Raw genomic sequence first — 113,816 nt, 5'->3', positions numbered from 1 at the left:
GGCGGTAGGCAGCACCTGCCCGGCACGGAACAATTCGCGGGCTTCGCTTGGGGCCATCGCCGCACGTTCGGAATGCCCGAGACTCTTCAGGACCTTCATGATTGCTTGGCTCCTAGCCGTTCCAGAGGGCTGCCAGACCCGAAATCGAGTTCCAGCCGAGGTAGACGCTGAGCAGCCAGGTCAAGGCGCCGATGACCAGCAGGGCCTTGGGGTAGTTGTATCCGTTCATCAGGTCGCGGCGGCGCCATGCGACCCAGAGCAGTACTGCGAAGCCCACAGGAAGGATCAGACCGTTGAAGGCTCCGGCGAAGATCAGCAGGGTTGCCGGCGCCTTGCCCAGGAACAGGTAGATGATCCCGCAGACCACGATGAAAGCCACGGTGATCAGGTTGCGGGTGCGCTCCGGTGTGGTGCGCTTGGTGATGAAGGAAACCGAAGTGTAGGCGGCACCGATCACACTGGTCAGCGCGGCAGCCCAGAGGATGATGCCGAAAGCGCGGATGCCGATGGGGCCGGCGGCGTGGCCGAAAGCTTCGGCAGCCTTGTTGTCGCTGGTCAGCGCTACGCCGCCGGCCACAACGCCGAGGATCGCCAGGAAGAGCAGCACGCGCATGACACCGGTGACGATGATTGCCAGGGTCGAGATGTTGGAGATCGACTTGACATGCTCCACGCCCGATGTGCCCGAATCGATCATGCGGTGGGCGCCGGCGTAGGTGATGTAGCCGCCAACGGTGCCGCCGATCAGGGTGGTGATGATCAAGAAATCGATCTTCTCGGGGAGCACCACGTTGCGGATCGCATCGCCCACCGGTGGGGCGGCGACAATTGCCACGTACAGCATCAGCAGGATCATGACGGCTCCCAGCATCACCACAATGCGGTCCAATGCCATGCCGGCTTTCTTTGACAGGAAGACCAGAATGGCGATGGCCGCGGAGATGGCGCCGCCAATTTTGGCATCAACACCCAGCATGGCGTTCAGGCCCAGGCCAGTGCCGGCGATATTGCCGATGTTGAAGACCATGCCGCCGATGAATACCAGTGCGGCCAGTACCCAACCGATGCCAGGGACGACTTTGTTGCCCAGTTCCTGGGCACGCATTCCGGATACCCCGATCACGCGCCAGACGTTCAGCTGGACCGCGATGTCCACAAGGATGGAGACGACAATGGCGAAGGCGAAGGCCGCGCCAATTTGGACCGTGAATTCTGTGGTCTGGGTGATGAAGCCCGGTCCGATGGCGCTGGTGGCCATCAGGAACATGGCGCCTAGGAGCGCCGTGCGCCGCGCCTTGCTGCTTTGGGATGTTGACTCAGGAAGTGCCATGATGACGTTCCAATGCGATAGTGGTGACAACCGTCACAAGGTCAATGTGATGGACAAGACTTTACAGGTTGTTGAACAACTCTGGCAACAGGTTGTTGAACAATTTACTTTGCAGGCCTCCTCCGATCCCATTGCAAATCACCATTTATTCGTTTTGGTGCTGAGCGCTGACTAGCAAATTCCCAAAATATACTCGAGGCCCAGCAGCCCACTGGACTCCTCGAAAATTCTTTCCATCAAGTAGCTCGCGTCAGCGCAACCGGAAGGTTCCATCTTGATTCGGCACTTAAAAGACCACGGCCGCGGTCACAGCGATAATTCGCCGGGACCGCGGCCGCGGGGCACTAATCGGGTTTAGTGGAAGAAGTGGCGTGCACCGGTGAAGTACATCGTGATACCAGCTTCGTTCGCTGCCGCGATGACTTCCTCATCGCGCACCGAACCACCGGGCTGCACGACAGCCTTCACGCCGGCATCGATCAGGATCTGCAGGCCGTCGGCGAAGGGGAAGAAAGCATCCGAAGCGGCCACGGAGCCAACGGCACGCTGTTCCGAAGCAGCCGCGTCAGCGTTCTCAGCGCCACCGGCTGCATCCGCACCGGACTCGACCTTCACGCCCAGGGTGTTGGCACGTTCCACGGCCAGCTTGCAGGAGTCGATGCGGTTGACCTGGCCCATGCCGATGCCCGTTGCTGCACCATTCTTAGCCAGCAGAATCGCGTTGGACTTGGCAGCGCGCACGGCGCTCCAAGCGAATTCCAGATCTGCCAAGGTAGCAGCGTCAGCTGCTTCACCGGCAGCAAGGGTCCAGTTCCCCGGATTGTCGCCCTCGGCGTCGATCTTGTCGCCGGCCTGGACCAGCATGCCACCGCTTACCTGGCGGAACTCGTTCTTGTTCCGGCCGTAGCCTTCTGGCAGGGCCAGCAGGCGGATGTTCTTCTTGGCCGAGAGGATCTGCACCGCTTCGGCCTCGAAGTCCGGGGCAATAACTACCTCGGTGAAGATGCCCTTGACGGTTTCTGCCATTTCCTTGGTGACCGTGCGGTTGGCGGCGATGACTCCGCCGAATGCGGACACCGGGTCGGTAGCGTGCGCCTTGCGGTGCGCGTCGGCGATCGGATCTGCCGCGTCATCCGAAGCGACGGCCACACCGCAAGGGTTGGCGTGCTTGACCACAGCCACAGCCGGCTTCTCGAAGTCGTATGCGGCACGCAGTGCAGCATCTGCATCCACGTAGTTGTTGTAGCTCATTGGCTTGCCGTGCAGCTGATCAGCCTGGGCGATGCCGGCTGGAGCGGCTTCGTCAACGTAGAGCGCTGCCTGCTGGTGCGGGTTTTCGCCGTAGCGCAGCACATCGGCTCGCTGCAGGGCCACGCCTGCGTAGGCTGGCCAGTCGATGACGCCGTCGCCGTCCTCATCCAGGAACTGGCTTGCGGTCCACGAGGCTACCGCGGTGTCGTAGGCTGCGGTGTGAGCGTAGGCCTTGGCGGCCAGGCGCTGGCGGGTCTTCAGATCGAAGCCGCCCTCGGCTGCCGCGGAGATGACCTGCGGGTAGAAAACTGGATCAACCACGATGGAAACGGCGGCGTGGTTCTTCGCTGCCGAGCGGACCATGGCTGGGCCCCCGATGTCGATCTGCTCGACAACTTCATCCTGCGAGGCACCCGAGGCGACGGTCTGCACGAAGGGGTACAGGTTCACCACCACCAGGTCGATCTGCTCGATATCCATCGAGGAGAGGGTGTCCATGTGCTCGGTGACGCGGCGGTCCGCAAGGATGCCGCCGTGGATGCGCGGGTGCAGGGTCTTGACGCGGCCATCGAGCATTTCAGGGGAACCGGTCACCTGCTCGACCTCGGTCACGGGAATTCCAGCGGCAGCGATCTTCTTGGCCGTGGAGCCGGTGGATACCAGCTGCACGCCTGCGGCGTGCAATCCAGCGGCCAGCTCCTCCAAGCCGGTCTTGTCATAGACGGAAATCAGTGCGCGACGGATAGCGACTTTGTCCAGCACGGTCTTACTCACGAAATTTTTCTCCCGGCGGTGAGAATGAATGGGGCGGGCAGCGCAGAGGCCACCGCCTTCATTCTAACCAAGGAAGGCACCGGAATTTCAGTTCGTGTCAAGCCCCTTCCGGCAATGAGGAAAGGTGCGGGAAATATGAAGAAAGCTGCTTGTCAGTCAGGCAAAGCTGCAGAAGTTTTTCTGCATGTTCTTCATCTGCGACATAGGCCACGAGATCTGCCTTGGTCCGTTCGCCCAACTCTTCGCGCAACGACCGGGCTACCGCAACCAGCGTGTGATAGTAGCGCTTAATAGTAGGTTCCCAGCCATCACGCGCTGCCAGTCCGGTCATCGCCTCGGACCATAGCGTGGCCGCGGGATCTTCGCATAAATCAATGGATGACCAGTGCCAATCGCTGGGTTCCCACTTATCCGAGTAGAAGCTCTCCTCGTCGCTATCTTCCAGATCCGCTTCCAAGGAGGCCAAGACGTCGTCGAGATCTTCCCCGTCGGAATCCTCGTCATCCGGCTGGTCTTCGTCTTCATCATCGGAATCAGTGATCAGCAGCGAATCGTCTTCCAATGTGACGGTTTCAGGTTCAAGGCTTCCATCGCCTTCGGCATCGGGACGGTCCTCGTAATCGGCAGGCTCATCGGCGTCTTCACCGCGTTCCACCAATTGCTCGCGAGACTCCGTGAGGCGATCTCGTTCCAGGGCCTGCACCGAGTTCAAGGCCAGCAACGGCATGGCGATACTTTCGCTTTCCTCGGTGCTGACTCCATGCAAGGCAATGGCATAGAAGTCCTGGTCGGGGTGTCCAGCTATCACTTCCGCTGCGTGTCGAAGGGCAGTCACCCGTATAGCCTCTTCGAGAGCGGTCCAATCTACTCCCATGTCCAGAGATTACCCCCTTGCCGGCGCAGACAACAGGCCTTGACGTGGCGGGAGAAGAAGCGTAGAGAGCTACACCTGGAACCTGGTTTTCGGCTATGCTTCACGCGGTACAAACCATTTCTGCTCGCACACCGAAAGGTGCACCACTGTGTCTTCCGCACCCCTGCCTTCTGGCACATCGATCGTGCAAGAGCTGCCATTCAAATGGAAGGTGCAGGGCACCATTTTCATTATCGGCGGACTCGGATTCATGTTCGATGCCTGGGACGTGACCCTCAACGGCGCGTTGATTCCATTGGTCGCCGAAGAGTGGGGGCTTGACCGTCCCACCGCGGCCTTGCTGGGCACTTCCAATCTGGTGGGCATGGCCCTGGGCGCCTTCCTCTGGGGCGGGATCGCCGACCGCTATGGACGCAAGAACGCCTTCAGCCTGACGCTTCTGATGTTCTCGCTATTCACCATCCTCGGCGCGCTGTCTCCGAATTTCGGCTTCTTCGTCGCCTTCCGCTTCCTGGCCGGCGTCGGCCTGGGAGGCTGCATCCCGGTGGACTATGCGCTCGTCGGCGAGTTCACCCCTGCCAAGCTGCGCGGACGCGTGCTCACCGCCATGGATGGCTGGTGGCCGGTGGGCGCGGCACTGTCCTTCTTCGTTTCGGGGTGGGTGATGGCCACCGCCGATAATTGGCGGCTGATCCTGGCAGTCATGATCCTGCCCGCGTTCATGGTGTACCTGGTACGGCGCTCCATGCCCGAATCCCCGCTGTTCTTGGCAGCCAAGGGCCGCGATGCCGAGGCCCGTGCGGTCATCGACCAGCTCGTGGAACGCACCGGGGCCACTGCGCGCGAGTACGTAATTGCACCTGTGGAATTGGAAAAGGCTCCGCGCTGGTGGGAGCAGGTCGCCTCGCTGTGGCGGTACTCCTGGAAGATCACCGCCACCAGCTGGCTGCTGTTCATGACCATTTTGCTGGTCTACTACCTGGCATTGACCTGGTTGCCATCGATTCTGACCGAAGCCGGAATGGCCCAGTCAGCGTCGTTCTTCGCTACCGCGGTGATGGCCCTGATGGGGCTGGTGGGCGTTGTTCTGGCAGCCCTGCTGGTGGAGCGGGTAGGCCGTAAATGGCTGCTGGCGATCTCCGCGCCAATCTCAGGCATCGTGCTTGTGGTCGTAGCCCAGAACCTGCATATCCCAGCGACCGCGATTGCCTGGGTGCTGGTCTTCGGCGTGGTGGTCCAGGTCGCTATTCCCGTGCTGTATGCCTACGTTTCCGAGCTGTACCCCACCGAATTGCGCGCCAGCGGTTTTGGCTGGGCCTCGACCATGTCCCGCTTTGCCGCCGGCTTCGGTCCCCTGCTTTTCGCGGCCCTGTGGCCAGTGGTCGGGCTGGGCTGGCTGTTTGCCGGCGCGACTGCGCTGGTGCTGGTCGCCGTCGTCTTCATGGCGCGATTCGCTCCAGAAACCCGCGGCATGAGTTTGGGTTAAGGATCATCGGCCAGCGGCGAATGCCAGCACCTTGTGGTGCTGGCATTTGCTAGTCCTGCGTAGTTTGCGGGCGCAAGCCGTCGCGCATGATCTGCACGATGCGGTCCTCCAAACCAGGCTGGCTCTTGCTGAAGGCCCGCGGCAGTGGACGGGTCATGGCCCCGATGGTGGCAATCAGCTCTATCTCCGTTACGTCTTTGCGGACCAAATTCGCGTTCTTGGCCAAGACCAAGGCGGAGTGCAGGGACTGGCCGGCCTCTGCCTGGACCTCCAGAATGCGGGGGCTGATCTTCTTTGGCAATTGCAGCCCGAGCGCTTCGCTCAGTGCCCCGAGATTCTGCTGGACCAGTGTGCCAAGCAGAACTTCCCAAGCGTCCGTGTCACCGTCTTCAAGCCGCTGAACCGCTGATTGGGAAGCGATTCGGATATCCCCAAGCGTGCCGAGGGTGACTTCTTCAACCAACGCATTCCGGTCAGCGAAGTTTCGATACAGTGTGCCGATGCCCACTCCGCTGGCCTCTGCAATAGTTTCCATCGCAATCTGGGCGCCGTGTTCTGCAAATAATTCACGAGCTGCTCGAAGGATGTTCTCACGTCGCCGAAGAGCATCTGAACGCATGAGTGGAATCCGATCTGAAGGAAATTCTGGCGCACGACTTGCCACCTGACGATTTCACGATAGCGGACAGGCAGTGCTCTGACGAAGCGGAAATCAACTTTCCAGAACGAAAAGTTTGCTCCCCGCGCCCGCGCCCAGCCATTCCGCATTTCCAGAAACCGTGCTATCCCTAGGATCTAGAACCTCAAGGCCAAGGAATCCTCGGATATGCGTTTTCAGCTCATCAGGCACGGACAAACCCCATCGAATGTTGCCGGGCAGCTTGATACCGCTTACCCGGGTGCCAGCCTCACTCCACTGGGGCATCGCCAGGCTCGTGCCCTGCCGCAGGCATTCAGTGGCGGGCAGCTGCAGTCCATCTATGCCTCGACGCTGAACCGCACGCAGCTGACGGCCCAGCCATTGAGCGAATCCACCGGACAGAAGCTGCAGGTCATTGACGGCCTCGAGGAGATTTCAGCAGGTACCTTGGAGATGCAGGCCGACGAGGCCTCACGCTATGCCTACGGCATGTGCCTGCATTCGTGGATGCATGGCAACTGGGAGCAGAGGATGCCCGGCGGGCCGAACGGCTACGACTTCATTGAACGATATTCCAATGCCTTGGAAACCATCGCCCGGGCACAGGACTACTCCGGCACGGTCGCGGTATTCAGCCATGGCGCCGCCATTCGCGTCTTCAGCGCATGGGCTACGAAGATGGCGCCTGCCGATGCCGCAGAGCTGCATATCGAGAATACCGGTGGCTCCTTGATGGAATTGGGCATCGGCGGAACGTGGGCCTTGGAACGGTGGAATCCAGAACCGCTCGGTGGCGACTTCGTTCGCGATGTTCTCACCGAGGACGTTACGGGTGGCGAGGACGGTATCCCTTGAGTACCCCGCTCCACCGGGGATCGCGAGTTGCACCAACTCAGCATCTATTTTTTCGGTAGTCTGGCAGGGGAGCTCATTTTCCGCTGAGCGCACAAACGGAAGGCCCTCATGCACGACGACATTTCCCTGACCACCGGACGCGTCCGCCGCGTTCTGACCGAACGTATCCTTCCCGCGATATATTCGGAATCCATGCCATTGACGCTCTCCTGGCACGAATTGCCGGGAGAGCCGATAGCTCCTGCGCAGGGCCTTGCACTGGACTACCAGCCCACAGAGGTTGGTACCCCGTGGGGCGCGGCCTGGGGCACCACATGGTTCCATCTGCAGGGCCAGGTTCCGGCGCATTGGGCCGGACGCCGGGTGGAAGCCGTGATTGATCTGGGATTTGACGTCAACATGACCGGCTTCCAGTGCGAGGGCCTGGTTTACCGGCCCGATGGCATCACCATCAAGGCGATCAACCCGCGCAACCAGTGGGTGCCAATTGCCGGGCAGGCCGAAGGCAATGAGGTCATCGACTTGTACCTGGAAGCGGCATCCAACCCGGTGCTGCTGGACTACCACCCGTTCCTTCCCACCGAGCAGGGCGATATCCTCACCTCGTCTTCGCGCCGGCTGTACACCACCCGCCGCATGGACCTGGCGGTCTTTGAATCCGTAGTACACGAGTTGTCGCTGGATCTGGAGGTGCTGCTGGATCTGCAAGGACAGCTGCCGGCCGGCCCGCGCAAGATGCAGGTGCTGCAGGCCATGGACAACGCGTTGGACGTGCTCGACCTGCAGCGGATTACCGAGACCGCGCAGGCCGCCCGCAAGGAGCTGGCAGCGGTCCTGGCCGCCCCAGCCGAGCACAGTGCGCACCAGATTTCCGCGATTGGCCACTCGCATATCGACTCGGCCTGGCTGTGGCCGCTGCGCGAAACCATCCGCAAGGTCTCCCGCACCTGCTCCTCGATGGTGGAGCTGCTGGGCGACGAGGAAGAATTCCTCTACGGCATGTCCAGCGCCCAGCAGTACAAGTGGCTCAAGACCCATCGCCCCGAGGTCTGGGATCGGGTGAAGAAGGCCGTTGCCGATGGTCGCTTCCTGCCTCTGGGCGGCATGTGGGTCGAGTCCGATACCGTGATGCCCTCGGGCGAATCGCTGGTCCGCCAGTTCCTCTACGGCCAGAAATTCTTCCGCGACGAATTCGGCATCGATTCAAAAGGCGTATGGCTGCCCGATTCCTTCGGATACTCCCCTGCCCTGCCCCAGCTGATGCGCCGTGCCGGCTTCGAATGGTTCTTCACCCAGAAGATCTCCTGGAACCAGCAGAACAAATTCCCGCACCACACCTTCGATTGGGAAGGCATCGACGGCTCGCGCGTGTTCAGCCACTTCCCGTCGATGGACACCTACAACTCGCAGCTCTCCGGGGAGGAAGTCGCCAAGGCCTCGCGCCAGTTCCGCGAAGCGCGGCTGACCAACAACTCCATCGCACCGGTCGGCTGGGGCGATGGCGGCGGCGGCACCACCCGGGAAATGACCGGCAAAGCCAAGCGCCTGGCCAATCTGGAAGGCAGTGCGAAAGTCCGGTGGGAGCACCCGAACGACTTCTTCGACCGGGCCAAAGCCGAGCTGCCCAACCCTCCGGTATGGGTGGGAGAGCTCTACCTGGAGCTGCACCGCGCCACGCTGACCAGCCAGCACCAGACAAAGCAGGGCAACCGCCGCGCCGAGCAGCTGCTGGTCGAGGCCGAACTGTGGGCGGCTACCGCAGCCCTACGCACCGGGGCCGAATACCCGTACGAGCAGCTCGACGAACTGTGGGAAACCGTGCTGCTCCACCAGTTCCATGACATCCTGCCCGGCACCTCCATCGCCTGGGTGCACCGCGAAGTGGTGGCACGCTACGCCCAGGTCATCGAGCAGGCCGAGGCGCTGATCCGCGCCGCCCAGCAGCAGCTGGCTGGCGAGGGATCCACGCCTATTGCATTCAACGGTGCGGCGTTCACGCGCAATGACCTGGCATTCGGCCAGGCCAGGGAAGTGGAAGCCGTTCCTGTTTCCGCGGTCCGGGCCACCGCAGCCGATGGCGGCTACATCCTGGATAACTCGGTCATCCGGGTGGCGGTCAACGCCCAGGGCCTGATTGCCTCCGCTGTGGATCTGGCTACCGGCCGTGAAACCATCGCCGAGGGCCAGGAAGCGAACCTGCTGCAATTGTACCAGGACTTCCCGAACATGTGGGACGCCTGGGACGTGGACAAGTACTACCGCAACCAGGTCACCGATCTGCGCGAGCTCGATAGCCTGGAGCTGTCTTCGCGCGAGGACGGCAGCCAGGTCATCACGATTGCCCGCAGCTTCTCCAAATCCACGCTGGTCCAGGAACTGTCGCTGGCGCCAGGCTCGCGGACCGTGCAGATCTCGCAGAGTACCGATTGGCATGAGGCAGAGAAATTCCTCAAGGTCGCCTTCCCACTGGATATCCGTGCCGAACATGCAATTGCCGAAACCCAGTTCGGCTACCACAAGCGCGTTACCCACGTGAATACCAGCTGGGAAGCGGCGAAGTTCGAAACTTCCATGCACCGCTTCTTGCTGGCCGAGGAACCCGGCTTCGGCGCGGCACTGGTCAATGACTCCATCTACGGATTCGATGTCACCCGCGATGCCAAGGACGCGGCTGTCACGACAACCATGCGCCTGTCATTGCTGCGCGCCCCGCGCTTCCCGGATCCTGAAACCGACCAGGGCCTGCAGGCCCACCGCTACGGTTTGGTCATCGGCGCGGACGTGGCCATGGCAACAGAGGCCGGCGCCTTGCTCAACAGCGCACAGCGAGTCGTCCATGGCACCCACGGCGTGGACCCGCTGGTATCGGTTACCGGTGAAGGCCTGGTGATTTCCAGCGTGAAGCTGGCGGCGGACCACTCCGGCGATTTGGTGGTGCGGGTCTATGAATCCCTGGGCCGCCGTGCCAGCGGCAGCCTGTTGGTCAACGCGCAGGCCTTGTCTGCAGCCACCGCGAGCCTGCTGGAAGATGAGCTGCCAGGGCAAGCCCTCGAGCTCTCCGATGGTGCAGTGCCGCTGAAGCTGGGCGCTTTCGAAGTGCGCACTCTGCGCTTCGCCCTGGCCAGGTAACCGCGGGTTCCGGGGCTGGCCCTTCGCACGCCGTGGCGTGCGAAGGGCCAGCCCCGTTGCAATCCACGGTCCTGGCTTGCGGGAATCACTGGATCATTGTCCCGTCCGGAGCAACCGCATACCAGACCCCGCCTACGCCCTGGCCGTTGGTATCACCGGGCTTGGCGTCCTAGCCGGGGAGGATTTCCGCCGATCCCTACCAGGGCGATGGCTCATAGTCCTTGAGGAAGCAGCCATTCAGGTCAATGCCACGTTCCCCGTCAACGATCGGCTGGTACACCCGGGCCGCGCCATCAATCAGGTCCAAGGGGGCGTGCCACCCGTCGGCAACTTTCCGGACCTTCGCATCATGCGGGCGCTCATCGGTGATCCACCCGGTGTCCACCGCGCTCATGAGGATCCGGTCGGTCTTCAGCATCTCTTCCGCGCTGGTGCGGGTGAGCATGTTCAGCGAGGCCTTGGCCATATTGGTGTGCGGGTGCCCGGCACCCTTGTAGCGGCGGGAGAACTGGCCTTCCATCGCCGAGACGTTCACGATGTACTTGCGCCGGGCCCCGCTGGCGGCCAAAGCCGGGCGCAGCCGCGAAGCGAGCAGGAACGGGGCGGTGACATTGCACAGCTGCACTTCGAGCATTTCCAGGGCATCAACATCACCCAGGATCTGCGTCCAGGAATTCTCCGTCACCACGTCCGGGATCAAGCCCCCGGCATCGATTGCGGTTCCCGCTGCGATTCGTTCCAGCGATGCGGAGCCGGCCCGCATGGCCAGATCTGCCAGCTGCTGCGCATCGTAGCTTTCCGATGCCGCAGGGGCCAGCAGAGCTGATTCTTCCAGGCGGAAGGCACTGGCCAGGGCCTTGGGATGCTCCGAGGGCGGGTTCGCTTCGCCCCACAGCTCCGGTCCCCCGTTGCCAGGCAGCAGCTGCGCGGCCAGGGGCTGCTGCTCGGATTCGACCAGATGCTGGTAGGAATTGGCCGTGCGCCGCACGGTCTGCGCGGCGTTGTTGATCAGGATATCGAGCGGCCCTTCGGCAGCCACGCGGTCGGCCAGGGAGATGACCTGTGCCGGGTCGCGCAAGTCGATGCCGGCAATGCGCAGCCGGTGCATCCATTCGGCGCTGTCCTCCAGTGCCGCGAAGCGTCGTGCGGCGTCCTTGGGGAAACGCGTGGTGATGGTGGTGTGGGCTCCATCGCGCAGCAGCCGCAGCGCGATGTGCATGCCGATTTTGGCTCGCCCGCCGGTCAGCAAGGCGCGCTTGCCGCTCAGGTCCGCGCGGGCGTCCCGGCGTTCGCGTCCCTGCGCGGCGCAGTCCGGGCAGAGATAATGGTGGAAGGCATCCACGGTGGTGTAGCGCTGCTTGCAGATGTAGCAGCCGCGCGGCTTGCGGAATTCCCCGGCGCTTGCGCTTCCGGTTGAACTGCTCAGGTCCAGGCCGAGGGTTTCGTCATCCAGCCGTTGCGGCGAGCCGGTGGCGGTGCGCTCAATCACGGCCCGGTCCGCGGCGCTGATCTCGGCACGCTTTTGGGACTTGCGGTAGCGCTTGGCCGCCTTGAACATGTTGCTGGTGGCCCTGCGCACGGCAATGTGCCGTTCATCCTCGGGATCCAGCTGGTGCACCACCGACAGGACCTTCAAAGCGGCGGATAGTTCTGCTTCGGTAAACAGTTCGGTTTCTGGTGCCTGCAAGGGCAGCGGCGTAGGTTCAGTCATCTCCCCACCAATTTTACGCGGTGGGCAGCGCCCTATTTTCCCTTGGCGAGATCGGCGAGCGTGGCAATGAGCAGGCGGCGCTCGACGAGCTTGATGCGCTCATGCAGCGATTCCTCGGTGTCGTGCTCTTCAATCGGCACGGCTTCCTGGCGCAGGATCGGACCGGTATCAACACCGGCATCGGCAATGTGCACGGTGCAGCCGGTGACCTTCACGCCGTAGGCCAGCGCATCGCGCACGCCGTGGGCGCCGGGGAAGGACGGCAGCAGCGCAGGGTGGGTGTTGATGTAGGTGCCGTCGAAGGCGTTGATGAATTCCTCGCCGACGATGCGCATGAAACCGGAGGAGACAACATAGTCCGGGGCGTAGGACAAGCACTTTCCGGTGAGCGCATGGTTCCATTCGCCGCGATCCGCGTAGTCCTTGAAGTTCACGACGAACGTTTCGATTCCGGCTTCAGCCGAACGCTGCACGCCGTAGGTGCCGTGCTTATCCGCTCCCACGGCCGCAATCTCGACATTGTCCAGCTGGCCGTCGGCCACTGCGTCGATGACTGCCTGGAGATTAGAACCGGTACCTGAAACCAAAACCACAATGCGCATGAATTCAATTCTACGGTTCGCCGGGGCCGGCGCTTCATCCCGGACGCAATGTTGCATGGCGTTTCGATCCGCAGGCCTTTTCCCGGCACCGTTGCCGCGCCGGCCCTAGACTGGCCTTGAGAGTTCCATTCGAAGTGGAGATGCTGATGAGCCAGATAGTTCCCGACGGCAAGGACTGGACCGTTGTCCTGGACACGGTGTGCGCGCAGTGCGCCGTCGATGTGCGCGGCATCTCGCCCGGCGATGCCATGGCCCAGCTTCCGGTGTGCGTGGACCGCTACATCGAGGTACTCGCGCGCCCCGATGCGCAGACCCACACGAACCCTGCCCGCTGGAGCGACCAGGAGTACGTGGCCCACGTCGCCGAAATGCTGCAGGTGATGACCGGGCGCCTGGACCTGATGCTTGAGCACGATGACCCGGAGTTCCCCAACTGGGACCAGGACCGGGCCGCCGACGAGGGAAACTACAATTCGCTGCCTGCAGGGCAGGTCGCCGAGCTGTTGCGCGAAAGCGCCGCCCGCTACGCCGCGAAGCTGTCGAGCATCGGCCCGGCGCAGTATTCCCGCCGCGGCCTGCGCTCGAACGGTGCCGCGTTTACCATTGAAACGCTGAATCAGTATGCCTGGCATGACGTCATGCACCACCTGTGGGATCTGGCTCCGCAGACCAGCTAGCCACGCCCGACACAAACGAAGGGGCCAAATGGCAGGTGCACTGCCCTTTGGCTAGACTTCTTGGCGTACGCGCGAAAACAGTTCTACATAAGGAGCCAGACAGTCATGCCCAAGGCATATTTCGGGAAAATTTCTGCACTGGCTTTCACCGGGCTGCTGTCCTTGACTGCGTGTTCTGCCGGGATTCCGCAGACCGGTGAATCCGCTGTTCCAGTCCCATCGGCTGAAGAATACATGCCGCTTCTGGTGCAAACGCAGGATGATGAAGACAAGCTTCCCGAAGGCTTTGAGGATACCGAGTCCTACGACGTGGAAACCCGCCACCTGCTGGCCACCTCGGACTTCGGCAGGCACTACGTTGCCGTAGGCAGCGAAGGCCAGCTGTGCATGATCGCCGTTCCCAAGCCTGTGGAAGAAGATGGCGATTACGAGATCGCCGGGACCACCTGCCCGACGATGGATTATGTGGTCCAGAACGGTATTCCGCTCAAGGTCGATGGCGGTGAAAACAGCTTCAAGACCGTCACCTACCTGATGCCTGCTGGCATCAGCGACGTGACGGTGGAGAACTCCATCTCCGAGCTTCGCGCCGAGCATCCCGAACTTGAAGCCGAGGATATCCAGGTAGTTGCCGAGAATGATTCGGTGCTGCTGGTGATGGAGGAGTCGACTGCCAGTGCGCTGGGGACGATCACCATCAACCGCCCCGATGGCGATCCGCTGGTTCTGGCCAGCCTGACCTAGGCCAACAGCGGCAAGACTCTAGCCTTCGAGTACCGGGTCGGTCTCGAACAGCGGGGCAATCAGGTAGCCGATCGCGGTGCCCACGCCGATTTGCAGTGCCAGGGCACCTGCCGTCGCCCACATGTTAGGGCCGATCTCAACCAGTCGCCCAATGGCCAGGGAGCCGGATGACAGCCAGGAACCGATCAGGCTCAGCAGCCCGCAGACAATGCCGGTGAAGACCGCCAAGGACGCGGTCGATGCCGCCAGCGACAGGGCATTGAACGGAATGCGACGGGCAAACCAGTCTTCGAGGTGGTTCTCGCCAACGCGCAGGAAGTACCAGCCGGCCACGATGCCCGCGGCCACGGGAATCAGCAGGAACAGCCATTGATGGGCCATATCGCCTGAAGGAAGGGAAGCCAGCATCGGAATCGACGGCAGCGGACCCACCGTGGTTTCCAAGGTGGACAGGGTGCTGCCGGTACCGATGCTGAAACCGCCGCCGCTGATCCAGGACAAGACCCAGAACACTGCGTTCGGGATGAAGGACAGCTGCACCGTGGTCAGCGCGGCCGAGCCGATCGGGCCGGGGCGCAGCTCCTGCGACACGTTGGCGACGTCGGTCCAGTGCACGCCCAGGTTGATGGCCAGCAGCAATCCGGAGATTCCCACGGCAGCGACATAGCCGAGGAACCCGGCCACGATCACATGCCATACGTAGGAACCGGCCCAGCGGCGATGCGGTGAGATCCGCTGGATATAGGCGGCCGTATCGACACCGAAAAGGCGAGCCCAGGAGCCTGCTTCGCGGCGCGCACCAATGATCAGGCCCACCAGCGCGATGATCAGCGGAATGAAGGCCGCCGCGATGATATTGACCCGCGCATGCGCGTTATTGGCGAGGAACCCGATACCGGTACCGATGGCCCCGTAGGCCACGAAGGCGCCGAGCAGCCCTTGCCAGAGCTGGTCGGTGTAGGAGGCGCGAGCGATGCGCCGTCCCGCACGCAAGCAGAACAAGAACGGCAAGAGCGATAGTCCCAACGGGATCAGCGTGACCCATCCGGTCACCGAACTGGGGTCAGCTTCGGGGCCGAGATTCAGGATCTCCACTGGCACGCCGTGGATGAGCAGCCAAATGAGGCCGCCGAACTGCAAGATGGCCTCAAACGAGTCTTCGAGGAAGCCTCCGCTGAAATAGACGGCGACCAGCGGCAGCGTGATCAGGGCAAGGCAAAAGACCACCGATTGCAGTATCTCGAAGACCCCCTGCAACGCCAGGGGCATTGGCCAGCCGTTGCGCAGGCGCAACATCACTGCCTTCATGGGTTTCTTTTCGCGGCTCATCATCTTCAATGTTGCCATCATTGGCGCCGACCGGCCTCGATCGACGCGCAATGATGACCTGAAGGGTTGCCTAGAACACCGGGCTAATAGCTGTCCGGTGCAGCGCTTTGGGCCTCGGAATTGAAGCTTGCAGCCAGTGCTTCGGTGGCACGCGCCAGCAGTGCCACGTCGGCACCCACGCCTACGTAATCCGCGCCGGAGGCCATGTATTCGCGGGCGCTCTTCTGGTCGAAGGCGTTCACCCCGGCATACTTGCCTGCGGCCTTGGCCGCATGGATGGACTTGATCACCGCGGCGACCACGTCCGGGTGGCTCTGCTGGCCGATGACGCCCATGGAGGCGGCCAGGTCCGATGGACCGATGAAAATCCCGTCAACACCTTCGGTGGCAACGATTTCCTCGACGTTCCGCACCGCTTCATCCGCTTCGATTTGAACCATGATGGTGATGGTCTCATCAGCGCGGGTCAGGTACTCGGGGATGCGGTTCCAGCGAGCCGAGCGGGCCAGGGCGGAACCGACACCGCGTACGCCCTTGGGAGGGTACTGGCAGGAGGCGACGGCGGCGGCGGCTTGCTGGGCATCATTGACCATCGGGATGATCAGCGACTGCACCCCCAGGTCCAGGAACTGCTTGATCACCACCGGATCGTTGACCGCAGGGCGGACCACTGGAACTACCGGGTAGCTGCGCACGGCTTGCAGCTGGGCCAAGATGTTCTGCAGGTCGTTGGGCGAATGCTCGCCATCGATGAACAACCAATCGAACCCTGCGCCTGCGCAGATCTCAGCGATCAGCGGGGAGGCCGAACAGACCCAGATGCCTGCCAACGAGTGGTCGGCGTCCTTGAGCGCATCTTTCAGCGACGGATCCGCTTCTACTCGAAATGACATGTCACAGTTCCTAGCGGTCCGTAATCGGCAAAGACGGTATCCCCTGCATTGACCCACATCGGGCGGGTGAAGGATCCGGCCAGGATGATTTCCCCGGCCTTGAGCTTGTCGCCGTGCGGGGCAATCTTGTTGGCCAGCCAGTACACGCCAGCGGCAGGGTGGTTCAGCACACCGGCTGCGACGCCGGTTTCTTCGACGGTCTGGTTCTTGAACAAGATCCCGGAGACCCAACGCAAATCGATGTTCTCCGGCTTGACCGGGTTGCCGCCGATCACCATGGCACCCATGGCGGCGTTGTCGCTGATGGTATCCACAATGGTGCGGCCTTCCATCTCCACGCGGGCATCGAGGATTTCCAAAGCGGGGATGACGTATTCGGTAGCTTCGAGCACATCGAAAATGTTCGCCCTCGGGCCTTCGATGTCCTTCTTGAGCTTGAAGGCCAGCTCCATCTCCACGCGGGCACCGGTGAAGTCTTCCCACTTCAGCTTCGCGCCGGAATCGTAGACCATGTCATCGAAGATGATTCCGTAGTCAGGCTCGGTGATACCGGTAGCCATCTGCATGGCGCGGGAGGTCAGCCCGATCTTGCGGCCGACCAGCACGCGGCCAGCGGCTTCGGAGCGCTGGCGCCACAGGTTCTGGACCCGGTAGGAATCTTCTACCGTCATTTCTGGATAGCGTGCGGTCAGACGCGGCACGGGAGTCCGTGTCTCGCCGGCCTGGACCAGCTCATCGGCAATGGCCGTGATTGTTTCCTCGGATAGCATCGACGGCTACACCTTTCACTACTGTTCAAACCTCTTGGGGCTGCCATCATCTCGAAGAGATGACTTAGCTCACGGTTCTTGATCGTACCGAGGTTCGAGATTGAAGGCACATCGTACTAACATTCTGCTCGACTTTTCGTGGTCCTTCGGGCTCCTTTTCGCAAAAGATTTGGCCCACGGCCATGCGCCCCGGTGCGGGTGCATGGCCGTGGGCCCAACCTGGCGGAACGGCCGACTCAGGATCCGGATTTGAGGTTTGCCAGCAACGCTTCGAAGGGCAGTGAGGAGAGTTCATCATCGGGGTCGGCGAATTCGCTGACCGAGGGAGCGATGGAACGGGTATCCCCCAAATCCGCATCAGCGGAGAATTCCCCTTCGTTCAGGGACAGCGCCAGGACGACTTCTCGCGCAACCCGGCGAGCGCGATCTGCCAGCGTGCCGGTCAACCCCTGTCCCCCGAAGTCTTCCGAAGCCGCGAAAACCGATGTCGGCATGATGTGCGCCCTGAGGTAGGAGAAGATCGGACGCATGGCGTAGTCAACCGCGAGCTGGTGCCGCTGGGTTCCCGCGGTGGCAGCGAGCACGACCGGTTTTCCGTTGAGCGATTTAGGGTCCAGGATATCGAGGAAGGACTTGAAGAGGCCTGAGACTGAGGCCGTGAAGACCGGGGTGACGGCAACGAGCACGTCGGCATTCACCACTGCGTCGATAACTTTTTGCAGGCCCGGGGCGGCGAAACCGGTCAGCATATTATTAGTGATTTCACCAGCATGCTCACGCAGTTCGATATTGCTCACGTCGGCTTGCACGCCGGCGGCAGCTAGCTGCGCGGCAATATTCTCTCCGATTTGCTGGCCCAGCAGCGAGGAGCTCGATGGGGTTCCCAGCCCACCGCTGATGACGACTACTGACTTGCTCACTGTTCTTGCCTTTCACTATTTATATGCGTATGCATGTATCAACAGCGGTGTCGCCGGACGTATTCCCGGCATCGGCAGATCTTTTCGTCTCGTCGGCTCAAATCGGTTTTCACTATTGTGACGGTCGCAATCTTATTGATAATATCTGCATATGAGCACTCCGAAGCCACAGACCGAGAATCAGCGCGCAATTGAAGATGGCGTCCGCACTGACTTCAAAAACACGATGTCCTACGGCGGCTACCTTGATCTGGAACGCATCCTGTCAGCGCAGCATCCGGTCAGCGTTCCCGAGCACCACGATGAAATGCTCTTCATCATCCAGCACCAGACCAGCGAACTGTGGCTCAAGCTCATGCTCCATGAACTCCTCGAAGCACGCCGCCTACTGGGCCTCGATGACTTCGGCAAAGCCCTGAAATGCCTTGCCCGGGTAAAGCACATCCAGAAGACCCTGACCGAACAGTGGTCGGTCCTGGCGACCTTGACACCGCGCGAATATGCACAGTTCCGCGACTTCCTCGGCTCTTCCTCCGGCTTCCAGTCCTTCCAGTACCGCGCCGTGGAGTTCATTCTGGGCAACAAGCATGAAGGCATGCTCAAGGTCCACGAGGCGGATCCAAAGGCCCACGAGCTACTGTCCAAACTGCTTCACGAGCCAGGTCTCTACGATGTGTTCCTGGCCGCCTTATCCCGCCACGGTTACGACATTCCCGAAGAAGTGCTTTCACGGGACTTCACCAAGCCTTGGGCATTCCAGGAGGCACTGGTGCCAATATTCAAGGATATCTACGAGTCCGAGGACACCCGCTGGGGCTTCTACCAAGCCTGCGAGGACCTGGTAGACGTCGAGGACAACTTCCAGGCATGGCGCTTCCGCCATATGCGCGTTGTCCAGCGCACCATCGGATTCAAGCGCGGCACCGGTGGCTCCTCGGGCGTTGACTTCCTCAAGCGCGCCCTGGACCTGACCTTTTTCCCAGAGTTGTTCGCGGTGCGTACCGAAATTGGCAAGTAGCACCTCCCTCACGGCTCTGAGCCTCGATGACTTCGAGGCGAGATGCGGAAGCGCCACATCGATTATCCGCACGATTACCGGCCTTTATATACGGCATGAGAAAACTCCGGTGGCGCGCACCCGAATAGTGGAACTGGCACATGCTGCCGGAGTTTCGGTCCCTGCGGCGCAAACCGCCATCTCCCGACTGATTGACCGGGAAGTGCTGGAAGCAGCGCAATCTTCCACCTTGCGCGTTTCGAGCGCGGCGCAACAGATGTTCGAGCGTGGCACCAGAAGAATATTCACCCCGCGCCAAATGTCAGGCAGTGACCCCTGGTGCCTGGTGGCCTACTCGCTGCCGGAGACCTTGCGCTCCCTGCGCCACCAGGTACGCAAGCATTTCTTGCAGCTTGGCGGAGGCATGCTCGGCTCCGGATTATGGATTTTCCCCGAGTACCTGCGAGAGGAAGTCTCGGCGGTGCTCAGTGCCCTGGGAGCCAGGGAACACGCGACGCTTTTTACCGCCCAGCAGCCATACTTCCCCGGAACACCGCAGCAGGCTGCCGGGCAGTGGTGGGATCTTGAGCGCCTGGGCACGTTGCATCGAGCGTTCCTGGAGAGCACCGCTTCCCTGGATTCCAGCGATATTGCTCCGCCCAGCGCTTATCGGGGGTATGTCACGATGGTCGATTCATGGCGTGCTCTTCCCTACCTTGACCCCGGTTTGCCGGGGTTCATGCTGCCCGACCACTGGCCTGGCGATGAGAGCAGGGAACGCTTCTTGGCACTGTCCACCGCATTCCAGGAACCAGCCTTGCGCTTCGCACGCTCGCTTCTGGCTTCCTAGTTCCAGACTGGTTCATCTTCTCCATACGGCGCAGGCGGACCAGGGTAGTCCAGCGTCTGGCCTGCCATGCTGAAGGGCGGCGGGACATACTCAAGGGTGCCGTAAGTACTTTCCACCCGCTTCAGCCGCACGCCACCGTCGAATTGAGCGGGGCGTTGCGGGGCGTCGAAGGCGAACAGCGCATGCGCGGTCCGAGCCAAGGAGAATCGCACCGACCCGGTACGCCCTTGGACACTGCGCGCCCGAACCAAAGCGATGACGGCAGCAGCGAGCCCGTAGCCAGTGGCGTGGTCCAAAGCCTGCACCGGCAATGCGCCCGGTGATTGCCCGTTACCACGGTAAGCCTCCGAGATGCCGGTGGCAGCTTGCACGACGCTGTCGAACCCACGCCGTTGGGCCCAGGGCCCTTCGAAGCCCCACGCACCTAATTCAGCAACAACGAGCTGCGGGTACCGCTGGACTAATTCATTCCGGCCAAGCCCTGCCTTGGCCAAGGCCCCGGGGCGATAGCTCAAGAGGACGGCATCAGCATCCTGCAGCAGTTCGTGGATCCGCGCCTGCCCTGTTGCGCTTTTCAAATCCAGCAGCGTGCTGCGCTTGCCGAAACCGGTATCAACATATTGCCAAGGCAATTCGGGGAGCAGCGGCCCATCCACGCGCAAGACCTGGGCGCCAAGTGATGCCAGCGTCCTGGTTGCGGTGGGGCCAGCGATAACCCGTGTGAGGTCCAGAACCTTCAACCCTCGAAGGGGCATTGCTGCACGCGGGTCAAATTTCCAGACCGGAGCCGAACCTGTTGGGCGCATGTGGAATTGAGCCCAGTGCCCGCTGCCGGCCGCTTGGCCCTCTGCCGAGCTGAGCCACTGTTCACGGGATCGCACCTGCGCGGCTATTCCACCAGCGGCAATAATGCGTTCTTGGGCATCGTGGGCACAAAGGCTTGCCAGCGCGTCGGCGATGTCAATCCCCGAAGAGGTTCCCAATGCAGAGTGGAGCGAGCGTTCATGGTGAGGGTAATTCGCGTGGGTTCTGATCCAGCCGTCGGCCGTTCGGTAGAATCCCGAATATCGAGCAAAACCTTGTGGTTTCTGCCCCGCGATGCGCAAGTGGGCAGAGGACGCGAAGGCCGCTGCGATATCCGGCGTCGCTGTGGCGAGCCATGGTGAGGCAGCGGCAAGATCATTAAGGGCGGAACATACCAAGCCAACGGATCGAGCTGCGAGCTTCTCCGCGTTCAAAGGACCAGCCCACCAAACCGCGGGCCCCGTAACAGGGCAATCACCTGCCGTCTCGAGCAATCGGTGCGCGGTGAACCCCGAACCCAGGATATGGCCTTCGGCCACGCGCTCATCTTCGGAATGCAGCATGAACCTCAGCCTATACCCGGAAAATCACCACTTCGATGCAGGCAGTTGGAAAACGGAAAACCCGCGTCGTGTAAAAAATACGCGACGCGGGTTATCTGAAGCTCTGCGGAATTAGTTTGCTGGAACGTTCAGGGTCTGCCCGACCATGATCAGGTCTGGGTTGCTCAGCTGATCGTCATTCAAGACGAACAGGCCACGCCAGTCCTTGACGCCAAGCTGGTCGGCAACCTTAGCCAAGGTATCGCCGGACTTGACGGTGTAGTCCTTGCCCGAATCGGTCACGTCAATGTTGAACACTGGTGCCTTTGGAGCTGGAGCAGCGTGCTTTGGAGCTGCCTGCTGCTTGGGAGCCTGCTTCTGGACCGGAGCGGCCTGCTGCTTAGGTGCTGCCTGCTGCTTTGGGGCCGCCTGCTGCTTAGGAGCGGCCTGCTGCTTTGGTGCTGCCTGCTGCTGAGGAGCCTGCTTCTGAGGAGTCGCGGAACCCGAAGGGGAACCGCTAATGCCCAGCTTTGCGGTACATGCTGGCCATGCGCCCCAACCCTGGGATGCCTGGACCTTGGTTGCAACGCGAATCTGCTCGGCCTTCGAAGCCTGGTGAGGCATGCCCGAACCGCCAAACGCCTTCCAAGTGGACAGCGAGAACTGCAGGCCACCGTAGTAGCCGTTGCCGGTGTTGATGGACCAGTTGCCACCGGACTCGCACTGAGCCAGCTTGTCCCAGGTGCCTGCGGCATTAGCTGGTGCGGAAGCTGCAACGATTGCGGTGCCGGCAACTGCAACGGCGGCCAGCGAGGCTCCACCGCGGCGGATCAAGTTCTTGGTCTTCTGCTGGATCATGATTCTCCAGTTGCTCTTCCCGCGCTCAGGTCTTCCTAGACCATCCTCGTGCACCACTCAGCGTCGCATTTCGACTTTGATTAAATACTGCCCTGGTGAGCGGTTTGGAAGTCCCGGCAGTACCTGTTTCCCCATAACACTGCGAGTGTTATCGAAACGTTATGAATGACCATAACGCACCAACCCACCACCCTCGCAACTCAGGAAACGGTCAGAAACCCCGTAAATACAGGTCAATTGGCCAGAAAAAAATTTTGAATCGGGTCCGAAAATCACCATGATCCCCATATCAAGCAACGAAAATGTTACTTTCCAAAAGTGGAGATTATCCAGCTCGCTGTGATATAGCTTGCAATTCATTTCTGGGCCGTGCCCAGCTCCCTTCAAGGTTGCATTCCGCCTTCGCCAAAGCTGGAATAGCGGCGTCCGAAACCCAAGGCGTCAGGCAATCCGAAGGGGGCAATTTTTCCCCGGCAGACGGCCTTTTCCTCGCTGCCACCTGCAGGGCCTCCCGGGCGATGGACACACCGCGGCGTTCAAGCAACAGGACAGCTGAATTGCCCTGAGGTAATTTGTTTCAAGAAGCCAGCGCTGTAGGTTTGATTTCATCAGTCAGACAGGGGAACTCAATGCCAGTACGAGGCAGCACAAGCAAAGACCGATTCATGGAATCCTTGACCTGCTACCCCCGGGCCCTGCGGGAATTCTTTCGCAACGATGGACTAGACGTTGCCGCTTCCCTGTCCTATTTCATGGTTCTTGCCATGTTCCCCGGATTACTGGCATTGATCTCGCTCCTGTCTTTGGCCGGTGCCAGCGAAAGCGGCACCAAATGGATCATGGAGCTGCTAGAGCAGAGCCTCGCCCCGAACGGACAATCTGCAAGTAGCGACTCCCAGCAATTGCTCGACACGGCCGAACAGCTGCTCGCTGGCTTGGCATCCCAAGCTAGCGGAACGTTCTGGGCAATCCTGGCCGGTTCACTCGGCGCGCTGTGGAGTACATCTGGATATGTCACGGCATTCAGCCGCGCGTTGAACCGGCTGTATGGGGCACCGGAAGGCCGCCCCCAGTGGAAACGGCGTCCTCAGATGTTCCTGATTACCGTGCTGATCATGCTGGTTGCCGTCGTGACCCTGGTGCTGCTGCTCGCTTCTGGCTCCGTCGCCCGCGGAATCGGCAATATTATTGGCATGGGCGACAGCTTTGTGCTCGTGCTGAATATCGCCAAGCCGCCATTGATGCTCATTATGCTGCTCCTGGTTCTAGCCTTGCTTTACTACTTCACCCCCAACGTCAAGCCAACGAAATTCCGCTGGTTCTCGCCCGGCACACTGACAGCTCTGGTGATCCTGGGACTGTCGGTATTCGGTTTCAGTATTTATGTTTCGCAGTTCGCCAGCTACTCCGCCACCTACGGAACCATTGGCGGGGTGATCATCTTGATTCTTGCTTGCTGGATCAGCAACATCGCTTTGCTCCTCGGAGCCTTGGTGGATATCGAATTCATCCGCCTCCGCCAGCTTCGCACGGGCATGCCTGCCATAGATGACGTACTTCTTCCACTGCGTGATGACACTTTGGTAGCCAAGCAGGAATTGGCAACATACAAGGATCTCGTCCAGGCCCAGGAAATCCGTATCAAGCACGGTGGCGACCCGCTGCAAGATATGGAGAGGGATCCATCCACGAAGCCTAAGCGCAAGACGAAGCTGCTCCCCATGGGGCTGGTTGCCGTGGCGGTCTGGACCGCTAGCCGCATGAAAACCAAACGCGATCTGCGCAGGGGCTCAGAATAGTCCCGACAAGCTCTGCAGTGCCCACCACAGGCCGCCGGAACCCAGAACAAGAATCACCACCACCCACAATGAGGCGAAGGTCCGGGTAGCCTCGGCGATCAGGTACGCATCGGACTGGGCGATATCGTGGCGTCTCCAAACATGTACCGAAAGAAGCTTGACGAAGTCTTTTAGGCCAGCCAGCAGCAAGAACCCGGCGATAAGCAAAGCCAGGTACAGGTACGCTTCGACCGGCGCAAAGAAGACCACTGCCAATGCCACGAGTGCACTAATAGTGCACACAATAAAGGCCGGCCAATTTCGGACAAAGATCAGCGCCAGCAGGAACAGCAACGCGTAGATGCCGAGCGCCCGCCCGGAATAGCCCGTGGATATGCCCCACAGCATCAAAGCTGAAACCCATATCGGTGCGGGGTACCAGAAAATCCCGGAGATGATGACAGAAATCTTGCCCCGTCCAATGCTCCGCACTTCTCCGGAATGGTCCCAGCCCAGCCGCAAGCCAGCCACGTATCTGCCCGTGAATAAGGCCGCGATGATATGGCCGAGCTCATGAATCAGCGTGGAGTACAAGCCGGTGATCCGCCAGACCGGACGAGGGACCACCAATAGCAGGATCAAGAACGCAACGATCAGCCACTGCCACTGGTTCAGGGCCACGTTCACCGGCTGCGAGAGCCGCTCCCAGGCCTGGGCAATATCTAGATTCATTCCTGCTCCTCATCGGCGTTCGGTATTACTCATTCTTGCAAGCCCCACCGGCCACAAAGTGACCGGCGAGTGCATTTCCCGACTTTCTGGGAAACATCACAGGTGACGGGCATAGTCTGCAAAGCGGAACACTGTGCCGTATATCTGGAGGAGTCTCATGTCTCGCATCGTTTCAACCGCCTTGGCCACCACCGGTTTAGTGGGCGGTTACGCTACCGGTCGTGCCACCAAGAAGCGCCCGCTGGCTGCCGTTGTGCTCGGTGCTGCTGGTGCCGGCGCCTTCCTGCTTTGGAAGAAAGATGCTGGAACCGCTAAAGCCATTGCCTTGATCAGCGCCTATCTCGGAGGCTTCGGCGCTTCGCATCCGCTGGCCAAGAAAATCGGTGCGTGGCCAGCGGTGAACTCGGTGACCGCCGGCGTTGCCATTCCCTCGCTCGTTCTTGGCGGCCCCAAGAAGAACAAAGACGAGCTGTCCTAAGCGGCATCAGCGAATCTGTCGGGGTCTGGTGCTACGTTGACTAGGTAGGAAACAAGTCAACGAAAGGCCCAGGCCCCGTGTTCTTTCTAGATGATGCGTTCATCTTCTCAGCGAGTGACCTGTCAGTCTCCGTTGACTGCAATTACCAGTCCCTGTACCTGCTGGACGTGAAACTCGGCCTGCGTCCCAAGCCTGACAAGGCACGAGACGAGATGCTGGAACGAACAGCGGTGCTCGGCGACGCCCATGAGCAGAACGTCCTCAAAGACCTGATAGCTGCCTATGGCGAATACGACCCGGCGACGGGAACCGGCGTCAAGCAATTCACTGATCGCCCACAGATGTCTGCGGCCGGTCTTCGGGCAGCCCACGAGGCGACCATGCACGTGCTTCGCAACGGCGCCGATGTCATTTTCCAGGCCACCTTCTTCGATGGGGCTTTCATTGGCTTTGCCGACTTCCTGGTCCGCCAGGAGGACGGCACCTGGGCCGTATGGGATACCAAGCTCGCCCGCCATGCAAGGGTCAGTGCCCTGCTCCAGATCGCAGCCTACGCGGATCAGATGCTGGCAGAAGGGCTCCCCGTGTCCACCTCGGCAACGCTGGTCCTCGGCGACGGGACGCATTCGGTGCATCGGGTTGATGAAGTGCTGCCAGTCTTCCGGGCCCAGCGTGAACGATTCGTGAAGATGGTGCAGGAACACCGTGCGGCCAACCAGCCAGTTCGGTGGAACTCCGATGAACTGCGCTTATGCGGCCGTTGCGATTATTGCGAAGAGCAGGCCCAGGAAACCCGCGACCTGCTATTGGTCGCTGGCATGTCCATGGTGCAGCGAGAAAAACTTCGCGCCCGCGGCATTTCCACCATTGACCAGCTCGCCGGGCTAGAAGCTGAACCAGGCACCTCGCTGCACCGTGCCGCGGAGCAGGCCAGAATGCAGCTGGGGCTGGCCCAGAGCGATGGCATGGTCCACGGCGTCTCCTACCGGGTGAAGAACGAAGGCCCGATCTCTTCGCTGCCGCGGCCTGATCAAGGCGACATCTTCTTCGATTTCGAGGGCGACCCGCTCTACCAGGAACCTTCCGACGGCTCCTGGGGCCTGGAATACCTCTTCGGCGTCATCGAATATGACACCGGGGTGCCGGTGTTCAAACCCTTCTGGGCGCATAGCCGCGCCGAAGAACGCCAAGCCTTCCTGGACTTCATTGCCTATGTCGAAGAACGCCGCCAGCGGTTCCCGCGCATGAAGGTCTACCACTATGCGCCCTATGAGAAAACTGCCCTGCGCAAGCTCTCGCAGGTGCATATCGCCGGTGAGGACGAAGTCGACCAGTGGCTGCGTGAGAACCTGCTTGTCGATCTCTACGAGACCGTGCGTAACGCCCTGGTGGTTTCCACCCGCTCATACTCCATCAAGAAGCTTGAACCGTTGTACATGGGAGAGCACCTTCGCTCCGGGGATGTCACCGATGCCGGAGCATCGGTGGTCGCCTATGCCCAGTACATGCTGGCGCGGGATTCGAAGAACGACGGGGCCGCTGAAGCGATCCTCGAGTCGATTGCCGATTACAACGAGTACGACTGCCTTTCCACTTTGCGCTTGCGGGATTGGCTGCTTTCGCTCAGCGATGAGGCGCCTGGCACCCTGCCGGATATGCCTGAGCCAGGCCCGGCCGCAGACGAATACGAGCCCACCGCCGAAGAGCTTCGGCTGCAAAACTACCTTGCGCAGCTTCCCCACGCCCACGCGCTGAGCAACGATGACCGCGCGATCGCGATGGTCGCCGCTGCGACCGGTTACAACCGGCGTGAAAAGAAGCAGTTCTGGTGGGAACACTTCGACCGCTTGTCCGCGCCAATGGATGATTGGAGCGACGCCCGGGGAGTGTTCATTGTGGACACTGCGGAAGTACTCGAGGATTGGCATAAGGCCACCCCTCGGGCGCACACCTCTACGCGCGTGACGAGATTGCAGGGAACCTTGGCGGAAGGATCCCTGCTCTCCCCCGGCTCATCAGTGTTCGCCATGTTTGATGCTCCGTTGCCTGAAGGCATGGCCGTTGACGACTCCGTGCGCGGCGGCGCATTCAACGCCACCGTAGTCGAGCTCGGTCCGGGCTGGATTACCATTGCGGAGAAAACCAGCGGCAAGATCCCTGCCTACGGTGCCCATCCATGCGCATTGGCTCCGGATAAGCCGTTGGCGACGATGAGCATCGATGCAGCGCTCAAGGAGATCGCCCAGCGGGTGGGCTCCGCCGTACCGGTGCTTCCGGAACGGCCGGGCATCGACATCCTGCGGCGGATTCCGCCACGCCTGAAAACCCTTGCGACACCGGTGGATCCAGCCCTGGTTGATGGCCAGGCGCAGATCTATCCTGCCGTGGTCGAGACGTTGAAGGATCTTGATAATTCCTATCTTGCGGTACAAGGCCCTCCGGGGACCGGCAAGACCTTCGTCGCTTCGCATGTGATCCGTGAACTCGTTGATTACGGATGGAAGATTGGCGTGGTTGCCCAGTCCCATGCAGTAGTTGAAAACGTCCTGCGGAAAGCGGTGGAGGCCGGGGTCCATCCCGAGGCAGTAGCCAAGGAAGTCAAGCACGATGATCCGGTCCCCTGGGCCGGCACGTCCAAGGATTCCTTGACTGAAGTTCTCCACGCATCGGGCGGCGGGCTCATTGGAGGTACTGCCTGGACGCTGACCGGTTCGAAAGTCCCCGCGGATAGCCTGGATTTGCTGGTGATCGATGAGGCCGGGCAGTTCTCACTGGCCAATACCTTGGCGGTTTCACGAGCAGCCCGCAATTTGCTGCTGCTCGGTGATCCCCAGCAGTTGCCCCAGGTCACCCAGGGCACTCATCCGCAGCCGGTGGACGAATCGGCGCTCGGCTGGCTTTCCGGCGGCGAACCAGTGCTGCCAGCCGAATTAGGGTACTTCCTGGCAGCTTCATGGCGAATGCATCCAGCGCTTTGCGCCAAGGTTTCGGCATTGAGCTATGACCACCAGCTGTTCTCGGCAGACGCCGCCGGGTTGCGGCAACTCGAAGGCACACCGGCCGGGGTCGAGACGGTGTTCGTTGAACATCGAGGCAACACGGTCAGCAGCGCCGAAGAAGCCGGGGCCATTGTCCGATTGGTCCGCGAGCATCTGGGAATGATGTGGAGTCCGGGGGCAGGCATGCCTGCCCGTCCATTGGGTGCCGCTGACATCCTGGTAGTTGCTGCCTACAATGCCCAGGTAAATCTGGTGCGCGATGTCCTCGAAGCTGAAGGGCTATCGGCGGTCAAGGTGGGAACGGTTGACAAGTTCCAGGGACAGGAAGCACCAGTTGTGCTGATGACCATGGCATGTTCCAGCGCCACCGATGCATCGCGTGGCATCGAATTCCTGCTTAACCGCAATCGCATCAACGTTGCGATTTCCCGCGGCCAATGGAAGGCCATCATCGTGCGCAGCGAAAGGCTCACCGATTATCTGCCTTCCAACCCATCGGCGCTCTCGCAGCTCGGTGCCTTCATGGCTTTGTAGCTTGATGATGGATTGGCCCGGTCATTCGCGCGCCGGGTCAATCACATCCTCGACTTTGAAGAAACTTCCCAGGACTGGCCGGTCACCGCGCAGTTCCTTGGCGAACTGCAACCCATCCACATTGATGCGCATCTGCCGCTGGTACTCATCACGCTGCTGCATCCATGTGCGAGTCGTACCGTCAACGCCGTAGAAGTAACCGAACCCCTGGTCCTTGAAGAACTGGTACCGGTCCCCCGCGTAACGCTGGGTCCGGGCAATATCCGATCCAAAAGGATAGATGTAGTGCCCGGTTTTTCCCACGATCGGTTCGACTTCGGCTTTCCACAGTTTGGTGTCCCGCTTGAGCCGATCCATGCTGACCGTCCCGGTGGCAATGTGCCCCCACGAATGGGACGCGAAAACCCAACCGCTGTTCTTCATCGCTTCTGCGATCTCCGCCGCCTTCTTCTGGTCAGCTTCCAGAGTCTTGCCCTGGGGATACTGGCTGGCAGAGGTGCGGTAGCCGAATGCCCCGTTGTATCCGGTCATTGCGATCAGGCCGCGAGCGTCCCGATACGTGAAATCGGGATGTTCCGCTATGAAGTCATCGACCATCGTGGTCACGTCAAAAGCGCCAACCTGCGTTTTTCCCTCCGCATCGACGTATTCGTTGCGGACCTTGCCGTACTTATCCAGCACCAGTTTGCTGGCGAAGCCATCACCTTCCATGTATTCGTAATAGCTCAGGTCATCGATGGACAGCACCACTGGCTTCTTGCCCTGGGGCAGCATGATATCCCGATACTCCATCTGCCCCTGTTCGTCGAGCGAGGCGAAATCTTCCGGGTTGACCAGGACATAATCACGCGCATACAGCTCGTCGAGGATGGCTGCAAATTCCTTCTGGGTCACCATGTAGTCGGCGTACCCCTGCGAACTGCTGCCTTCGTCAAAGGCCCTGCCGGGATCGACAATCAGCGAGTGGAAGAACAGGTGAGGTATGTTGTTCGGCTCTTCCCAAACTGAAACCTGCCCTTTCTCTTCCTCTAGGCCGCTGGCCATCTGGTTCAGTTGTTCGGCGCTGTCTTTCTTGGCGAGTTTAATCGCCGCGTCATAGTCGTATCCGTCAGCTAGCCGGTTGATCTCGGCTCTCACGCCGTCCACTCGTGCTTCTTCCTGCTCAGCCTTTTCAACGGCAGCAGGATCCGGGGCCGGCGTTGGCGGCTCCTGTGAAGCACTGCACCCGGCAAGTCCCAGCGCCAACCCGAGGGAAATCACCAATCGTAGATTCTTCAATGGCTTCGACCTCCGTGACCTCCACCGTGCCCGCCAGGCCGGAAGAAAACGAGTTGTCATCTGGTTATTTCGACCCTACACAGGTAGCGCTGGAGGCAACACCCTTTCATGATGAATTACCGAACTTGAGCGATGTCTAACATTCAGCTTTTAGGGAGCTCACATTTTGGAAGGAGTCCAATGATTTAGAATTGATTGGTTAGGCGTCCCAAAGATCAAGGAAGTACATGCAGCCCTCGCACCGCGCGAATAGTTTGTGGCTTCAGTCCCAGCAGTTCAAAAGCTCGGCAGCGTATCGGCTTCTGACCGCCCAGCCGTGGGCTGTGGCCTTCATCCGCGCAGAGTTCACCGCAGACCGTTCACGGATCGCATTGGAACTTTTCCATGCCTCCTTGGATTCCTTCCTGAAGCAAGCGCGCAAAAGCGATGACCAGATTCCCGCCTCGTATTCGGCCCAGGATTTCGCCGAAACATGGGTCAAACAGGGAATTCTGGCTCGTCCGCTGATTGATGGGCGCTTCGTGTATGAACCCAGTGCGCAGACCCTGCGCACCCTGCGCTACCTGGCGGATTTTTCCACCGACGATTCGCATTTGAACTCGTCTCGCCTGAACACGTTGCTTTCTTCCCTGGAATCGCTGGCCCACGAAACCGATCCGGATCCCGAAGCACGTATCCGTGCCCTCGAATCCCAGATCGCGCTGCGCCAAGCCCAAATCGACCAGCTGCGCAGCGGGGATGACCCGGCGGTGCTTTCTCGCACGACCGCCTTGTCGGCAACACGTTCCGTACTCGATCTGGCATCGAGTTTGCCAGCAGATTTCCGACGCATGCGCGACGGCGTCCAGGATATGCTCCATTCATTGCGTGAAGGCATTCTGGATGCCTCCACAGCCAAGGGCGTAGCTGTGGGCCAGGTTCTTGAAGCTGACCGTCAGTTGCGTTCCACTGCCGAAGGCGAAACCTTCAGCGGATTCACTGAATTCCTGAACTCCCCGGAAGCGCAGCAGCGTTTCCGCGCCGCATTGGCCGAAGTCCTGGACCGCGACTTCGTAGATGACCTGGAAACGCCCGAACGCCAGATCCTCACTAACCTGTTGCGTGAATTGCGCCGCCAGGCAGCTGAAGTCCATGCCTCCTATGGCAAGCTCTCTGAATCCCTGCACGCATTCGTGCAGTCCGAGGACTACAAGCAGGCCGAGCTATTGCGCCAAGCGGTCCGCGAAGCTGAACTAGCGATCAGCAAATCCACGAGCCTGAAACCCCGCAGCGGCTTGGCCCCGATGGAGCTCTTCGCTCCGCAGTTCGTCACCCTTTCCGGTCTTGGAATCTACGACCCATCCGAGCATGTGGCTCCGCCTCCGCTGGCTCAAGCGCCAGAATTCAGCGAAGCCGACATTGTACGAAATCCCTCGACGCCCCAGGCGGACATGCCATTGCTGCGTGCATCGATCACCCGGCATCTGGGCCAGTCCAGTTCCGGTTCGATTCGGTTGGATGAAGTCTTCGAATCCTTGGATGCCGAGCAACGGCACTTGAATTCCATTCGTGCCCTCGTGGAAATCGGGCGCACCAATGGCGAATCGCTGAACGAGAGCGATCTGCTCAGCATCCATTTCCAGCAACTCGATGGTTCGATGCGAACCGCAATCCTGCCCGCGTTAAGCTTTACGAAGGAGCCGCTATGACCAAGAGCGATTCATACGCCGCACCGATCACCGAACCATTGTTCGAGGGCGACACCGGGAAGTTCCCGCTGCCGCTGCGCCAGCTGCTGGTCCGGTTGTTGCGTGGCCCGTACCTTGATGGGTCCATCGATGCCTCGGCTTGGCAGCTGCTGCTGGACCAGCAGCAGAGCATCAGCGATTACTTCTCCGAGATCTTCTTGGCACTGCAGCTGGACATGGACCGCAAGATCGCCATGCTTGCCCCCGTCCAGATTGAACAGGTCCACACCTCTCCTATCGCTCCGCGCCGTCCGCTGAAGCGTGATGAAACCCTGCTCGCCCTGCGGCTGCGGCTGTTGCTCGAACAGCATTCAGGCAGCGGCAGCGATGCCGTGATTTCGCGTGCGGGCATGCACGAGATCCTGGCCGAGCACCGCCAGACCTCAGACCGCGATGACAAGCGCTTTGCCGAATCCTGCGATGCTGCGGTAACCCGCCTGCATGCTTTGCGCTTGCTCACCGGCACCGAGCTGGAGAACGAGTTCCGCATTTCCCCGGCCCTGGCGATGGCGCTGCCGATCACCAATATCCAGGACATACCACGCTACATCGCGGCAATCGACGCTAATGATCCAGCTTTCAGCCTGGGAGCCGAAGAAGCTGATGACCTCGCAGAGCAGACCCCCGAGTTGGTGCAGGAGTAACCGATGAGCATTGAAATGACTCTCCCGCTGGGCGGGGCACTCAACCCAGGCCAGCATCGGCTGAGCCGGGTACAAATAGTTAACTGGGGAACCTTCCACGGCTTGCATGATCTGGCCGTGGACCGCGCCGGCACCTTGGTCACCGGCCATCCGGGCGTGGGCAAATCCACCTTGTTCGATGCGATGGGCCACGTCTTCTTTGCAACGCCCCGCCTGAACGAATCGGCCAATGACGCGGCCACCCGCGAGGACCGCCGCACCACGTTCTCCTACATGCGCGGGCGCAAGTTCAAAACCAGCGCCGGCACTGTCTACCAGCGCCCCGGCGCGACGTGGAGCGCCATTGTGCTCAGCTACGACGATGGCATGGGCAACACCGTTACAGCCGGCGCGGTCTTCGATCTGCCCGATGCCGGTCTGGAAGGACAGGTCTCCAAGCACTATCTGTTGTGCGAGGGCAAGGTCAATATTGCGGAGCTGGAAAACCACGGCCCACGCCGCTTTACCGTGTCCTCGCTGTCCAAGGCCCTGGCACCGAGCGAGGCATTCGATACCCACAAGGCTTTCATTGAGCGATTGCGCCGCCGTTTAGGCGTCGAAAGCGACAAGGCCTTTGCCCTGTTGCGCACGTTGCAAAATGGCAAGGGCCTGGCCAAGGGCGTCAACCAGTTCTTCCGCCACGAAGTGCTGGAAGAACCAGCCACGTTGAAGGCCGCGTCCGCAGCAGTGGAAGACTTTGCCCATTTGCGTGGCATCTACCGCCAGCTGGATACCGCCCGCGCCCAGCGTGACGTGCTCGCGCAGGTGCCGGAGCAGGATCAGGCCTACCGTTCCTTGGCTGGACAGATCGCCACCGCCCGGCAATTGCTGGAAAGCGACGTGCACACCCTGGAAACCCAGGTCCGCCAGCTGGTGCTGCGCAATGACTTGAACTCCCACGAAACGGAGCTGGCCAAGCTCAAAGCCGAAGAGGCTGGGCTACGGCAGCGCAAGGAAAAGCTCGATGACCAGCTGGCGTCGCTGGAGGCTGCCCACGACTCTGCGGGCTCTGCTTCCTTGATGCTGCTGGAGCGCGAAGCCGATGTGGCTCGCAAGGCGTTGAGCGAGAAAGAGAACGTCATCCGGACCCTGCAGCAGCAGGCCTCGGACGCTGGCTTGGCCTTCGAATTCTCAGCCACCGGCCTGGATGAGCTGCGGGCCAACGCCGCACGTACCTTGCAGCAGCTCAGCTCGATTACGCATGATGCGCAGACCGTTGAGTACGAGGCCATGGCCACCTTGGTCAACCTGCGCAAGCGCGCAGAAACGTTGGCTGACCAGATCCGCTCCTACCAGCGCCGGGCCAGCAATATCGATGACCGTTCGATAGCCGCCCGCCGTGCCATCGCTTCGGCCTGCTCGCTCAAGGAAGAACAGCTTCCCTTCGCTGGCGAGCTCATGGATGTTTCGGCCGATGCCGGTACCTGGCGTTTGGCCGCTGAAAAGGCCTTGCACTCCTTGGCCCGCACCCTGCTGGTTCCCGGGGAGCTGCTCACCCAAGTCACCCACGCCATTGATCAACTCGACGGCTTGGGCCGCGTGCGGTGGAGCGACATTTCCCAGCCGCCGCGCACCGCTGAAGCCGGCCCGGCAGACCTGGTGGCCAAGCTGGACTTCGCGCCCGGCGAAGCCGGAACCTGGCTGAAGGCGAAGATCACCGCCGACTACCCATTGGCCTGTGTTGAGAACGATGCAGCCATGCATGTGCACCCCAAGGCGATAACCCCGGCCGGCACCATCAAGTACGGAACCGGAAGCTTCGAGCGCGATACCCGCACGTTGCCTGCTTCCGAGTACCTGCTGGGCTTCACCAACGAGTCGAAGATTGCCGAGTTGCAGTCCAAGGCGGCACGGCTGGATGAGAAAATCGTCCAGGCCCACCAGGCTGCCGATGAGCGCAGTGCGGCGAAGAACAAGATCGTGGCCAAGACCCAGCTCTTGCAGGCCCTGATTGCCGATGAGCGGACTTTTGGCCAGTTCGACGCGTCCGAGGCACTGGAAGCCTTGCGCCGCAGCGAGCAGAAGCTCGGCGATGCCTTGGCATTGTCCGGGGACTCCTCCCGGGTTCGCCAGCAAATCGAAGCGGCGAAGGCCGAGGCAGAAACCCTGGTCGGGGACCTCGCACTGGTTCGTTCACGCATTGCAGATCTTGGCTTGCAGGTGCAGCGTGCGCAGCAGATCCTGTCCGCCAGCGATGATTTGGGGACCGGATGGGAGCAGAGCATCCCGTCCGCGCTGCGCCAGCATCAGCTGCTTGGCCCGGTTCTCCAGCAAGTGATTGCAGGGAACTGCCCTGCCAGTGAACAAATCAGCGAAGCCTTTGCCGAGGTCAAGCTCCAGCTGGGCAGCCAGGTCAACTCCTTGCAGTCGCAGCGCCAGGAAATCGGTGGCGCGCTGAGCGAAACCTTCCGTCGTTTTGCCCGAGAATTCGGCACCTCGCACGCGCAGACCCATGGCACCACCGCTGAAGCAGCTGAGCACTACGCGCAGCTGCACGACCAGATCGTGGCCGACGGCCTGCCGCACCATGAGGAGCAGTTCCGCGAATACTTCGCGAACCGTTCCTATGAACGCTTCAGCGACCTCTTGCAGTTGCTGGATGAAGAGCGCCGGATGATCTCCGAACGCATCAAGCCGCTGAACCAGATTCTGGCAGAGGTGACTTTCGAGCATGGGTCGGTCCTTCGCCTGGAAGCAGTAAATGCGATTCCAGTTGAGGCCGGTACCTTCCGCAAGGACCTGAAGGACGCATTGCAGGAGGCTTACACCACCAAGGACGAATCCACCCTGGCCAGCTCCTACCAGGCGCTGGAGGCACTGGTTACCGCACTCAGCGACCCGGCGATGGCTTCATGGCGTTCGACCGTGCTCGATGTCCGCCAGCATGTGATGATCAGCTGCAATGAGCACAAGCCCAATGGGGAGATTGAGACCGGCTTGGAACCCGGGACGCTCTCCGGCGGCGAAGGCCAGCGCTTCACATCCTTCATCATGGGTGCTGCCCTGGCCTACCAGCTGGGCTTCGCTTCAGCCGGGTTCACTTCCTACGGCACGGTGATGATCGACGAGGCGTTCATTCAAGCCAACTCCGAATATGCAGCGGCAGGCATACGCGCGTTGCAGGAGTTCGGTTTCCATCTGGTGCTCGCGGCCCCCGAGGACAAGATCGATTTGAGCCGCCATCTGGGATCCATCACGGATATCATCAAGCACCCTGGCTCCAATATCTCAGGCTTCGTGACCACCGGCCGTTCCCCGGCCATGGCCACAACGATTACCCTGCGCAGCTGAACATCCAGAACAAGGCACGAGGTCCAGAATTCGCCATAGCGAGTTCTGGACCTCGTGCCTTGGTGCTTCGCCTCTAGACCATGCTGCGCTGCACGCGTTCAGGGATCATGACCACCCGCGGGGACAGCTCTTGGGGTGCGAAGCCTGGATCGATGCACTGCTTCCAATACCTGAGGTGCACCTTGTCGATTTCATGTGCAGAGTCCTGCACCGCGGCACCGCCCTCGCCTTGGATGCTGTACCAGTAGAGGTAGTCGACGCCATCCAGGGTTTCGCTGAAGATCGTCTCCACGTACATCTTTTCGCCTTCCAGGGTTTCAAGCACCGCGGGCATATTGCTGTTCAGGAATTCCAGCCATTCATCAGCTAGCGCTGATTTGCCTGGCAGAACTCGGAATCGAGTGAGTTCAATTTTCATGTCTACAGCCTATGGGCTTGAGCCGCACCTGCGGAAAAGACAGTGGCCCTGAAAGCCTCGGCTTTCAGGACCACTGTCTTTGGCTGGCTACCGGCTATTCGACGGCCAATCCTTCAACCGGCGACAACTTTGCGGCGCGGCGGCCCGGAGTCACCGATGCCAAGAGCGCTGCCACGATGCTGATCAGCAGGACCAGTGCGAGCTGCCACCATGGGATCTCGTAGGTCATCGTTCCCATGGACGCGAGTGCCGAGCGGGCTCCAAGCAGGCCGTAGGCCACACCCAGCACCAAGCCGAGCAAGGCTGCGACGCCGCCAATCAGTACCGCTTCGGTCGCCAGCATGCCGCGCAGCTGCTTCTTCTTCAGGCCCAGGGCACGAAGCAGGGAATTCTCCCGGGTGCGTTCCAGGATCGAGAGGCTGAGCGTGTTGGCTACACCGATCAGGGCGATCAGCACGGCCACTGCCAGCAAGGCAGAGACAATCATCAGCAGCACGTCAATAATCTGGGAGAACATCGACTTCATCACCACACCGCCATTGATCATTGATGATTCAACGCCGGTGATGGCAGAAACCTTGGTGACCAGTTCGTTGACGCCCGCTGCGTTGACGTCGGAATCCACCTTGATCAGGATCCCCGAGTACTGATTGGCTTCATCGATTTCCAGCTTGCTGAAAGTCTGCTCGGTGACGATATTTCCTGAGAGCATGGCCTCGGAATTCTTCACTGCCAGCGTTTCCCCGCCAACTTCCACCGTCGCATTCTCGGGACTACCCAGCACATAGACGATCTCGCCATCTGCCGGCACGATATTCGGGTCCAGTGCAACGTCAGCGAAGCTCGTGGGATCAACGGACATGATCTCGGCGTTGAACATTTCATCGGTTCCCATGTCCACATCCGCATATCCGGAGGTGAAGCTGGAGCTGGCGGTAATCCCGTCCACGCCGTTGATTTGCTCAAGCATGCTCTTGGTCTCGGCGCCTGAAACTTGGCGGTCATAGAAGGAGACCATCATGTCGACCGGGAATTCTGCGGCCACAGCGTTGTTCAAGCTGGCCTTGGCGGTCTGGCCGCCGACCATGATCATGGACACCAAGGTCACGCCGATCAGCAGTGCCGTTGCCGTCGCGGTGGTTCGGCCCGGGTTGCGCACCGCGTTCAGGGACGCGAGCTTTCCCGCCGTCGATTTGCCAGCCATGGCCTTGCCGATCCCGGAAACGCTGCTCGGCACGAACAGCGAAGCCAGCATCAGGATCCCCGGGAAGGAAGCCAGGCCGCCCAGGAAGGCGACTACCAGATTCCCCTGGATCGCGCCGTAGGCCAGCAAGCCTGCGCCGGCCACCACGAACAGTGATCCGAAGATGATCCGGGCCTTGCCGGCACGGTTCTTCACGCTGGCAGCGTCGAAGGGGCGCAAGGCCGCAAGCGGTGCGAGCTTCATCGCCCGTCGAGCCGGCAGGCTCGCGGCGACCACAGTCATCAGCACGCCGACAAGAATTGGGATGGCCAATCCCTGCGGGGTCAGGGCCAACGCCGCATAGGACATCTCCGGCACCATCACGTGCAGCAGCTGGATCAGGCCCGCCATCAGTGCGACGGCTAGCAAGACACCGAGAATCGAGGCAAGAATGCCAATGAGCAGTGCTTCGATGAGCACCGAGCTTCGAATCTGCTTGCGCTTGGCGCCCAGGATGCGCAGCAGTGCCAGTTCGCGGGTGCGCTGGGCAATGACTACGGCAAAGGTATTGACCACAACCAGCCCGGTGACCACCAGCGCAATCAGTGCGAAGACCAGCAGGATCACGCTGAGCTGGTCGGTGCCGCCGGTGAACTGGGCGACTTCGTTCAAGACCTTCTCATCGGCGGTCACCACCGCCATGTCAGCCATCTTCTTGCCGGCAAACAGCTTTTCCAGCTCTGCCTTCAAGGCCTCGTCAGAGCCGTCGCCATTGACCACGATTTCGGTGATCAGGGCTTGCCCGCCGGAAAAGTGCTGCCACGCTTTCTCGCTCATGCCGGCCAAGGCGTAGGCCGAGGTCCGCGGGTTGGTGGTCGAGCGCTGGATGCCCACGATGTTGTAGTTCGCCGGCGAGATCGCGCCATTTTCCAGAGCCACGACGTCCCCGATGGACACGCCCATTTCCTTGGCGTGGGAAGCATCGATAATGATTTCGTTGGAACCTTGGGGCGCCCGGCCCTCAATCAATTCCATGCCACCCAGCCCCTGGTCGGGATCTACTGGCTGTGCGGACACGCCGTAGCTGTTGTCCGCCGTGCGCAGCAGGCCATCGGCGTAGGCCAGGCCATAGGCGGTGGAAACTTCAGGCAGGTTCCGGACATCTGCGATGTCCTTGAGGCTCAGCTCGGTCAACTCCTCGGCGCCGGGAACCAGGTCCCAATCGGGGTAGGCCACCAGATCGGCGTTCTTGTAGGCGTCTCCGAGCGAGTTCTTCAGTGTCGCCTGGGTGGATGAGTTCACCGAAAGCGTTGCGGCAAGAAAGGCGGTGCCGATGGCCACAGCCAGGATGACGGCGATATATCGACGTGCATAGGTCTTGATATTCGAAAGTGCTACGTGCAGCATTGCTTACTCCGCCAAGGAGGCCAGGGCCTCGGTTACGGTAGCCACGGTTGGCTCCTGGATGGATCCGACAATTGTGCCGTCCTTCATCAGCAAGACATTGTCTGCATAGGACGCGGCCACCGGGTCGTGGGTGACCATGATGATGGTCTGGCCCATTTCACGGGTGGACGTGCGCATCAAGGACAGCACTTCGGCGCCGGTACGCGAATCGAGGTTGCCGGTTGGCTCATCGCCGAAGACCACTTCCGGCCGGGTGAGCAGTGCTCGGGCTACCGCGACACGTTGCTGCTGGCCGCCGGAAAGTTCATGCGGTTTGTGGTTCAGGCGGTCGCCCAGGCCGAGCGCCTGGATGACGGTGTTGAACCAGTCGCGATCGTGCTTCTTGCCGGCCAGCGACAATGGCAGCAGGATGTTGTCCTTGGCGGTGATGGTTGGCACGAGGTTGAAAGACTGGAAGACAAAGCCGATCTGCTCGCGGCGCATCTCGGTCAGCTGGTCATCGCTCAGCTCCAGCAGGTTCTTGCCGCCGATGATGATTTCGCCGGAGTCGGCGGTATCAAGTCCTGCCAGGCAGTGCATCAGCGTGGATTTTCCGGAGCCCGATGGGCCCATGATGGCGGTGAAGCGGGATCGTTCGAAGGAAACGTTTACGTCGCGAAGGGCCTCAACCCGGGTGCTGTCATGCCCGTAGGTCTTGGTCAAGCCGCGGGCAGCGACCGCATTTTCGGTTTTTGGCAGAGTCTCAGAAGTCATATTAGAAATACTACAAAGCGCCTAGCCAAACCCGCATCCACCATCAGGACCTAGTTTCCCGGGGGTGCGTCATACCAAGGTATGAGCAAATTCGCGGACGCTCTGCCCCCGCAGGTTACCGATTAGCAGCCATGTTCGCGTTCGGTTTCCTGGTGCGATGCCGGCTCAATCTGGAAGGTCGAGTGCTCAACGCTCACGGTGAAATGATCTGCCACGCACTGCTGCAAATCCCGCAGCAGCCCACCGGCTACCCCAGCGGAGAACATCGAGTCCTCGACCACCACATGGGCGGTGAGCACCGGAAGGTTGGAGGCAATCTGGCTGGCGTGCAGATCGTGCACCGCGATCACCCCGGGCAATGCCTCCAAATGCGCTTTGACCCCGAGCAGGTCCAGGCCCCTAGGCGTGGATTCGAGCAGGATGTGGGTGGTTTCCCCCAGCAATTTCATGGCCCGGGGAACGATCAGGGCGCTGATCACCAGGGCTGCCACGGAATCGGCGCCCATCCAGCCGGTGTAGGTGATAACCAGCGCGGCGATGATGACGGCAACCGAGCCCAACGCGTCGTTGACTACTTCCAGGAAAGCCGCACGCATATTCAGGTTGCTATTGCGTCCCGCGGAAATGATCCACATGGAGATGACGTTGCCCAATAGGCCGATGATGCCGAAGGCCAGCAGTCCCTCCGGTTGGACTTCTGCAGGGGTGAAGAGCCGCCGCACGGCGTCGATGGCCGCATAGATGCCCACAGCCAGCAGCAATGCCGATTGGAAGGTGGCGGAGAGGACTTCTGCGCGGCGGAATCCCCAGGTGCGCTTGGTCGTCGGCTTGCGCATGATCAGGTTGGCAGCGGTCAGAGCCAGCAACAGCCCCAGGGTATCGGTCAGCATATGCGCTGCGTCGACCAGCAAGGCCAGCGAGTTGGTGACGATAGCGCCAACAACCTCGGCGACGAGGATTGTAGCGGTGATGGCGAAGGCCCAGGCCAGGCGGGTTCGGTTTGCTCCGGAATGATCATGGGAGTGCCCGTGAGAGTGATCGTGTCCCAAGTTCAGCCTTTCTTCGGATCCATGCTGTGCGCTTCTTCCCAATGGTGATGGGATGCCTCTTGCGGCAGAAGCGCCGAGGCGGCAGCGGTCAATGCGTCAAGTGCTTCGCTCTGGCCCAGCGAGTAGATGCTGGCCCGGCCCTGGCTTCGGACGTGCACCAGGCCGGTGTCCTTCAGGCAGGACAGATGCGCGCTGACCGTGCTTTGGGCAAGGCCCAAATGCTCGGTCAGTTCCCTGACCTTATGCTCCCCGGTGCGCAGATGGTCCAGAATCAGCAGCCGCGTCGGGTCAGCGAGCGCGTGGAAGAGCGCAGCGAACTGGAGCTTGCCGCTGCGGATTTCCGATGCATCGATATCTGACTCTATTATCGCCATATAACGATGATAGGTGACTTTGCCGCGAAACGGAACGTTGCATGGCCAACTGCGCATCGCGATGGATGGCAAGATGAAAATATGACTGAAGATCTCATCGTTGGCGAAGACGGATTGGCGCGCCCTCGCTGGGCCGCCTCGAATGACATGCTCCGCACGTACTACGACGCCGAATGGGGCATGCCGATCACCTCCGAAGAGGGACTTTTCGAGCGGCTGAGCCTTGAGTGCTTCCAGTCAGGCCTGTCCTGGGCCATCATCCTCTCCAAGCGCGAGTCGTTCCGCCGCGCTTTCGAGCACTTCAATCCCGAGAAGGTCGCGTTGTTTACCGAGGACGATTTCAATCGCCTGATGGAAGACGCCGGGATCGTGCGCAATAGGCTCAAGATCCGCGCAACGATCGCCAACGCAGAAGCGACCCTGATGCTGCGCGAAGAGGGCGGCCTCTCGGATTTCGTGTGGTCCTTCAAGCCGGAACAGACCCCGGCTCCGCGTAATTTCGCTGAAGTACCCACGCAAAGCCCCGAGTCCAAGGAACTGGCCAAGGCGCTGAAGAAGCGGGGTTTCAAGTTCGTGGGCCCGACCACCATGTACGCGTTGATGGAAGCCATCGGCATGGTCGATACCCATCTGGTCGGATCGCACCGCCGCGGCACTTCCGGCATTTGGGCCTGAGGTCATGGAACTGCGCCTACCGGCAACGGGAATTCTGGACGTCGGCCACGCACTGGCAGTCCTGGAATTGCATTCGCTGCCTGCCCAGGAGCGGCTGGATGCCGCTGCGGCCCAGCTGCACCGCGTCCTGCAGCTGGACGGGAACCTGGTTGAAGTTTCATTGAGCCTGGATCCTGCAGGCGTATCGCTCACCCACGACGCCCCGACTGAATCCATTGCGCGCCTCACGGAGATCATCAACCATTGGCTTGGACTGCAGCAAGACACCACAGCTGCTTATGAAGCGCTCCAGGCCCTTCCTTGCTACCAGCCGCTCGCGATGGCTTACCCCTCCTTGCGGCTCATCAGCTACCCGGATATTTTCGAGGCCCTGGCCACCACGATCATTGGACAGCAGGTATCCTTGGCGGCGGCACGGACCCTCGGCGGGCGCTACGTCGGCGCATTGGGCCAGCAGCATGGCTCGGGCCTTCGGGCTTTCCCCACAGCGGCCTCAACGGCCGCCTGCACGCCTGGGGAATTGCGTGCAATCATTCGCTGCCCGTTGCCGCGGGCAACGGCGCTGCACGCGGTAGCCGAATGGTTCGAGCACAGTGGAAAGTTCTTGCTCGGAGACGTGCCGGCATTCCTGGAGCAGCTCCAAGGGCTGCGCGGCGTGGGGCCATGGACGCGCAATTACCTTGCCCTGCGGGGTTTGCGGGATCCAGAGATCTTCCTGGAGTCGGATCTAGTAGTTCGCCGAGCCATGAGCAAGCTTCACGATCGCGGCGTCACTGTGGCGCGTCCACCGAAGGGTGCGGGCTACCTGGCCACGTTGCTGCTGTGGTCCTTTGACGCCGCCAAGCTGTAGCAACGAGAAAGGGAGCTTATCAAGGTGTGCAATCCTGATAAGCTCCCTTTTCGACGAATCGACCGACTGAGCAAGTCAGCCGATTCTCCATTCCCCTTATTCAAGCCGGCTACGCCGCTCGCTGCTTCGAGGTGAGCAGCCCCGGCAAGCAGCGAACTAGCCGATAAATATCGGACAAGCTTGACGCTTCTCCCGACCACACACGGGAGAAGCTCTGGAATAAGCATATCCTAAAAACCAGTAATAACGTCAAGCCCTGTTTGCGTAATTTTTCGATTTATTTCTTAGGTCGCTCTAACTTGCTTGATTTTGTCCGCGCCAAAAGACTAGTCGGCGAAGATCTTGCCAACTTCCGTACGCTTCTCGGCCTGGAATGCATCTTCTGCACGGCCAAAGGCCCAGTAGGCAGATAGCGACATGTCGCGGCGGTCCACGCCATGCTCGTCATAGAAGTATGCGCGCAGCTTCTTCATGACTTCGCGCTCACCGTGGGCAAAGACCTGCACCCGGCCCTCGGGCCATGGAATCCCCCGGACCACGGACTCCAGGATCGTGGTTTCAGGGGAGAATTCGGCACCGCGGTGAATCCAGCGAATTTCCACGCCAGCCGGCGCCTGCAATTGCATTTCGTCAGCCTCGTCGGCAACTTCGATGACCACCAGGCCCCGCATCTGCGGGGCCATGGACTCCAAGGAGGCCGCAATGGCGGGAATGGCAGTTTCATCTCCGGCAAAGAAGTGGAAATCGAATTCATCCTTGGGGACAAACATTCCGCCCGGGCCCGAGAAGCAGATCGATGAGCCGATCTGCGCGTCACGAGCCCAAGGACCTGCTAGGCCCTCATCGCCATGGACCACGAAATCGACCTCGATGGTTCCCGCCTGCATATCGCTGCGGCGCACGGTATAGGTACGGCGAACCGGCAGATCCTCGGGAGCCAGCCGCTCACGCAGCGCTTCCATGTCATAAGGCAATTCAAGGCCCAGTTCCGGCTTCGCGAACAGGAACTTCACATAGCGGTCGGTCACCGGCTTGTCTGCGAAATCGCAGATGCCTGGACCGCCAAGGGTGAGCCGCACCAAATGAGGTGCGATATTCTCGCGCTTGAGGACCTGCAGGAGGACCTGGGGGCGCGCAGGTCGGCCTCCAGTTTGCGGGCGATCACCAGCTGGCTGGGACACAAAATCACTTCCTGTCTTAATAAGGGTAGATAGATCAATCCTAATTGACGGGAGCGCAAGTGGTTACTTCGGGAAGGTCGGAGGGCCTTCATATGCACTGAGCCCAGCGCGTTCTCCGGGGCTCAAACGCTGCACCCGCGAGGACACCGGGTCGAAATAGGCCAACGTAGTGGAGGCCTTGACGCACAAATAGTCCTCCACCGGGTCACGGAACTCGTAGCAGATATCAAAGCTGGCAGGCTTGATATTGGCAACCCAGAGATCGACATTGACCGGCACGTTGCGGTATTCCAACGGGCGGGAATACCGCACCCGATGCTCGACAACGAGGATCTGGGTTCCGGCAGGCACTGCAGAGAAGATCTCGGCCTGCGGCTGCGAGCCTGGCGCGCCGGTGCCACCGGGCACGCCAAAGCCGGCGATTCGGGCTTCTTCCATCAATCGGATCAGATTGACGTTATTGACATGGCCATAAGCATCCATGTCGCCCCAGCGCATAGGGACCTGCACCCGCAGAATGCTTTCTTCCATGGCTAATCTTCCTTCAGCAGGTTCGCGCCGTCATTGCCCACGATCCCCAACTTGGCCAGCTCCCGAAGGATCCGGGCTCCGTCCGGCTCGTAGACCCAACGCACCCCGGGGGTGGTTCGGCGCAGCTCATGCGAACGTCCGCCGGCTAGCACCGCTTCCGAAGGGGTCAGCTGGCGGATCACAATAGCCCTGACCAATTCGGGGTAGCGGCGCGCGAACTCCGCATAAATGGCCGGATCATGCTGGCCGTCATCGCCGATGAGCACCCATGAAATGTGCGGGAATTCTTCGGCCAGGCGGCGCAGCTGGTCAACCTTGTGCTGCATTCCGCTGCGGAACCAGGAACGGTCTGTTGGCCCCCAGTCGGTGAGCAGCAACGGCCCCTTCGGGTACAGGTTGCGCGAGATGAAGCGCTGCAGGGTCTGCGCGACATTCCATGCGCCGGTGGAAAGGTAGATGGTCGGAGCTCCTGGATGCTCGAGCAGCACCTTCTGGAGCATTACCGCCATCCCGGGGGTCGCCACGCGGGCATGCTCGGAGAGCACAAAGGAGTTCCACGCCGCCAGCATGGGGCGCGGCAGTGCGGTGACCACGACGGTGTCATCCACGTCGCTGATCACCCCGAACTTCTGCGCCTGGTCGATAACGAGAATCTTCGCCTGCGCGGCATCGCCGTTGTGGGCATGAAGCCGGATCTCATTCCAGCCCGCGGGCAGGTCGACTACCAGCTTCACATCGATCACGCCGCCACGGTCAGCCTGGACCTCGAAGCGCTGGTCGCCAACGTCAATGCTGACCTTGCCGCCGGGAAGGATCGGGGAAATGAAATTGCGGAAACCGCGAATGCCATCGGCAATGACCTGGGCTTGGTGCTGCCCGTCTTCAAAGGCGCCGGGCTTGGCCAGGACAACGCGGGCGAAGACGCGAATCCAGCCGCCGCTCGGTCCGGTAGAGCCATATCCCACATAGGGAAGGATTACCGCTTGGTGGCCGTTGGCCAGGGCGCGCCGTGCACGCCAACGATGCACTCCGTCTTCCATTCGCGAAGCTACATGCCGGGCATCGCCATCAGCCGAAATATGACTCATAGCCCCAGTCTTTCATGTCGACCGCCAAGCACGGGAAAACGACAACTTGTGTCTCGAGCCCTTGCCTTTTTCTACAAAGAGTAGAAAGCTGGTGCTATGAAATTCGAACACGAGCTCAATAGTCCGGTCCTGGTATTGGATGAGGACCAATCGTGGCAGCTGCTCTCGCACAGCTCCCACGGACGCGTAGCAACTTCGGTTGCAGGGTTGATCGATATTGTTCCGGTGAATTACGCGGTGCACAACGGGAAGCTGTTCTTGCGCACCTCGCCCGGTAATAAGCTTGCGGCCATGGCGATCAATGAAAAGATCGCTTTCGAGGTCGACGGCATCCTTTCCGATGAAGCTTGGTCCGTTGTCGTGCACGGCAGCGCCGAAGTATTGGAGCATGAGGCCGATATCAAGGAGGCCCGCGAAAGCGGCGTCACTCCCTGGATCCCCACCCAGAAGGATTTCTGGATTCGGGTCGACATTGATTCGGTCTCCGGGCGCCACTTCGAGCTCGGCGAGCAACCAGAGGTCGCTGAATAGTTCTCTGCGATCTGCACGGCAAACGCCGCTGCCTGCCCAATGGCGATCGGGCTGGCAGCGGCGTTTCCAGCTTTAAGCCGATGCCTGGGAATAAGGGTAGAACCCTTCTCCGCTCTTGCGTCCGAGCTTGCCCGCAGCCACCTTTTCGGTGATCATCGGGTGCGGCTGGTCGGCCTCGTCACCGGTCTCGGCGTAGGTCGCCTGCGCGATGAAATCGATAACATCAAGGCCCACCATGTCCATCAGCTCGAACGGACCCATGGGGTGGCCCAAAGCGGTCTTCGCAGTGGTATCGATATCCTCGATGCTGGCGATTCCCTGGTGAGCCAGGTTCAGCGCCTCGGCGTTGATCGCACCCATCATGCGGTTGGCAATGAAACCCGGAATCTCCTTGTTCACCAGCACCGGGTTCTTCCCCAGCTGGTTGGCTACCTCGGTGACAGCCTGGATCGTGGCATCGCTGGTCTGCTCATGGCGGACTATTTCAACGCACTTCATGACCAATGCGGGGTTGAAGAAGTGCATATTGCACACGTGCGCTGGACGGCCGCTGGCCTGGGCCAGCTTCGAGGAGGGCAGCGTCGAGGAGTTCGTCGCCAGGATGGCGTGGGCCGGTGCATGCTCGCCCAGTCGGGCGAAGATCTGCTCCTTGATGTCCAGGCGCTCCACAGCCGCCTCGATCACCAAATCGGCTGCGGAAGCAGCTTGGTTCAAATCGGTGTTCTGGCTCAAGCGCCCCAGCGCCGCAGCTGCCGTGGGCTGGTCGAGTTTGCCTTTGGCCACGCGGCTGGCAGCCCAGGATTCCAGCTCGGTGCGTGCTGCGCCCAACGCGTCGGCAGAGATATCCTGCAGCACGGTGGCGTAGCCGCCCAGCGCGCAGCTCATCGCGATCTGGCGGCCCATGGTGCCGGCACCGATCACCAAAATACGTTCAATCCTCATTGACCATTCTTTCTTTGCAGTCCTGCCCTGCGCCTTTTAGCCGCGCAGGTAGGTCGTCGTGGTGTGCGTGTAGAACTCGCGAGCTGCTGCCCCCTGTTCCTTCGGTCCGTAGCCCGAAGCTTTCGCACCGCCAAAAGGCACGTGCGGGTCAGCGCCTGCTGACTCCGAATTTACATGCAGAATACCCACGTCGAGAGTTTGTTGCGCTTCCAGGGCCAGCTCAAGATTCGAAGTGAACAAGGCCAGGCTCAAACCGTATTCCGAGTCTTCTGCAGCCTCGAAAGCTTCCTTCCATCCGATGACTCGGCGGACGGACACGATGGGCGCGAAGAATTCTTCCTGCCATGCGCAGTTGGCTCGTCCGGCTTCCCCCTCCGGAAGTTCCAGAATGGTTGGTGCCAGGAAGCTGCCGGTTTCCGGGGCCAGCCCGCGATAGCGCAGTGTTGCGCCCTGTGCCAGCGACCGGTCGATCCCCTGTGCCGCCGAGTTCGCCGCTTTGGCATCCACCAGCGGGCCCATATGCACTGACGGGTCCAGCGGGTCCCCGGTCACCCACTGCTCCAGCCTTTCGGCGAGCTTGGCCAAGAATGCGTCGGCGATGGACTCGTCGAGGATCAGCCGGCTGGTGGCCGTGCACTTCTGGCCGGTGGAGCGGAAGGCCCCGAAAAGCACCTGCTCGCTGGCCAGGTCCAGGTTTGCGTCGGCCAGCACTACCGAAGCATTCTTGCCGCCCATTTCGGCCTGCACCGGAATCCCCCGGGCCGCACCTGCCGCGCAGAGTTTGCGCCCGACGCCGGTGGAACCGGTAAAGGTCAGCCCGTCCAAATGCTCATTGGCGATGAAAGCATCACCCAGCGCGCCCGGGCCGATGACCAGGTTCAGTACGCCAGCGGGCAGCCCTCCGTGCTCCAGGGCCTGCACAAAGCGCATGGCCAGCAACGGCACCAGGCTGGCCGGCTTGAACACCACGGTATTGCCGAAAACCAGCGCCGGGGCGATCTTCCAAGCCGGAATCCCGATCGGGAAGTTGAACGGGGTGATCACCCCGATCACCCCCAGCGGCTTGTGGGTAACCAGAATCTGTTCCCCGGCGCGCGGGGATTGGAAGACGGTGCCGGCAGCGCGCTCCGCTTCGCCGGAATAGTAGGCCAGGATCTGTGCGGCCCGCAGCACCTCGCCGATTCCCTCGGCTCTGGTCTTGCCCTCTTCGGCGGCCAGTTCCGCTCCGAAGTCCTCCGCATGCTCCTTCAGGTATCCGGCGGCCTTGGCCAGAATCGCCCCGCGGGCGGCCATCGGAGTGGACGCCCAGGATTTCTTGGCCCGGTGGGCGGCGCCGAAAGCGGCGTCCACCTGGTCCACGCTGGCCGCGGTGCCCTCCGCGAGCACGATGGAGTCGTCGGCGGCCGCCTTCGAATCGATGCGGCGGCCTTCGCCAGGCACCCATGCGCCATTGATGCAGTGCTCCAGGGTGGCAAGTGTTGTGGAAAGGTTCATTTGCTTGGTTCTCCCGTCTTCCTTGGCTTCGCGGCTTAGCGGAAGGCCGGCACGCCGGTGAGCTTGTTGCCCAGGATCAGCGTGTGCACCTCGTCGGTGCCCTCGTAGGTGCGCACCGATTCCAGGTTGTTGGCGTGGCGCAATGGCGAGTAATCCAGCGTGATGCCGTTGCCTCCCAGGATGGTGCGTGCTTCGCGGCAGATCGCGATGGCTTCACGGCAGTTATTCAGCTTCCCTACCGAGATCATGTGCAGGTCCAAATTCCCGGCATCCTTCAACCGGCCGATGTGCAGGGCCAGCAGGAAGCCCTTGTTGATTTCCAGGGCCATGTCCACCAGCTTCTGCTGGGTCATCTGGTATCCGGCCAGCGGCTTGTCGAACTGCAGGCGTTCCTGCGAGTAGGCCAATGCCACTTCGAATGAATCGCGGGCGGCCCCCATGGAACCCCACAAGATGCCGTAGCGGGCTTCGTTCAGGCAGGAGAACGGCCCCTTCAGGCCCTTGGCATTCGGCAATACCGCCGAACCGGGCAGGCGCACATCGACCAGATCGATTTCGCACTGGATGGAGGCGCGCATGGACAGCTTCTGCTCGATCGGGGTGGCGGTGAAGCCCGGGGTGCTGGTCGGCACGACGAAGCCGCGGATGCCCTCATCGGTCTGTGCCCAGATCACCGCCACTTGCGCCACATTGGCCAGCCCGATCCAGCGCTTGGAACCGTTGATCACCCAGTCATCGCCGTCGCGGCGGGCGAAGGTCTTCATGCTCGACGGGTCGGAACCTGCCGTTGGTTCGGTCAGGCCAAAGCAGCCAATGGCTTCGCCGGCGGCCATCTTGGGCAGCCATTGCTGCTTCTGCTCCTCGGAGCCGTGCTTGTAGATGGCGCTCATGGCCAACGATCCCTGGACCGAAACGAAGGTGCGCAGCCCCGAATCGCCGGCTTCCAGCTCGGCGCCGGCAATGCCGTATTCCACGGCCGAGCGGCCGGCGCAGCCGTAGCCTTCCAGGTGCATGCCCAGCAGGCCCAGCTTGGCCATCTCCGGAACGATCTCCAGCGGGAAGACTGCGTCGTTGTACCACTTGGCGATATTCGGCTTGATGTTCTCGTTGACGAAACCGCGCACGGTATCGCGCAGGGCCAGTTCCCCCGCCGAGAGCAGCGAATCGAAATTGATCAGGTCGGCCGGATCCAGAAGGCGTTCTGCGGTGCTCATATTAAGTCTCCTTGAAAGTTCTTTCGATTAGCTATTTGCCAGGGTGCCCAGAAGCGCTTGGTGCTCCCCGTGGGCCGGCGGGATGGTGCGATATTGGGCGCCGGTGCGCGAGAGCCCGATGGGGCTGGCGATCTGCTCGGTCGCTTCCCCGGTGTCCGGATCGGTGATCAGCGCGACGGGATCCAGGCCAAGTTCCTTGGCGAAGTCGATGGCCTCGGCAATGGAGTTGACCTTTCCGGCGGGCACTCCCGCGGACATCAGCGCATTCGCCCAGTGCGCGGCAGTGGCCGAGGCGGTGGCCGCTTCGATGATTGCCTTGAGTTCTTCGCGGTGGGCCACCCGTGCGCTATTGCTGCTGAAGCGCGGATCCTGGGCTAGGTCCGGCTGGCCAAGGTGCTTGGCCAAGGCAGCGAACTGGCGGTCATTGCCCACGGCGATGGCCACGACGCCGCCGTTGGCCGCGAAGGTTTCATAGGGGGCAATGCTCGGGTGCGCGTTGCCCATGCGTTCCGGGGAATTTCCGGTAGCCAGCGTGCTGCTGGACTGGTTGGTCAGTCCGGCCAGCAGCGAGCCGAGCAAGTTGACGGTCACCCGCTGGCCGATACCGCTGGCATCGCGTTCGCGCATGGCCAGCAGGATGCCGGCAACCGCATTCTGCGCCGCCAATACGTCCACCAGGGCAACGCCGGCCTTGCTCGGAGGCCCGTCTGGTTCTCCAGTGATGCTCATCAGTCCGCCCACTGCCTGCACCAGCAGGTCGAAGCCGGGCAAGGTTGCACCCTGCTTTTCGCCGAAGCCCGAGATGGAGCAATAGACCAGTGCCGGGTTCAGCTCGCGCAGGCTCTCGTAGTCCAGCCCGAATTTGGCCAGGACGCCGGGGCGGAAATTCTCCACCAGCACGTCAGCGTCGCGGATCAATCCGCGCAGGGCCTGCAACTGGGTCGCGTCCGCGAAGTCGGCGACTACTGCCTGCTTGTTGCGGTTCACCGACCAGTAGTAGGTGCTGATGCCTTGGGCATTGACCGGAGGCTTCCAGCTGCGGGTCTCATCGCCAGCAGCGTTCTCCACCTTGAGAACTTCGGCCCCGAAGTCGGCCAGGGTCATGGAGCACAGCGGCCCGGCCAAGATGCGCGAGAGGTCGATGACCTTGACCCCTTCAAGCGGTTGGCTCATTTGCTTCCACACCTTCAATCCGCACAGAATTGCTTAGTTACATGTTGCATGCAACTCTATGTTGCCCGGATCACCCTTGGCAAGGATTTTCAGGATGTTTCGCTGCTCGGGTCTGCAGGGGGCGCGGAATGCCCTAGGAAATCAAGGCGTCCAGCCGCTCCAGGAACGGTTTTGCGTCCAGTCCCGGGGTCCGCGAACACACCGAGCGGATCAGCATCTGCGCGGTGCGCATGACGTGGCCCCGAACGGCCAGCGCGGCGGCGTCGGGGTCTTTAGCCAGAATCGCCTCCATGATCTCCTCGCGGTCCCCGGCCAGGTCCTGGCTGGAGCGGGCGAAGGGCACGGTGGTCTGCCCGTGGGCCAGGACAAGGTTGCGCAGCTCCCCCACCACGCTGTCGAGTTTCGCATTTCCGGCCAGCCCCAGAAGGCACAGGTGGAATTCCTTGTCCGCTTCCAGCGTCGCCCGGCCATCACCGGTTTCGCCGATTGCGAGCATTCGCTGGTGCAACGACTTCAGCTGGTTGATATCAGCCTCGGTCGCGTTCCGCACGCCACGTGCGGCAGCTGGAGGCTCGATAGCCAAACGCAGCTGGAAGACTTCGACAATGTCCTCCAATGAAATCTGGTTGACGCGCACCCCGCGGTTTTTCGCCACGGTAACGATTCCCTCTTTTTCCAGCAGCTGCAAGGCCTCGCGCACCGGAGTTCGCGAGACGCCGAGCTTTTCCGAGATGCCAATGGCCGAGTAGTGCTCCCCCGGAGCCATCTCACCGGCAACGATGGCGGCACGGATCATCGTGGTCACCTGCTCGGTAAGAGATACCTTCGGCTTAATCGGTTGCATGCTACTCATGGTCTGAAGCTTATCCTGATTCGACCCGGCGGCAAGGCCAGGTACTAGATCGTCTTGCGCAATGGCACTTCCTTGATGAGCAATACGCAGAAGAAGGCAACCACGGCTACGGCCGCCGAGACGATGAAGACGATCCCTGTCGCCTCGCCATACGCCGATTCCACCACCTGCCGTAACGCATCTGGCATCCCGGAAAGATTCAAGGAATCCCCGGTGGCCGGGGCTGAGGACAGCTGCCCCTTGGCCGCTAATGATTCGGTAATAAGATCTGCCACATTGCGCGAAAGCAGCGCGCCGAGCACCGCCACACCTGCTGAGCCGCCTACAGAACGGAAAAACGCCACCGAAGAACTTGCCGCCCCGATATCGGTAACTTTCACCGTGTTCTGCACCGAGAGCACCAAGTTCTGCAGCATGAATCCCATGCCCACGCCGTTGAGGAACATGCCGCAGGCCAAGAGCCAGTATTCGGTATCCTGGCGCATCAGCCCGAGCAGGCCGAGTCCGGCGATGTTCAGGACCGAACCGATGAGCAGGTAGATCTTCCAACGGCCGAAGCGGGTAATCATCTGCCCGGAGAAGACGGACCCGAAGTAGTTGCCCGCGATCATTGGCAAGGTCATGAGGCCGGCCATGGTCGGTGTCGCTTCGCGGGCGATCTGGAAGTACTGGCCGATGAATGCGCCGGTGCCGAACATCCCCACGCCAATCGAGATCGAGGCGAGAATCGCCAGCGAGGTTGTTCGGGTGCAAATGATCTTCAGCGGAATGATCGGTTCACGAACCCGTGATTCAACAAGCAGCAACGCGGCAACCAGCAATAGGAACATCGAGACCATCGTGTAGGTCTGCCACGAATTCCAGCCGAAATAGTCGGCTTTGCCTACATAGGAGACCCAGATCAGCAGGATCGAGACGGCGGTGGTCAACAGGACCGCGCCGACCCAATCGATATGCACCGGACGCTTGAGGTGCTTCAGGTGCAGGGTCCGGTGGATCAAGAGCATGGAGAGCAGGCTGATCGGGATGCCGAAGAAGAAGCACCAGCGCCAGCCCAGGGGCGAGTCCACGATGAATCCGCCGAGCAGCGGTCCTGCTGCGGTAGATACAGCCATGACGGCACCGAAATATCCCGAATAGCGTCCACGTTCCCGTGGCGGGATGACCGTGCCGATGACTGCCATGCCCATGGCGGTCAGCCCGCCCATGCCGATGCCCTGGATGACCCGGGCGAACAGCAGAACGGGTATGGACCAGGCGAGCCCGGCCAGCAACGAGCCGAGCACGAACACCAGAATTCCGGCTTGCAGCAGCTTCTTCTTGTCGAAGAGATCCGCCATTTTCCCCCAGATGGGAGTGGTGGCGGCATTAGCCAGCAGCGTGGTGCTCAAAACCCAGTTGAAGTCGGTTTGCGAGCCGCCCAGGACATCCATGATGGTCGGCAGCGCAATAGACACAATGGTCGCCGCCAGCATGGCAGCGAAGAAGGATGCCAGGACGCCAGCGATGGATTTGAGCACCTCGCGTTGATTCATCTGCGGCTGGTCTGCCGCTGCCTCGGTGAGGTCAGTGGGACGTTCCTTTTCCGGCATGCTCTTATCCAAGGTCGGAATTCTCCGCATTGCCGAACTGCTCGGTCCGTTGGGTTTGGATGCCGCGGATCATCGTCGCGTTCAATTCGCTCAGCGCGTGCGCGACGCTGGCCAAGCGCTCGGCATCCCAGTCCGGAAGGACATCCCGCATTCGCTCCAGGCGCAAGCGGTCGCGGAATTCAAGCCGCTCGCAACCCGCCTCGGTCACCCAGAGCACGTGGCGGCGGGCGTCGATCTTGCTGGGCTGCTTGGCTACCAGGCCCATTTGCTCCAGTTCCGCCAAATGCCGGCTCATCGCCGCGGTGCCGATCCCCAAGGACTGCGCAAGGTCGGCAGCATGCGTGGGTTCACGGGTTTTCAACGTCTTGAGCACGTGATGGGAGGCGTTGGATACCTCGGGGTCAGTCTGATCCATATGCGAAAACACGCGAAGGATCCTGGAACTGCGGGCCAACTCGTCGAGCAGGATTTTGAGTTCAGAATCCGAAGGGTTATCTGGAGACTTGTCCACGATCTATCGGCTGCCTATCTATTGTGTTTCCACCAATGTAAGTTCGAATCGTTGCTCCAGTCAACGTTTTTGCCTGTTGCCACGGCGGTAAGCTGGTGTTGTGAATGATCAGCGAGTCCAAGCCAGCACGCAATACGCCGAAGAATTACGTCTTTCCGCGCTGAAGGCAGCTCGCCAGTCCGCCGAGCTGCTGCGCGCTTCCTTCCGCGGCAACGTGGTAGCCGAGCATAAAACCAACACCCATGATCTGGTCACCGACATCGACCTGCAGAGCCAGCGGCTCATCACTGCCTCACTGCTATCGGCCCACCCGGATTCCTGGGTTCTCGGCGAAGAGCAGGTCTCTGGCGATCAAGGACGGCAGGCCGCCGGGAAGGTGCAGTGGATTGTCGATCCGATTGACGGCACCAGCAACTTCGTCCACGGCGTGGCATTCTTCTGCATCTCGATTGCCGCAGCCATCGACGGAGAACTGGTGGCCGCCGCAATCCTCGATCCGGTTTCTGGTGATGAATTCAGCGCCAATTCGACTGCCGCGTTCCTCAACGGGCAGGTCCTTGAGCCCAGTGCCCGTCCCGAGCAGTCCCGCGCCAACCTGATGACGGATTACCCGGGAGCAGAATCCATGCTCAAGGACGGGGATCTGTCCTTGGAACTCTTTGGCCAGTGGATCCAGGACTTCGCCACGGTACGCCGCAAGGTCTGCGCGGCGCTGGCCTTAGCCCATGTTGCCGCAGGCTGGTGCGACGCCACCATCGGGTTCGATACCAAGGTGTGGGATGTGGCTGCCGGAGCGCATCTGGTGCGCATGGCCCAGGGCACGTTCCGCGGCTTGTCCTACGGACAGGCAGGACTCGCCGACCACTACTGCCACGGTTTCATCGCGCAAGGGCCCGGCGCCGATTATCCTTCCTTGGCAACCGCTGCCGAGCGGATCCATCAGCTGCGCACGGGCCGCTGAGCCAACAAATCTGACAATATCGAAGTAGTTGGCCCTGCCCCTCGGCTTTGGCGGCTTTCGGACGTACCATGGCGGCATGGAACCACGATTTCAACGGACCGCGCATTCCGCCGCGCGGCACCATGGAGGCGGAGGTGTGATCCTGGGAGGAATCGGAGCAATTCTGCTTTTCGCTTCCTTCGCAGTGATGTTGGCAGCTCAATCCCTGGATTGGGAGCCACTGCTCATCGGCATTAGCTTGGGCATCTCGACAGTGCTTTTCGGTGTGGTGTTCCATTTCACCCACTGACCCGCACTTTTTCCTCATCCACTAATCGCAACGGCCCCGGATCCATCGCTCGTGGGAGCAACAGGTCCGAGGCCGTGCGTGCGTTCGGGCGCTTTACAGGTGGGTAGGCGCAAACATCTTCAGCAGGGTCCGGACCACAATGACATTGGGGCCATCTGCTTCCAAGGCGTCGGCGAGCGCAGAGCCGATGCCTTCGGGATCGACCGCTTGGGCGGGGATGCCAAAGGAATGCGCAAGGGCCACGAAGTCCGGCCGGGCCAGTTCGGTGGCGGTGGCTTTTCCGAAGGCTCCCTCCATGTATTCGCGCAGGATGCCATATCCCCCGTCGTCAACGATCAACCAGGTGACCGGTGCATGGTGCTGCTTGGCGGTGGCCAGTTCGGCAATGGAGTACATCGATGAACCGTCGCCGCTGACTGCCAGCACGCGCTGCTTGGAGCCGATGGCGCCACCGATCGCGGCGGGGAAGCCGAAGCCTAGGCCGCCTGCACCCTGCGCGGAATGGAATTCGCCCTCCTTGGCGTCCCAGCAGCTCCAGCCCCAGTAGGCAGCGATGGTCATATCCCAGAAGGTCTGCATGCCTGCCGGGACTGCGGCGCGTATATCCGCCATGAACTTCCGTTCCTTGCCAAGGTCCTGGGCATCCAGGCGCGCCTGCACCTTTGCCAGGGTCTGGGCCACCACCTGTTGCGGGGTGCTTCCGTGCCATGATGCCTGGGCCTTGAAGCCTGTCTCGCGCATTTCTTCGTCCAGGAATTTCAAGGCTTCACGAGCATCGGCGCGGATACCCAGGGCCGGGGTGTTGGACTCGAGCACGCGCGGCTCGGCATCAATCTGGATCATCTTGCCGCGGGGTTCGAGCGTGAAGTAGTTGCTGGTGACCTCGCCCAGGGCCGAACCGATCACCACCAGCACGTCGGCATCTTCCATGACGTCCGAGACATAGCGGTCTTCCGCCCACGACTGCAAGGACAGCTCATGGTTCCAGCCAAAGGCTCCGTTGCCGCCGGGGCTGCACAGCACCGGGGCCTGCAGTTTTTCGGCTACGGCCAGCAATTCAGCCTGCGCCCCGGCCCGGCGCACACCGCCGCCGGCGATGATGGCCGGGCGCTTGGCTTCGGCCAGCCAGCGCATGGCTTCGCGAATCAGCTCTTCGCGCGGGGGATGCTCGTAGGCTTCGGCCAGGGCATCCTGTACCGGTGGCACCATCACCGGGGCGAGCAGGACATCCTGCGGCACCTCAACCCACACCGGCCCCATCGGCACGGTAATGGCCCGGGCCCACGCGTCCTGGATCGCCGAGGGGATGCCCGATGCATGATGCACGGTCTGCTGGAACTTGGTGACGTTGGCGGCCGAGGCCTTCTGGTCATCGAGCTGATGCAGCATGCCCTTGCGGCGGGCTCCCAGGCCGTCCAGCGGAATCTGGCTGGCCACCACGACCATGGGCACGCCGGTGGCGTAGGCCTCCTGCAGACCCGCTAGCGAGGTCAGCGCGCCCGGGCCGGTGGAGAGGAACAGCACGCCCACTTCCCCGGTAGCGCGGGAGTAGCCATCGGCGGCGAAGGCGGAGTTGTTCTCCACGCGTGAGGAGATGAACTCCAAGCTTGAGCGCGAGAGGGCGTCGAAGAGTCCCAGGGCGTGCTGCCCGGGGATCCCGAATACGGTCTTGGCACCGAGCGCGGTGAGGGTCTCGATGACCAGATCGCCGCCGTTGCGTTGCGGTTGCTCGTTCATTAGCTATTCATCCCCTTGCTGGCGCGGAAGTCGCTGATCAGGCTGATCAAATCATAGGTGACATGCGAGGCGGCCACGCCGGTCAGCTCTGCATGGTCGTAGGCGGGGGCGACTTCGACAATATCCGCGCCGATGATGTTCAACCCGCGCAAACCGCGCAGGATTTCAAGCAGTTCACGGCTGGTGATGCCGCCGGCCTCCGGGGTTCCGGTACCCGGGGCGTGGGCTGGGTCCAGCACGTCGATGTCCACCGAGATGTACAGCGGGCGGTTGCCGATGCGGTCGCGCAGCTTGTGCACGATTTCGCGGACGCCCTGGTAGTAGACATCCGAGCTGGTGACGATCCCGAAGCCGAAGCGCTGGTCGTCTTCCAGGTCCTTCTTGCCATAGAGCGGACCGCGGGTGCCGACGTGACAGATCGCCTCGGTATCCAGGATTCCCTCCTCGACCGCACGGCGGAACGGGGTGCCGTGGGTGTATTCGGCACCGAAGTAGGTGTCCCAGGTGTCCAGGTGCGCGTCGAAGTGCAGCATCGCTACCGGAGCACCGGCTCGTTGCGAGGCGGCACGCAGCAATGGCAGCGCGATGGTATGGTCTCCGCCCACGGTGACCAGGGTGGAACCGTCACTGGTCAGCTCCAGTGCGTTGTGCTCGATGGTCTCAATAGCCTCGTTGATGTTGAACGGGTTGACCGCCATGTCCCCCGCGTCAGCCACCTGGCTCTGCGCAAACGGCGAGGTGTCGGTGGCTGGGTTGTAGGGGCGGATCAGGCGCGAGGATTCGCGCACGTGGTTGGCGCCAAAGCGGGCGCCGGGCCGGTAGGAGACACCGGTGTCGAAAGGCACGCCAACAATCTTGATGTCGGCCTTCTCCACCTGATCCAGTCGCGGCAGCCGGGCGTAGGTGCCGCCACCTGCATAGCGTGGAATCACCGCGGCATTAATGGGTCCCAGATGCCCGTTTTCCTCGATGCGGATTTCCTTCATCGCAACTTCCTCCCCAGACATCCAAGAACGAAAGTCCAAGTTGTCTAATATGAAACTTCAGTTTTCCATTATGCTATTTTGTCTGCTGGGTCACGTCAAGATTCAGTTATCGCACAGCCCGGAAAACCAGGCAGAAATAGCCCATGCCGCAGCCCGGTAACGGGCTGCGGCATGGGCCGAAACTGCAGCAGGGCGCTCAGCTGGCGAAGCTGCGAATCTGCTGGGCAAGCACCTCTAATCCATCGCGCAGCAGCGCCGACGTCGTGGCAGCGGTACGCGAGTCCCAGCTTCACTACGAGGACGGCGCCGAACATAAGTCGATTCTTCGCGAACCCGAGGACCGTTGCGGCAATGACGAGGCATCGGCACCGCAGGCTGCAACCGCAACGAGCCCGATGGGGTGCGAGCGATTCGATTCCCCCGCCTGCTCTGCGCCAAGCGCTGGACACTGTCCCGTTCGGGACCATGACTGCGGCACCCCGGGCTTCGATGACAGCGCAGAAACTTGGGTCAAGGCTCTCGCAGCGTACGCGCGCCGATCTGCTCTCGGCGGTCACTTCCTACCTTCGCCATTGCGGCCATTGGGAAGATGCCTCTGGGGAATTGGGCATCCACCGAAATTCCTTGCGCCACTGTATCACCGTGGCACAGGAAGTGCTTGGCGCTGGATGTTTTGACTACATTTCAGGCTATTTTGCCCAAATCAGGAGGCTAGGCCTCGCCGGAGCGCTTCTTGCTGGCTTTCACCAGCGCGCGGTCGACCTCGTGAATGCCCAGGCAGAAGCCTGCGGACATGACCAGCGATTTGATAGTCAGTTCGGAAAGGTCATCAGCTACGTACACCAGCTGGATCGGTCCGGCCAGGACCAGCAGGACACCTGTCCACAGCACATACGCCCACGAGGTGCGCGCCTGCGCCATCAGCGGGAAGCGTGCACGTCGGCGAATCGTTCGCACGCCAATGGTGACAATGACGACGGCCAGAATCGCTGCGCCAATGAAGAAGAAATTGCGTTGGGTGCGGATCCAGGTCAAGGTGGTGCCAATAAGAACGCCGAAAAGTATCGAAGCCCACCAGCTGATACTGCGCAGTTGATCTTGCGCAGCGGTTGGTTCGCCTGTCCTCACGCCTCTCCCATCACTCATCGTTCCGAGCGCCCCGAAACAACGCATCGTTCCTAGAATACGCGGTTCATCTCCCCGCAGACGAACGCGCAGCCGCACCGCTCATGCCGTGCCCTGGCAGCAGGCGCATGGGCTTGGCGTCATGAGAGGATCAGCGTCCAGGTAACCACAGCTACCTCATCAGAATCGTTTTCCCAGCTATGCGGTTCACGCCCGGGGAAGGTTATCGTATCGCCTGCTTCGAGTTCTACGCGCTGATCTGGCAATACCAGGATGAATTTTCCCGCGATCACGTGCAGCACTTCCAGCTCGCAATCCACCGAATACAGTTCTGCTTCACCGGTGCCCTTGGGCGCAATCTCAGCGCGAATCATCTGCACCCGCTTCTCGCTGCGTGGCGTAACCAGCTGCTCCGTGATGCCGTCGCCGCCCAGGGAAACACGGGGAGCCTGCTCCAGGCGGACCAGTTTCGTTTCTGGAACCTCGAAGAGGGTACCTACTTCCATGCCCAGCACTTCGCACAACCGCAAAAGGGTCGAAACCGAAGGGCTGGTCAGGTCGCGCTCGACACGTGAGAGGAAACCTTTGGTCAGTCCGGATAGCTCGGCGACCTGGTCAATGGTCATGCGCTGGGTCTGGCGCACCCCGCGCAGCCTCGCACCGATGTTGATCGCAGCACCGGTTGGTTCAACTGGCAAGGTTTTCATCGTTTGGCTCCATCGACGTTTTTTGCAGCAACTACAACCGCAACCACTTTGGCTTCAAGGCCTGCGGGGCAAGTTTACCAATGGTAAACACACGGCGCCCCTACCGCGGACCCACCACGGTCACTAGACTCTGTCCATGGACAGCACCAAGGACAAGCTCTGCGGGTACCTGAACGACGCACGCGAGAATGCGATCTTCAAGGCAGAAGGCCTCGCCGAGCACCTGGCCCGCACCCCGCTCACCCCTACGGGCACCCATATTCTGGGTGTACTGCACCATTTGGCGATCAATGAATACGAATATTTCGGCACCTGCCTCAAGCGCAAGGCCAATGACCGCTACGTTCGCGAGTTCATAGCTCCGCATGATCCCGACGCGGATTTCCTTCCGCCAGCAGACATGCGCGCGCAACAGCTGATCGGCCTCTATCGGAAAGCCATCGCCTTCGCCGATGAGGCCATCAGCACCCTGCCCCTGGACAGCCCCGTAGAGGTACCGTGGTGGGGGCCAGCCGGGAATACCACCTTGGATCACCTGCTCATCCATGCGCTCGCCGAGACCTCCCGCCATGCAGGGCATTTGGACATTATTCGCGAGCAGCTCGATGGCCGTGCTGGCTGGACCGCGCAACTGGATTTGCTGCCCGATTACACCGCTGGGCAATGGGCGGAACAACGCGAGAAGCTGCAGCAACTGGCCGATGCCTTTGCCCCGGGCAGCTGACCCGCAGTCATATTACGCATTCTGACTTCACCGGGCCCTGCCGCCGGCGGTACCATCGGAAATGTTGCTTCACGAGACGCGGCGCCAAGCTCCGACTGGCCGCGCACCAACCCCAAGTTCATGGGTGGTTCGGATGAGGAAGCGGTCCGCGCATCAACAGGTGCACGGGCAAGAGCTCGCAAGAGAGTTGACGTCCCATGGCATATCCGATTCTGCCCGTCATCGACCGCCAGACCGGCCAAGTGCAGTTCAAGGCCGAAGGCCGCTGGCGCACCCGCTACGTTGCAGATCCGCTCAGGCTCGAACAGCTCATTGCCCGTTGCGCCCGCAGGCCGACCTTCGATCCGGCCACATCTGAATTGCTGCTGGTGGTGCCAGTCGCCGGAGATCCTGCGGGCAAGCGATTTGCTTTTAGTCTTGCCAAATTCCCAAGTGCAGGAGCCCTGACTAAACTGGGTAGTTGATCCGATCCACGGGTTTCATTGGGAAACTCCATGTTCCAGGAGAGTCATCTTCGCGATGCCACAGCACTCAGCAACCGAACCTACCAAAGCGCAGATCCAGCGATGGCGCAAGTATCTCGCTGATGAAGTCGCAGAAGGCTCCATCTACCGGGCCCTCGCGGAAAAGAAAACCGGGCAGGAACGGCAAATCCTGCTGGGCCTGGCAGAGGCGGAAGCACGCCACGAATCCCACTGGCGCGTCCTGCTCGGCGAACATGTCAAGGAAGTCCGCCCGTCGCTGCGCCGCACCATGCTGCGTTTCCTGGCATTGCATTTCGGTTCGGTCTTCGTCCTGGCCATGGCCCAGCGCTCCGAGAGCAGTTCGCCCTACCGCGATGACAAGGACGCCACCGCGCAGATGGCGGCCGACGAACAGGTCCACGAAGAAGTCGTTCGCGCGCTTGCTACAGCAGGCCGTGCGCGCCTTTCGGGCAACTTCCGTGCTGCGGTCTTCGGCGCCAACGACGGGCTGGTTTCCAATCTCGCTTTGATCATGGGCATCGGTGCGACCGGTGTTTCAGCGACCTTCGTGCTGTTCTCCGGCATTGCCGGCTTGCTGGCCGGTGCACTGTCCATGGCAGCTGGCGAATACGTTTCGGTGCGTTCCCAGCGCGAGCTGCTGACAGCTTCACGCCCAACCCAGGTCACGCTGACAGCGGCCCCGAACCTTGATCTGGACGCCAACGAGCTGCTGCTAATCTATAAGGCCCGCGGCATGAGCGATGAAGATGCCGAGCACCGGGCCGCCGAACGCATGGGCCTGTTCACCTGCGATTGCAACCCCGACTTCTCGCTGAACCCAGAGGGTCGCGGCGAAGAACTTGAGAAGGAGCACCAGGAGCTGGGTTCGGCCACCGGTGCGGCGGCCACCTCGTTCTTCCTCTTTGCTTCCGGTGCTGTGGTGCCGATCCTGCCGTATATCCTTGGCCTGTCCGGCATGACCGCGATCATCGTCTCGGTAGTCCTGGTGGGCGTGGCCCTGATGATCACCGGAGGGATCGTGGGACTGCTTTCCGGGGCCTCCCCGCTCAAGCGCGGCCTGCGCCAGCTAGCCATCGGCTGGGGCGCAGCGGCCATCACCTACTGCTTGGGCCTGATCTTCGACGTCAGCATCGGATAGCAGCCTGCTGCGAATCGAATGCCGGTACAGCTTTGGCTGTACCGGCATTTTCCATGCCGTGCTCTAGCTGTTCTCCGGCCGCCGGGTACGCCGGCGCAGGGTTTGCATGCTCTGGATGAACTCCATCGCTTCTTCGGCGGTTTCCACCAGAGCAATCTTCTGTTCCATGACACGGTCCTTGGCCAGGGCCTGAAGCAGCGGCCAAGCAGGCAGATCCCTCGTCCAATAGTCCTTGCCGATCAGCACCATCGGCACCACGCGAGCACCGGTAGCGTAGTAGTTTTCGCAGGCATCCTGGAAGATTTCCTGCACCGTGCCGGCGGCCCCGGGCAGAACTACCAGCCCGCCGTTGGACTGCTCCAGCAGAATCGCTTCACGAATGGAATTGGTGAAGAACTTGGCAATCTGGGTGGCAAACAGATTCGGCGGCTCATGGCCGTAGAACCAGGTTGGCACGCCCAGGGACTGCCGCTGGCTCGGGAAACGCTCCTTGACCATCAGCGCAGTTCTCGCCCAGCCGGTGCGCTGATGGATCGCATCTGGCGCTTCGGCCAGCATCTGCAATGCCGTAGCGACATCTTCTGGTCCGTAATCGGCCAGCCACGCACCGGCATTGGCGGCTTCCATTGCGCCGGGGCCTCCACCGGTGGCGACCGCGTAGCCGGCCCGGGTAATCATGCGCCCAAGCTCCAAAGCTTGCGCATACTGCGCAGTGCCCCGGCTCATCGCATGCCCGCCCATCACCCCGATAATCGGGGTTTCCTTGAACGTGCCCTCGTACACCGCCGAGACCAGCGCCTGGCCAATGTGGTGATCATGCAGGGTTCTTGCCAGCGCATTGCTATCGCTATCGGAATTCACCGCTGCATGCTGCTGGGAGTACGCGTAGATCTTCGCATCAGGCACATGCTCGTAGGTCTGCGTCCGGATCCCCGAGTACAACTCATGCGGCGAATACAAGCCGCGAGCCACCGTCTCGAAGGGAAGCTCCTCCCCCGAGCTCATGCACAGCCCGCCAGTGGCTTGCACGATCTGCGCTCCTTGCGCGGAATACTGGCAATCGATGAATAGCGCTTCGGAAAGATCCAAGGATTCCAGCACGGTATCCCGTTCGCGCAGATCAACACGGTGCACTCGCCAGCCTTTTCCGCGTGCGCGGTGGGAAGCCAGCGCTTCGGCTGCGAGACGGTCGAATTCAACGAGCGTCGTTATGTTCACTGCGCGTGCTGGAAGGTAGGGCCACACTTGGGACATGCGTCAACGCTACGTCATAGATAGTGATTATTCACAGAAAGGCCCTTCAACTTTCGCGAAGGCCCGGAACGTGAAACGATGAGAGGATGATTGAATCTGTTCCACCAACCATTGATGCCCGCCACTTATTGGCTTTTCTGGGCAACGTTCCTTTCTTCTATGGAAAGAACCTGGCTGCAGAAGCAAATTCCGTGGTTGACGTGGAATTCGACGAAAGCACCCACCAGATCGAAGGCACCGTCACCGATTCTGGCGAAGAATATTCTCCGATGATCCAGGTCCTCATGGACGGTGGAGAGTGGAAGATCGAATCGTGCGAGTGCACCTGCGACGCACCGGGCATCTGCTCGCACATCGCGGCACTGGCTATTGTCTCCAACAAGATCGCTTCCCAGCCACGCCCCGTGCCTGCCCGGGAAGAGAAGCCGAACACAGTTTGGTCGCAGCAAATCGATTCATGGTTTGAAGAGTCCGAGCCGGGCCCGGCCGATGGCCTGCTTGGTTCGCAGCACGATCCGGTAGTGCCGATGGCGCTTCAGTTCCTGCTCTTCGATTCGAAGGACGCCACCCAGCAGCAACAATGGATGCCGACCGGAACCATCCCGCACCCGACCCGCAATAAGCGCTTCCGCTTGGGAGTGCGCCCAATGGTTCGCAACACCGAAGGCCGTTGGGTTCGTGGCCAGCTTCGCTGGACCACCCTGGGCTTCAAGACCTACGGCTGGAACCTGCTGCGGGCGCAGCACCACTGGTTTACCCGCTTTGCCTCCATGGCGCGCAGCGACAGTCAGCTGCAGTTCAAGGTGGATGAAGACTGGCTGTTCCTGGACGAGTACGCTTCCGAGCTGCTCTGGCCACTGCTTGACCAAGCTGATGAGCTGGGAATTCCGCTGATCACGACCCGATCCGAGCAGCGCGTGCGCATCGTTGCTCCAGCCAGCTTCAGCATGCAGGCCTCCCTGGATGAGCAACGGCTGCAATTGGACGGTGTCCTGCACATTGCAAACCAGGATCTCATTCTCGATCCGGAGGCACCAAGCGGTGTCATCGCCGAGCATGGTTTCTATGCCCAGTTGGCTCAGCCTGATGAGATTTGGCTCGCGCCAAGTGTTGAGCCGATTCCTGACGCGCACCGCCGCTGGTATGTTGACCGCCGTCCGGTCACCGTGCCTAGGCCGGAGATCAACGATTTCTTTGAATCCTCCTACCCGCGTTTGGCCCGCCGTTTCGAGCTGCGTAGCGTTAGCGACGAGCTGGAATTGCCTGCTTTGAAACCGCCCTATGTGCAGGCGACCGTGGTCTACAAGCGCGAATTCAACGAGAATAACGAACCGAACGACACCGCCGCGCTGGACTTCCAGATCCTCTACCCGGGGATCCCTGGCGACCAGGAAGTGTATGACCTTGAGGCCGAGGAACTGCTTCAGGCCGCAGTGCATGAAGTTTTCCTGGTCCATGAAGAAAGCGGCAATCCCAACTTGTCGCCGAAGTTCTACGCCCGCGATGACACCATCGATTTCGTCACCGAGATCCTCCCCGCGCTGGAACGCATTCCTGAAGTCAAGCTGGTTGAGAAGGGTACCCGGCCGAAATTCCGTCAGCTGCGTGAACTTCCTCAGCTGAAGATCAATGCCGTGAATCATGAACGGACCGACTGGCTGGACCTTGGCTTGCTGATCACCGTGGGCAACCACGAGGTTCCTTTCTCGCAGATCGTCGAGGCCATGAGCAATGGCCAGATGAAGCTGCGCCTGCCGGATAACACTTGGTTCTCGTTGAACCACCCCATGTTCGCCAAGCTCAAGGCGCTCGTTGACGAGGCGCAGGCAATGAATGACAAGCCGAAGGAGGGAGACCTGAAGCTTACGGTCTTCCAAATCTCATTGTTCGAAGAACTTGATGAGATGGCTGAAGGCATTGACGGCGCGGACTTGTTTATCGCACGCATGCGTTCACTGCTCAAGGTCGCTGAAGCCCACCACGCGCAGGTGCCGAACACGCTGAACGCCCAATTGCGCCCTTACCAGGTTGAAGGGTTCCACTGGCTCTCTCGCCTGTACGAAGGCGGATTCGGCGGAATCCTCGCCGATGACATGGGCTTGGGCAAGACCTTGCAAACGATTGCCCTGATTCTCCATGCCCACAAGCTCTGGGCCGATCCGCAGGCATGTGCTCAGCTGCCCGCAACCCAGCGCACCCGTCTGCCGTTCTTGGTCGTCGCCCCGAGCTCGGTGGTTTCCAACTGGGAAATGGAAATCAACAAGTTCGCCCCATCCTTGCGGGTAGTCAGCGTCGAGGGCACCTTGCCTTCGCCACGGCAGCTGAGGGAACTGGCCGAGAATTACGATGTCATTCTCACGACCTATACCCTGTTGCGTCTGAACGACGAGATTTACGAGGCGCAGCGCTTTGCCGGCTTGATCCTCGATGAGGCGCAGTTCGTGAAGAACAAATCCACCAAGGCCCACCGCACCGCGGTGAACCTGCAGACCAATTTCAAATTGGCTGTCACTGGTACCCCGATGGAAAACAACCTTTCCGAGCTCGGTGCTTTGCTGTCGCTGGTTGCTCCGGCATTGTTCCTGAACACAACACGCTTTAATCGCCAATTCGCCCGCCCTATCGAAGTGCTGGGCGACAAGGACACCCTTGCATTGCTGCAGCGTCGCATCAAGCCATTCATGCTGCGCCGCACCAAGGAATCCGTGGTGCTGGATCTTCCGGCCAAGCAGGAGCAACAGCTTCTGGTGCGCCTTTCCGAAGAGCACCAGCATGTCTACGACACCCATCTGAACCGCGAACGCCAGAAAATCTTGCACCTGGTTGAAGATCTGGATCGCAACCGCTTCACCATTTTCCAGTCGCTGACCCATCTGCGCATGCTGGCCCTGGAGCCTTCATTAGTGGATCCAGCGCTGTCGGACGTACCCGGTTCAAAGCTGGAAGCACTCTTCGACCAGCTCGATGATGTGGTGGGCGAAGGCCACCGTGCGCTGATCTTCAGCCAGTTCACCTCGTATTTGAAGGTGCTGGCCGACAAGCTGACCGAGCGTGGCGTGAAGTTCGTTTACCTGGACGGCAATACCCGCAACCGCGCCAAGGTCATCGAGCAGTTCAAGGAAGGCGAAGCGCCGCTGTTCTTGATCTCCTTGAAGGCCGGCGGATTCGGCTTGAACCTGACCGAAGCGGACTACTGCTTCTTGCTGGATCCATGGTGGAACCCAGCCGTGGAAGCCCAGGCTATCGACCGTACGCACCGCATCGGCCAGACGCGACAGGTGATGGTGTACCGAATGATTTCGCAGGGCACCATCGAAGAGAAGGTTGTGGCGCTGCAGGAAAGCAAACGCAAGCTGATCTCGACGGTAATGGATGAAGCCGATGGATTCTCCAAGGCCTTGACCGCCCAAGATATCCGAGGACTGCTTGAGTAACAGGTTGATTAAATCCGCCGTATTAGCAGGCGGCGCTCAGTAAAACCCTGTATATTCGAAGTGACCGATGATGTGCGCTACGCCACACATAGTGCGTTCATCGGACAAGCGCCCAGACGGATCCTCGTCCGGGCGATACGAACGACAAAGGCGGTAATAACCGTGTCCCTGATTAAATCGGAGACTCTCAGTACCCCCGATGATGACTGGATGAGTGCATCGGTGAGTATCAACAACGATCGTGTGGTGATTGAAACCGAACAGGAACGCCTGTCCCTGGAAAACGACCGGCTCCTGGAAAAGATTCGCAGAGTTCTGGCGTCTCCGCTCGAAGAGATTTTCTATAACCCGAAGCACCGAATGCTCCTGATTCCGGGCGCGTTCGCTGCCATCGGCTCTTCATTCCTGAGAGTTGATACTGAAGCTGCTGCCGGCCTCCGCGGCTAGCCTGCTTCGACTACATGCCCCAAGCTGCCCACCAGCAATCTTGGGGCATTTTTATGCCCTGTGGACTGAGCGCCAACCGCTGCTGAACAGCGTGCGTTTTTTACCGTCGGAAGCCCCCATTTGCCACCGGATTCAGGACCTTCAAGGGCACCGTTTTCGCGTTGTTTCGCTGTTTTCCAACCCCTGACGCTCCGAGTCCTTCGACACAATTTCGGCTTTTCGCGCACCTCGATCCACAACTTGGCCAATGGCTCGTTTGCCCCATGCTTCCGTGGGTATTCGGCGGTAGGTCCACGCAGGATTCGACTGCTCCCATGGGCACGCATACGCCCCTGGAGAGCCCCTCGATCAGGGAATTAATCCAATTTTTGGTAAACTTAATGATTGTCCGCTTAAGCGTTTCATCGCTCAATGCCGGTTTTTCGCCGGATTTTTGAGTAGAAATCTATCGATTTCGACGAGTCACACGGCGACCGCAACCAGCTCAAGGAGCAGCTATTTCGCTCCTCATTCTTGTGGATGAATATGGTCGCCGGCACCGGGACAAGATCAAGAAAGATATGAGGAGTGAAACTATGGAAGCAAAAAACACACGGAAGCAGCGATTCCTGAGGAAACGCCGCCTGAAGGTAGAAGACGTCAACGTCGTCGATAATTCGATGCTCAAGAAAGCCATCGGCGGTACCGTCGTTGGCAATTTGATGGAATGGTACGACGTAGGTGTCTACGGCTATCTTGCAGTAATTATCGGCAAGCTCTTCATGCCCGACACCGTCGAGCCTGCAATCCAAACCCTGTTCAGCCTAGGCGTATTCGCTGTCACCTTCGTCGCGCGCCCGCTTGGTGGCGTGATCTTGGGCCAGCTGGGTGACCGAGTAGGACGCCAGAAGATTCTGGTCTTCACCCTGCTCATGATGGCAGCGGCCACGTTTGGCATCGGAATCCTCCCGGATTACTCGGTATGGGGTGTAGCAGCACCAATTCTCCTGGTCGTGTTGAAGCTTGCCCAGGGCTTCTCCACTGGCGGCGAGTACGCCGGTGCTACTACGTTCATTACCGAATACGCCCCGGACAAGCGGCGTGGATTCTTCGCCTCGCTGCTGGATCTAGGTTCCTACATGGGCTTCGCCCTGGGTGCCGCCTTCGTCTCCATCCTCCAGCTGACCCTGAGCGACGACGTCATGGAAGGCTTCGCATGGCGCATTCCATTCCTGGTGGCCCTTCCACTGGGTGTTATCGCACTGTGGTTCCGCGCCAAGATCGAAGACACTCCAGCCTTCAAGGAAGCCCAGGAAGCCGCTAACCGCGCTAGCGAGGACGCACGGAGCGCTGCTGATGCCCCGAAGGGCGTCATCGACCTGGTGAAGACCTACTGGCGCGAATTGCTCACCGGCTTCGTACTGGTATCGGCGGCCAACACCGCCGGTTACGCACTGACCAGCTACATGCCTACCTACCTCACCGAGACGCTGGAATACGATCCGGTGCACGGCAATCTGCTGACCCTGCCGATCCTGGTGGGCATGTCCTTGTGCATCCCCTTGGCGGGCAAGCTTTCCGATAGCGTGGGCCGTCGCAAGGTCCTGTTCATTGGTTCGGTTTCGGCCATCGTCCTGGCTATCCCTGCCTTCCTGTTCATGATGCATGGCCAGATCTGGTCCACCCTGCTTGGCCTTGCGCTACTGGCAGTCCCGGTAGTCTTCTACGTTGCCAATCTGGCTTCGTCGTTGCCAGCGCTGTTCCCAACCGCCTCGCGTTACGGTGGCATGGGCATCTCGTACAACTTCGCCGTAGCCATCTTTGGTGGCTTCGCGCCGTTCATCATGCAGGCGTTGGTGACCCTGACCAAATCCTCCCTGGCTCCGGCTTTCTGGGTTATGGGCACCTCGGTCGCGGGTTTCATTGCGGTCTGCTACCTGCGCGAATCCGCTCGCAAGCCATTGCCCGGCTCGCTGCCTTCGGTCGCGTCGGAAGCGGAAGCCATTGAGCTAGTTGAAACCCAGGACGAGAACCCTGACCTCGATGTCGAAGCGCTCTTCGAGCAGGTTCCTGAATTGGAAATGAACTACCAGCAGGAGATTGCAGACGCCGAGGCGGAGCAGTCCCAAGCTAGATAGCCTCGCAATAGGGTTAAGCGATGGCGGAGCCGGTTCCAAGCGGAACCAGCCCCGCCATTGTTGTATCCGGCTCAACGGCTAGGAGGATTGGCAGTAGGATTCATAGGCTGCTTGCGCAGCCCATTGAGCCATCGCATCCAGCCTCAGCTTGCAGTCAAGGATTCCGAATTCGGAGTCGGACCAGGTCTCGTAGACCAGCGTGTAGCGGCTCTGCTGCTCGTTGAGGCATTGAACGCTATACGTGTGGGTCACGGGACGCGCTGCCCAGTAGCCTAGAAGCCCCGCAGACTGGTCGGAGCTTCTGATCAACGATTCCAGCCCGTCACTGGCATCGTAGGACTCTTCGGCGACAGTGGTTTCGGAGACGGCGCTGGCTGCCATGAGCACTTCATTGACGTTGTCCCACTTGGGACGAGGGCTGAAGCTGATAGTCGAGCCGACGGGTGCGTCGATCAGAGTTTGGCGCATCTGCTGATCATGGAACCGGTCGACCCGGATCAGCTGCGGTGCACCACGCAACTGACCGCCACTGGCAATGTACGGTCGATCGCAGGAACTTGCCTTTTCGGGGCTCAAAGGCAACGGCCCCGCACTTTCGCCGGCCTCCGGGCTCGTGCATGATGCCAGGGATAAGCACGCTAGTGTTGCCCAGTAGCTTCTCCGCATCATCGGCAATCCTTTTTCAAGACCCTGGAACCATATATTCTAATCAGCTTATGAGTGCATCAGCGATTTGACTAGAAGATTTCAATTAAATGCGAAACGGTCGCCGCTTCTCCTGAAGATTCAGGAGAAGCGGCGACCGTTCGTTTCCGGCGTATGCTCCAGGGCGTCAGCCCTGGTTCAGCGTCAGCTTAGAGAGCTGCGTAAACTTCGCGCAGCAGCACAGCAGTCTCCGAAGGAGTCTTGCCGACCTTGACGCCTGCAGCTTCCAGTGCTTCCTTCTTCGCCTGGGCGGTGCCAGCCGAACCGGAAACGATGGCGCCTGCGTGGCCCATGGTCTTGCCCTCAGGAGCGGTGAAGCCAGCCACGTAGCCAACAACTGGCTTGGTGACGTTGGCCTTGATGTAATCAGCAGCGCGCTCTTCAGCGTCGCCACCGATTTCACCGATCATGACGATGGCTTTGGTTTCTGGATCAGCTTCGAAAGCAGCCAGGGCATCGATGTGGGTGGTGCCGATGACTGGGTCGCCGCCGATGCCGATTGCGGTCGAGAAGCCCAAGTCGCGCAGTTCGTACATCATCTGGTAGGTCAGGGTACCTGACTTGGAAACCAAGCCGATTGGGCCCTTGCCGGTGATGTTATTCGGGGTGATGCCAACCAGTGCTTCACCTGGGGTGATGATGCCTGGGCAGTTAGGGCCGATGATGCGGGTGATCTGGTTGCCGTCGGCGTCAACCTTCGACTGTGCCAGAGCCCAGAACTCAGCGGAGTCCTGTACTGGAACACCTTCGGTGATGACTACAACGAGGCCAACTTCGGCCTCGATAGCCTCAACGACTGCGTCCTTGGTGAACTTAGGTGGGACGAAGACGATCGATACGTCTGCGCCGGTCTCGGCCTTGGCCTCAGCCACGGTGCCGAAAACCTTGATGTCCTTGTCACCGTGGGTCACGGTGGTGCCGGCCTTGCGGGCGTTAACGCCGCCAACAATGTTGGTGCCAGCCTTGAGCATCAGGGCGGTGTGCTTGGTGCCTTCGCCGCCGGTGATGCCCTGGACGATGACCTTGGAGTCCTTGTTCAGGTAAATGCTCATTGTTCGCTTATCCCTCTTACTTCGCTGCGTTGGCGAGCTCGGCAGCCTTGTCGGCGCCCTCATCCATGGTTGCTGCCAGGGTGACCAACGGGTGGTTGGCCTCGGCCAAGATGGCGCGACCCTCTTCAACGTTGTTGCCGTCCAGGCGGACAACCAGTGGCTTGTTCGCTGCATCACCCAGGGTGTTCAGCGCGCCAACGATGCCGTTTGCGACAGCGTCACATGCGGTGATGCCACCGAAGACGTTGACGAAGACCGACTTGACCTGTGGGTCATTCAGGATGACGTCAAGGCCGTTAGCCATGACCTCAGCCGATGCGCCACCGCCAATGTCAAGGAAGTTAGCAGGCTTGACCGAACCGTGGTTCTCGCCAGCGTAGGCAACAACGTCCAGGGTCGACATGACCAGGCCAGCACCGTTGCCGATGATGCCTACTTCGCCGTCCAGCTTGACGTAGTTCAGGCCAGCGGCCTTTGCCTTGGCTTCCAGCGGATCGGCTGCGCCCTTGTCCTCGAGCTCTTCGTGAGCCGGGTGGCGAACCTCAGATGCGTTGTCGTCCAGGGAAACCTTGCCATCCAGTGCAACGATGTCACCGGCACCGGTCTTCACCAGTGGGTTTACCTCTACTAGGGTGGCGTCTTCTTCCTTGAATACAACCCAGAGCTTCTGGATGGTGTCTGCAACCTTTGCGCGCAGCTCTTCAGGGAAGTTAGCTGCCTCAACGATTTCAGCGGCCTTCGCGGCATCAATGCCGACGATTGGGTCAACGGCAACCTTCGCCAGAGCATCCGGGCGCTCAACTGCGAGCACCTCGATCTCCATGCCACCTTCTACCGAGCACATGGCCAGGTAGTTGCGGTTTGCACGGTCCAGCAGTACGGAGAAGTAGAATTCCTCAGCAATGTCGGCGCCCTGAGCGATCATGACCTTGTTTACGGTGTGGCCCTTGATGTCCATACCGAGGATGTTGGAAGCGTGCTCGAAAGCTTCGTCGGCGGTCTTAGCGACCTTGACGCCGCCAGCCTTGCCACGGCCACCAACCTTGACCTGTGCCTTTACTACAACAACGCCGCCGATCTTCTCAGCTGCGGCTTTTGCTTCTTCCGGGGTGTAAGCGACGATACCGGCAAGCACGGGAACGCCGTGTGCCTCGAATAGATCGCGCGCCTGGTACTCATACAGGTCCACGGGTTTGTGTCCTTCGTTCGAAGTTCATGCTGACTCGCGGCACGGCCACAGACCGAAATCCATGCCATGCCAAAGAGAGCGCACCGCAACTACCGGGACGTCGTTAGGCGCCGTAGCCCGTGCGCACCTCTCAGACTATCCCGACTTTCGCAAACTTCCCACTTTTACAACACGTAGAGAAACTCGCGGGTCCTGCATCAAAGCAGCCGAATGTGACGCAGGAAACACGGAGGGCCCGTCGGCTAGTCCACGATTTCTAGCGGTGCATAGCGCAGCAATAGCCTCTTCTCGGAGTCCGGGAACTGCACCTTGGCCACCGTCTTGTCGCCTGCGCCTTCTAAAGCAATAACAGTGCCCAAGCCAAACGAGGAATGCTTAACATTCTGCCCGACTTCAGGGATGGTAATGTCCTTATTCTGCACAACTCGCGTCTTGGAAATAGGGGCGGCGTTGTGCCCTCGCACCGGTTGCGCCGATGCCGAACCTGCACCCCAGTGGCTGCCACGTTCATATCTGCTCGTGGCGAAATTCACCGCTGCGTTACCGAAACCGAAGCCCATTCCACCGCCAGAGCCCTCGCTCTTCCAGTCGATCAGCTCGCCCGGAACCTCTTCCAGGAACTGGCTCGCAGGGTTGTACTGGGCCTGCCCCCAGAGGCTGCGCTGTTCGGCACGGGTCAGGTACAGGCGTTCACGGGCACGGGTCAGTCCGACATAGGCCAGGCGGCGTTCCTCGGCCAGTTCCTTTTCGTCGGTCATGGAACGCTGGTGCGGGAATACACCGTGCTCCATGCCCGTCAGGAAGACCACCGGGAATTCCAAGCCCTTGGCAGTATGCAGGGTCATCAAGGTGACCACGCCTTCCTGCACGGCCATTGCTGCTCCCTCATCATCGCTGGGAGCCTCTGGAATCTGGTCGGCATCGGCTACGAGCGCCACGCGCTCCAGGAACCCTTCGAGACCGCCTTCCGGTTCTTCGTTCACGTAGTCCCGGACCACGGCGACCAATTCGGCGAGGTTCTCCACCCGCGACTCATCCTGCGGATCCGAGGAGAGCCGAAGGGTCTCCAGGTATCCGGTCTGCTCCAGCACTGCTTCAAGGGCCTCTGCCGGCCCTGAGCCTTCCGCCACGGTCTTCAAGTCATCCATCATGGAGACAAACGCAGCAGTCATCTTGATTCCGCGGGTTCCCAAGCCTGGTGCTTCATCCGAACGGCGCAATGCGTCCATGAAGGAAACGCGATCCCGTTCAGCCAACGCTGCCACGGCGCCTTCGGCACGGTCGCCGATGCCGCGCTTGGGCTCGTTGAGGATTCGGCGGACGTTGATGTCATCATCCGGGTTCACCAAGGCGCGCAGGTAGGCCAGTGCGTCCTTGATTTCCTTGCGGTCGTAGAACCTGGTGCCGCCGACTACGCGGTACTTCAGGTCCACGCGCATCAGCTGTTCTTCCAGTGCACGCGATTGGGCGTTAGTGCGGTAGAAGATCGCCACGTCGCCCGGGCGGACATCCTCGTCATCGTTCAAGCGAAGTATTTCTTCGGCAATCCAGCGTGCTTCGTCGGATTCTGACTCCCCAACATAACCGGTGATCTTCTCGCCGTCGCCGCTGGCAGTCCACAGCTTCTTGTCATTGCGGTCGGGGTTTCGCTTGATGACCTCGTTGGCCGCGGACAGAATCGTCTGGGTGGAACGATAGTTCTGTTCCAGCTTGATGGTTGCCGCGTTCGGATAGTCCTTTTCGAAGTCGACGATGTTGCGGATATCGGCACCGCGGAAAGCGTAAATCGACTGGTCGGAGTCGCCGACAACGGTCAGTTCGCCTGGGACGGTATCACCTTCGGCACCGGTGAGTTCACGCACCAGCGAGTACTGGGCGTGGTTAGTATCCTGGTATTCGTCAATAAGCACATGGCGGAACCGGCGGCGGTAGTTATCGGCCACTCGCGGGAACGCACGGAACATGTAGACGACCTGTCCAATCAGGTCGTCGAAGTCCATGGCGTTGGCAGCGCGCAGGCGGCGGGTGTAACCGCGGTAGACCTCGGAAACGGCTCGTGAGAACGGATCATTGGTATTGATCGTCGCCGCGTAGTCTTCATCATCTATCAGCTCATTTTTCAACGAGGAGATCTTGTGGGCAATTGCCTTGGGCGTGAAACGCTTCGGGTCGATCTCCAAAGATTTGGCGACTAAGGTGATCAGGCGCAAGGAATCCGTGGAGTCGTAGATTGAGAAGTTGGATTTCATTCCAATGGTGGCCGCCTCGCGACGCAAAATACGCACGCATGAGGAGTGGAAAGTAGAGATCCACATCTTCTTCGCTTGCTCGTCGCCAATAAGCTCAGCGGCTCGTTCGCGCATTTCGGCAGCGGCCTTGTTGGTGAAGGTGATCGCCAGGATTTCGTGCGGCCGAGCACGTCCGGTCGCCAGGAGGTAGGCAATGCGGTGCGTGAGCACACGGGTCTTTCCTGAACCAGCGCCGGCCACGATCAGCAACGGACCCCCAGCATAACGAACTGCTTCTTCCTGCTGCGGGTTCATGCCGACCAAAAGCTCCTCAGCAGTGGGCATGACCTGCTGTGCGGTATCCGGGGCGAAATCGTCAAAAAGGAAATCCATGATGTAGCCAGTCTACGTGGAGCGCCGGACACTTTCAGTGTGAGCGGGAAAGCCCACGCTATTGGCCGGGCATAATAGAAGATATGGCAAAGAAGGTCAGGAAAACCAAGGAATACCGCAAGCCCCAGCAGTTCGCCCAGGCGCCGAACGCGCCGCGCGGCATGAACATGGGGCCAGGCAAGGTGCAAAGCACCTCCCACGAGAACAGTTCGAACCCGATGCTGCTGATCTCGGTGGGCTTGATCATATGCGCTGCGCTATTCGCGTACTACCATCTGCTCACGATGGTGCAGATGCAGGACCTCAGCGATTCCCTGGCGATGCCCGATCAGCGTATTTTCGGCTACACCGTAAGCGACATAGAAGCATTGCGTGGCGCCATGGATGAAGATGCTGTTGGCCAGCTCAACTACTTGCACAAGACCGCTGGTTTCCTCTTCCCGATGTTTACTGCGGTCTTCTCCATGCTGTTGTTCATCCGCTGGATTCCTCACCGCCAGACGCGTTGGCTGGCTTGGGTTGCCCCGCTGGGCTTCGCGGCAATCGATATTTGGGAGAACTTCGCAATTGATGCCCTGTTCACTGGAGACCTCAGTGAAGGAGCTGTCGTTTTGGCATCGATCCTCACGACCATCCGCTGGGCACTGCTGATCATCACTGCGGGTCTTGTTGTGGGTCTTGGCGCTATCCGTGCCAATCGTGCGCTCAAGGCAAAGATGCTCGCAATTCGTGAGGGTACTGCCTAAGCCAGTGCGTGGGAATTACACCCGGGACATCCTAGTAAGATAGTGTTGTTGGTGTTTTCACGCCCATGCCCCTGTAGCTCAGTAGGATAGAGCGACCCTCTCCTAAAGGGTAGGCCGCTGGTTCGAATCCAGTCAGGGGCACCATAGATAACTCCCCTACATTCCAGTGTTTACAAGGGTTGTAGGGGATTTTCTTTGCCTGAATATTTTGTGTGTTGACATGGATTTATTAGTGTGCTGATACCGCGTTTTACCGTACTCCGTAATGCTGATGGCGGTTTTTTGGAGACTCAGGATTGGTGATACGCCACCTGAATAACAGTGGCGCCGTAATGACTTGATCGCTTCACCCATACTGCTGAGTGGGGCTGCTCGTCATACACGCGTAATAGGTTGGCTAGTCATGTCACGCCCATATCTGCCATAGCCAATACGTGGGTGCGCGGATCAGCCTGGCGGTGTAACAGGTCATGACTGGCCATCAACTTCGGACGTACAGCCCTTGTGTTGATCGCGTCCTCATTACCCTGCAATGGTGGCTCCAGGAGCTTGCATACGGCGAGCGCAGGATAAGGAGCTGGACGCAATGGGGTTGGATGATTTGGCGAAGCACGTGGGGCGCGTAGTCGTAGCGAAGATGCAGGGCACTGATGCCGGCATGGATCACCTCAAGGCGGTAGCCGGTGAGCTTGTGAGCGTGACAACCAATTGGGCTAGCGAATACAACATGCTGTTTCGTGGTGGCGACCGTTTGGCGCTGCTGAAGGATGATCTTGTGGTTATTAATGATGAGTCATTCAAACTGCGGTAAGCACTCCAGTGCCCTTGTGAGCACCTATCCATCACTAGGTGCAACAATGCCCGGTACATTCCCCATTGGGGCGTGTACCGGGCATTGGTGGCTTGTAGTGGTATTGCTACCGCACTTCTAGTCCTAGTTCCTTGACGCGACGGTAGAAGGTTTGGCGACTCATGCCGCGCTTGCTTACCGCTTCAGATGCGCTCACACCCTTTTGAATGTCCGCTAGCGCACCGTGGATAAGGTCAGCACTGTATTTCTCCCTGCGCCCCCCAAGGTCTTTACCGTTAGCGCGACGCTTAGCCACCGAGTCACGATTACGCTCAGTCTTAATGTCCAGTTCCATTTGGGCAAGCGCGGTCATGACAGTAAACATCATCTTGCCCATGGGTGATGAAGTGTCGACATGCTCACCGCCAAGGTTCAACACCCTAAGGTTAATGCCCTTGTCTTCCAGTTCCTTGGACAAAGCGAGCATTGCTTCAGTACTACGTCCAAGTCGATCAAGTGTGGTGACTACCAGGGTGTCACCAGCTTGTAGGGATTGGCGTGCGAGGTTGAACTGTGGACGGCTAGCCTTGGCTCCACTAACGCCGTTGTCTATGTAGAGGTCGTCTTGACGTACGCCTGACTTTAGGAGGTCTGCTACCTGACGGTCGCTGTCTTGTGCGTTGGTGGAGACTCGTGCGTATCCGATGAGCTTGTGAGGCATGGTTCAAATCCTTTGAGCTGTCACGTAAGAGTGTTTACTTACACCAACCGTAACACACTTTAATGTGACAGTGTTGCGTGACAGATAATCCTTGAGTTTTCGTGAGGCTAGAGTGTCACGCCAATATTGTCACTCAAGTGATCAGTCACGTGACAATCACATCGCTCCCCGCCGACTCTCCACACTTCAACCGATTAGGGCTAAGATTGCTAGTCAAGCAAAGGAAAGGGAGAAATTGAAGAAACGGGTTGTGTCGAGCCTAAAATTTCTCATAGGAACGATTGCATTTGCTTCGTCAGTCATAGGGATATTGTTCGCCCTGACTGGTTCCGAGAACCAGTTCTGGCCTAGGTTAGCGATCGGAATCATCTGTGGCTGCGTGTTTCTTGCACTAATACATTTCTTCTTCCCCAGCTTCAAAGAAGTCGTGAAACGAGTCAATAAGTACCCCACGCTTCTAAAAGTTCACGAGTCGAAACTGTCGGAGCTAGATGAAGCCAGGCGGGCTATTGATGGCATCCCAGAGAAAATAAGACAAGCTATTCAGACAGAACGCGTTGAAACCATAGGGGATGTTCTAGCGAGTTCTACTGCGGTACGCCCAGAGTGCATCAGACTCACAGCCGTCGAGACGACTGAAGACGGCCTTTTCTTTTTGGCAAATGTTGAGGCAGGTAACAGCCCACCAGCCGGGGCGCGTTTTTTGATCAGAACCAAAAATTTCCAACGGGAAAAAGGAGCAGTGCGCGTTGTTGATCAACGCCATACGACTGGCATTTTGCTTCAGGTCACTAGTCAATTAGAGGGTACGGCTGAGTTCTGGAAAAAGTTGCATATGGACTCCCAGACCACGGAAACGCCCCCCGACAATATCGAATTAGCTATTGACAACACACGCCTAGCATATTTTGAAGGAGAGCAAATACTATGATGACTAAAAAAATTCGAGCCAAAGTTGCTTTGATCTCAGATTCCGAGCAGATCGCCGTAAACGCTGGATCGTTGGAAGGTGTTCAGGTCGACGACCGGATACACGTCCTCAAAGAAACGCCGATACCCGATCCAGACAATCCAGACGAACTGCTCGGCATCGCCTTCATTCGGAAAGGCATCATGATAATTGAATCCGTGGAAGAAAAATTTTCGACAGCACGCGTCCTTAGGACTCGTCAAGGGTTCATGAGCCCTTCAGAACCTACTTTCAAGATAAGTACGGGGAACGTCCACAGCTCAGGCCATGTGCATCTCAATGTGGGCGACCCTGTCGATATTTTGATCGATACTCCTGATGAGGTAGAAGATTAGAGGGTTCCGCAGCTCCCCTAGTCCAGCGTGAGTAGGGGGGGATCCCACTTCCCCATCCAGGCCATCACCGCAAGTGCTTAGCGTCCGGCATTCTGTACGGGTAAATGACCTCTTGAGAATGTTTCTTAATAACAGATAACGCTACATTGCCCGGTGAATAGCTAAGTGCTGCTCACGTGTAACCGGCTCAAGGTGGAAGACTTCGACACAAGCACGGTTCCCGCAACGATGATGCAGTTCTTCACCGAATGTTAGTTGTCCGCATTGCGCTTCGTAGGCGAGCCGGTGGACTCTAATCGTGAGCCTACCCATGCAAAGGATGCTGTAACCCTGCGAATCTATTTCAGCGGTGGTGGGGATGAAACAGCCGGGGCGCTCGCAGTCTTCTATGAGTGATGGTTTCACTTCTGCCCATAGTTGTTCCGGATCAATCCCTCCAGCTCTTAGCCACTGGGCGTAGTTCCGCTGTTTCTCCCATGCTCGCCGTGCATGTTGCTCACGGGTGATCGGTTCACCCTTGGGGATAGCAGACAGGTATGACCATAAGGACTGTTCCCGTTCATTCGTAAGCGAATGGAAGGTGTAGAGCTTTCGGGTACCGCGGGTTGGATCTTCAGTAACACTAACCAAGGGAATTGGCAGGTCTGCCAGAAATGAAACGTGTTTGAGGATTGTCGCACGTGTACGGATTATGTCCAGGCCTAAGAGTTCTTTCATGGTGAGCAGTTGCTCTTTGGGTGCTCGCAGGTGGAGCCTTCCCGCCATGCCGAAAGCGTTCGAACGGTACACGTCCGGCGTTGGGTTAGCTGGTATCCCCATACTTGCTGGTGTCGGTATCCGATTACTAGGGTTTTGAACACTTTTAGTTAGCAGACGATACACCCCTTTAGATAATCTATGCCCGTGGTTGATTCGTTGGATTGCTCCACGCTGCTTGAGCCTTTGAATAGCGTTGCTGACAGTGGCTGTGGAACGTCCGATATGTACGGCTATGGCGTTCATGGATGCTTGAGAGATTCCTTGCCCGTTAGCCTCCGCGACAAGGTATGCGAACACTTCAACTTCTGTAACGCTTGGTGCTCGCATACCGTGTTGTTTCCTCTCAGTTTGGTTGGTGGGTTCGTGCTCCGTGAAGGGTGGACGGCAATCCGTGCTGTACGGCGTAGAAGAGTTCTTTGACGCTGCGTGCCTTCCGATTCCCTCCGACAAGGATTGAATCTTCATTGGTCTTCAATAGGGCTTGCTGCTTAGTGGAGATTCCTACGTGTTCGGAACGCTTGACCGACTGAAGGTGCGATGGTCTGACGCACGAAACGTTCATACAGATATGGTCAAGCTCTGTCTCACGCTCAAGGTTCGAATCAACTAGGTGCATCCAAGCCCAACGGTGAGCCCTGAATTTCTTTCGTTGGTCGGAGAACTTCCCGTAACCGTCTTCATCTTTGATCCCTACCCATTCCCAACATTGGCCGTCATGACCTCCACCTTGCAGTCTGACTGCGAAACGTTCCGGTGCTTTCAAGGCCATGTGTTCGCGTCCTGGTGTTGGGTGGATGTTCCGTATTCTTCCGTGCTTGCTTTGTTGCCAAGCGTGCATGGAGCAAAGCGCACGGTTGCTTTCTCGCTGGCAGCGCTCTTCGTTGAGTTCGGCGGTGCATTGGGGCATGGTGGGTGTGTCTTCCTGGAAGGGTGTGGGTGGATATCTATAGGCCACTGAGGGAATGTTGAAGCACTCTCAGTGGCCTATAAGGGTGTTGTCGCTAGTGATGCTTACAGGTTTGAAGCGTTAACGGTGCGTTCGTTCATGAGTGCGGAGGATGCGACGGCTACCCGTTGTATGTCGGCAGCTTCTCGAATGGCCTTGAGCTTTGCTGCTTCAAGCTTGGCGATTCGTGGCGCTTCGTACCGACTTAGGCTGTTGGCGATGGTGTTGTCACTGATCGTGCTGAGGGATACGCGTCCACCGACTTCGTGATCCCAGCGCACCTCTTCGCCCCTAAGCTTCTTGGCACGCTTGGAGAGATTCGTAAGTACCGTGCAAGCATTGTTGTGTGCTTCGAGCTTCTTGAAGGCGGCGTGAGTGATCTTATCGAGCTTCGCCTGAAGCTCAGTGGACACCTTCGCCAGCTCTTCAGGAGTGAGATGCCCTTCCACTTCTCCATGCTCGATCCGCGCTTGTAGGAGTTCGGCTTCTGCTTCATCCCGGCGAGCGCTGGCAGCGGACTGGGCGCGTGTCAGGTCGGCCAGGTGGGTTTGAATTCCGTTGATTGTTGCACGTACACCAACAATGTCGAGCATTGCCTGCGTATCGCCTTTGAGCAGGATCAGCGAGTCGAGACGTTCAGCTTCAGCATGTTCGGTGGCAAGCTCTTTCTTCTTGGTGTCGATGGCTACGGTGATCGCGGTTAGTGATCCTTCGGCTTGGTCAAGGTCAGCTTGAAGCTGGTTAATGGATTCGTTCACGGTGTTTCTCCTTAGTTGGTGGTGCTGGAGGCTAGGTGCTTCCAGGTTGTTCCTGCGATGATGCGGGAGATGGTGGACTTGTTGACTCCGTAGCTTTCGGCTAGGTCTGTGTAGCTGACTTCGCCGGGCTTGTAGGTGTCTCTGATCAACTGGACTTTTTGGTCTGTGAGCTTGGCAGAGTAGTGCTGCTCACCGTGCTTGATAGGCATTCGAGTGTTCCCCTGTTGGTCAAATGGTTTGCGTGAGGTTGTGCAACGCATTGAGTAAAAAAGAAGGCCTCCCAATCGTTTAGACACCGCGCTATGACGGCGATTATTCGATTGGGAGGCCATGCCATGAGCATTCAGGAGGTGTGGGTTCCCGGTTTTGCAACCTGCTCGTGGTGGTGTTCAAGTACTTGATCCAGCGCTTGAACGGGTGGAAGTGGAAAAGATGTGGAGCTATTCTGTCTTCCACCGTTAAAGTGATGAGGGTGTGCAACAAGCGATCCCTGAGGCGCAACAGGCGATCCTTGAGGGGTTATGCTGCTCTACGTCCAAGACGATGCACGCTAAGCCTTTGGCGCTCGCCGGAGGGGGTTACCCGTTGCTGCCGCGCCCATGAGTCGAGGTCTGTCTTGGAGTATCTGACAGCACCGAACATCTTGTGATAGGCCGGACCGGTACGCCGATTGTTCGCCAAGGTCTGAACGCCGATACCAAGGTATTCGGCAGCCTCTGGGCGTGTAAGAAATTCCTTCTCGCTCACGGTTCCTCCTGTGCTGGAGAAACGATTAGATGCGGTCTTGAGGAATTGTTATTGTGATTGAAGCGTCCAAGCGTTTCAGTCTGTTGGGTTGCGCCTGAAGTGGTGCTTCGGGCTTGTTACCAAATTCTATAGTTAAGACCCGGGGTTCAAATGATCTCGGATGGCAACGGGTAATCCCCGGCTGCCGAAGCGCCTTGATGGTCTGCCCTGACGGTAAGATGCCAGTACCAATAACAAGACCCTTGAAGCCTACGTATAAGTCTTTAACGACTTTGAGGATCGCTTAGGAATCTTTGAGGATGGACTAAGAGATTCTTGAGGAATCCAATAGGTATCGCATAGGGGCGTTAACGTCTTCAAAGCCCTTTACGTCGTTAAGGCCGTTAAAGCTTCTAGGGGGAATCCTAAGGGATTCCCGTTAGGGCGTTAAAGTCTTTAAAGTCTTTTCGCCCTTCGCCCCTTACGGTTAATTATAAACTTTCAACCCGGTCTCGGAATCATCGCCAAAGTTCCAGACCTTTTGGTTGGTCGGGGATTTCTTTGGGTACAGGCTATGTTGATCGCATGCTATGCCCTGTAAGCCATTTAATGCCACTCTAAGCGCTCCGTAGTGTGGTTTTGGGTATTTGTTCATCTGATACCTTTAGAGGCTCTTAGAATGGACTCTACGGCTTTTGCCTGTCATTAACACTAAGCGCATACCCTTACATGGCGACTCTGTGGGTATGCTTTGAGCATGGCAATTATTGATAAATGGAAACCGACTGAGAAGAATCCTAAGCCTAAGCGAACCGGGTTACGCTACGTCGTGGACTATCGAACCGCAACGGGTGTTCGGCGGCAAAAGTCTTTTGATTTGAAGAGTGATGCGCAGGTGTTTGAGCAGTCGCAACGGCGTATGCGTCAGCGTGGCTCCAGTGTTGACTCTAAGGCCGCTGAAAAGGTCACTGTCTCCGAGTTGTGGGATAGCTTTTTCCAGCGGGTGGAGACGATGGGCGTACGTGGTGGAGGTGCGTCTAGCCCTAAGACTGTCACCAAGTATCGAAACTGCTTCAAGCTTTACATCGAACCTCGATGGGGTCACACACCCTTGGGCGGCGTAACCTATCCTGACGTGTCCGAGTGGATTACTGGTCTACGTGATCAGTCCGGACAACCGGCGAGCGCCTACTTGAAGCGTGAGACAACAGGAATTTTCAGGTCGCTAATGGATCATGCGTTACGCCTTCAGTATCTGGAGAAGAATCCTGCGCTTGATGCTGTTGGGCGTGCCGACTATCGGCCTAGAGCTGTGAAGCAGAAGGAGCATGTCTACTTGACTAGGGGGCAGGTAGTAGCTTTGGGCGAGCATTGCGATGGTTACAAGTCTCTGATTTGGACTGCTGGTCTTGGTGGCCTTCGCTTTGGCGAGCTAACGGCATTGAAGGTGGAGGACTTGGAACTAGGTGACAAGCCGTGTATCCGTGTCAACAAGGCTTATACGGATGATCGGGGAACACTCCACTTGAAGGGCACTAAGACGGGTGAGGATCGGCTTGTGCCACTGCCTAGGCTGGTAGCCGATTTACTGGCCAGTGAAGTCGCTGGGCGCTCACCGGATGAATTGGTGTGGCCAGCTCCGCGTGGTGAGGTGATCCGGCATGGATCGTTTACCAAGGCGGGTAGCAGGTTTGCCAAAGCCATTGAGGGCGCTACGGCTGAAACTGAAGCGCGGGGCGACAAGTTCCCCTCCCTGACGTTCCACGATTTGCGACATACAGCGGTGAGCCTGGCTATCAAGGCTGGAGCTAACGTGAAAGTTGTTCAGGCTATCGCAGGGCACAGCTCGGCCACGATTACCTTGGATACTTATGCAGGGTTGTTTACTGATGATCTACATGATTCGGCTGCTCGCTTGAACGTAGAGCTTGAGAAATACTTGAATGCTAGTGGAGGGTCTAAGAAATGATGGCGGTTTTCAGGAGACTTAATAGGCCTAGTAGCCAATATTTATATAGGTTTTCTTGCCCTCTCCTAAAGGGTAGGCCGTCGGTTCGATTCCGGCCAGGGGCACAACTAGAGCCTTGTTTCCAGTCCTCGGACGGGAAACAAGGCTCTTGTCGTTACTACGGCGTTAAGCACTGCGGGTACGTTCCATCTGGAACGTACCCGCAGTGCTTAGCATGAGTCTCGATTAACGCAGCAGCAATGCGGTCGCCTTTGGCGACAGCGAAGCGTCCATGACCACGCAAGCGCCACCGATGGCGCCGACGTTGGAGCCGAGCTCGGAGGTGCGGGTTTCGATTTCATGCACTCCGCGCAGGGCGAAGCGGCGGCCAATGGCGTCGCGGACTTGATCGTCGACCAGTTCGGATACCTTTTCCCACTGTGGACCGCCGAAGACGACTTCGCGAACGTCCAGCGAGTTGGCAAGCTGGCCGGCAACTTCGCCAACCTTGATCATGGCTTCGGTGACCAGTTCCTTGGCGACCTTGTTTCCTTCGTGAGCCAGCTCGTAGAGGCGGTTCATTCCGGCAGCCCGCTGTTCCGGGCCAACGATTTCGTAGCTTGGCAGTTCCAGCCCGCGTTCCTTGGCCTGCGCGGCGATGAATTCGTAGGAGGTGCCGGAAGCGAGGCAATCCTCCGCACCGCATTGTTCGCAGGCCACAGATTTGTAACCGGTTGAGTAGTGGCCGATTTCGCCAGCGTTGTTGCTTGCACCGTGGTGGACATCGCCGTTGAATACAAGGCCAGCGCCGAAGCCGTGACCGCAGTAAATGAAGACGAAGTCGTTGTTCTTCTCTTCCTTGGACTGCCACAGTTCGCCAACTGCTGAAGCGATGGTGTCCTTTTCGATGATGACCTGCAGGCGCAAGAGCTTGCGCAGCGGGTTCACCAGTTCAACATCTGCCCAGCCATCGAGCAGTGGCGGGTTCAGCACCACTCCTTCTTCGACGTTTACTGGACCCGGAACAGCAATGCCGACACCGACGATGTGCTTCTTCGGCACGCGGATCTCGGCAATGAGTTCCTTAACGGTAGTTGCCATGAGCTGGACAGTTTCGGTAGCTACTTCGAGGTTGGGAACTTCGATGCGGCGTTCGCGCAGGACCTCGCCGCGCAGGTTCATTGCGACGAAGGTCAGCACGCTGGGGTCTAGGTGGATGCCAATGGAAACGAGACGGTTGCCTTCGAGCTCCAGAACGGTGCGAGGCTTGCCTGGTCCGGAGACGATCGTGCGGTCTTCTCGGACGATTCCGTCATCCAGCAAGCGGCGGACAACGTTGGAAATGGTCTGTGGCGACAGACCAGTCGAACCGGCCAGTTCAACGCGGCTAATTCCCTCTGGTGCCCGTCGAATTGACTCAAGAATTACGGCTTGGTTGAAGTCTCCCAAGCGTCCTAGATTTGTACCCCGTCGCATTTATTGCTCCATAGATCTGTAAAGTTGATGGATCGATCTTTCAATTCCAACGTTTTCGGTAGTCATCAATACTTCGGTTAGATACTGCGAGTAAAGTAACCATGGTGAACTAGAACTAAAACCGTTGGAGATCCAATTAAGCACGTTACCATCTCTAACTCCTGTAAACACGCGATATTGTGTTTTAGTGAAGAAAAATTTGACGATCTCAGCGGCGTGTTTAATCAACAACCAAGGAGAAATTCTCCTGGTTCGCAAGCGTGGAACGACGAAGTTCATGCAACCTGGCGGCAAACCCGAAGCCGGGGAAACAGCGTTACAAACTATCATTCGAGAAATTCGTGAAGAATTGGGCCTCAGCTTCACCGCTGACGAGCTGCAATACGACGGCGAATGGATCGGACCGGCTGCCAACGAGGCGGAGACGATGATCCGCGCCTCTTTATACAGCGCAGCCTTCGATGGCGAACTCGTCCCGTTAGCGGAATTGGAGGAGCTGCTGTGGATCGACCCGCAGGTGGCCCTGGAACGCGACGATCTAGCTCCGTTGCTTCGCGACCGCGTCCTGCCGCTAGCCATTGAACGCAGCAAGAAATAGGCGCCGCTGGGTTCCTCCCAGCAGCATCAGGCCAGCGGCTAGCTTGCGTGCAAGTATTCGTCCCATGCCGCATCAACGTGCTGCAGTCCCGAAACCAGATGGCCAGCAACGCGTGGACGATGAGGTGTAATACGCAGTTGCCAGCCCAGTTGCGAGAGCATCTTGTCCGCTTTGCGGCTATTGCATAGCAGGCAAGCGGCCACGAGGTTCTCCCAGGTGTTCTGACCTCCCCTGCTGCGGGGAATCACGTGGTCAATCGTATTGGCAGCTTTGCCGCAATACGCGCAGGTAAAAGCGTCTCTACGCAGAACGCCCCTACGAGTGACATGTTGCATGTCCCTGTAGGGGCGTCGTACATAGCGTTTCAGAACGATGACAGTTGGCCGAGGTAGATCTCCATGAGAACTGCGGATGGGGGCGAGATCATCTTGGAGAACGATGCTCGCTTTTTCGGTCATGACTAGCACTAGTGCTCGACGGAACGTCACAACTGCTAGTGGTTCGTATCCTGCGTTTAATACCAAAGTTCGCATTGCTCGTACTACCTTCATGAACCGATGGCCACCATCTGGCATTGATGGAGCTCGCGTTCTGCTCGGAGTGTCTCTAAGCGCTAGCCTATGCGATGCTTCGGATTATTGGTGGGTACCTAACCAAGAAATTGTCTTCTTTTCATCGTTCTGATGCCCGGAGTTCAACTGGTTAAACGAACATAGGCCATCGGATGTCTTTCTCATCCGATGGCCTATGAAAAGCTTTGAAGCTTAGCCAGCTAGGGTGTAGTAGCCGTACAGCGGGTTGCGCGAAACTGAGTGGATCATGGTGTCCACGGTTGGGTTCTGCGCGCCGATCATCTGGCCGCCGCCCAGGTAGATGCCGACGTGGCCGCCACCGTTCTGGAATACCAAGTCGCCTGGCTTAGGGTTGCTGGTGCGGACGAACTGGCCGGATCCGAGGATGGCCGAGGTGCCTCGAGCAATGTTGATGCCGTGCTGCGCGTAGACGTACTTGACGAAGCCGGAGCAATCCCAGCCGCTTGGACCGTTGCCACCCCATACGTATGGAACGCCCACGTACTTGGCAGCGGTGCCTGCGATGCCGGAAAGGTTGGAGGTCTGAACAGGAGTTTCAGCCTTTGGCTGAGCCTTCTGCTGCGGAGCCGATTCCTGTCCACCCGAACGGCTCTGACGAGTCATCGGGGCCATCGAATCAGAGTTACCCGAGTTGCTGCTGCGGGTAGTTGGGGTGATGTCATTCGAAACTGCAATGACAACAGGCTCTGGCTTCTCTTCAGCGGTGAAGCTGGCGCGCTCGATTGCGACATCAGCCTTCTTGTCAGCAGCTACCTTTACTGCCTTGACTGCAACACGCTCTGGATTGATGGTGTCAACAGGCGATGCAGAAACGTCACGTGGTGCAGTTGCCTGGCCAGGCACGCCCAGAGTGACGATCAAGCCGGATGCTGCAGCTACAACGGCGGCCTGGCGGCCTACCGAGCCAGCGTTGGATGCTACGGCCTGCGAAATCGCCTGTAGCGAGTTGGTGCGTGGAACGTCGGCGCGGCGACGTCCGCGTGCATGACTCTTGGTCAAAATATTGCCTCTCCTTGATACCTACGAGGTAAGCTGTCGGGTTCGAAGTGGAGTTACCTCGGTGGATTCGAAGTTGCCTTCTCTATCCACTTCACCCCTAGGGTTGTTAGCCAAAACTAACGACCCGATATTGGTTCCCCCGCCACTGCCGTACGAGTTGTGTATAACTACTCATTGCGTGTTGGCAGTGCTCGGTTCTCACGCAATGATGCCCAGGGATCCCCATGGCACGCATACAAGACTATAGGAAGTTTTTTGAAATGTCACGTTTTGATCACGGAATGGTGACGAACGTCGTTATAACCAACCTGCTGGGTCTTTGAACTGACCGTCAACGATCACTTCGAAGTGCACGTGAGGACCGGTTGAGTTGCCAGTGCTGCCGGCCAACGCAACAACGTCACCGCGCTTAACTTTCTGGCCAACCTTCACAACCAGCTGGCTGTTGTGGCTGTAACCGGTCTCCAGGCCGTTGCCGTGGTCAAGGGTGATGCGGTTACCGGAGTGCCCAGCCCAACCCGAGACAGTCACAACACCGTCAGCTGCCGCGTAGACCTTGGTACCGCTTGGCACACCGTAGTCGGTGCCGCTGTGGATCATGAAACCTGGACCGGTTGGATTCTTGCGGTGCCCGAACGTGGAGGTGATGCGCTTCGTGGTGACCGGTGCGCCGAGCAATCCCGAGGTGTCCTTGATGGCCGTGACGCTACCGCCCGAAGCGGTCATGATCTCGGCGAACTTCTCTTCCTTGGCAACTTCGGTGTTCAGTTCGGAGGTCAAAGCGGCACGCTCCACGGACAGTTCCGCATTGCCGGTTGGTGCAGTTACATCTACAACTGCGGAAGTGGCGGTGCGCTGAGCTGCGACCTCAACGGCCTTGTTCTCCTCCGCGCTGCCGGAGAGCTGTGGAGTTACGGCGGCAAGCGCCAAACCCGAAACGGCGGCTACGGCTGCCACCTTGTGGGCGAATCCACGGTGGGTGGGTTTCTGAACCTTGGACTTGAGGCTCGAAATGAACTCGACATTGCCTGCTGCTTCGATCGGGGCAGGCTTGCTGGCAGGGGCTTGAACAGCTCCTGGCAATGCAACGACGTTGCTCGCGGTATCCTTGCCGGCCAGCAGGGTCTGGTTAGGAGCAACACCGTAGCGCTGCATGGAGTCGAATCGTCGACCAACGAAATCTTCATGTACCGGCTTGACCGGTGCAATCATCGGGACGGTGGCAGCAGCACGTGCTGCTCGGCGCCCGCCGTTACGCTCAGCAGTCGAAGCGGTGACTTCTGCAATCACATCTACTTCGACGCCGGCAGCGCGGCGACGTCCCGCAGTCTTGGTTTCTACCAAAACATTCCTCTCACTGTTGCGCCTACGAAGTTAGCTGTCGGGTTCGGCTATTGAGAATCAGCCGGCCTGCTTGTCGCAGAACTTCACCCCAAGGCGTTTGCACGCCGGAAAGTGGGTCCCCCGTTATTGCCCTCAAGATTTGGTGACCGTTTCTGGCGCAGGGCAACACTAGGCGGTCGCACCAAAAATGGATAGAGCTAACTAGATCGCTAGCTCCAAGGCTTAACGCTACCTGTCAACGCCGAAAGTTACAATTTCGTTATCTTTTCTGAGACTTTACAAATACGTGTGCGCTGACCTCGACCGGCAGCTCCAGGGCGCCTTCGATGCCGTCCACGCGCACTACAACGTAGTCGTCGGCGCGCTCCAAGGTGACAATCGCACCTGGGCGGATTCCACCTTCGTTCAGTTGTCCGAGCAGGATTGGGTCCGTTTGGATAGGTTCGGCCAGGCGCTCAATTGCCACCGGGCCGATGTTTCCGGACAGCAGGGCATCATCCAAGTTCTCTACTTCATGTGAGATTTCGCCCACATTGGGGCCACCGAGGACTTCCAGGCCCGGAATTGGGTTGCCGTAGGGCGACACTGTTGGCTTGCCCAGAAGATCAAAGAGCCGACGCTCGACGCGTTCGCTCATCACGTGTTCCCAGCGGCACGCTTCATCGTGCACGTACTCCCAGTCCAACCCGATGATGTCCGACAACAGGCGCTCCGCCAAGCGGTGCTTGCGCATCACGCCCGTAGCCAGCTCGTGACCTTTTTCGGTCAAAGCAAGGTGGCGATCGGTCGATACGATAACCAGGCCGTCTCGTTCCATGCGAGCAACCGTCTGCGACACGGTTGGGCCCGAGTGGCCAAGACGCTCTGCAATTCGGGCGCGCAATGCCACGATTTCCTCTTCTTGAAGCTCAAGAATGGTACGCAGATACATCTCGGTTGTATCGATAAGATCAGACACGGCAGTCGCTCCTGGAAGTCACAACAATTAAGTTCGCTCGAAATTTACGTGGCGTCGATATCCCACTCTACTTGGTCGGAGCTGCAGAAAGCCCTGTAACCCGCCAAGCCCTCGGCGTAACCGACCGACGCGCTTTTCTCACGACACCCCGCTATTTGCGAAGATATCTATTGAAACGCCAAGGCTATCTGTCAATATTCCAAACCATGGGTAATGGTGGCCGTTATGGCACTTCAATCTATCGCTACAAGAGGAGCGCGATGAGCACGGATATCAACATTCCAGAAAACCTTCTGCCCGCCGATGGTCGATTCGGTGCAGGACCTTCCAAGGTTCGCGCAGAACAGATCCAGGCCATCGTCGATGCCGGCGCCGAACTGCTGGGCACCTCCCACCGCCAGGCTCCGGTCAAGAACCTCGTAGCTTCGGTTCAGGACGGCCTGAAGGAAATGTTCAGCGCACCAGAGGGTTACGAAGTTCTTCTCGGCGTGGGTGGATCCACCGCGTTCTGGGATGCCGCTGCATTCAGCCTGGTCCGTTCCAAGGCGCAGCACCTGTCCTTCGGCGAATTCGGCTCGAAGTTCGCCAAAGCCACCGACAAGGCTCCATTCCTGGAACCTTCCTCCATCATTGTCGGCGAGCCGGGCACCGTACCTGAACCCGTAGCCGAAGCCGGCGTAGACCTCTACGCGTGGCCGCACAATGAGACCTCAACCGGTGCCGCGGCGCCGATCAAGCGCGTTGCTGGCGCCAACGACGATGCACTGGTAGTCATTGACGCCACCAGCGCCGCCGGAGGCCTGGACGTGGATCTGTCCGAGACCGACGTGTACTACTTCGCTCCGCAGAAGAACTTCGCTTCCGACGGCGGCCTGTGGCTGGCCTTCGTTTCTCCCGCCGCGATTGCCCGCATCGAGGAAATTGCAGCAACCGACCGCTGGATCCCCGACTTCTTGAACCTGGCGACCGCGCTGGATAACTCCTTGAAGAACCAGACCTACAACACGCCATCGCTGACCACTCTTGTGGGCCTGGATGCGCAGATCAAGTGGATCAATGCCAACGGCGGCCTGAAGTGGGCGGCAGCGCGCACGGCACAGTCCGCAGGGATGATCCGGGCTTGGGCCGAGGCTTCCGAAATCGCTTCCCCTTATGTGGCCGACCCAGCGCACCGCTCGAACGTCATCTCCACCATTGACTTCGATGACTCGGTCGATGCCTCGGCAATTGCCAAGGCGCTGCGCGCTAACGGCGTTGTCGACGTGGAACCATACCGCAAGCTGGGCCGCAACCAGCTGCGGATCGCCACCTTCGTTGCGATCGAGCCAAGCGACGTCGAAGCACTGCTCAAGTGCATCGACTACGTGATCGAGCAGCTCTAAGAACCCTCGATTAAAGCCAAAGACCTTCGCACAACGATTCATCATCGTTGTGCGAAGGTCTTTGCCGCTATTGCCTAGTTTTCCTTGCGCGTGCGATTACGCTGCGCTGCCCGGCGACGGGCTGCGGTGCGCTGCGCCGTGCGACGGCGGCGTACCTGGCGACGTGCCGGCGACTTATGCTGCTGCACAGCGTCATCGTCATTTTCGGCGCCGTCCGCTTCGACTTCGGCCTGCGGATCCTGAGCCTCGGCGCCTGGATCCGATGGATCCGGCTCCTTCGCTGGCTCCGTGGCTTCAGGACCGTCGGCTTCCCCGCCGGTCCCGGCCAAGTCCTCTGCGGCTTCGGCGGCCTTGGCCGCTTCAATCTCTTCCTTTGCCAGGCGGTCGGCCCATGGCACCCATGCCGGAGCGAGCAATGACTGCTCCCCTGCAATAATGCCTACTTCGCAAACCGTCAGGTCCTTGGATTTTGCCCGTGAGACCCGCGCAAGCGTGGCGAACCAGGTCCATCCTTGATATCCCGACTTATGGGAGACAAAACGATGGGTGACAAGTCGCTCACCTTCCGCCGTGACGCCTAGGTGTTCGCCGATTTCTGACGCACCGGCAATTTCTGCGAGCGCGCCGCGAGCAGTATCCACTGCCTCGGCGAGGATGGTGTCCAACTTGGGTTTACGGGCCATTATTTATGCGTCCAGATCGTCGGCTACCGCACGAAGTACGGTAGCAACCTTCTTGCCATATGCCTGTTCAGGATAACGCCCATTGCGCAAGCTATTGGAAACGTTGTCGAGCAGCTTAATAAGATCTTCGATCAGCACTGCCTCGTCTTCGGGCTTCTTGCGCTTGGCACGTGCGACCGATGGAGCGGCTTCGAGCAAGCGCAGGCTCAGTGCCTGTGGACCGCGGCGGCCTTCGGCAACGCCGAATTCCAGGCGGGTTCCGGGGCGCAGGTCATGCACGCCTTCGGGCAATGCCGCGGCATTGACGTAGATCTCTTTGCCATCTTCGGCGGTGATGAAGCCGAAGCCCTTGGCCTTTTCGTACCACTTAACCTTGCCGCTAGGCATGATCATTTACCTCGTTCGTTCTTGTAGCTAAGCTGCATGGCCGAGGCCTGCTCAGCGCCATGCATATTCATATGTGCGATCCGGCGGAGCCACTGCCGGAATTCTTCTCTGCTTCTTGCCGGGTGCTCAATCTGCTGGATCGCTTCAAGTCCTTTATCTAAGATTATGTCATCTCTCGTGCGGTGAATTCATCTTTGCCCGGCAATCTTCGCATTCCGCCTGTCGCCCATGGCTCCGGGGCTAAACTTGGTAGCGTGAGCGATTCATCCAAAACCATGACTGCACTTTCCCGATTGGCGATCATCATCGCCATCCTTTCCGCCTTGGCGCTGGTCGGAACCCTCGTCTTCTACTTCCAGGAGATCGCCATCCCGCCGCTGCTGATGCTCTTTGCGCGCTTGGGCTTGCCAACGGCATTCATTCTGGCCGCCATCGTGGTCTTCGGAAACGTCGCCAGGCGCCGAAAAAGCTAGCCACTCGCTTCAGCATTCACTCAGCGGACTCCCAGACTTCTTCGGCACACTGTAATCCATGAGTCCAAAAACTGCTGAGGCAAAACTTCTCGTTGTCGATGACGAGCCGAATATCCGCGAACTGCTCTCCACTTCCCTGCGCTTTGCAGGCTTCGAAGTTGTCGCTGCTGCCAACGGACGCGAAGCCCTCGCCGCCGTTGAAGCCGAAGAGCCGGACCTGGCCGTCCTGGACGTCATGCTTCCTGACATGGACGGTTTCACCATTACCCGGAAATTGCGCGCCGCTGGCCGCCACTTCCCGGTGCTGTTCCTGACCGCGCGCGACGACACCAGCGACAAGGTCACCGGCTTGACCGTCGGCGGCGACGACTACGTCACCAAGCCATTCAGCCTGGATGAAGTCGTCGCCCGCATCCGTGCCGTCCTGCGCCGTACCGCCAATGGCGAGGACGAGAACGCGACCATCATCGTGGCCGACCTTGAGCTGGATGACGACGCCCACGAGGTGCGCCGTGCCGGGGAGATCATTGACCTGTCCCCCACCGAGTTCAAGCTGCTGCGCTACCTGATGATGAACCCGAACCGCGTACTGTCCAAGTCGCAGATCTTGGACCATGTCTGGGAATACGACTTCAACGGCGATGCCTCGATCGTGGAATCCTACATTTCCTACCTGCGTCGCAAGGTCGACCGCCCGGAGTGGCCTGCACTGATCCAGACCAAGCGTGGCGTGGGCTACCTGATGCGCACCCCAGACCGCCGCTAACGGCACACGTAACGGTCCGCGCCAATAATTGAAGGCCTTGTAAAGTCAGCATATGAAGTCATTTCGAGCCCAGTGGCGTCGCACCTCGTTGCGGACCAAACTGGTCGCGGTCATGTTTGGACTGATGATCGTCGCGATCTTCGCTACCGCTATCGGTTCAGCGCATACGCTGAGGATCGCGATGACCAGCCAGATCGACAAGCAGCTGAACGTGTCCAAGTCGACGATGGCCTACGGGCTCAACAAGGCCTACCTCTACTCCTTGAACGAGGACAACGGCAGCCATGACGCCTTGGATGTCGATGCCACGCTGCTCGGGCTCAGCAGCGCCTACGCTGACATTCGCGACCAGGACGGCGAGATCGTCTACGTGATGCCGCGTTCGAGGGTCGGTCCTTCCAACGGCACGGATCTGCCGCTGCTTAATATGGAACAGATCCAGCAGCTGGCAGCCCACCCGAACTCCCCTGCTACGGTCCCCGGCGCCTTCCCCACCTCCGCTGGTTGGCGTACGGTGATGATCCCGTTGAAGAGCAGCGAGCTGAACCTGTTCTTGTCCATGCCGCTGGATAATGTGAACCGTACCGTCAGCCAAACTGCGGTGCTGGTGCTCTCCACCGGCACGCTTGCGGCCCTGCTGATGTCGATGATCGCCTACGGGCTCACCGGGCGTTCGCTCAAGCCGCTGATCAATGTGGAGCGCACCGCGTCGATGATCGCCGATGGCGATCTGTCCCAGCGCGTGAAGGACTATCCCGCTGAGACCGAAGTGGGCAGGCTCTCGCGCTCGCTCAACGCCATGCTGGCCCAAATTGAAAAGGCGTTCAACGACCGCGAGGCTTCCGAGCAGAAGATGCGCCGCTTTATCCAGGACGCCTCGCATGAGCTGCGAACCCCGCTGGTCACCATCCAGGGCTATTCGGAGTTCTACCGCTACGGCGGGCTGGCGGATCCGGAGGCCATGGACTCGGCGATGGGCCGCATCGAAAGCGAATCCAAGCGCATGGCCCGTCTGGTTGAGGACCTCTTGATGCTCGCCCGCCTGGACGAGCAACGCCCCATGGAAAAGCAGCCAGTGGATTTGCTGGTCCTGGGCCAGGACGCGGTGGAAGACACCAAGGTCCGTGCACCGGACCGTACCGTCAAACTTGTGGGGCTCGTGTCCGAACGCCCCAGCCCAGCGAGCACCGTCGGTGATGATGCCCGCATCCGGCAGATCATCGCCAACCTGCTCACCAACGCGCTGCGCTACACCCCGGAAGGTTCTCCCTTGGAAGTTGCCGTCGGCGTGCGTTCATTGGTGGCTGGAACGCTGGACGCGGTCGTTGAAATCCGCGACCACGGCCCGGGCATCCCGGCCGAGGATTCCAAGCGCATTTTTGAACGCTTCTACCGCTCCGATAGCTCGCGCCAACGCGAGACCGGCGGTTCCGGCCTGGGCTTGGCCATTGTTGCGGCCATCGTCCAGCAGCACGGAGGTTCGGTGGCGTTGGCAGATACCCCTGGCGGTGGCGCCACGATGTCCATCTCCATGCCCTACGTGCCGCTGCGCGAACCGAAAGCACCGGAAGTCGACGATACGGAAGACTAGCGCCGATGGCTTTCTCCACACCCCGTGCCGGTTTTGCCCGGCACGGGGTGTGGTGTTTCTAAGGTGAGTGCATCAGTGATCAAACCGCTCATTCCAGAAAGGACGATTCCAGTGAGTACGTTCTCCACCAACACCGGCGAGATGCAGGTTAAATCCCAGGCCGTCATGAACACCATCGACCGGCTACGCAATGAGGTCTCGACCATGCAAATGAACTTGGACCAGTTGCAAAGCACCTGGCAGGGTTCCGCCGCGGCCTCCTTCCAGTCGATCGTGGCCGAATGGCGCTCAACCCATGTGCAGATCGAAGAGGCGCTGAGCAGCATTGCCACGGCCTTGAACCATGCCTCCATGCAGTACGAAGAGGTCGAGCAGGTCAACACCTCGCTGTTCCGTTACTGAAAACCGCAGACGCGACGGCCGGTTGATCAGTAGGCTTAGCCTTATGAGCATTCTGATCGACCCGCCGCGCTGGCCTGCCCACGGCACGCTCTTTGCCCACTTGGTGTCGGATACTTCATTGGCTGAACTCCATGAGTTCGCCGGGCAGCAAGAAATCTCCCGCCGAGCTTTCGACCGGGATCACTACGATGTGCCTCGCGAACGCTACGATCGGCTCGTGGCAGCTGGCGCCCTAGAAGTCTCGGGATCCGAGCTGGTCCGTGCACTGGTCAAGTCCGGGATTCGGATACCAGCCAAATACCGCCCGGAGAAGCTGGGAACCGTCCTCACCCGGCGGTGGTCCCGCACCTTGCCCACCGAGCCTCAGCTCGGAACCGAGCTGTTGGGCTATTGGTCCGAGAGCCATCGCCACTACCACGACCGGGTGCATCTGCTCTCCGTGCTCGAAGCCATCGACTGGCTGGCTGAAGGCCAGGCCGATCCCGAAGAGCTCATGCTGCTCCAAATCGCTGCGTGGTTCCACGACGCCGTCTACGCAGGAACCAGCGAGGACGAGTTCAAGTCGGCCACCTTGGCCCGTGAACGGCTATGGGGAGTCCTCTCCCCTGGTGCCGTATCGAAGGTCAGCGGGCTGGTCATGCTCACCGCCAAGCATGCCCCGGCAGAAACCGATCGCTTGGGCCATATCCTCTGCGATGCCGATCTGGAGGTCCTGGCCCGCCCCGCTCCGGCCTACCAGCGCTACGCCGAGGCGATCTACAAGGAGTACGGGCATCTTCCCCGCCATGTGCTTGCTTCCGGGCGCAGCAAGATCCTCAGCGGCTTGTTGGAGAAAGAACTGATCTACGGCACCCAAGCCGGATCCCGGCGCTGGGAGCAGCGCGCGCGGAACAATTTGGGCACCGAGCTGGAGCTGTTGCACAGCTGGCTATAGTGCAACGCTTGTCCCACGTTAAACGGCCGATGGCCCGGATCCCTCGAAAGGATCCGGGCCATCGGCGCGATTACTGCGTGCTAGTGCGTGCGGGAAGCTTAGAAGCCGCCCATTCCGCCCATGCCACCCATGTCATCGCCACCGGCTGGGGCAGCGCCAGCAGGAGCTGGCTTATCTGCGACAACAGCTTCGGTGGTCAGGAACAGGCCAGCGATCGATGCCGCGTTCTGCAGTGCCGAACGGGTCACCTTCACTGGGTCGTTGACACCAGCTTCGAGCAGGTTCACGTATTCGCCGGTTGCAGCGTTCAGGCCGTGGCCTGCTGGCAGGCCCTTGACCTTGTCAGCGACAACGCCTGGCTCCATGCCAGCGTTCAGGGCAATCTGCTTCAGCGGGGCTTCGATGCCAACGCGAACGATGTTCGCACCGGTAGCTTCGTCGCCTTCCAGAACCAGCTTCTCGAATGCTGCAGCGCCAGCCTGGATCAGTGCAACGCCACCACCGGCGACGATGCCTTCTTCAACAGCTGCCTTGGCATTGCGCACGGCATCTTCGATGCGGTGCTTGCGCTCCTTGAGCTCTACCTCGGTAGCAGCGCCGGCCTTCAGCACAGCGACACCGCCGGAGAGCTTTGCGTGGCGCTCCTGCAGCTTCTCGCGGTCGTAGTCCGAGTCGGTGTTTTTGATCTCGGCTGCGATCTGCGCCTTGCGTCCCTCGATGGCGTCGGCTTCGCCGCCACCTTCGACGATGGTGGTCTCGTCCTTGGTGATAACGACCTTGCGGGCGGTACCGAGGACTTCCAGGCCTACGTTGTCCAGGGACAGGCCGATTTCCTCGGAAACAACCTGGCCGCCGGTGAGGATAGCGATGTCGGTCAGCATGGCCTTGCGACGGTCGCCGAAGCCCGGAGCCTTGACAGCAACGGACTTGAACAGGCCGCGGATCTTGTTCAGGATCAGGGTAGCCAGGGCTTCGCCCTCGACATCTTCGGCGATGATCAGCAGCGACTTGTTCGACTGCATGACCTTCTCCAGCAAGGTCACCATGTCCTTGACCGAGGAGATCTTCGAGTTCACGATGAGTACGTAAGGGTCCTCAAGAACGGTTTCCTGGCGCTCAGCGTCGGTGACGAAGTAAGCGGAGATGTAGCCCTTGTCGAAGCGCATGCCCTCTGCCAGCTCCAGCTCCAGGCCGAAGGTGTTGGATTCTTCAACGGTGATAACGCCCTGCTCGCCGACCTTGTCGAGAGCTTCAGCGATCAGCGCGCCGATTTCCGGATCGCCAGCAGAGATCGAAGCGGTAGCAGCGATCTGCTCCTTGGACTCGACCTTCTTCGCAGCGGCGAACAGTTCAGCGGTAACAGCTTCTACGGCCTTGTCGATACCGCGGCGCAGTGCGATTGGGTCAGCACCTGCGGCAACGTTGCGCAGGCCTTCCTTGACCAGTGCCTGTGCCAGCACGGTTGCGGTGGTGGTACCGTCGCCAGCGACGTCGTCGGTCTTCTTGGCAACTTCCTTGACCAGCTCTGCGCCGATCTTCTCGTAAGGCTCTTCGAGGTCGATTTCCTTAGCGATGGACACGCCGTCGTTGGTGATAGTAGGAGCGCCCCACTTCTTTTCCAGAACAACGTTGCGGCCGCGTGGGCCCAGGGTGACCTTCACCGCGTCAGCAAGGGTGTTCAGGCCGCGCTCAAGTCCGCGGCGTGCTTCCTCGTCAAATGCAATCATCTTAGCCATTGTGGCGTACGGTCCTTTCGGGACGATTTTGCGAAAATGCAACCGACAGACAGCGCCCGCGACGGACGAGTGGACCGGTGCGGCATCGGGCCAGCAACCGTTTCAGCTCTCGCTATCTGAGGTATTTTCCACTCCCACGCCCTGCATCCGCTGTCCGGTGCTTCATGAAGTTCTTGGAGAACGCAAAAGCCGACCGGCGTTAGCAGTCGCAACGCATGAGTGCTAATACAAATATTGGCACTCTCGCATGGCGAGTGCAAGCCGATCGGCTCTGAGCGAATGGAATTATGAACGAATTATTCGTTTAGCCCCAGGGTGTCATCGGAGCCCAGAACCACGGTGACCCGGTTCGGAATGTTGCTGGTCTGCAGAACTTCGTCGATATTCAGGATTTCTGCAGCTTTTTCAGCGGTAGTCCGGTAGGACTCGGACATGTAATAAACCGTGGAGACTTCTGCGGGCCTGGTCCAGTTGTCGGCCACAATGCTGGTGAACCCGGCTTCGGCCATGGCGTCTTCGCCTTCATTAGCCAGACCGGCAACACTTGCCGCGTTGTACACGCCAATCAGCTGGCCGTAGAGCACGTCTTCGTCATCGATGGTGCTCGTTGGCGATGCGGATTCACTAGGTGTGGGTTCCACGGAAGGCTCAGCGGTGACTTCCTGGGTTTGCGAGGTGTCGCTTCCCGTGGAAGTCGCGAGGGTCTCCTTGAGCTGAGGGCCGAAGATGAAGGACAAGGCACCGATCACCAGCACGAGTACAGCGGTCAGCACTACCCAGCGCAATTTCCCACCGGTTGACTTCGACGCGGCGGACTGCGCCCATCCGTGGGCGTGGTGCGAACCCACACGGGTGCTGAACTCCGGAACGCGATCAAATTCGTCACGCGGGTAGTTGGTCATTCTTGTCCTTGCTCGAGGTCTGATTGGTCACGGCAGGCAGGGTTATCGTCCCGTGCCGACCTTACCGCCCACGCGACGTTTTGTGGAACGTGCTCTGCGCAGGCGCTTGACCAACATCGGGTCGTAGGCCAGTGCCGCGTCGGTTTCAATCAGCTGGTTCAGCAGCTGGTAGTAATTCGTCGGCGACATCGAAAACTGCTTGGTAATGGCTTGTTCCTTGGCCCCGGCATACTTCCACCACAACTTTTCCAGGTTGAGGATCTGTTGCGAACGCTCGTCCAATTCCGAATCCGGGTTCATGACGAAATCCACCAGCAATTCATTCTCAGCCATACGTTCTCACCTCTGTCCTTGGACCAGTTTTCTCGGGTTTCGGTTATGCATGTAATCCACCATCGGTAGACATACCACCGATATTCTAACCAATCTGCTTGCCTAACACCGTGTGGCCGAGCACAGGCACGCCAGAAAAACGGCACAATTATCCCTATGGACGATTTGCAGCCAGCACTTTTCGATGCACCCCAGCCAGCTCGGACACCAGTGTACGAAGCGGCGGATTTCCCGTTTTACCATGGCGCCCAATCCATGGCCGACCACGGGTTTATCGCTGGAGACTGGGTTCGGGCACTTAGCGAGCAGGACTCGTTGCTGCGTTCCCTGGCCACCGATTTGGCGGCCCGTTCGGCGGCCGGTGAACAGATCCTGCCGGCACCGGAGGTGATGTTCCGCGCACTGACCCTGCCATTGTCCGAAGTCAAGGTCCTAATTATTGGCCAAGACCCATATCCGACACCCGGCCACGCAAATGGTTTGGCCTTCGCGGCCAACAAGCAGGTGCGTCCGCTGCCGCGCTCCTTGGCCAATATCTACAAGGAATTGCAGTCCGATCTGGGGCTGGAGCCGGTTGCGCATCCGGATCTCAGTCCATGGCTCTCAGAAGGCGTCTTGCTGTTGAACCAGGTGCTCTCCGTAGCCGCTGGAAATGCCGGCTCGCATCAGAAGCTGGGTTGGGCGCCAATTCTGCATGCCATCCTCACCGCGCTCAATGACCGTCCGCGGCCTCCGGCGGCTTTGCTCTGGGGCAAGCATGCGCAGAAACTCTCCGAGTCCCTGTCCAACGCCGTGCAGCTGCAAAGCGCCCATCCCTCGCCGCTCTCAGCCTCGCGCGGGTTCTTCGGCTCCAAGCCCTTCTCAAGCATCAATCGGCTCCTGTCCGACCGCGGACAGAAGCCGATTGACTGGTCGTTGCCGAAAGCTTAGCGCCGGCGGATCCGCCGGCGCTCACGCCGGGCGCTGGAGGTCAATGGACGGCACAGCGTATCGCCGAAGACGACGCCGCCAGCGATGGAGAGCATGATCGCCATGGCGTTGAACATCTCCACCAGTCCCGTGGCGGTGTCATTGACGTTGATGACGATGCCGTACATCGCGCGGAAGATCATCAGGCCCGGAAGCAGGAACATGACCGCAGGAGCCGCTAGCACCAGCTGCGGGGAGCCGAGTTTGTCCGCCGCCAGCCGCGCGGCGAAACCGATCACCGTGGCGACCAGCGCCGGGGTAGCCCGGTCTCCGAGTCCTATGCTTTCGGCCAGCAGCTGCACCAGGTAGCCGCCGACCGCAATGCCGGCGGTAGGCAGCAGCAGGCGCAGCGCGCTCTGCTCGGTGACCGCACCGGCGACAATGGCCACGCCCACCAAGACCACCAGCAGCCAGGCCGGATAGTCGGTTTGGACGATCTGGTGAACGTCGACCTTCTCTCCCCCGAGCAGATCCGAGATCACCAGGGCCGTAGCAATTCCGCAGAGGATCGCCCCGTAGATCAGGCTGGCCGAGAACAACCGGCCTACCGCTGTCACCGGGAAGCCGTTGATGGCATCCTGCAATGCCGAAACGAATCTGCCCGACGGAAGCAGCAGCAAGATGCCGCCAGAGACCACCAGCGCCGGATCCAGCGGAGCGTGGAATTGGTGCCCCAGCAAGGCAATGCCGGTGACCACTAATGTCGAGGCCGCGATGGTGAAGAACTCGGGCACTCTCCAGCGCGAGCCGTATCGGCCGATCTGCGTCACGAGGCTCGAGGACAGCATCGCCACCAGCGCCCCAGCCCACGAGCCGCCAATGAAGAGTACGAACGCGGCCGCGAACACGGCCCGGCCGGAGGCGACGATCCAGCGCGGGAACGGCTTGGGCTGCCGCGTGATGTCCTTCAACCGCTTCGCTGAAACGGATCGCGATACGCCGCCGGCAATGATGTCCGAGACGAGTTCGTGCACCAGCACCATGCCGGCGTAGTTCGAGGTGTAGGAGCGGACCACACGCAGCACCGAGTAGCTTTCGGCGTCCGGCGGGCTGTAGTTCAAATGCAGGGACTGGTTGGTGATGTCCACATCCAAGTGGCTCAAGCCCAGTGCCGCGGTCACCGCGATCACGCTGGTTTCCACTTCCAAGGCGCCTGCGCCGTAGCGGATCAAGGTCTCGCCCAAATCCAGCGCGAACTCCATGGTGCGCCGGTTGGACGCGTCCTGGTCCACATTGACCTTGGGGTTGGCGTAGGGGGTGCCCTGCAGGCGCTCAACGATGTTCAGCGCCTCGGTGGGAGGGGTATCCGAGATCCACATTTTCGCCAGCAGCCGACGGGCCACCGGGTTGGCGCGGGTAGGCATGAGGGTAATGCCCTCATCGGTGGTGTGGACCTGGCCGGTGCGCCACTCGATATCCGAGACATCGGCAGCCGCCACGTTGGCGCTGACCGCCGTATTGAGCGGTAGTTCAGATGCCGTTGCCGGCTCTTCGGCGGGCTCTGCAGGATGGAAGCCCATGTTGATCTCACTAGTGGCAATGCGGGGCAAGACGCCAGCTAGCGGAGCCGGATCCTCGCCGACGGCATTCGACGAGGCGGCCTGTTCCTCGCTAGATCGATGCGCCACGAATCATGCCCCCTCATCCAAAGTTTTTCCCATGGGATTCACCATACAACCCGTGCATGAAAAGTTGTCGGGAACGTGGCGAATTCGGGAGGTATCGCCGAACACATTTAAGGGTATTTTCGGCCACTGGAATACCGGCGCTCGGCAGTTGGTTGCACCATGCAGAAGTTAGATGTGTTTGCATATAATCCGGAGGATCCAATGAATACGCAGTTCCCATTGCCAGAAATCGGAGCCGAGACCTTCGGCGACATCACCGAGGATGACCAGGGCAACCCGCTGAGCCACGCCCAGGTGATCCGCAATGTCATCGCCGAGGGGCAGCAGGCCGAAGCATCGGGCCTTGATTTCTTCGGCGTCGGCGAGCACCACCGCGATGACTATGCCATCTCCTCCCCCGAAATCGTTCTGGCCGCCCTGGCCAGCACTACCCAGCGCATCAAGCTCGGCACCGCGGTGACCGTGCTCTCCAGCGACGACCCGGTGCGCGTCTACGAACGCTTTGCCACCTTGGACGCGATCTCCAACGGGCGAGTGGAGATCATCGCAGGCCGCAGCTCCTTCATTGAATCCTTCCCGCTCTTCGGCCTGGATCTTGAAGACTACGAGGACCTGTTCGAAGAGAAGCTGCATCTGCTGGCCAAGCTCCGCCACGGCACGCCGGTTTCATGGCAGGGCAAGCACCGCGCCGCCTTGCGCAACCAGCAGATCTACCCGCTGCTGGAAGACCAGCCCTTGACCACCTGGGTGGGTGTGGGTGGCAGCCCGCAGTCGGTCACCCGCGCGGCCCGGCATGGCTTGCCGTTGTGCTTGGCCATTATCGGCGGCCAGCCCTCGGCCTTCGAAGGCTTGGCCACCCTCTACCGCCGTGCGCTGAAGGAGTTCGGCCATGGAGAATTGCCGGTCTCGGCGCACTTCCATGGCTTGGTGGCTTCCACCGACCAGGAGGCCCTGGAAACCCTCTGGCCGCATTACCAGCGCACCATGAATCGGCTGGGCGCCGAACGAGGCTGGCCGCCGGCCAGCAAGATGCGCTTGCAGGCTTCCATGGGGCCCGAGGGAGCCATGATGGCCGGCAGCCCGGAAACTGTGGCACGGAAGATGGCCAAGGTGGCCCAGCAGCTGGGCTTGTCGCGCGTTGACATCAAGTACTCTGCCGGTTCCTTGCCGCACGAGGCGATGATGAACAGCATCAAGTTGCTCGGAGAAGAGGTCAAGCCCACGGTGCACCTGCTGCTTGGCGCCTAGGATCCTGGCTGTCCCGGAAACAGCGAAAGCCACCGCATTGCGGTGGCTTTCGTTCTTGGTGGATCTTACTGGACTCGAACCAGCGACCTTTCGCGTGTGAGGCGAACGCTCTAACCAACTGAGCTAAAGATCCATCTGCGCCCTGACTTGCAAGCCAAGCGCATAAGCAATCCTACCGGGCCGTGGACCTCACTCCAAATCGGCCACCGGTTCCAGCGCCCGGAATCCGTCCCCGGAACACCGAAATGCCGCTTCCAGCGCAGGTTCGAACAGTCGCGGTTCAGGCAATGAGTAGAGCAGAAAAACAGCGCCGAATAGTTTATTTGCGATTCACCTAAAAGTACCCATTTCCACTTGTCAAAAAGGGACTTTAGACTCCATAATTTTTCTAGCTCATCGAGCTCAAACTGGACCCTACAAGGAAGTTGCCGGAAGCCGCCGGCATCGGTCCCCTCAAGGCCAACGAAACCGCGCAGTGGATTTTTCCACCGCGCAAAAGCCTCATCTTTCGTTCGTTCTTAGAATTTAGGACCGTACCCAGTGTTTGAAAACCTGAACTTTTCCTTGTCATCCCTATGCGTTCAGCCGGCCCAGCGCGCCGAATTAGCGACCCTTTACCCCCTGGTCGACCAGCGTTGGAACCAGAAGTTCGACCGGCTCTCGCTGCTTGTGACCGTGCGCGACCAGGGCACCTTGGTTGCCGCAGGCCTCGTGCATGATTCCATCATTGCCCCGACTTCTTCGATGAACGCCGTGGAGCTCGGTTGCATGGCCGTGCGCCCGGACTACCGCCGCCTGGGCATCCGCCAGCATGCGACGTCGCTGCGCCTTGCCCACGCGCTGCGTTCGGGCAAAACTCCGATCAGCGTCATCGATTCGCAGAACCCGGCATCCTGGGCCTTCTACGAGCGCTCGGAACTGTGGCAGCGCGAGCGCAGCTTCGAGCACGATGGGCAGCTGAAGTTCATCTACCGGGCCACCGAGGCCGCATGGCAGTGGGCCGCGCAATTGCCGCAGGCCTCCGAGGACCACGTGGCCATCCACCTTCCCGAAAGTGCGATGCCGGCCCCGAGCCTCATGGCCGGCCCGGCCCCGGTCCAGGGATTCGCCGCGCAGTTCGGATCCGATGATTCGGCCTCCGCCGTGCCGGTGATGTGACCGCCTAGAACAGGGCGTCCTGCTGTTCGTCCACGGAGCCGTGGCCCGGCAGCGGGGCAACTTCTCCGGCCCGGCGAGCGCGAGCGGCCTCGTGCAGGTCGATCGGGGTGACCTTCAGGACCGCATCGACCATGGCGTTGAGGAACTGCGGCGCGGCAATATCCGCGGGCACCGGAGCGTGGACGCATTTCACTTCGGGATGCTCCGCGCTCTCATCCCAATCCACCAGCAGCAGGCCGGTGGCGGTGTACCCGAAGCCGTCGCCGAAGTCGCGCAGCTTGCGGATCATGTCCACGGTGCGGCGGAAGGCGGCCGGCTCGGATTCCAGGATCGTGGCACGCTGCACGAAGAAGAACCCGACGGCTGCCAGCGGGTAGCGGGCCCGCAGGTTAGCCGCATCCCCATAGGCCTCTTCATAGCGGTTGGCCAGGTTCTTGCCGAAGGATGAGGTCATCGCCTTGGTGCTGAGCAGCAGCTCGGGACCGGTGGACCAATGGGTCATCACCACGTCGGTTTGCTTCATGTAGGCGCGGCCCAGGATGCGCGCGTCGATGCTGCCCGCCTTGCCCGCCATGATGGACTCGTGCACCTCGTCGGCCAGCCGCTCCGGCAGCTTGCGCAGCAGTTCCAGGATGTCGCTGGACAAGACCCGGGGCGCCTCGGGACGCGGCCACACCAGATCCGCATCGAATCCGGCACGGCGCAATTCATGGGCCAGCCATGCGTCCACGCCCTGGGCAAAGCGGCCCGATCGGGTGACCGCCTTGTTGCGGACCGGGATGCTCAGCAGGCGTTCGAGCACCGGGAAGGACGGGTTGAATTCCTCGGTTACCGCGCCATTGCCCAGCCAGGGCGAATCCTTCGCCGCTGACATCAACGTGGTATCGAATTCGGCAAAGGCCAAGGTCTTTTCGATCGCAGGATTGGCCACGTTCATCCCCTCACGGCTTTGCTTCTGGCCTTGCGGCGTTCGAGCATATTCATTCGCGCAGTGCGGACCGCCTCCAGCGCATCCGGCTCCAAGCCGAGCAGCTGCTCGAGCACCACGCCGTCCACCAGGTCGGTGGCCTCTTGCTTGCGCCCCTGCACCAGCAGTTCACGCACCGCCGGCTTGATGGCACGCAATTGCCGGGCATAGCGCTGCACCATGCCGATCGCCGGGACCGGCAGCTGGTCGGCTTCACGCGGTTCCAGCTTCAGGATGCCGCCGCCGTAGGAGCGGCCCACCATTTCGGCTCCGAGCATGGTCAGGGTATTGAGCGATGCCACCGGGAGCAGCTCGCGGCCCAGCTCGCGCGCATCGGCGCCGAGGTACACCCCATGGATCGAGTTGATGTGGTGCACCGCGGCCTCGTTGGCGGTCAACCGCGGGGTGTCGGCGTTCATGTAGGTCATGAACAGGTCCGGCACCGAGAGCACCGGCACCCGCCACCACGGCGAGCGCACCTTGCACTTATAGGCCTGGTCGACGTTCTGCAGTTCACCGCTGGCCACGAAGCGCGCACCGGCGCCGCTGGGTTCCGCGCCGGGGCGGAACATGTAGGCAGCTGCCCCGTGCTCGGCGAGCTTTTCCCAGCCGTCCTCGCTCAATTCCAGCCCGCGCAGGTGGCGCGAGCCCGGAGGCGAGATCCGGATCAGGTCCTCGCAGGCCAGCCCCAGGTCCTGGATCTGCTGGGCCGAGAGGGTGAACCACTTATTATTGCCGGTGACCGCGCCCAGCGAGGTTTCGCCCCAGGACTGCAGCGGCGCCATCCGGCCGGCGGCCAGTGCCGCCGACAGGATCCCCTGGGCTTCAAGGCCGACCAGGGAACCGGTCCAGCGCTCGTTCATGCGCACCGGGGTGTGGCGGGTGCCTTCGCCCAGGGCTTGCAGATCCAGCGCATTGCGGAATTGGTGCAGGTTGAAGGAACCGCTAGCCCCTTCGCGGTAGCCCTCGGCCAGCAGCAGCACCACTTCTTCCTGCGCGTCGGCGAACAAGCGTTCTTCGAAGACGGCCAGGTGCACGCTGGCGAAGCGTTCAAGCAGCATCTGGCGGACAGGCCCGGCATAGTTCACGAACATCAGCTCTGCCGGAAGCACCAGGGCCAGGCGCCCGCCGACGGCAAGGAAGCTGGTGGCGTGCACGACGAAAGCGGCCCAGATGCTGGCAAGTTCATTCAATTCCACGCCCGAGGCTTTGGCCGCGGCGCGCGAGAGCTGCCGGTCGGCCCCGCGGTGCAGCTGGTAGCGCACGTAGGGAGGGTTGCCGATGACAGCGTCGAACTCGGCGTTGCCGGTGACCTCGAAGAAGTTGGCGTGCTCGATGCGCGCGTCGATCCCGGCGGCGCTCATCCGCTCACGGGCGGCCTGCACCGATGGTTCGTGCAGTTCCAGGCCCACCAGCTCGACCCGGTCTCGGCCATCTGCAAGCACCGGATGGGCAGCGGCAAGGAATTGCGCTTCACCGCAGGAGGGTTCCAGGACCTTGGATCCTTGCTCCCCCAGCGCCCACTGCGCCATGAAGCTGGCAACGGGTTCCGGGGTGAAGTAGGCTCCGCGCGCATGGCGGGCGGTGGCCTGATCTGTCAATTCTCTACTCAACACGCATCGATCTTTCCACGTAGGCCAGACAGTTGGGCTGGACCGGTAGACCGAGTCCGGGCGGCAACTTCTCTATTCTACGTGCGCGGGCATCTGGCTGATTCCTGTTCCTAGTGGTCTGCTTCGGCTTTGCCCTTGTGGCGCAGCTTCTGGATGCCCAGGATGATGACGGTAATCACGGTACCCATGATAAAACCGGCAAGGCAGGAGAAGGCGGTGTTCACCAGCCAGCCCAGCACGGCGCCGGCCTGGCCGGTCGCGTCGTGGACCAGCAGTTCCACGTGGTGCACGAAGCCGTACGGTGCGTGCCAGCCCAGTTCATCCATGCCGACCAGCAGCAGGTGCCCGCCGACCCAGAGCATCGCGATCACGCCGACCTTGCTCAGGATGGACATCACGATGGGCATCGCCTTGACCAGGCCGCGCCCGATCTTCTGCGTGAGCTGGCGCGGCTTGGCGGCCATGTGCAGTCCGATGTCGTCCATTTTGACGATCAAGCCCACGGCGCCATAGACCACGACGGTCATCAGGATGGCGATCACAATCAGGATCAGCGCGCGATTCAAGAACGGCTCGTGGGACACCTCGTTCAGCGAGATGACCATGATCTCCGCGGAAAGCACGAGGTCTGTGCGCACTGCCGATCCGATGATCGCTTTCTCGTCGCGCACTCCCTCCTTGCCGCCCGGAGTGTGGTGCTTGATCGCGCCCATCGCCTCAAGCAGCTTCTCGGCGCCTTCGAAAACCAGATAGGCGCCACCGATCATCAGGATCGGGGTCAGCGCCCATGGAGCGAACTGCGATAGGACCAGCGCCACCGGAAGGATGAACAGCATCTTGTTCCGGATAGACCCAACGGCGATCTTCCAGATGATTGGAAGCTCGCGCTTGGGCGAGAGCCCGGCCACGTACTGCGGCGTGACTGCCGCATCGTCGATGACGACGCCTAGCGATTTGGTGCTGGCCTTGCCAGCGCCCAGCGCGATGTCATCAAGCGATGCCGCGGTGACTTTCACCAGCGCCGCCACGTCGTCCAATAGTGCTGCAAGGCCTCCGGCCATGGTCGGCTCCTCAAATATAGGTTCTGCGCAAAATTCTACCGGCGGGATCTTTGAGCCTGCCATAGGCGCGACGCTGGCTCGGGCAAGATCTGGGGCTAAAAAAAAGAAACCGCGCCACGAAGATTCATGGACACGGTTCCCGTTGCTGGTCCAGGACCAGGTCAGAGCCCCCTACCGGATTCGAACCGGTGACCTTCAGTTTACAAGACAGACGCTCTGGCCAGCTGAGCTAAGGGGGCGTACCGAATAAGAATATCCGAAAACCCTGCGGCACTGCGAATTGGCGATGCTCCGAGTTAAATGCCGATGGGAAGGAAGCCAGCATTGGCTTCCTTCCCATCGGTCGGGGTGCGAGATCAATAAGGATACTACCGGATCCCGAACAATTGTCCAGAGGCTACCGGTTCGACTTACTTGTTGGCTGCGATTGCTTCCTTCACTGCGGTTGGGAAGTCTTCCTTTGCCAGATCGACTACCTTGCCCTGGACGAAGATCGATGGGGTGCCAGCCACGCCATCGTACTGGCCGGCAGTAGTGGTGTACTGGACGAATGGACGGAACTTGTCATCTGCGATGCAGCTTTCAACGGACTGCGCAGCGCCATTCTGGATCGCCAGATCGGCCAGCTCGGCGTTCTTCATCTCGCCCTCTGGGTAGTGGCCCCACAGCGCCTTGACGAAGCCCATGTAGGCTTCTGGGCTTTCGTCGGCGACGCAAGCCAATGCGTTGGCGCCGCGCGAGGAGAAGTTAGTTGCTGAACCACGGTCAAGGTAGCCGACGTTGCGGTATTCAACGGTGACGTCGCCGTTGGCCAGCCATTCCTCGATCTGGTCCCCGTAGGTAGCCTCGAAGTCTGCACAGTGAACGCAGTTGGCGTCAACGTACATGGCGATGTTGATCGGTTCGCCCTTTTCAGCCACCGTCAGGTCGCGTGGGGTAGCAGGCGATGGCGCCTCGGCAGGTGCTTCGAGCGTCTTGATATCCACATTCTCGATGGACTTCTCTGCGACAGTGTCCGGCGAGGTGACCATGATGCCACCGGCTGCGGTAGCGCCCTGCGGCACGGCGCCGGAGTCTGCCACCTTTGCGTTGTTGTTCTGCACGATCAAGGTAACTACCAGTGCGATGACCACAATGACTGCGGCCAATACGCCCAGCTTCACGAAAAGCGACTTGCGCTTCTGAGCGGCATCTTGAGCGGCACGCATCTGCGCCGCCTTCTCTCGGGCACTCGCGGTTCGCTCTGCCTTCGATGGGCGCGGGTTATTTGTAGACATAAATTTGGCGGTTCCTTGGTCAGCGGACAACTATCATCTGGAGTCAAGCTTAGCCAACTCCGAGCGCCAATATCCTTGAAAACTCAAGATTCCCCCACCTTCACAGGACTCACATATCTTTCGCATACAGCACCCAAAGTGCTTCGAAAACCTTAAGTTGAGCGTTAAACCAAGTCATCGGCGGATATCGTTTCTTTGCTGCCGGTTCTTTGCTGACCACGCGGCACATGCGCAGAAGTAGCCCATATGACGGAGAAATCCGTCCCTTCGTTCCCTTAGCAGTCAGTTTTCACTAGGCTAAATAGCAAGAGCGAGGAAATTTGACGAGATGTCATTCACTCAGAACCGACGAATCTGCACCACGCCGGTGAACCAGATTGAACAAACCAGGAGGTTTGCAGTGGGTACCCCAGCGCCGAGTACAAAGACCGAAAATTCCTACGATTTTGTGGTTGTAGCCAACCGCCTTCCGGTGGACCGCATCACCAACCCTGACGGATCGCAAGGATTCCAGCGTTCGCCCGGCGGTCTGGTTACCGCCTTGGAACCGGTCATGGCTGCGTCCGAAGGTGCCTGGGTAGGCTGGCATGGCGGTATCGGCGAGAAGCTGGAGAGCTTCGACAAGGACGACATCCATCTGGTTCCGGTCCCCCTGGATGAGGATGACCTGACCCTCTACTACGAGGGCTTCTCCAACTCGACGCTTTGGCCGCTCTACCACGACGTCATCGTGCCACCGGAGTACCACCGCACCTGGTGGGACCGCTACAAGAGGATCAACCAGCGATTCGCCGATGCCGTACTGGAAATCGCGGCCCCGAACGCTACCGTGTGGGTCCACGACTACCAGCTGCAGCTGGTTCCGCAGATGCTGCGGCTGGCGCGACCCGATCTGAAAATCGGCTTCTTCCTGCACATACCGTTCCCGGCGGCCAGCCTGTTTTCGCAGCTGCCCTGGCGCACCCAGATCTTGCAGGGACTGGTCGGCGCGGACTTGGTCGGGTTCCAGCGCGAAACCGATGCGAGCAATTTCCTGCGCTGCTTGCGCCGGTTCACCGACTACTCCACCAAGGGGGATGTGGCTTCGCCCCCAGCCGGTAACGACATGCAGAATCTCTGCCGCGCCAATGCGCATCCAATTTCCATCGATACCGAGCAAATCGCCAAGCTCGCGCGCGATCCGCAAATCATTGCCCGTGCCGCCCAGATCCGCCATGAGCTGGGCAATCCGAAAACCATCATGCTGGGCGTGGACCGCTTGGACTACACCAAGGGCATTCGCCACCGCCTGAAGGCCTATGGCGAGCTCCTCTCCGACCAGACTCTGCGCGCCGGTGATGTCTGCCTGATCCAGGTAGCCAGCCCCAGCCGGGAAAATGTGGACAGCTACATCGAGCTGCGTGACCAGGTCGAGCTCATGGTCGGGCAGATCACCGGCCAGCATGACACCCTGAGCCACACCACCCTGCGCTACCTGCACCAGTCCTATCCGCTGCGCGAAATGATCGCCATGTATCTGGCAGCCGATGTCCTGCTGGTCACGGCCCTGCGCGATGGGATGAATCTGGTGGCCAAGGAGTTCGTCGCTGCGCACCAGGATGGTCGCGGCGTACTGGTGCTCTCGGAGTACACCGGCGCTGCCGATCAGCTGACCCAGGCTGTCCTGGTCAACCCGCACGACATCGACGGGATGAAGGCCAAGATCGTTGAAGCGGTTCAGATGAATGAGGCAGAGCAGGAACGCCGGATGAAACGCATGAACCGCCACTTGGCGCTCAACGACGTCTCGAAGTGGTCCGAGGATTTCCTAGCCGAGCTGGCCGAGATCAACGCGGCCACCTCCGTGCACGAAATCGTTCGCTAGAAGATTCCGACAGGAATCCTGATCTCCGATGAGGAATACCATTGCCTGACCTTGACCCTGCCCTGCAGGCCGCGCTCGCTGAATTTGCTGCCCATCAGCGGGTACTAGTTGCTTTGGACTTTGATGGAACGATGTCCCCGCTGGTTGACCGGCCCCAAGAGGCCCGGCCGCTGGAAGAGTCTGCTGCTGCCTTCGAGCAGCTGGCTTCCAGTCCCGGGGTATACACCGCGGTGGTGTCGGGGCGTAACCTGCAGTCCTTGAGCGAGGTCTATCCTGAACCTCGTCCAGAGATTCGCATTGGTTCGCACGGTGCCGAGCGCTTGGTTCCGCCACAGCTGGGCGCGATCTGGCACGATGAGCCGCTGACCGCTAGGCAGTCCGAGCTGCTCGGGCAAATTACCAAGCGCCTGGAACGAGTTGCTGCGATGCACGCGAACGCCAGCGTGGAGTACAAACCGTCGGCCACGGTCCTGCACGTCCGCCAGGCAACACCTGAAGTTGCCGCCAAGGCCCTGGCACAGGCGCGGCAGGCGCTACGTGATTTGGACGGCATCAAACTGCTTGAAGGCAAAGCGGTGCTAGAGGCCACCGTGCATCACGGCGATAAGGGCCAGAGCCTGCAGTGGTTGCGTGAAGTACTCGACGTCCAAGCGGTCCTTTTTGTCGGTGATGACGTGACCGACGAGAACGGATTCAAGGTTCTTGGCGCAGCGGATCTGGGCATCAAGGTGGGACCTGGACCAACTGCGGCCGCGCATAATATCCTTTCGCCAAGTGAATTACCACACCTTTTGAAAAGTCTGATTTCCATGCGACACTGAAGTGTCCCAACTCACTTTCACTACGGATCGTCGGGCACGTACCTGCCCGTGAAAGGATTGTCATCATGGCAACTGTGACCTTTGAAAAGGCCACCCGCATCTACCCGGGCGCACTTGTGCCTTCCGTCGACGCTATCGACTTGGAAATCCAAGATGGAGAATTCCTTGTCCTGGTCGGCCCGTCGGGTTGCGGCAAGTCCACCACCCTGCGCATGCTCGCGGGCTTGGAAGAAGTAAACTCCGGTCGTATTCTCATTGGCGATAAGGATGTGACCAACGTTCCGCCTAAGGACCGCGACATCGCCATGGTCTTCCAGAACTACGCGCTGTACCCCCACATGACCGTTGCCGAGAATATGGGCTTTGCCTTGAAGATCGCCGGCGTCGACAAGGAGGAACGCAAGAAGCGCGTGCTGGAAGCAGCCAAGCTTCTCGATCTGGAGAAGTACTTGGACCGCAAGCCCAAGGCCTTGTCTGGCGGCCAGCGTCAGCGTGTGGCCATGGGTCGCGCCATCGTTCGTTCACCCCAGGTGTTCTTGATGGACGAGCCGCTGTCCAACCTCGATGCAAAGCTGCGCGTGCAGACCCGTACCCAGATTGCGTCGCTGACCCGCCGACTCGGTGTCACGACCGTGTACGTGACCCACGACCAGGTGGAAGCCTTGACTATGGGTGACCGCGTTGCCGTACTCAAGGACGGCGAGTTGCAGCAGGTAGGCACTCCTCGTGAGCTCTACGATCGCCCACGCAATGTCTTCGTCGCAGGCTTCATCGGGTCCCCTGCCATGAACCTGGTGCAGTTGCAGTCTGCCAATGGACAGGTTGCTTTCGGTTCAGCTGTTATCGATGCGCCTGGGGCACAGGGTGGAGTCACCTTGGGCTTCCGTCCAGAGGACATCGAGATTGTCGGTGCCGGCGAAGGTGTGGAGATTGTTGTCGACGTTGTTGAAGAGCTCGGCGCAGATGCCTACATCTACGGTTCGGCAGAGCTAGGCGGCGAAACTCAGATAGTCGTGGTTCGTGTTGACGGCCGTACGCCTCCCGCACGTGGACAGCGCATCAATATTGCACCAAATCTGCAGCACGCGCACCTGTTTGATACGGAAAGCGGTCTGCGCTTGGACAACGCCTAATACTGGCTAGCGCCAATGGCGGCTTGGAAATTGAACTCCAAGCCGCCATTGGCTTTAAGTCCGCTGCGCGAGAGTCCGGTTAAACATCGAAGGCCCCGAACAAAAGTTCGGGGCCTTCGGCAAATTATGCCCGGCGATGACCTACTCTCCCACACCCTCCCGAGTGCAGTACCATCGGCGCTGTGGGTCTTAGCTTCCAGGTTCGGTATGGATCTGGGCGTTTCCCCCACGCTATGATCGCCGTAACTCTATACCTCATGGCTAGCCATGGGAAAACTACGGTGTCATTCGCGATTGCGACAACTCCATAACTATATCAAGCACGCAGTGGATGCGCCACTTCAGAACGCGTTACCAATAGTGTCCTTCGCCATACCCGGCTAATTGGGCTAGCTCCAGATATCGTCCCCGCGGAACGTAGCCTCGGCACCGCCATCGCAGTAAATCGTTTGCCCGGTGACGTGAGTATTTTCTGCACTCGTTAGCCACAGCAGTAGCTTGGCAATTACCACGGCTTCAGAGTGGTAGTTCAATGGCATCGGCACATTCTGGTCAACCATCGATTTGCCTTCTTCTGTCGCCAATAGGTCCCGAGTCATGTTGGTGATCACGGTGCCAGGAGCCACAGCGTTCAATGGGATCCCTGCGCCGGCCCACTTCTCCGAGATGCACTCGCGGCGAACCCAGCGGCTCAGCGCACGCTTGGAGGACGGGTAATTCAGGTAACCGGATCGCGGGCCAGCGGCTTCCAAGGCTGCACCAATGGCCAGGGCTGCTTCCTCGTCGCCTGCAAGCAACGCATCAACGAGTTCAGCGGAATTCTGCTGGATCGAGGCCATCGAGGAAACCACGGCCACGCGTGGTGACTGCGAGAGTCCCAATGCAGGCAGCAGGCCTTCCAGATACCTGGTTACGCCGAAGTAGTTTACCGAGACGGTAATCGCCTTAGGAGCCGAGATGCCTGCGGCCGCGATGACCGCGTCAATCTTGCCTTCGGAATGCTCTAGGGTCTGGCTGATGGCGCTTAGCCGGCCCGCCTGCGTCGATAGGTCAGCAGTGACCTCGGCATCGCGTAGATCAACTCCAATGACCTTGTGCCCACGTTCTCGAATCAATTCTGCAGTGGCCGCGCCAATACCGGAAGCAGCGCCAGTAACGACATAAGTTCTCACGTTCGGTTTCCCTCTTTCGCAATTGGAAGACGAGTCGAGTCACCGTCGATGAGTCAGTCGCAGCCTCGCTCACATCCCACACTATGCCCATTTCGAGTGGCCCCTTGAACAATGATGCCTAAGTCAAGTGTTTGGGGTTGCCTTAGTCGCTTAGCAGCTATCGAGGTTAAAGCAGGAGGGGAGGAGGAACCAAGCAGCACCAGCTGCCCAATTCCCCCTCCCCTTCTAGTTAAACAGGTGAGGCCCCGGCACCAAACGGTACCAGGGCCTCAAACCATCTACTCAAGTTAAGTCCGGCGGTGACCTACTCTCCCACACCCTCA

Annotated in this window: 103 protein-coding genes, 4 tRNA genes, 1 rRNA gene, 1 pseudogene and 3 riboswitches (1 of these 112 running past the window's edge); of the genes and pseudogenes, 44 read left to right on the top strand and 65 right to left on the bottom strand. The window is 59.9% G+C overall.

The window, feature by feature from the left end; genetic code table 11:
• Together ACFVHU_RS14705 and ACFVHU_RS14700 are read right to left on the bottom strand one after the other, a co-directional pair.
• A protein-coding gene (locus ACFVHU_RS14705; RefSeq protein ID WP_133833187.1) for a putative hydro-lyase crosses the window boundary here: on the bottom strand, positions 1-99 show its 5' end (the start). The gene continues 711 nt to the left of window position 1, outside the view; the window shows 99 of its 810 coding nt (coding positions 1-99); it begins with the start codon at positions 97-99; its stop codon lies off the left edge, out of view.
• Between the two features lie 13 nt (positions 100-112).
• On the bottom strand, positions 113-1,330 hold the full coding sequence (locus ACFVHU_RS14700; protein ID WP_105661644.1) for an NRAMP family divalent metal transporter: 1,218 nt from the start codon (positions 1,328-1,330) through the stop codon (positions 113-115).
• Between ACFVHU_RS14700 and ACFVHU_RS14695 the strand changes: the two genes are divergently transcribed.
• Positions 1,329-1,505, top strand: coding sequence for a hypothetical protein (locus ACFVHU_RS14695; RefSeq protein ID WP_166650681.1), 177 nt, complete (start codon positions 1,329-1,331; stop codon positions 1,503-1,505). The two genes, ACFVHU_RS14700 and ACFVHU_RS14695, sit on opposite strands and share 2 nt — an antisense overlap.
• Before the next feature lie 179 nt (positions 1,506-1,684).
• Here the strand turns inward: ACFVHU_RS14695 and purH are convergent, their stop codons facing one another.
• On the bottom strand, positions 1,685-3,355 hold the full coding sequence (gene purH / locus ACFVHU_RS14690) for a bifunctional phosphoribosylaminoimidazolecarboxamide formyltransferase/IMP cyclohydrolase (protein ID WP_332595201.1): 1,671 nt from the start codon (positions 3,353-3,355) through the stop codon (positions 1,685-1,687).
• A gap of 97 nt (positions 3,356-3,452) precedes the next feature.
• Positions 3,453-4,190: a hypothetical protein gene (locus tag ACFVHU_RS14685; RefSeq protein WP_146112913.1), complete on the bottom strand. Its 738-nt coding sequence runs from the start codon at positions 4,188-4,190 to the stop codon at positions 3,453-3,455.
• Between the two features lie 187 nt (positions 4,191-4,377).
• Between ACFVHU_RS14685 and ACFVHU_RS14680 the strand changes: the two genes are divergently transcribed.
• Complete coding sequence (locus ACFVHU_RS14680; protein ID WP_388025028.1) at positions 4,378-5,715, top strand: MFS transporter; 1,338 nt, start codon at positions 4,378-4,380, stop codon at positions 5,713-5,715.
• Positions 5,716-5,764: 49 nt separating this feature from the next.
• Here ACFVHU_RS14680 and ACFVHU_RS14675 read toward each other — a convergent pair whose 3' ends face one another.
• Positions 5,765-6,334: a TetR/AcrR family transcriptional regulator gene (locus tag ACFVHU_RS14675; protein ID WP_388025026.1), complete on the bottom strand. Its 570-nt coding sequence runs from the start codon at positions 6,332-6,334 to the stop codon at positions 5,765-5,767.
• A 207-nt stretch (positions 6,335-6,541) separates the two neighbouring features.
• On the opposite strand from ACFVHU_RS14675, the gene ACFVHU_RS14670 reads away from it, so the two are divergent.
• Together ACFVHU_RS14670 and ACFVHU_RS14665 are read left to right on the top strand one after the other, a co-directional pair.
• Positions 6,542-7,210: a histidine phosphatase family protein gene (locus ACFVHU_RS14670; protein ID WP_388025024.1), complete on the top strand. Its 669-nt coding sequence runs from the start codon at positions 6,542-6,544 to the stop codon at positions 7,208-7,210.
• Between the two features lie 108 nt (positions 7,211-7,318).
• Positions 7,319-10,339 carry an alpha-mannosidase gene (locus tag ACFVHU_RS14665; protein ID WP_388025023.1) on the top strand — a complete coding sequence of 1,007 codons (3,021 nt, stop codon included), beginning with the start codon at positions 7,319-7,321 and terminating at the stop codon, positions 10,337-10,339.
• A gap of 85 nt (positions 10,340-10,424) precedes the next feature.
• On the opposite strand, the pseudogene ACFVHU_RS14660 reads toward ACFVHU_RS14665, so the two are convergent.
• From ACFVHU_RS14660 to purN, 3 genes and pseudogenes are all read right to left on the bottom strand, one after another.
• Positions 10,425-10,505, bottom strand: a pseudogene (locus ACFVHU_RS14660) (hypothetical protein); the annotation flags it as partial.
• Positions 10,506-10,535: 30 nt separating this feature from the next.
• A complete protein-coding gene (locus tag ACFVHU_RS14655) occupies positions 10,536-12,050 on the bottom strand; it encodes an SDR family NAD(P)-dependent oxidoreductase (protein WP_388025021.1) in 1,515 nt (504 codons plus the stop codon).
• Between the two features lie 32 nt (positions 12,051-12,082).
• Positions 12,083-12,652 (bottom strand): phosphoribosylglycinamide formyltransferase, encoded by a 570-nt coding sequence (gene purN, locus ACFVHU_RS14650; RefSeq protein WP_133833195.1) that lies wholly within the window; start codon positions 12,650-12,652, stop codon positions 12,083-12,085.
• Positions 12,653-12,798: 146 nt separating this feature from the next.
• Here purN and ACFVHU_RS14645 point away from each other — a divergent pair, with 146 nt between their 5' ends.
• The gene (locus tag ACFVHU_RS14645) at positions 12,799-13,329 is read left to right on the top strand and encodes a DinB family protein (protein WP_388025020.1); all 531 of its coding nucleotides are present in this window, start codon (positions 12,799-12,801) and stop codon (positions 13,327-13,329) included.
• Between the two features lie 105 nt (positions 13,330-13,434).
• Positions 13,435-14,073: a hypothetical protein gene (locus ACFVHU_RS14640; RefSeq protein ID WP_388025019.1), complete on the top strand. Its 639-nt coding sequence runs from the start codon at positions 13,435-13,437 to the stop codon at positions 14,071-14,073.
• A gap of 18 nt (positions 14,074-14,091) precedes the next feature.
• Here the strand turns inward: ACFVHU_RS14640 and ACFVHU_RS14635 are convergent, their stop codons facing one another.
• The 4 genes from ACFVHU_RS14635 to ACFVHU_RS14620 all read right to left on the bottom strand — a co-directional run bounded on the left by ACFVHU_RS14635 (position 14,092) and on the right by ACFVHU_RS14620 (position 17,985).
• Entirely contained in the window at positions 14,092-15,381 is a 1,290-nt protein-coding gene (locus ACFVHU_RS14635; protein WP_388025018.1) for a DUF6350 family protein, read from the bottom strand.
• A gap of 104 nt (positions 15,382-15,485) precedes the next feature.
• The gene (locus ACFVHU_RS14630) at positions 15,486-16,295 is read right to left on the bottom strand and encodes an aldolase/citrate lyase family protein (protein ID WP_388025016.1); all 810 of its coding nucleotides are present in this window, start codon (positions 16,293-16,295) and stop codon (positions 15,486-15,488) included.
• A complete protein-coding gene (gene hpaH, locus ACFVHU_RS14625; RefSeq protein ID WP_105657357.1) occupies positions 16,280-17,065 on the bottom strand; it encodes a 2-oxo-hept-4-ene-1,7-dioate hydratase in 786 nt (261 codons plus the stop codon). Before hpaH ends, ACFVHU_RS14630 begins: the two co-directional genes overlap by 16 nt.
• A 236-nt stretch (positions 17,066-17,301) precedes the next feature.
• A complete protein-coding gene (locus tag ACFVHU_RS14620; RefSeq protein WP_388025015.1) occupies positions 17,302-17,985 on the bottom strand; it encodes a CE1759 family FMN reductase in 684 nt (227 codons plus the stop codon).
• A 151-nt stretch (positions 17,986-18,136) separates the two neighbouring features.
• On the opposite strand from ACFVHU_RS14620, the gene kynA reads away from it, so the two are divergent.
• Positions 18,137-19,003, top strand: a complete 867-nt coding sequence (gene kynA / locus ACFVHU_RS14615) for a tryptophan 2,3-dioxygenase (protein ID WP_388025014.1) — start codon at positions 18,137-18,139, stop codon at positions 19,001-19,003.
• 109 nt (positions 19,004-19,112) lie between these two features.
• Complete coding sequence (locus tag ACFVHU_RS14610; RefSeq protein ID WP_388025012.1) at positions 19,113-19,832, top strand: PaaX family transcriptional regulator C-terminal domain-containing protein; 720 nt, start codon at positions 19,113-19,115, stop codon at positions 19,830-19,832.
• Here ACFVHU_RS14610 and ACFVHU_RS14605 read toward each other — a convergent pair.
• Positions 19,829-21,199, bottom strand: coding sequence for a CoA transferase (locus tag ACFVHU_RS14605; RefSeq protein WP_388025011.1), 1,371 nt, complete (start codon positions 21,197-21,199; stop codon positions 19,829-19,831). The two genes, ACFVHU_RS14610 and ACFVHU_RS14605, sit on opposite strands and share 4 nt — an antisense overlap.
• Positions 21,200-21,310: 111 nt before the next feature.
• Positions 21,311-22,036, bottom strand: coding sequence for a transglycosylase family protein (locus ACFVHU_RS14600; protein ID WP_105657352.1), 726 nt, complete (start codon positions 22,034-22,036; stop codon positions 21,311-21,313).
• A 665-nt stretch (positions 22,037-22,701) separates the two neighbouring features.
• Between ACFVHU_RS14600 and ACFVHU_RS14595 the strand changes: the two genes are divergently transcribed.
• Positions 22,702-23,835 (top strand): YihY/virulence factor BrkB family protein, encoded by a 1,134-nt coding sequence (locus ACFVHU_RS14595; RefSeq protein WP_388025009.1) that lies wholly within the window; start codon positions 22,702-22,704, stop codon positions 23,833-23,835.
• Here the strand turns inward: ACFVHU_RS14595 and ACFVHU_RS14590 are convergent.
• Entirely contained in the window at positions 23,827-24,546 is a 720-nt protein-coding gene (locus ACFVHU_RS14590; protein WP_388025007.1) for a M50 family metallopeptidase, read from the bottom strand. The two genes, ACFVHU_RS14595 and ACFVHU_RS14590, sit on opposite strands and share 9 nt — an antisense overlap.
• A gap of 157 nt (positions 24,547-24,703) precedes the next feature.
• On the opposite strand from ACFVHU_RS14590, the gene ACFVHU_RS14585 reads away from it, so the two are divergent.
• Both ACFVHU_RS14585 and ACFVHU_RS14580 read left to right on the top strand, forming a co-directional pair.
• The gene (locus tag ACFVHU_RS14585; RefSeq protein ID WP_388025005.1) at positions 24,704-25,024 is read left to right on the top strand and encodes a hypothetical protein; all 321 of its coding nucleotides are present in this window, start codon (positions 24,704-24,706) and stop codon (positions 25,022-25,024) included.
• Between the two features lie 77 nt (positions 25,025-25,101).
• On the top strand, positions 25,102-28,557 hold the full coding sequence (locus tag ACFVHU_RS14580) for a TM0106 family RecB-like putative nuclease (RefSeq protein WP_388025003.1): 3,456 nt from the start codon (positions 25,102-25,104) through the stop codon (positions 28,555-28,557).
• Between the two features lie 21 nt (positions 28,558-28,578).
• Here ACFVHU_RS14580 and ACFVHU_RS14575 read toward each other — a convergent pair whose 3' ends face one another.
• Complete coding sequence (locus tag ACFVHU_RS14575; protein ID WP_388025147.1) at positions 28,579-29,817, bottom strand: polysaccharide deacetylase family protein; 1,239 nt, start codon at positions 29,815-29,817, stop codon at positions 28,579-28,581.
• A gap of 245 nt (positions 29,818-30,062) precedes the next feature.
• On the opposite strand from ACFVHU_RS14575, the gene ACFVHU_RS14570 reads away from it, so the two are divergent.
• Genes ACFVHU_RS14570 through ACFVHU_RS14560 form a run of 3 tightly spaced genes read left to right on the top strand, consistent with a single transcriptional unit; the run spans position 30,063 to position 35,536 of the window.
• Positions 30,063-31,523, top strand: a complete 1,461-nt coding sequence (locus ACFVHU_RS14570; RefSeq protein WP_105661626.1) for a DUF3375 domain-containing protein — start codon at positions 30,063-30,065, stop codon at positions 31,521-31,523.
• The gene (locus ACFVHU_RS14565; RefSeq protein ID WP_388025001.1) at positions 31,520-32,206 is read left to right on the top strand and encodes a DUF4194 domain-containing protein; all 687 of its coding nucleotides are present in this window, start codon (positions 31,520-31,522) and stop codon (positions 32,204-32,206) included. The genes ACFVHU_RS14570 and ACFVHU_RS14565 overlap by 4 nt, the downstream gene beginning before the upstream one ends.
• A gap of 3 nt (positions 32,207-32,209) precedes the next feature.
• Positions 32,210-35,536, top strand: coding sequence for an ATP-binding protein (locus ACFVHU_RS14560; protein ID WP_388024999.1), 3,327 nt, complete (start codon positions 32,210-32,212; stop codon positions 35,534-35,536).
• A 73-nt stretch (positions 35,537-35,609) separates the two neighbouring features.
• Here the strand turns inward: ACFVHU_RS14560 and ACFVHU_RS14555 are convergent, their stop codons facing one another.
• The 5 genes from ACFVHU_RS14555 to ACFVHU_RS14535 all read right to left on the bottom strand — a co-directional run bounded on the left by ACFVHU_RS14555 (position 35,610) and on the right by ACFVHU_RS14535 (position 40,720).
• Positions 35,610-35,954, bottom strand: a complete 345-nt coding sequence (locus tag ACFVHU_RS14555; RefSeq protein WP_105657343.1) for a DUF6176 family protein — start codon at positions 35,952-35,954, stop codon at positions 35,610-35,612.
• Between the two features lie 94 nt (positions 35,955-36,048).
• The gene (locus tag ACFVHU_RS14550) at positions 36,049-38,544 is read right to left on the bottom strand and encodes an ABC transporter permease (RefSeq protein ID WP_388024997.1); all 2,496 of its coding nucleotides are present in this window, start codon (positions 38,542-38,544) and stop codon (positions 36,049-36,051) included.
• Positions 38,545-38,547: 3 nt separating this feature from the next.
• The gene (locus ACFVHU_RS14545; RefSeq protein ID WP_105657341.1) at positions 38,548-39,297 is read right to left on the bottom strand and encodes an ABC transporter ATP-binding protein; all 750 of its coding nucleotides are present in this window, start codon (positions 39,295-39,297) and stop codon (positions 38,548-38,550) included.
• Positions 39,298-39,419: 122 nt separating this feature from the next.
• Positions 39,420-40,346, bottom strand: coding sequence for a cation diffusion facilitator family transporter (locus tag ACFVHU_RS14540; protein WP_105657340.1), 927 nt, complete (start codon positions 40,344-40,346; stop codon positions 39,420-39,422).
• Positions 40,347-40,348: 2 nt separating this feature from the next.
• A complete protein-coding gene (locus ACFVHU_RS14535; protein ID WP_388024994.1) occupies positions 40,349-40,720 on the bottom strand; it encodes an ArsR/SmtB family transcription factor in 372 nt (123 codons plus the stop codon).
• 81 nt (positions 40,721-40,801) lie between these two features.
• Here ACFVHU_RS14535 and ACFVHU_RS14530 point away from each other — a divergent pair, with 81 nt between their 5' ends.
• Positions 40,802-41,395: a DNA-3-methyladenine glycosylase I gene (locus tag ACFVHU_RS14530; protein WP_388024993.1), complete on the top strand. Its 594-nt coding sequence runs from the start codon at positions 40,802-40,804 to the stop codon at positions 41,393-41,395.
• Positions 41,396-41,399: 4 nt separating this feature from the next.
• Positions 41,400-42,245, top strand: coding sequence for a DNA-3-methyladenine glycosylase family protein (locus ACFVHU_RS14525; RefSeq protein WP_388024991.1), 846 nt, complete (start codon positions 41,400-41,402; stop codon positions 42,243-42,245).
• 326 nt (positions 42,246-42,571) lie between these two features.
• Here the strand turns inward: ACFVHU_RS14525 and ACFVHU_RS14520 are convergent, their stop codons facing one another.
• The 3 genes from ACFVHU_RS14520 to ACFVHU_RS14510 all read right to left on the bottom strand — a co-directional run bounded on the left by ACFVHU_RS14520 (position 42,572) and on the right by ACFVHU_RS14510 (position 45,045).
• Positions 42,572-43,426 (bottom strand): siderophore-interacting protein, encoded by an 855-nt coding sequence (locus tag ACFVHU_RS14520; protein ID WP_105657336.1) that lies wholly within the window; start codon positions 43,424-43,426, stop codon positions 42,572-42,574.
• A gap of 63 nt (positions 43,427-43,489) precedes the next feature.
• Positions 43,490-43,957 (bottom strand): acyl-CoA thioesterase, encoded by a 468-nt coding sequence (locus ACFVHU_RS14515; RefSeq protein ID WP_388024990.1) that lies wholly within the window; start codon positions 43,955-43,957, stop codon positions 43,490-43,492.
• 2 nt (positions 43,958-43,959) lie between these two features.
• Positions 43,960-45,045 (bottom strand): App1 family protein, encoded by a 1,086-nt coding sequence (locus ACFVHU_RS14510; RefSeq protein ID WP_105661617.1) that lies wholly within the window; start codon positions 45,043-45,045, stop codon positions 43,960-43,962.
• Positions 45,046-45,141: 96 nt separating this feature from the next.
• On the opposite strand from ACFVHU_RS14510, the gene ACFVHU_RS14505 reads away from it, so the two are divergent.
• Positions 45,142-45,576, top strand: a complete 435-nt coding sequence (locus tag ACFVHU_RS14505; protein WP_388024988.1) for a pyridoxamine 5'-phosphate oxidase family protein — start codon at positions 45,142-45,144, stop codon at positions 45,574-45,576.
• Positions 45,577-45,648: 72 nt separating this feature from the next.
• On the opposite strand, the gene ACFVHU_RS14500 is transcribed toward ACFVHU_RS14505, so the two are convergent.
• The 7 genes from ACFVHU_RS14500 to ACFVHU_RS14470 all read right to left on the bottom strand — a co-directional run bounded on the left by ACFVHU_RS14500 (position 45,649) and on the right by ACFVHU_RS14470 (position 53,355).
• On the bottom strand, positions 45,649-46,518 hold the full coding sequence (locus tag ACFVHU_RS14500) for a 3-hydroxyacyl-CoA dehydrogenase family protein (RefSeq protein ID WP_388024986.1): 870 nt from the start codon (positions 46,516-46,518) through the stop codon (positions 45,649-45,651).
• A 36-nt stretch (positions 46,519-46,554) separates the two neighbouring features.
• Positions 46,555-48,012, bottom strand: coding sequence for an aldehyde dehydrogenase family protein (locus ACFVHU_RS14495; RefSeq protein ID WP_388024984.1), 1,458 nt, complete (start codon positions 48,010-48,012; stop codon positions 46,555-46,557).
• A 35-nt stretch (positions 48,013-48,047) separates the two neighbouring features.
• Positions 48,048-49,226: an acyl-CoA dehydrogenase family protein gene (locus tag ACFVHU_RS14490; RefSeq protein ID WP_388024982.1), complete on the bottom strand. Its 1,179-nt coding sequence runs from the start codon at positions 49,224-49,226 to the stop codon at positions 48,048-48,050.
• Positions 49,227-49,253: 27 nt separating this feature from the next.
• On the bottom strand, positions 49,254-50,399 hold the full coding sequence (locus ACFVHU_RS14485; protein ID WP_388024980.1) for a CaiB/BaiF CoA transferase family protein: 1,146 nt from the start codon (positions 50,397-50,399) through the stop codon (positions 49,254-49,256).
• A 133-nt stretch (positions 50,400-50,532) separates the two neighbouring features.
• The gene (locus tag ACFVHU_RS14480; RefSeq protein WP_388024979.1) at positions 50,533-51,252 is read right to left on the bottom strand and encodes a GntR family transcriptional regulator; all 720 of its coding nucleotides are present in this window, start codon (positions 51,250-51,252) and stop codon (positions 50,533-50,535) included.
• 44 nt (positions 51,253-51,296) lie between these two features.
• Positions 51,297-52,856, bottom strand: coding sequence for an MFS transporter (locus tag ACFVHU_RS14475; RefSeq protein WP_105657327.1), 1,560 nt, complete (start codon positions 52,854-52,856; stop codon positions 51,297-51,299).
• Positions 52,849-53,355 (bottom strand): MarR family winged helix-turn-helix transcriptional regulator, encoded by a 507-nt coding sequence (locus ACFVHU_RS14470; protein ID WP_388024978.1) that lies wholly within the window; start codon positions 53,353-53,355, stop codon positions 52,849-52,851. The genes ACFVHU_RS14475 and ACFVHU_RS14470 overlap by 8 nt, the downstream gene beginning before the upstream one ends.
• Positions 53,356-53,455: 100 nt before the next feature.
• Between ACFVHU_RS14470 and ACFVHU_RS14465 the strand changes: the two genes are divergently transcribed.
• Positions 53,456-54,316, top strand: a complete 861-nt coding sequence (locus ACFVHU_RS14465) for an inositol monophosphatase family protein (protein WP_388024976.1) — start codon at positions 53,456-53,458, stop codon at positions 54,314-54,316.
• Positions 54,317-54,698: 382 nt separating this feature from the next.
• On the opposite strand, the gene ACFVHU_RS14460 is transcribed toward ACFVHU_RS14465, so the two are convergent.
• The 4 genes from ACFVHU_RS14460 to ACFVHU_RS14445 all read right to left on the bottom strand — a co-directional run bounded on the left by ACFVHU_RS14460 (position 54,699) and on the right by ACFVHU_RS14445 (position 59,160).
• Positions 54,699-56,342, bottom strand: a complete 1,644-nt coding sequence (locus tag ACFVHU_RS14460; RefSeq protein WP_105657324.1) for a thiamine pyrophosphate-binding protein — start codon at positions 56,340-56,342, stop codon at positions 54,699-54,701.
• The gene (gene speB / locus ACFVHU_RS14455) at positions 56,342-57,328 is read right to left on the bottom strand and encodes an agmatinase (RefSeq protein WP_332487687.1); all 987 of its coding nucleotides are present in this window, start codon (positions 57,326-57,328) and stop codon (positions 56,342-56,344) included. Before speB ends, ACFVHU_RS14460 begins: the two co-directional genes overlap by 1 nt.
• Before the next feature lie 711 nt (positions 57,329-58,039).
• Positions 58,040-58,456, bottom strand: coding sequence for a hypothetical protein (locus ACFVHU_RS14450; protein WP_388024974.1), 417 nt, complete (start codon positions 58,454-58,456; stop codon positions 58,040-58,042).
• Positions 58,457-58,593: 137 nt separating this feature from the next.
• Positions 58,594-59,160, bottom strand: a complete 567-nt coding sequence (locus tag ACFVHU_RS14445; protein ID WP_105661607.1) for a helix-turn-helix domain-containing protein — start codon at positions 59,158-59,160, stop codon at positions 58,594-58,596.
• Between the two features lie 136 nt (positions 59,161-59,296).
• Here ACFVHU_RS14445 and ACFVHU_RS14440 point away from each other — a divergent pair, with 136 nt between their 5' ends.
• The 3 genes from ACFVHU_RS14440 to ACFVHU_RS14430 all read left to right on the top strand — a co-directional run bounded on the left by ACFVHU_RS14440 (position 59,297) and on the right by ACFVHU_RS14430 (position 61,507).
• Positions 59,297-59,884 (top strand): DinB family protein, encoded by a 588-nt coding sequence (locus ACFVHU_RS14440; RefSeq protein WP_388024971.1) that lies wholly within the window; start codon positions 59,297-59,299, stop codon positions 59,882-59,884.
• Positions 59,885-59,951: 67 nt separating this feature from the next.
• Positions 59,952-60,065: riboswitch (SAM riboswitch) on the top strand.
• 16 nt (positions 60,066-60,081) lie between these two features.
• Entirely contained in the window at positions 60,082-60,348 is a 267-nt protein-coding gene (locus ACFVHU_RS14435) for a hypothetical protein (protein ID WP_388024970.1), read from the top strand.
• Positions 60,349-60,403: 55 nt separating this feature from the next.
• Positions 60,404-61,507, top strand: coding sequence for a VIT1/CCC1 transporter family protein (locus tag ACFVHU_RS14430; RefSeq protein WP_388024969.1), 1,104 nt, complete (start codon positions 60,404-60,406; stop codon positions 61,505-61,507).
• Positions 61,508-61,570: 63 nt separating this feature from the next.
• On the opposite strand, the gene ACFVHU_RS14425 is transcribed toward ACFVHU_RS14430, so the two are convergent.
• Positions 61,571-62,761, bottom strand: a complete 1,191-nt coding sequence (locus ACFVHU_RS14425) for an LOG family protein (RefSeq protein ID WP_105657315.1) — start codon at positions 62,759-62,761, stop codon at positions 61,571-61,573.
• Positions 62,762-62,847: 86 nt separating this feature from the next.
• On the opposite strand from ACFVHU_RS14425, the gene ACFVHU_RS14420 reads away from it, so the two are divergent.
• The 3 genes from ACFVHU_RS14420 (at position 62,848) to ACFVHU_RS14410 (ending at position 68,759) form a co-directional block, all read left to right on the top strand.
• The gene (locus ACFVHU_RS14420; RefSeq protein ID WP_105657314.1) at positions 62,848-66,195 is read left to right on the top strand and encodes a DEAD/DEAH box helicase; all 3,348 of its coding nucleotides are present in this window, start codon (positions 62,848-62,850) and stop codon (positions 66,193-66,195) included.
• Positions 66,196-66,405: 210 nt separating this feature from the next.
• The gene (locus tag ACFVHU_RS14415; protein ID WP_105657313.1) at positions 66,406-66,642 is read left to right on the top strand and encodes a hypothetical protein; all 237 of its coding nucleotides are present in this window, start codon (positions 66,406-66,408) and stop codon (positions 66,640-66,642) included.
• Between the two features lie 575 nt (positions 66,643-67,217).
• A complete protein-coding gene (locus ACFVHU_RS14410; RefSeq protein ID WP_388024966.1) occupies positions 67,218-68,759 on the top strand; it encodes an MFS transporter in 1,542 nt (513 codons plus the stop codon).
• 78 nt (positions 68,760-68,837) lie between these two features.
• On the opposite strand, the gene ACFVHU_RS14405 is transcribed toward ACFVHU_RS14410, so the two are convergent.
• The 4 genes from ACFVHU_RS14405 to pcrA all read right to left on the bottom strand — a co-directional run bounded on the left by ACFVHU_RS14405 (position 68,838) and on the right by pcrA (position 74,326).
• Positions 68,838-69,227: a hypothetical protein gene (locus ACFVHU_RS14405; protein ID WP_388024964.1), complete on the bottom strand. Its 390-nt coding sequence runs from the start codon at positions 69,225-69,227 to the stop codon at positions 68,838-68,840.
• A 386-nt stretch (positions 69,228-69,613) separates the two neighbouring features.
• On the bottom strand, positions 69,614-70,516 hold the full coding sequence (gene sucD / locus ACFVHU_RS14400; RefSeq protein WP_133833227.1) for a succinate--CoA ligase subunit alpha: 903 nt from the start codon (positions 70,514-70,516) through the stop codon (positions 69,614-69,616).
• 16 nt (positions 70,517-70,532) lie between these two features.
• Positions 70,533-71,705: an ADP-forming succinate--CoA ligase subunit beta gene (sucC, locus tag ACFVHU_RS14395; protein ID WP_105659137.1), complete on the bottom strand. Its 1,173-nt coding sequence runs from the start codon at positions 71,703-71,705 to the stop codon at positions 70,533-70,535.
• Positions 71,706-71,947: 242 nt separating this feature from the next.
• Positions 71,948-74,326: a DNA helicase PcrA gene (pcrA, locus tag ACFVHU_RS14390; protein WP_105661600.1), complete on the bottom strand. Its 2,379-nt coding sequence runs from the start codon at positions 74,324-74,326 to the stop codon at positions 71,948-71,950.
• Between the two features lie 83 nt (positions 74,327-74,409).
• Here pcrA and ACFVHU_RS14385 point away from each other — a divergent pair, with 83 nt between their 5' ends.
• The 3 genes from ACFVHU_RS14385 to ACFVHU_RS14375 all read left to right on the top strand — a co-directional run bounded on the left by ACFVHU_RS14385 (position 74,410) and on the right by ACFVHU_RS14375 (position 75,883).
• Positions 74,410-75,072, top strand: a complete 663-nt coding sequence (locus tag ACFVHU_RS14385) for a hypothetical protein (protein WP_133833228.1) — start codon at positions 74,410-74,412, stop codon at positions 75,070-75,072.
• 67 nt (positions 75,073-75,139) lie between these two features.
• Positions 75,140-75,216: transfer RNA gene (locus ACFVHU_RS14380), tRNA-Arg, on the top strand.
• 442 nt (positions 75,217-75,658) lie between these two features.
• Entirely contained in the window at positions 75,659-75,883 is a 225-nt protein-coding gene (locus tag ACFVHU_RS14375; RefSeq protein WP_388024961.1) for a hypothetical protein, read from the top strand.
• Positions 75,884-75,989: 106 nt separating this feature from the next.
• Here the strand turns inward: ACFVHU_RS14375 and ACFVHU_RS14370 are convergent, their stop codons facing one another.
• Entirely contained in the window at positions 75,990-76,583 is a 594-nt protein-coding gene (locus ACFVHU_RS14370; RefSeq protein WP_388024959.1) for a recombinase family protein, read from the bottom strand.
• Between the two features lie 235 nt (positions 76,584-76,818).
• Between ACFVHU_RS14370 and ACFVHU_RS14365 the strand changes: the two genes are divergently transcribed.
• Both ACFVHU_RS14365 and ACFVHU_RS14360 read left to right on the top strand, forming a co-directional pair.
• Positions 76,819-77,514 carry a hypothetical protein gene (locus ACFVHU_RS14365; RefSeq protein ID WP_388024957.1) on the top strand — a complete coding sequence of 232 codons (696 nt, stop codon included), beginning with the start codon at positions 76,819-76,821 and terminating at the stop codon, positions 77,512-77,514.
• On the top strand, positions 77,511-77,888 hold the full coding sequence (locus ACFVHU_RS14360) for a hypothetical protein (RefSeq protein WP_388024956.1): 378 nt from the start codon (positions 77,511-77,513) through the stop codon (positions 77,886-77,888). The genes ACFVHU_RS14365 and ACFVHU_RS14360 overlap by 4 nt, the downstream gene beginning before the upstream one ends.
• Positions 77,889-78,029: 141 nt before the next feature.
• On the opposite strand, the gene ACFVHU_RS14355 is transcribed toward ACFVHU_RS14360, so the two are convergent.
• From ACFVHU_RS14355 to ACFVHU_RS14335, 5 genes are all read right to left on the bottom strand, one after another.
• Complete coding sequence (locus ACFVHU_RS14355) at positions 78,030-78,890, bottom strand: HNH endonuclease signature motif containing protein (RefSeq protein WP_388024954.1); 861 nt, start codon at positions 78,888-78,890, stop codon at positions 78,030-78,032.
• Between the two features lie 100 nt (positions 78,891-78,990).
• Complete coding sequence (locus tag ACFVHU_RS14350) at positions 78,991-79,416, bottom strand: HNH endonuclease (RefSeq protein WP_388024952.1); 426 nt, start codon at positions 79,414-79,416, stop codon at positions 78,991-78,993.
• Between the two features lie 242 nt (positions 79,417-79,658).
• Positions 79,659-80,351: a hypothetical protein gene (locus ACFVHU_RS14345; RefSeq protein WP_388024951.1), complete on the bottom strand. Its 693-nt coding sequence runs from the start codon at positions 80,349-80,351 to the stop codon at positions 79,659-79,661.
• An 11-nt stretch (positions 80,352-80,362) separates the two neighbouring features.
• Entirely contained in the window at positions 80,363-80,560 is a 198-nt protein-coding gene (locus ACFVHU_RS14340; RefSeq protein ID WP_388024949.1) for a hypothetical protein, read from the bottom strand.
• A 310-nt stretch (positions 80,561-80,870) separates the two neighbouring features.
• The gene (locus ACFVHU_RS14335) at positions 80,871-81,098 is read right to left on the bottom strand and encodes a helix-turn-helix domain-containing protein (RefSeq protein WP_388024947.1); all 228 of its coding nucleotides are present in this window, start codon (positions 81,096-81,098) and stop codon (positions 80,871-80,873) included.
• Between the two features lie 736 nt (positions 81,099-81,834).
• On the opposite strand from ACFVHU_RS14335, the gene ACFVHU_RS14330 reads away from it, so the two are divergent.
• Together ACFVHU_RS14330 and ACFVHU_RS14325 are read left to right on the top strand one after the other, a co-directional pair.
• Positions 81,835-83,046 carry a tyrosine-type recombinase/integrase gene (locus ACFVHU_RS14330; protein WP_388024946.1) on the top strand — a complete coding sequence of 404 codons (1,212 nt, stop codon included), beginning with the start codon at positions 81,835-81,837 and terminating at the stop codon, positions 83,044-83,046.
• Between the two features lie 25 nt (positions 83,047-83,071).
• A tRNA-Ser gene (locus ACFVHU_RS14325) sits at positions 83,072-83,150 on the top strand.
• A gap of 121 nt (positions 83,151-83,271) precedes the next feature.
• Here ACFVHU_RS14325 and ACFVHU_RS14320 read toward each other — a convergent pair.
• Complete coding sequence (locus tag ACFVHU_RS14320) at positions 83,272-84,501, bottom strand: ROK family transcriptional regulator (RefSeq protein ID WP_105661599.1); 1,230 nt, start codon at positions 84,499-84,501, stop codon at positions 83,272-83,274.
• Between the two features lie 187 nt (positions 84,502-84,688).
• Between ACFVHU_RS14320 and ACFVHU_RS14315 the strand changes: the two genes are divergently transcribed.
• Positions 84,689-85,099: an NUDIX domain-containing protein gene (locus ACFVHU_RS14315; protein WP_105659133.1), complete on the top strand. Its 411-nt coding sequence runs from the start codon at positions 84,689-84,691 to the stop codon at positions 85,097-85,099.
• A gap of 38 nt (positions 85,100-85,137) precedes the next feature.
• On the opposite strand, the gene ACFVHU_RS14310 is transcribed toward ACFVHU_RS14315, so the two are convergent.
• The 4 genes from ACFVHU_RS14310 to ACFVHU_RS14295 all read right to left on the bottom strand — a co-directional run bounded on the left by ACFVHU_RS14310 (position 85,138) and on the right by ACFVHU_RS14295 (position 88,993).
• Positions 85,138-85,434, bottom strand: a complete 297-nt coding sequence (locus tag ACFVHU_RS14310; RefSeq protein ID WP_388025145.1) for an HNH endonuclease — start codon at positions 85,432-85,434, stop codon at positions 85,138-85,140.
• 429 nt (positions 85,435-85,863) lie between these two features.
• On the bottom strand, positions 85,864-86,691 hold the full coding sequence (locus ACFVHU_RS14305; protein ID WP_105661598.1) for a C40 family peptidase: 828 nt from the start codon (positions 86,689-86,691) through the stop codon (positions 85,864-85,866).
• A 3-nt stretch (positions 86,692-86,694) separates the two neighbouring features.
• Positions 86,695-86,865, bottom strand: a riboswitch (cyclic di-AMP (ydaO/yuaA leader).
• Between the two features lie 123 nt (positions 86,866-86,988).
• Positions 86,989-88,035: a M23 family metallopeptidase gene (locus tag ACFVHU_RS14300; RefSeq protein WP_133833230.1), complete on the bottom strand. Its 1,047-nt coding sequence runs from the start codon at positions 88,033-88,035 to the stop codon at positions 86,989-86,991.
• Between the two features lie 4 nt (positions 88,036-88,039).
• Positions 88,040-88,190: riboswitch (cyclic di-AMP (ydaO/yuaA leader) on the bottom strand.
• Between the two features lie 104 nt (positions 88,191-88,294).
• Positions 88,295-88,993 carry a metal-dependent transcriptional regulator gene (locus ACFVHU_RS14295; protein WP_105659129.1) on the bottom strand — a complete coding sequence of 233 codons (699 nt, stop codon included), beginning with the start codon at positions 88,991-88,993 and terminating at the stop codon, positions 88,295-88,297.
• Between the two features lie 260 nt (positions 88,994-89,253).
• Between ACFVHU_RS14295 and serC the strand changes: the two genes are divergently transcribed.
• The gene (gene serC, locus ACFVHU_RS14290) at positions 89,254-90,375 is read left to right on the top strand and encodes a phosphoserine transaminase (RefSeq protein WP_105659128.1); all 1,122 of its coding nucleotides are present in this window, start codon (positions 89,254-89,256) and stop codon (positions 90,373-90,375) included.
• A gap of 74 nt (positions 90,376-90,449) precedes the next feature.
• Here serC and ACFVHU_RS14285 read toward each other — a convergent pair whose 3' ends face one another.
• Positions 90,450-91,058 (bottom strand): DUF3027 domain-containing protein, encoded by a 609-nt coding sequence (locus ACFVHU_RS14285; protein ID WP_105659127.1) that lies wholly within the window; start codon positions 91,056-91,058, stop codon positions 90,450-90,452.
• Between the two features lie 3 nt (positions 91,059-91,061).
• Entirely contained in the window at positions 91,062-91,445 is a 384-nt protein-coding gene (locus tag ACFVHU_RS14280) for a cold-shock protein (protein ID WP_038990235.1), read from the bottom strand.
• A gap of 254 nt (positions 91,446-91,699) precedes the next feature.
• On the opposite strand from ACFVHU_RS14280, the gene ACFVHU_RS14275 reads away from it, so the two are divergent.
• From ACFVHU_RS14275 to ACFVHU_RS14255, 5 genes are all read left to right on the top strand, one after another.
• Positions 91,700-91,918: a hypothetical protein gene (locus ACFVHU_RS14275; protein ID WP_105659126.1), complete on the top strand. Its 219-nt coding sequence runs from the start codon at positions 91,700-91,702 to the stop codon at positions 91,916-91,918.
• Positions 91,919-91,976: 58 nt separating this feature from the next.
• Entirely contained in the window at positions 91,977-92,684 is a 708-nt protein-coding gene (locus ACFVHU_RS14270) for a response regulator transcription factor (RefSeq protein WP_105659125.1), read from the top strand.
• A gap of 52 nt (positions 92,685-92,736) precedes the next feature.
• Positions 92,737-94,275 carry an ATP-binding protein gene (locus tag ACFVHU_RS14265; protein ID WP_388024943.1) on the top strand — a complete coding sequence of 513 codons (1,539 nt, stop codon included), beginning with the start codon at positions 92,737-92,739 and terminating at the stop codon, positions 94,273-94,275.
• A 111-nt stretch (positions 94,276-94,386) separates the two neighbouring features.
• On the top strand, positions 94,387-94,677 hold the full coding sequence (locus ACFVHU_RS14260; protein ID WP_038990044.1) for a WXG100 family type VII secretion target: 291 nt from the start codon (positions 94,387-94,389) through the stop codon (positions 94,675-94,677).
• A gap of 43 nt (positions 94,678-94,720) precedes the next feature.
• The gene (locus ACFVHU_RS14255) at positions 94,721-95,611 is read left to right on the top strand and encodes a DUF4031 domain-containing protein (protein WP_388024941.1); all 891 of its coding nucleotides are present in this window, start codon (positions 94,721-94,723) and stop codon (positions 95,609-95,611) included.
• Between the two features lie 98 nt (positions 95,612-95,709).
• Here the strand turns inward: ACFVHU_RS14255 and groL are convergent, their stop codons facing one another.
• The 3 genes from groL to ACFVHU_RS14240 all read right to left on the bottom strand — a co-directional run bounded on the left by groL (position 95,710) and on the right by ACFVHU_RS14240 (position 98,582).
• Complete coding sequence (gene groL, locus ACFVHU_RS14250) at positions 95,710-97,347, bottom strand: chaperonin GroEL (protein ID WP_105659122.1); 1,638 nt, start codon at positions 97,345-97,347, stop codon at positions 95,710-95,712.
• A gap of 296 nt (positions 97,348-97,643) precedes the next feature.
• Positions 97,644-98,249 (bottom strand): LytR C-terminal domain-containing protein, encoded by a 606-nt coding sequence (locus ACFVHU_RS14245; RefSeq protein ID WP_105659121.1) that lies wholly within the window; start codon positions 98,247-98,249, stop codon positions 97,644-97,646.
• 42 nt (positions 98,250-98,291) lie between these two features.
• Complete coding sequence (locus tag ACFVHU_RS14240; protein ID WP_105659120.1) at positions 98,292-98,582, bottom strand: DUF3263 domain-containing protein; 291 nt, start codon at positions 98,580-98,582, stop codon at positions 98,292-98,294.
• A 156-nt stretch (positions 98,583-98,738) separates the two neighbouring features.
• Between ACFVHU_RS14240 and ACFVHU_RS14235 the strand changes: the two genes are divergently transcribed.
• Positions 98,739-99,512, top strand: a complete 774-nt coding sequence (locus ACFVHU_RS14235; RefSeq protein WP_388024938.1) for a uracil-DNA glycosylase — start codon at positions 98,739-98,741, stop codon at positions 99,510-99,512.
• Here the strand turns inward: ACFVHU_RS14235 and ACFVHU_RS14230 are convergent.
• Complete coding sequence (locus ACFVHU_RS14230) at positions 99,509-101,179, bottom strand: threonine/serine exporter ThrE family protein (RefSeq protein ID WP_388024937.1); 1,671 nt, start codon at positions 101,177-101,179, stop codon at positions 99,509-99,511. The genes ACFVHU_RS14235 and ACFVHU_RS14230 overlap by 4 nt on opposite strands.
• Positions 101,180-101,380: 201 nt before the next feature.
• Between ACFVHU_RS14230 and ACFVHU_RS14225 the strand changes: the two genes are divergently transcribed.
• Positions 101,381-102,427, top strand: a complete 1,047-nt coding sequence (locus ACFVHU_RS14225) for an LLM class flavin-dependent oxidoreductase (RefSeq protein WP_388024936.1) — start codon at positions 101,381-101,383, stop codon at positions 102,425-102,427.
• A gap of 56 nt (positions 102,428-102,483) precedes the next feature.
• On the opposite strand, the gene ACFVHU_RS14220 is transcribed toward ACFVHU_RS14225, so the two are convergent.
• Positions 102,484-102,560 (bottom strand) — tRNA-Val (locus ACFVHU_RS14220).
• A 407-nt stretch (positions 102,561-102,967) separates the two neighbouring features.
• On the opposite strand from ACFVHU_RS14220, the gene ACFVHU_RS14215 reads away from it, so the two are divergent.
• The gene (locus ACFVHU_RS14215) at positions 102,968-103,585 is read left to right on the top strand and encodes a GNAT family N-acetyltransferase (protein ID WP_332487736.1); all 618 of its coding nucleotides are present in this window, start codon (positions 102,968-102,970) and stop codon (positions 103,583-103,585) included.
• 4 nt (positions 103,586-103,589) lie between these two features.
• Here the strand turns inward: ACFVHU_RS14215 and ACFVHU_RS14210 are convergent, their stop codons facing one another.
• The 5 genes from ACFVHU_RS14210 to ACFVHU_RS14190 form a co-directional block, all read right to left on the bottom strand.
• Positions 103,590-104,522: a hypothetical protein gene (locus ACFVHU_RS14210; protein WP_105661589.1), complete on the bottom strand. Its 933-nt coding sequence runs from the start codon at positions 104,520-104,522 to the stop codon at positions 103,590-103,592.
• The gene (locus ACFVHU_RS14205; protein WP_388024934.1) at positions 104,519-106,168 is read right to left on the bottom strand and encodes a class I SAM-dependent DNA methyltransferase; all 1,650 of its coding nucleotides are present in this window, start codon (positions 106,166-106,168) and stop codon (positions 104,519-104,521) included. Before ACFVHU_RS14205 ends, ACFVHU_RS14210 begins: the two co-directional genes overlap by 4 nt.
• Before the next feature lie 107 nt (positions 106,169-106,275).
• Entirely contained in the window at positions 106,276-107,226 is a 951-nt protein-coding gene (locus ACFVHU_RS14200; RefSeq protein WP_332487740.1) for a DUF808 domain-containing protein, read from the bottom strand.
• A gap of 165 nt (positions 107,227-107,391) precedes the next feature.
• Positions 107,392-107,465: transfer RNA gene (locus tag ACFVHU_RS14195), tRNA-Thr, on the bottom strand.
• 171 nt (positions 107,466-107,636) lie between these two features.
• Positions 107,637-108,503 (bottom strand): thioredoxin domain-containing protein, encoded by an 867-nt coding sequence (locus ACFVHU_RS14190; RefSeq protein WP_105659112.1) that lies wholly within the window; start codon positions 108,501-108,503, stop codon positions 107,637-107,639.
• Positions 108,504-108,903: 400 nt separating this feature from the next.
• Between ACFVHU_RS14190 and ACFVHU_RS14185 the strand changes: the two genes are divergently transcribed.
• From ACFVHU_RS14185 to ACFVHU_RS14175, 3 genes are all read left to right on the top strand, one after another.
• Positions 108,904-110,367 carry a trehalose-6-phosphate synthase gene (locus ACFVHU_RS14185; RefSeq protein WP_388024933.1) on the top strand — a complete coding sequence of 488 codons (1,464 nt, stop codon included), beginning with the start codon at positions 108,904-108,906 and terminating at the stop codon, positions 110,365-110,367.
• Between the two features lie 41 nt (positions 110,368-110,408).
• Positions 110,409-111,188, top strand: a complete 780-nt coding sequence (gene otsB / locus ACFVHU_RS14180; RefSeq protein WP_146112911.1) for a trehalose-phosphatase — start codon at positions 110,409-110,411, stop codon at positions 111,186-111,188.
• Positions 111,189-111,253: 65 nt separating this feature from the next.
• Positions 111,254-112,321: an ABC transporter ATP-binding protein gene (locus tag ACFVHU_RS14175; RefSeq protein ID WP_105659109.1), complete on the top strand. Its 1,068-nt coding sequence runs from the start codon at positions 111,254-111,256 to the stop codon at positions 112,319-112,321.
• 128 nt (positions 112,322-112,449) lie between these two features.
• Here the strand turns inward: ACFVHU_RS14175 and rrf are convergent.
• Together rrf and ACFVHU_RS14165 are read right to left on the bottom strand one after the other, a co-directional pair.
• Positions 112,450-112,566 (bottom strand): 5S ribosomal RNA (gene rrf, locus ACFVHU_RS14170).
• 144 nt (positions 112,567-112,710) lie between these two features.
• Positions 112,711-113,493, bottom strand: coding sequence for an SDR family oxidoreductase (locus ACFVHU_RS14165; protein WP_388024931.1), 783 nt, complete (start codon positions 113,491-113,493; stop codon positions 112,711-112,713).
• Between the last annotated feature and the right edge of the window lie 323 nt (positions 113,494-113,816).

The organism is Glutamicibacter sp. NPDC127525 (assembly GCF_042672105.1).
Lineage (GTDB): Bacteria > Actinomycetota > Actinomycetes > Actinomycetales > Micrococcaceae > Glutamicibacter.
The sequence above is the reverse complement of the archived record's forward strand: the minus strand, read 5'-3'. Positions and strand labels throughout refer to the sequence as shown.

What these genes read in the sequence shown, in the direction of transcription:
- ACFVHU_RS14225 (WP_388024936.1), top strand. Translation starts at nt 101,381, where the DNA reads ATGAATACGCAGTTCCCATTGCCAGAAATCGGAGCCGAGACCTTCGGC.
- ACFVHU_RS14700 (WP_105661644.1), bottom strand. Translation starts at nt 1,330, where the DNA reads ATGGCACTTCCTGAGTCAACATCCCAAAGCAGCAAGGCGCGGCGCACG.
- ACFVHU_RS14285 (WP_105659127.1), bottom strand. Translation starts at nt 91,058, where the DNA reads ATGGCCCGTAAACCCAAGTTGGACACCATCCTCGCCGAGGCAGTGGAT.
- kynA (WP_388025014.1), top strand. Translation starts at nt 18,137, where the DNA reads ATGAGCACTCCGAAGCCACAGACCGAGAATCAGCGCGCAATTGAAGAT.
- ACFVHU_RS14600 (WP_105657352.1), bottom strand. Translation starts at nt 22,036, where the DNA reads ATGATCCAGCAGAAGACCAAGAACTTGATCCGCCGCGGTGGAGCCTCG.
- ACFVHU_RS14490 (WP_388024982.1), bottom strand. Translation starts at nt 49,226, where the DNA reads ATGAGCACCGCAGAACGCCTTCTGGATCCGGCCGACCTGATCAATTTC.
- ACFVHU_RS14695 (WP_166650681.1), top strand. Translation starts at nt 1,329, where the DNA reads ATGATGACGTTCCAATGCGATAGTGGTGACAACCGTCACAAGGTCAAT.
- ACFVHU_RS14530 (WP_388024993.1), top strand. Translation starts at nt 40,802, where the DNA reads ATGACTGAAGATCTCATCGTTGGCGAAGACGGATTGGCGCGCCCTCGC.
- purN (WP_133833195.1), bottom strand. Translation starts at nt 12,652, where the DNA reads ATGCGCATTGTGGTTTTGGTTTCAGGTACCGGTTCTAATCTCCAGGCA.
- ACFVHU_RS14665 (WP_388025023.1), top strand. Translation starts at nt 7,319, where the DNA reads ATGCACGACGACATTTCCCTGACCACCGGACGCGTCCGCCGCGTTCTG.
- ACFVHU_RS14500 (WP_388024986.1), bottom strand. Translation starts at nt 46,518, where the DNA reads ATGAGGATTGAACGTATTTTGGTGATCGGTGCCGGCACCATGGGCCGC.
- ACFVHU_RS14245 (WP_105659121.1), bottom strand. Translation starts at nt 98,249, where the DNA reads ATGACCAACTACCCGCGTGACGAATTTGATCGCGTTCCGGAGTTCAGC.
- ACFVHU_RS14515 (WP_388024990.1), bottom strand. Translation starts at nt 43,957, where the DNA reads ATGGAAGAAAGCATTCTGCGGGTGCAGGTCCCTATGCGCTGGGGCGAC.
- ACFVHU_RS14255 (WP_388024941.1), top strand. Translation starts at nt 94,721, where the DNA reads ATGAGCATTCTGATCGACCCGCCGCGCTGGCCTGCCCACGGCACGCTC.
- ACFVHU_RS14595 (WP_388025009.1), top strand. Translation starts at nt 22,702, where the DNA reads ATGGAATCCTTGACCTGCTACCCCCGGGCCCTGCGGGAATTCTTTCGC.
- ACFVHU_RS14510 (WP_105661617.1), bottom strand. Translation starts at nt 45,045, where the DNA reads ATGAGTCATATTTCGGCTGATGGCGATGCCCGGCATGTAGCTTCGCGA.
- ACFVHU_RS14420 (WP_105657314.1), top strand. Translation starts at nt 62,848, where the DNA reads ATGATTGAATCTGTTCCACCAACCATTGATGCCCGCCACTTATTGGCT.
- ACFVHU_RS14405 (WP_388024964.1), bottom strand. Translation starts at nt 69,227, where the DNA reads ATGCGCCAAACTCTGATCGACGCACCCGTCGGCTCGACTATCAGCTTC.
- ACFVHU_RS14525 (WP_388024991.1), top strand. Translation starts at nt 41,400, where the DNA reads ATGGAACTGCGCCTACCGGCAACGGGAATTCTGGACGTCGGCCACGCA.
- ACFVHU_RS14375 (WP_388024961.1), top strand. Translation starts at nt 75,659, where the DNA reads ATGGGGTTGGATGATTTGGCGAAGCACGTGGGGCGCGTAGTCGTAGCG.
- pcrA (WP_105661600.1), bottom strand. Translation starts at nt 74,326, where the DNA reads ATGGATTTCCTTTTTGACGATTTCGCCCCGGATACCGCACAGCAGGTC.
- ACFVHU_RS14505 (WP_388024988.1), top strand. Translation starts at nt 45,142, where the DNA reads ATGAAATTCGAACACGAGCTCAATAGTCCGGTCCTGGTATTGGATGAG.
- ACFVHU_RS14320 (WP_105661599.1), bottom strand. Translation starts at nt 84,501, where the DNA reads ATGCGACGGGGTACAAATCTAGGACGCTTGGGAGACTTCAACCAAGCC.
- ACFVHU_RS14495 (WP_388024984.1), bottom strand. Translation starts at nt 48,012, where the DNA reads ATGAACCTTTCCACAACACTTGCCACCCTGGAGCACTGCATCAATGGC.
- ACFVHU_RS14560 (WP_388024999.1), top strand. Translation starts at nt 32,210, where the DNA reads ATGAGCATTGAAATGACTCTCCCGCTGGGCGGGGCACTCAACCCAGGC.
- hpaH (WP_105657357.1), bottom strand. Translation starts at nt 17,065, where the DNA reads ATGCTATCCGAGGAAACAATCACGGCCATTGCCGATGAGCTGGTCCAG.
- groL (WP_105659122.1), bottom strand. Translation starts at nt 97,347, where the DNA reads ATGGCTAAGATGATTGCATTTGACGAGGAAGCACGCCGCGGACTTGAG.
- ACFVHU_RS14655 (WP_388025021.1), bottom strand. Translation starts at nt 12,050, where the DNA reads ATGACTGAACCTACGCCGCTGCCCTTGCAGGCACCAGAAACCGAACTG.
- ACFVHU_RS14555 (WP_105657343.1), bottom strand. Translation starts at nt 35,954, where the DNA reads ATGAAAATTGAACTCACTCGATTCCGAGTTCTGCCAGGCAAATCAGCG.
- ACFVHU_RS14635 (WP_388025018.1), bottom strand. Translation starts at nt 15,381, where the DNA reads ATGAAGGCAGTGATGTTGCGCCTGCGCAACGGCTGGCCAATGCCCCTG.
- ACFVHU_RS14430 (WP_388024969.1), top strand. Translation starts at nt 60,404, where the DNA reads ATGCCACAGCACTCAGCAACCGAACCTACCAAAGCGCAGATCCAGCGA.
- ACFVHU_RS14310 (WP_388025145.1), bottom strand. Translation starts at nt 85,434, where the DNA reads ATGCAACATGTCACTCGTAGGGGCGTTCTGCGTAGAGACGCTTTTACC.
- ACFVHU_RS14585 (WP_388025005.1), top strand. Translation starts at nt 24,704, where the DNA reads ATGTCTCGCATCGTTTCAACCGCCTTGGCCACCACCGGTTTAGTGGGC.
- ACFVHU_RS14410 (WP_388024966.1), top strand. Translation starts at nt 67,218, where the DNA reads ATGGAAGCAAAAAACACACGGAAGCAGCGATTCCTGAGGAAACGCCGC.
- ACFVHU_RS14435 (WP_388024970.1), top strand. Translation starts at nt 60,082, where the DNA reads ATGGCATATCCGATTCTGCCCGTCATCGACCGCCAGACCGGCCAAGTG.
- ACFVHU_RS14385 (WP_133833228.1), top strand. Translation starts at nt 74,410, where the DNA reads ATGGCAAAGAAGGTCAGGAAAACCAAGGAATACCGCAAGCCCCAGCAG.
- ACFVHU_RS14645 (WP_388025020.1), top strand. Translation starts at nt 12,799, where the DNA reads ATGAGCCAGATAGTTCCCGACGGCAAGGACTGGACCGTTGTCCTGGAC.
- ACFVHU_RS14640 (WP_388025019.1), top strand. Translation starts at nt 13,435, where the DNA reads ATGCCCAAGGCATATTTCGGGAAAATTTCTGCACTGGCTTTCACCGGG.
- ACFVHU_RS14340 (WP_388024949.1), bottom strand. Translation starts at nt 80,560, where the DNA reads ATGCCTATCAAGCACGGTGAGCAGCACTACTCTGCCAAGCTCACAGAC.
- ACFVHU_RS14330 (WP_388024946.1), top strand. Translation starts at nt 81,835, where the DNA reads ATGGCAATTATTGATAAATGGAAACCGACTGAGAAGAATCCTAAGCCT.
- ACFVHU_RS14480 (WP_388024979.1), bottom strand. Translation starts at nt 51,252, where the DNA reads ATGAGTAGCATGCAACCGATTAAGCCGAAGGTATCTCTTACCGAGCAG.
- ACFVHU_RS14350 (WP_388024952.1), bottom strand. Translation starts at nt 79,416, where the DNA reads ATGGCCTTGAAAGCACCGGAACGTTTCGCAGTCAGACTGCAAGGTGGA.
- sucD (WP_133833227.1), bottom strand. Translation starts at nt 70,516, where the DNA reads ATGAGCATTTACCTGAACAAGGACTCCAAGGTCATCGTCCAGGGCATC.
- ACFVHU_RS14590 (WP_388025007.1), bottom strand. Translation starts at nt 24,546, where the DNA reads ATGAATCTAGATATTGCCCAGGCCTGGGAGCGGCTCTCGCAGCCGGTG.
- speB (WP_332487687.1), bottom strand. Translation starts at nt 57,328, where the DNA reads ATGAAGGAAATCCGCATCGAGGAAAACGGGCATCTGGGACCCATTAAT.
- ACFVHU_RS14200 (WP_332487740.1), bottom strand. Translation starts at nt 107,226, where the DNA reads ATGGCCGGAGGCCTTGCAGCACTATTGGACGACGTGGCGGCGCTGGTG.
- ACFVHU_RS14360 (WP_388024956.1), top strand. Translation starts at nt 77,511, where the DNA reads ATGATGACTAAAAAAATTCGAGCCAAAGTTGCTTTGATCTCAGATTCC.
- ACFVHU_RS14565 (WP_388025001.1), top strand. Translation starts at nt 31,520, where the DNA reads ATGACCAAGAGCGATTCATACGCCGCACCGATCACCGAACCATTGTTC.
- ACFVHU_RS14535 (WP_388024994.1), bottom strand. Translation starts at nt 40,720, where the DNA reads ATGGCGATAATAGAGTCAGATATCGATGCATCGGAAATCCGCAGCGGC.
- ACFVHU_RS14425 (WP_105657315.1), bottom strand. Translation starts at nt 62,761, where the DNA reads ATGTCCCAAGTGTGGCCCTACCTTCCAGCACGCGCAGTGAACATAACG.
- ACFVHU_RS14270 (WP_105659125.1), top strand. Translation starts at nt 91,977, where the DNA reads ATGAGTCCAAAAACTGCTGAGGCAAAACTTCTCGTTGTCGATGACGAG.
- ACFVHU_RS14445 (WP_105661607.1), bottom strand. Translation starts at nt 59,160, where the DNA reads ATGAAAACCTTGCCAGTTGAACCAACCGGTGCTGCGATCAACATCGGT.
- ACFVHU_RS14210 (WP_105661589.1), bottom strand. Translation starts at nt 104,522, where the DNA reads ATGAACGTGGCCAATCCTGCGATCGAAAAGACCTTGGCCTTTGCCGAA.
- ACFVHU_RS14570 (WP_105661626.1), top strand. Translation starts at nt 30,063, where the DNA reads ATGCAGCCCTCGCACCGCGCGAATAGTTTGTGGCTTCAGTCCCAGCAG.
- serC (WP_105659128.1), top strand. Translation starts at nt 89,254, where the DNA reads ATGAGCACGGATATCAACATTCCAGAAAACCTTCTGCCCGCCGATGGT.
- ACFVHU_RS14265 (WP_388024943.1), top strand. Translation starts at nt 92,737, where the DNA reads ATGAAGTCATTTCGAGCCCAGTGGCGTCGCACCTCGTTGCGGACCAAA.
- ACFVHU_RS14235 (WP_388024938.1), top strand. Translation starts at nt 98,739, where the DNA reads ATGGACGATTTGCAGCCAGCACTTTTCGATGCACCCCAGCCAGCTCGG.
- ACFVHU_RS14355 (WP_388024954.1), bottom strand. Translation starts at nt 78,890, where the DNA reads ATGAACGCCATAGCCGTACATATCGGACGTTCCACAGCCACTGTCAGC.
- ACFVHU_RS14550 (WP_388024997.1), bottom strand. Translation starts at nt 38,544, where the DNA reads ATGCTGCACGTAGCACTTTCGAATATCAAGACCTATGCACGTCGATAT.
- ACFVHU_RS14240 (WP_105659120.1), bottom strand. Translation starts at nt 98,582, where the DNA reads ATGGCTGAGAATGAATTGCTGGTGGATTTCGTCATGAACCCGGATTCG.
- ACFVHU_RS14415 (WP_105657313.1), top strand. Translation starts at nt 66,406, where the DNA reads ATGAGTGCATCGGTGAGTATCAACAACGATCGTGTGGTGATTGAAACC.
- ACFVHU_RS14280 (WP_038990235.1), bottom strand. Translation starts at nt 91,445, where the DNA reads ATGCCTAGCGGCAAGGTTAAGTGGTACGAAAAGGCCAAGGGCTTCGGC.
- ACFVHU_RS14440 (WP_388024971.1), top strand. Translation starts at nt 59,297, where the DNA reads ATGGACAGCACCAAGGACAAGCTCTGCGGGTACCTGAACGACGCACGC.
- ACFVHU_RS14370 (WP_388024959.1), bottom strand. Translation starts at nt 76,583, where the DNA reads ATGCCTCACAAGCTCATCGGATACGCACGAGTCTCCACCAACGCACAA.
- ACFVHU_RS14460 (WP_105657324.1), bottom strand. Translation starts at nt 56,342, where the DNA reads ATGAACGAGCAACCGCAACGCAACGGCGGCGATCTGGTCATCGAGACC.
- ACFVHU_RS14630 (WP_388025016.1), bottom strand. Translation starts at nt 16,295, where the DNA reads ATGTCATTTCGAGTAGAAGCGGATCCGTCGCTGAAAGATGCGCTCAAG.
- ACFVHU_RS14545 (WP_105657341.1), bottom strand. Translation starts at nt 39,297, where the DNA reads ATGACTTCTGAGACTCTGCCAAAAACCGAAAATGCGGTCGCTGCCCGC.
- ACFVHU_RS14675 (WP_388025026.1), bottom strand. Translation starts at nt 6,334, where the DNA reads ATGCGTTCAGATGCTCTTCGGCGACGTGAGAACATCCTTCGAGCAGCT.
- ACFVHU_RS14175 (WP_105659109.1), top strand. Translation starts at nt 111,254, where the DNA reads ATGGCAACTGTGACCTTTGAAAAGGCCACCCGCATCTACCCGGGCGCA.
- ACFVHU_RS14670 (WP_388025024.1), top strand. Translation starts at nt 6,542, where the DNA reads ATGCGTTTTCAGCTCATCAGGCACGGACAAACCCCATCGAATGTTGCC.
- ACFVHU_RS14605 (WP_388025011.1), bottom strand. Translation starts at nt 21,199, where the DNA reads ATGCTGCATTCCGAAGATGAGCGCGTGGCCGAAGGCCATATCCTGGGT.
- ACFVHU_RS14485 (WP_388024980.1), bottom strand. Translation starts at nt 50,399, where the DNA reads ATGAGCCAACCGCTTGAAGGGGTCAAGGTCATCGACCTCTCGCGCATC.
- ACFVHU_RS14190 (WP_105659112.1), bottom strand. Translation starts at nt 108,503, where the DNA reads ATGTCTACAAATAACCCGCGCCCATCGAAGGCAGAGCGAACCGCGAGT.